General features: G+C 66.4%; 99 protein-coding genes and 1 pseudogene (1 of these 100 only partly in view). 58 read left to right on the top strand and 42 right to left on the bottom strand.

Going from position 1 to position 114272, the window contains the following annotated elements; genetic code table 11:
* Nucleotides 1–455: 455 nt before the first annotated feature.
* The 4 genes from E8M01_RS04700 to E8M01_RS04685 all read left to right on the top strand — a co-directional run bounded on the left by E8M01_RS04700 (nucleotide 456) and on the right by E8M01_RS04685 (nucleotide 3612).
* Complete coding sequence (locus E8M01_RS04700) at nucleotides 456–728, top strand: hypothetical protein (protein WP_136959057.1); 273 nt, start codon at nucleotides 456–458, stop codon at nucleotides 726–728.
* Nucleotides 725–1360, top strand: a complete 636-nt coding sequence (locus E8M01_RS04695; protein WP_136959056.1) for a hypothetical protein — start codon at nucleotides 725–727, stop codon at nucleotides 1358–1360. The genes E8M01_RS04700 and E8M01_RS04695 overlap by 4 nt, the downstream gene beginning before the upstream one ends.
* A 571-nt stretch (nucleotides 1361–1931) precedes the next feature.
* A complete protein-coding gene (locus E8M01_RS04690) occupies nucleotides 1932–2402 on the top strand; it encodes a DUF1203 domain-containing protein (protein ID WP_136959055.1) in 471 nt (156 codons plus the stop codon).
* Nucleotides 2403–2454: 52 nt separating this feature from the next.
* Complete coding sequence (locus tag E8M01_RS04685) at nucleotides 2455–3612, top strand: M20 aminoacylase family protein (protein ID WP_136959054.1); 1158 nt, start codon at nucleotides 2455–2457, stop codon at nucleotides 3610–3612.
* A gap of 42 nt (nucleotides 3613–3654) precedes the next feature.
* On the opposite strand, the gene E8M01_RS04680 is transcribed toward E8M01_RS04685, so the two are convergent.
* A complete protein-coding gene (locus E8M01_RS04680; protein ID WP_136959053.1) occupies nucleotides 3655–4719 on the bottom strand; it encodes a threonine aldolase family protein in 1065 nt (354 codons plus the stop codon).
* A gap of 267 nt (nucleotides 4720–4986) precedes the next feature.
* Between E8M01_RS04680 and E8M01_RS04675 the strand changes: the two genes are divergently transcribed.
* Entirely contained in the window at nucleotides 4987–8343 is a 3357-nt protein-coding gene (locus E8M01_RS04675) for a caspase family protein (RefSeq protein WP_136959052.1), read from the top strand.
* A gap of 144 nt (nucleotides 8344–8487) precedes the next feature.
* On the opposite strand, the gene E8M01_RS04670 is transcribed toward E8M01_RS04675, so the two are convergent.
* The 3 genes from E8M01_RS04670 to E8M01_RS04660 all read right to left on the bottom strand — a co-directional run bounded on the left by E8M01_RS04670 (nucleotide 8488) and on the right by E8M01_RS04660 (nucleotide 13479).
* Complete coding sequence (locus E8M01_RS04670) at nucleotides 8488–11670, bottom strand: multidrug efflux RND transporter permease subunit (RefSeq protein WP_136959051.1); 3183 nt, start codon at nucleotides 11668–11670, stop codon at nucleotides 8488–8490.
* Between the two features lie 36 nt (nucleotides 11671–11706).
* Nucleotides 11707–12864 carry an efflux RND transporter periplasmic adaptor subunit gene (locus E8M01_RS04665; RefSeq protein WP_136964449.1) on the bottom strand — a complete coding sequence of 386 codons (1158 nt, stop codon included), beginning with the start codon at nucleotides 12862–12864 and terminating at the stop codon, nucleotides 11707–11709.
* Between the two features lie 258 nt (nucleotides 12865–13122).
* Entirely contained in the window at nucleotides 13123–13479 is a 357-nt protein-coding gene (locus E8M01_RS04660) for a hypothetical protein (protein ID WP_136959050.1), read from the bottom strand.
* Nucleotides 13480–13661: 182 nt separating this feature from the next.
* Between E8M01_RS04660 and E8M01_RS04655 the strand changes: the two genes are divergently transcribed.
* The 5 genes from E8M01_RS04655 (at nucleotide 13662) to E8M01_RS04635 (ending at nucleotide 20581) form a co-directional block, all read left to right on the top strand.
* Entirely contained in the window at nucleotides 13662–14861 is a 1200-nt protein-coding gene (locus E8M01_RS04655) for an IS256 family transposase (RefSeq protein WP_136959049.1), read from the top strand.
* 703 nt (nucleotides 14862–15564) lie between these two features.
* Entirely contained in the window at nucleotides 15565–16698 is a 1134-nt protein-coding gene (locus E8M01_RS04650; protein ID WP_136959048.1) for a TRAP transporter substrate-binding protein, read from the top strand.
* A 115-nt stretch (nucleotides 16699–16813) separates the two neighbouring features.
* On the top strand, nucleotides 16814–17482 hold the full coding sequence (locus E8M01_RS04645; RefSeq protein WP_136959047.1) for a TRAP transporter small permease subunit: 669 nt from the start codon (nucleotides 16814–16816) through the stop codon (nucleotides 17480–17482).
* Nucleotides 17479–19233 carry a TRAP transporter large permease gene (locus E8M01_RS04640; RefSeq protein ID WP_136959046.1) on the top strand — a complete coding sequence of 585 codons (1755 nt, stop codon included), beginning with the start codon at nucleotides 17479–17481 and terminating at the stop codon, nucleotides 19231–19233. The genes E8M01_RS04645 and E8M01_RS04640 overlap by 4 nt, the downstream gene beginning before the upstream one ends.
* A gap of 10 nt (nucleotides 19234–19243) precedes the next feature.
* A complete protein-coding gene (locus E8M01_RS04635; protein ID WP_136959045.1) occupies nucleotides 19244–20581 on the top strand; it encodes an amidase in 1338 nt (445 codons plus the stop codon).
* Nucleotides 20582–20591: 10 nt separating this feature from the next.
* On the opposite strand, the pseudogene E8M01_RS04630 reads toward E8M01_RS04635, so the two are convergent.
* Nucleotides 20592–20990: pseudogene (locus E8M01_RS04630) on the bottom strand (phosphotransferase); the annotation flags it as partial.
* A 332-nt stretch (nucleotides 20991–21322) separates the two neighbouring features.
* On the opposite strand from E8M01_RS04630, the gene E8M01_RS04625 reads away from it, so the two are divergent.
* From E8M01_RS04625 to E8M01_RS04610, 4 genes are all read left to right on the top strand, one after another.
* Nucleotides 21323–21895: a toxin-activating lysine-acyltransferase gene (locus E8M01_RS04625; RefSeq protein WP_136959043.1), complete on the top strand. Its 573-nt coding sequence runs from the start codon at nucleotides 21323–21325 to the stop codon at nucleotides 21893–21895.
* A gap of 1516 nt (nucleotides 21896–23411) precedes the next feature.
* Complete coding sequence (locus tag E8M01_RS04620) at nucleotides 23412–28625, top strand: FG-GAP-like repeat-containing protein (protein WP_170181780.1); 5214 nt, start codon at nucleotides 23412–23414, stop codon at nucleotides 28623–28625.
* 301 nt (nucleotides 28626–28926) lie between these two features.
* On the top strand, nucleotides 28927–30645 hold the full coding sequence (locus E8M01_RS04615) for a type I secretion system permease/ATPase (RefSeq protein ID WP_136959041.1): 1719 nt from the start codon (nucleotides 28927–28929) through the stop codon (nucleotides 30643–30645).
* Nucleotides 30642–31997 (top strand): HlyD family type I secretion periplasmic adaptor subunit, encoded by a 1356-nt coding sequence (locus E8M01_RS04610; protein ID WP_136959040.1) that lies wholly within the window; start codon nucleotides 30642–30644, stop codon nucleotides 31995–31997. The genes E8M01_RS04615 and E8M01_RS04610 overlap by 4 nt, the downstream gene beginning before the upstream one ends.
* A gap of 11 nt (nucleotides 31998–32008) precedes the next feature.
* Here the strand turns inward: E8M01_RS04610 and E8M01_RS04605 are convergent, their stop codons facing one another.
* From E8M01_RS04605 to E8M01_RS04595, 3 genes are read right to left on the bottom strand one after another with little or no spacing between them, the layout of a single operon-like run.
* The gene (locus E8M01_RS04605) at nucleotides 32009–32806 is read right to left on the bottom strand and encodes an APH(3')-II family aminoglycoside O-phosphotransferase (protein WP_136959039.1); all 798 of its coding nucleotides are present in this window, start codon (nucleotides 32804–32806) and stop codon (nucleotides 32009–32011) included.
* A 17-nt stretch (nucleotides 32807–32823) separates the two neighbouring features.
* Complete coding sequence (locus E8M01_RS04600; RefSeq protein WP_136959038.1) at nucleotides 32824–37140, bottom strand: translocation/assembly module TamB domain-containing protein; 4317 nt, start codon at nucleotides 37138–37140, stop codon at nucleotides 32824–32826.
* Nucleotides 37140–38882, bottom strand: a complete 1743-nt coding sequence (locus E8M01_RS04595) for an autotransporter assembly complex protein TamA (RefSeq protein WP_246088597.1) — start codon at nucleotides 38880–38882, stop codon at nucleotides 37140–37142. The genes E8M01_RS04600 and E8M01_RS04595 overlap by 1 nt, the downstream gene beginning before the upstream one ends.
* 579 nt (nucleotides 38883–39461) lie before the next feature.
* Here E8M01_RS04595 and E8M01_RS04590 point away from each other — a divergent pair.
* From E8M01_RS04590 to mdtD, 3 genes are all read left to right on the top strand, one after another.
* Nucleotides 39462–41027, top strand: a complete 1566-nt coding sequence (locus E8M01_RS04590; protein ID WP_136959036.1) for an AMP-binding protein — start codon at nucleotides 39462–39464, stop codon at nucleotides 41025–41027.
* Nucleotides 41028–41225: 198 nt separating this feature from the next.
* Nucleotides 41226–42800 carry a helicase HerA domain-containing protein gene (locus E8M01_RS04585; protein ID WP_136959035.1) on the top strand — a complete coding sequence of 525 codons (1575 nt, stop codon included), beginning with the start codon at nucleotides 41226–41228 and terminating at the stop codon, nucleotides 42798–42800.
* Between the two features lie 67 nt (nucleotides 42801–42867).
* Nucleotides 42868–44283, top strand: a complete 1416-nt coding sequence (gene mdtD / locus E8M01_RS04580; RefSeq protein WP_136959034.1) for a multidrug transporter subunit MdtD — start codon at nucleotides 42868–42870, stop codon at nucleotides 44281–44283.
* Between the two features lie 12 nt (nucleotides 44284–44295).
* Here mdtD and E8M01_RS04575 read toward each other — a convergent pair whose 3' ends face one another.
* The 6 genes from E8M01_RS04575 to E8M01_RS04550 form a co-directional block, all read right to left on the bottom strand.
* Nucleotides 44296–44706 (bottom strand): nuclear transport factor 2 family protein, encoded by a 411-nt coding sequence (locus E8M01_RS04575; RefSeq protein WP_170181779.1) that lies wholly within the window; start codon nucleotides 44704–44706, stop codon nucleotides 44296–44298.
* 103 nt (nucleotides 44707–44809) lie between these two features.
* Nucleotides 44810–45964, bottom strand: coding sequence for an acyl-CoA dehydrogenase family protein (locus E8M01_RS04570; RefSeq protein ID WP_136959032.1), 1155 nt, complete (start codon nucleotides 45962–45964; stop codon nucleotides 44810–44812).
* Between the two features lie 30 nt (nucleotides 45965–45994).
* A complete protein-coding gene (locus E8M01_RS04565; protein WP_136959031.1) occupies nucleotides 45995–46639 on the bottom strand; it encodes an OsmC family protein in 645 nt (214 codons plus the stop codon).
* A 46-nt stretch (nucleotides 46640–46685) separates the two neighbouring features.
* Nucleotides 46686–47480 carry an ABC transporter ATP-binding protein gene (locus E8M01_RS04560; protein ID WP_136959030.1) on the bottom strand — a complete coding sequence of 265 codons (795 nt, stop codon included), beginning with the start codon at nucleotides 47478–47480 and terminating at the stop codon, nucleotides 46686–46688.
* Nucleotides 47474–48469: an ABC transporter permease gene (locus E8M01_RS04555; protein ID WP_246088772.1), complete on the bottom strand. Its 996-nt coding sequence runs from the start codon at nucleotides 48467–48469 to the stop codon at nucleotides 47474–47476. Before E8M01_RS04555 ends, E8M01_RS04560 begins: the two co-directional genes overlap by 7 nt.
* A 13-nt stretch (nucleotides 48470–48482) precedes the next feature.
* Nucleotides 48483–49637 carry an ABC transporter substrate-binding protein gene (locus E8M01_RS04550; protein ID WP_136959028.1) on the bottom strand — a complete coding sequence of 385 codons (1155 nt, stop codon included), beginning with the start codon at nucleotides 49635–49637 and terminating at the stop codon, nucleotides 48483–48485.
* A 314-nt stretch (nucleotides 49638–49951) separates the two neighbouring features.
* Here E8M01_RS04550 and E8M01_RS04545 point away from each other — a divergent pair, with 314 nt between their 5' ends.
* Nucleotides 49952–50827 (top strand): dihydrodipicolinate synthase family protein, encoded by an 876-nt coding sequence (locus E8M01_RS04545; protein ID WP_136959027.1) that lies wholly within the window; start codon nucleotides 49952–49954, stop codon nucleotides 50825–50827.
* A 187-nt stretch (nucleotides 50828–51014) separates the two neighbouring features.
* On the opposite strand, the gene E8M01_RS04540 is transcribed toward E8M01_RS04545, so the two are convergent.
* Complete coding sequence (locus tag E8M01_RS04540; RefSeq protein WP_136958310.1) at nucleotides 51015–52214, bottom strand: IS256 family transposase; 1200 nt, start codon at nucleotides 52212–52214, stop codon at nucleotides 51015–51017.
* A gap of 158 nt (nucleotides 52215–52372) precedes the next feature.
* Here E8M01_RS04540 and E8M01_RS04535 point away from each other — a divergent pair, with 158 nt between their 5' ends.
* Nucleotides 52373–53392: a Bug family tripartite tricarboxylate transporter substrate binding protein gene (locus E8M01_RS04535; RefSeq protein WP_170181778.1), complete on the top strand. Its 1020-nt coding sequence runs from the start codon at nucleotides 52373–52375 to the stop codon at nucleotides 53390–53392.
* 97 nt (nucleotides 53393–53489) lie between these two features.
* The gene (locus tag E8M01_RS04530; RefSeq protein WP_136959025.1) at nucleotides 53490–53696 is read left to right on the top strand and encodes a hypothetical protein; all 207 of its coding nucleotides are present in this window, start codon (nucleotides 53490–53492) and stop codon (nucleotides 53694–53696) included.
* Between the two features lie 4 nt (nucleotides 53697–53700).
* Here E8M01_RS04530 and E8M01_RS04525 read toward each other — a convergent pair whose 3' ends face one another.
* Nucleotides 53701–54735, bottom strand: a complete 1035-nt coding sequence (locus E8M01_RS04525) for an ABC transporter substrate-binding protein (protein WP_170181777.1) — start codon at nucleotides 54733–54735, stop codon at nucleotides 53701–53703.
* Nucleotides 54736–54784: 49 nt separating this feature from the next.
* A complete protein-coding gene (locus tag E8M01_RS04520; RefSeq protein ID WP_136959023.1) occupies nucleotides 54785–55876 on the bottom strand; it encodes an LLM class flavin-dependent oxidoreductase in 1092 nt (363 codons plus the stop codon).
* A gap of 273 nt (nucleotides 55877–56149) precedes the next feature.
* On the opposite strand from E8M01_RS04520, the gene E8M01_RS04515 reads away from it, so the two are divergent.
* Genes E8M01_RS04515 through E8M01_RS04505 form a run of 3 tightly spaced genes read left to right on the top strand, consistent with a single transcriptional unit; the run spans nucleotide 56150 to nucleotide 59084 of the window.
* Complete coding sequence (locus E8M01_RS04515; protein ID WP_170181776.1) at nucleotides 56150–57730, top strand: GMC oxidoreductase; 1581 nt, start codon at nucleotides 56150–56152, stop codon at nucleotides 57728–57730.
* On the top strand, nucleotides 57727–58197 hold the full coding sequence (locus E8M01_RS04510; RefSeq protein WP_136959021.1) for a hypothetical protein: 471 nt from the start codon (nucleotides 57727–57729) through the stop codon (nucleotides 58195–58197). The genes E8M01_RS04515 and E8M01_RS04510 overlap by 4 nt, the downstream gene beginning before the upstream one ends.
* On the top strand, nucleotides 58194–59084 hold the full coding sequence (locus E8M01_RS04505) for an alpha/beta fold hydrolase (RefSeq protein WP_136959020.1): 891 nt from the start codon (nucleotides 58194–58196) through the stop codon (nucleotides 59082–59084). Before E8M01_RS04510 ends, E8M01_RS04505 begins: the two co-directional genes overlap by 4 nt.
* Nucleotides 59085–59184: 100 nt before the next feature.
* On the opposite strand, the gene blaOXA is transcribed toward E8M01_RS04505, so the two are convergent.
* Entirely contained in the window at nucleotides 59185–60018 is an 834-nt protein-coding gene (gene blaOXA, locus E8M01_RS04500) for a class D beta-lactamase (RefSeq protein ID WP_136959019.1), read from the bottom strand.
* Between the two features lie 165 nt (nucleotides 60019–60183).
* On the opposite strand from blaOXA, the gene E8M01_RS04495 reads away from it, so the two are divergent.
* Both E8M01_RS04495 and E8M01_RS04490 read left to right on the top strand, forming a co-directional pair.
* On the top strand, nucleotides 60184–61047 hold the full coding sequence (locus tag E8M01_RS04495; RefSeq protein ID WP_136959018.1) for a LysR family transcriptional regulator: 864 nt from the start codon (nucleotides 60184–60186) through the stop codon (nucleotides 61045–61047).
* A 170-nt stretch (nucleotides 61048–61217) separates the two neighbouring features.
* Complete coding sequence (locus E8M01_RS04490) at nucleotides 61218–62579, top strand: tetratricopeptide repeat protein (RefSeq protein WP_136959017.1); 1362 nt, start codon at nucleotides 61218–61220, stop codon at nucleotides 62577–62579.
* A 4-nt stretch (nucleotides 62580–62583) separates the two neighbouring features.
* Here the strand turns inward: E8M01_RS04490 and E8M01_RS04485 are convergent, their stop codons facing one another.
* Nucleotides 62584–62874 (bottom strand): hypothetical protein, encoded by a 291-nt coding sequence (locus E8M01_RS04485; protein WP_136959016.1) that lies wholly within the window; start codon nucleotides 62872–62874, stop codon nucleotides 62584–62586.
* 240 nt (nucleotides 62875–63114) lie between these two features.
* Here E8M01_RS04485 and E8M01_RS04480 point away from each other — a divergent pair, with 240 nt between their 5' ends.
* Nucleotides 63115–63444: a hypothetical protein gene (locus E8M01_RS04480; RefSeq protein WP_136959015.1), complete on the top strand. Its 330-nt coding sequence runs from the start codon at nucleotides 63115–63117 to the stop codon at nucleotides 63442–63444.
* Between the two features lie 9 nt (nucleotides 63445–63453).
* On the opposite strand, the gene E8M01_RS04475 is transcribed toward E8M01_RS04480, so the two are convergent.
* The gene (locus E8M01_RS04475; RefSeq protein ID WP_136959014.1) at nucleotides 63454–64410 is read right to left on the bottom strand and encodes a tripartite tricarboxylate transporter substrate-binding protein; all 957 of its coding nucleotides are present in this window, start codon (nucleotides 64408–64410) and stop codon (nucleotides 63454–63456) included.
* Nucleotides 64411–64636: 226 nt separating this feature from the next.
* Between E8M01_RS04475 and E8M01_RS04470 the strand changes: the two genes are divergently transcribed.
* The 4 genes from E8M01_RS04470 (at nucleotide 64637) to E8M01_RS04455 (ending at nucleotide 68252) form a co-directional block, all read left to right on the top strand.
* Nucleotides 64637–65869, top strand: a complete 1233-nt coding sequence (locus E8M01_RS04470) for a hypothetical protein (protein ID WP_136959013.1) — start codon at nucleotides 64637–64639, stop codon at nucleotides 65867–65869.
* Nucleotides 65866–66462, top strand: coding sequence for a protein-S-isoprenylcysteine O-methyltransferase (locus E8M01_RS04465; protein ID WP_136959012.1), 597 nt, complete (start codon nucleotides 65866–65868; stop codon nucleotides 66460–66462). The genes E8M01_RS04470 and E8M01_RS04465 overlap by 4 nt, the downstream gene beginning before the upstream one ends.
* 105 nt (nucleotides 66463–66567) lie before the next feature.
* Complete coding sequence (locus E8M01_RS04460; RefSeq protein WP_136959011.1) at nucleotides 66568–67278, top strand: hypothetical protein; 711 nt, start codon at nucleotides 66568–66570, stop codon at nucleotides 67276–67278.
* 248 nt (nucleotides 67279–67526) lie between these two features.
* The gene (locus tag E8M01_RS04455; protein ID WP_136959010.1) at nucleotides 67527–68252 is read left to right on the top strand and encodes a hypothetical protein; all 726 of its coding nucleotides are present in this window, start codon (nucleotides 67527–67529) and stop codon (nucleotides 68250–68252) included.
* Here E8M01_RS04455 and E8M01_RS04450 read toward each other — a convergent pair.
* Nucleotides 68234–69844 (bottom strand): peptide chain release factor 3, encoded by a 1611-nt coding sequence (locus E8M01_RS04450; RefSeq protein ID WP_136959009.1) that lies wholly within the window; start codon nucleotides 69842–69844, stop codon nucleotides 68234–68236. The genes E8M01_RS04455 and E8M01_RS04450 overlap by 19 nt on opposite strands.
* A gap of 173 nt (nucleotides 69845–70017) precedes the next feature.
* Here E8M01_RS04450 and E8M01_RS04445 point away from each other — a divergent pair, with 173 nt between their 5' ends.
* The 3 genes from E8M01_RS04445 (at nucleotide 70018) to E8M01_RS04435 (ending at nucleotide 73478) form a co-directional block, all read left to right on the top strand.
* Nucleotides 70018–71091, top strand: a complete 1074-nt coding sequence (locus tag E8M01_RS04445) for a TRAP transporter substrate-binding protein (RefSeq protein ID WP_136959008.1) — start codon at nucleotides 70018–70020, stop codon at nucleotides 71089–71091.
* Nucleotides 71088–71657, top strand: coding sequence for a HutD/Ves family protein (locus E8M01_RS04440; protein WP_136959007.1), 570 nt, complete (start codon nucleotides 71088–71090; stop codon nucleotides 71655–71657). Before E8M01_RS04445 ends, E8M01_RS04440 begins: the two co-directional genes overlap by 4 nt.
* 219 nt (nucleotides 71658–71876) lie before the next feature.
* Entirely contained in the window at nucleotides 71877–73478 is a 1602-nt protein-coding gene (locus E8M01_RS04435) for a glycosyltransferase family 39 protein (protein ID WP_136959006.1), read from the top strand.
* Between the two features lie 92 nt (nucleotides 73479–73570).
* Here the strand turns inward: E8M01_RS04435 and E8M01_RS04430 are convergent, their stop codons facing one another.
* Nucleotides 73571–73924 (bottom strand): DUF1236 domain-containing protein, encoded by a 354-nt coding sequence (locus E8M01_RS04430; protein WP_136959005.1) that lies wholly within the window; start codon nucleotides 73922–73924, stop codon nucleotides 73571–73573.
* A 279-nt stretch (nucleotides 73925–74203) separates the two neighbouring features.
* Between E8M01_RS04430 and ykgO the strand changes: the two genes are divergently transcribed.
* The 3 genes from ykgO to E8M01_RS04415 all read left to right on the top strand — a co-directional run bounded on the left by ykgO (nucleotide 74204) and on the right by E8M01_RS04415 (nucleotide 76118).
* Nucleotides 74204–74329: a type B 50S ribosomal protein L36 gene (gene ykgO, locus E8M01_RS04425; protein ID WP_136959004.1), complete on the top strand. Its 126-nt coding sequence runs from the start codon at nucleotides 74204–74206 to the stop codon at nucleotides 74327–74329.
* An 83-nt stretch (nucleotides 74330–74412) separates the two neighbouring features.
* Nucleotides 74413–75048 carry a tetratricopeptide repeat protein gene (locus tag E8M01_RS04420; RefSeq protein WP_246088596.1) on the top strand — a complete coding sequence of 212 codons (636 nt, stop codon included), beginning with the start codon at nucleotides 74413–74415 and terminating at the stop codon, nucleotides 75046–75048.
* A gap of 68 nt (nucleotides 75049–75116) precedes the next feature.
* Nucleotides 75117–76118 (top strand): alpha/beta fold hydrolase, encoded by a 1002-nt coding sequence (locus E8M01_RS04415; protein WP_136959003.1) that lies wholly within the window; start codon nucleotides 75117–75119, stop codon nucleotides 76116–76118.
* 4 nt (nucleotides 76119–76122) lie between these two features.
* On the opposite strand, the gene E8M01_RS04410 is transcribed toward E8M01_RS04415, so the two are convergent.
* Both E8M01_RS04410 and pyk read right to left on the bottom strand, forming a co-directional pair.
* Nucleotides 76123–76923: an ABC transporter substrate-binding protein gene (locus tag E8M01_RS04410; protein ID WP_136959002.1), complete on the bottom strand. Its 801-nt coding sequence runs from the start codon at nucleotides 76921–76923 to the stop codon at nucleotides 76123–76125.
* A 49-nt stretch (nucleotides 76924–76972) separates the two neighbouring features.
* Nucleotides 76973–78412, bottom strand: coding sequence for a pyruvate kinase (pyk, locus tag E8M01_RS04405; RefSeq protein WP_136959001.1), 1440 nt, complete (start codon nucleotides 78410–78412; stop codon nucleotides 76973–76975).
* 133 nt (nucleotides 78413–78545) lie between these two features.
* Here pyk and E8M01_RS35955 point away from each other — a divergent pair, with 133 nt between their 5' ends.
* Nucleotides 78546–78722, top strand: a complete 177-nt coding sequence (locus tag E8M01_RS35955; RefSeq protein ID WP_211596697.1) for a hypothetical protein — start codon at nucleotides 78546–78548, stop codon at nucleotides 78720–78722.
* Nucleotides 78723–78767: 45 nt separating this feature from the next.
* Here E8M01_RS35955 and E8M01_RS04395 read toward each other — a convergent pair whose 3' ends face one another.
* On the bottom strand, nucleotides 78768–79388 hold the full coding sequence (locus tag E8M01_RS04395) for a YqgE/AlgH family protein (RefSeq protein WP_136959000.1): 621 nt from the start codon (nucleotides 79386–79388) through the stop codon (nucleotides 78768–78770).
* 155 nt (nucleotides 79389–79543) lie between these two features.
* On the opposite strand from E8M01_RS04395, the gene E8M01_RS04390 reads away from it, so the two are divergent.
* Together E8M01_RS04390 and E8M01_RS04385 are read left to right on the top strand one after the other, a co-directional pair.
* Nucleotides 79544–80398: a protein-disulfide reductase DsbD domain-containing protein gene (locus E8M01_RS04390; protein WP_136958999.1), complete on the top strand. Its 855-nt coding sequence runs from the start codon at nucleotides 79544–79546 to the stop codon at nucleotides 80396–80398.
* A gap of 143 nt (nucleotides 80399–80541) precedes the next feature.
* Complete coding sequence (locus E8M01_RS04385; protein ID WP_136958998.1) at nucleotides 80542–81027, top strand: peroxiredoxin; 486 nt, start codon at nucleotides 80542–80544, stop codon at nucleotides 81025–81027.
* A gap of 28 nt (nucleotides 81028–81055) precedes the next feature.
* Here E8M01_RS04385 and E8M01_RS04380 read toward each other — a convergent pair whose 3' ends face one another.
* The 13 genes from E8M01_RS04380 to E8M01_RS04320 form a co-directional block, all read right to left on the bottom strand.
* Entirely contained in the window at nucleotides 81056–81559 is a 504-nt protein-coding gene (locus tag E8M01_RS04380; RefSeq protein ID WP_136958997.1) for a cupin domain-containing protein, read from the bottom strand.
* 231 nt (nucleotides 81560–81790) lie between these two features.
* Entirely contained in the window at nucleotides 81791–82246 is a 456-nt protein-coding gene (rnhA, locus tag E8M01_RS04375; RefSeq protein ID WP_136958996.1) for a ribonuclease HI, read from the bottom strand.
* Complete coding sequence (locus E8M01_RS04370) at nucleotides 82243–83205, bottom strand: homoserine kinase (RefSeq protein WP_136958995.1); 963 nt, start codon at nucleotides 83203–83205, stop codon at nucleotides 82243–82245. The genes rnhA and E8M01_RS04370 overlap by 4 nt, the downstream gene beginning before the upstream one ends.
* Before the next feature lie 13 nt (nucleotides 83206–83218).
* Nucleotides 83219–84184, bottom strand: a complete 966-nt coding sequence (ispH, locus tag E8M01_RS04365) for a 4-hydroxy-3-methylbut-2-enyl diphosphate reductase (RefSeq protein ID WP_136964447.1) — start codon at nucleotides 84182–84184, stop codon at nucleotides 83219–83221.
* A gap of 76 nt (nucleotides 84185–84260) precedes the next feature.
* Nucleotides 84261–84548, bottom strand: coding sequence for a DUF4031 domain-containing protein (locus tag E8M01_RS04360; RefSeq protein WP_136958994.1), 288 nt, complete (start codon nucleotides 84546–84548; stop codon nucleotides 84261–84263).
* Entirely contained in the window at nucleotides 84548–84952 is a 405-nt protein-coding gene (locus E8M01_RS04355) for a bleomycin resistance protein (RefSeq protein WP_136958993.1), read from the bottom strand. The genes E8M01_RS04360 and E8M01_RS04355 overlap by 1 nt, the downstream gene beginning before the upstream one ends.
* Before the next feature lie 45 nt (nucleotides 84953–84997).
* Nucleotides 84998–86362 (bottom strand): ABC1 kinase family protein, encoded by a 1365-nt coding sequence (locus tag E8M01_RS04350; RefSeq protein ID WP_136958992.1) that lies wholly within the window; start codon nucleotides 86360–86362, stop codon nucleotides 84998–85000.
* A 79-nt stretch (nucleotides 86363–86441) separates the two neighbouring features.
* Nucleotides 86442–86855, bottom strand: coding sequence for a type II toxin-antitoxin system death-on-curing family toxin (locus E8M01_RS04345; RefSeq protein WP_425467705.1), 414 nt, complete (start codon nucleotides 86853–86855; stop codon nucleotides 86442–86444).
* A 26-nt stretch (nucleotides 86856–86881) separates the two neighbouring features.
* Nucleotides 86882–87142 carry an AbrB/MazE/SpoVT family DNA-binding domain-containing protein gene (locus E8M01_RS04340; RefSeq protein WP_136958990.1) on the bottom strand — a complete coding sequence of 87 codons (261 nt, stop codon included), beginning with the start codon at nucleotides 87140–87142 and terminating at the stop codon, nucleotides 86882–86884.
* A gap of 375 nt (nucleotides 87143–87517) precedes the next feature.
* Nucleotides 87518–87949, bottom strand: a complete 432-nt coding sequence (locus tag E8M01_RS04335) for a hypothetical protein (protein WP_136958989.1) — start codon at nucleotides 87947–87949, stop codon at nucleotides 87518–87520.
* A 114-nt stretch (nucleotides 87950–88063) separates the two neighbouring features.
* Nucleotides 88064–88495 carry an ester cyclase gene (locus E8M01_RS04330; RefSeq protein ID WP_136958988.1) on the bottom strand — a complete coding sequence of 144 codons (432 nt, stop codon included), beginning with the start codon at nucleotides 88493–88495 and terminating at the stop codon, nucleotides 88064–88066.
* Nucleotides 88495–90339 carry a M3 family oligoendopeptidase gene (locus E8M01_RS04325; protein ID WP_136958987.1) on the bottom strand — a complete coding sequence of 615 codons (1845 nt, stop codon included), beginning with the start codon at nucleotides 90337–90339 and terminating at the stop codon, nucleotides 88495–88497. The genes E8M01_RS04330 and E8M01_RS04325 overlap by 1 nt, the downstream gene beginning before the upstream one ends.
* A gap of 143 nt (nucleotides 90340–90482) precedes the next feature.
* Nucleotides 90483–91160 (bottom strand): class I SAM-dependent methyltransferase, encoded by a 678-nt coding sequence (locus E8M01_RS04320; protein ID WP_136958986.1) that lies wholly within the window; start codon nucleotides 91158–91160, stop codon nucleotides 90483–90485.
* 253 nt (nucleotides 91161–91413) lie between these two features.
* Between E8M01_RS04320 and E8M01_RS04315 the strand changes: the two genes are divergently transcribed.
* The 6 genes from E8M01_RS04315 to E8M01_RS04290 all read left to right on the top strand — a co-directional run bounded on the left by E8M01_RS04315 (nucleotide 91414) and on the right by E8M01_RS04290 (nucleotide 99954).
* Complete coding sequence (locus tag E8M01_RS04315; protein ID WP_246088595.1) at nucleotides 91414–92238, top strand: UDP-2,3-diacylglucosamine diphosphatase; 825 nt, start codon at nucleotides 91414–91416, stop codon at nucleotides 92236–92238.
* Nucleotides 92238–93257: a glycosyltransferase family 4 protein gene (locus tag E8M01_RS04310; RefSeq protein WP_136958985.1), complete on the top strand. Its 1020-nt coding sequence runs from the start codon at nucleotides 92238–92240 to the stop codon at nucleotides 93255–93257. Before E8M01_RS04315 ends, E8M01_RS04310 begins: the two co-directional genes overlap by 1 nt.
* Nucleotides 93258–93360: 103 nt before the next feature.
* Entirely contained in the window at nucleotides 93361–94845 is a 1485-nt protein-coding gene (locus E8M01_RS04305; protein ID WP_136958984.1) for a sigma-54-dependent transcriptional regulator, read from the top strand.
* A gap of 156 nt (nucleotides 94846–95001) precedes the next feature.
* The gene (locus tag E8M01_RS04300) at nucleotides 95002–96645 is read left to right on the top strand and encodes a L,D-transpeptidase family protein (protein ID WP_170181775.1); all 1644 of its coding nucleotides are present in this window, start codon (nucleotides 95002–95004) and stop codon (nucleotides 96643–96645) included.
* A 219-nt stretch (nucleotides 96646–96864) separates the two neighbouring features.
* Entirely contained in the window at nucleotides 96865–98859 is a 1995-nt protein-coding gene (locus E8M01_RS04295) for a peptidoglycan L,D-endopeptidase MepK (protein ID WP_246088594.1), read from the top strand.
* A 198-nt stretch (nucleotides 98860–99057) separates the two neighbouring features.
* Complete coding sequence (locus tag E8M01_RS04290) at nucleotides 99058–99954, top strand: DMT family transporter (protein ID WP_215908856.1); 897 nt, start codon at nucleotides 99058–99060, stop codon at nucleotides 99952–99954.
* 4 nt (nucleotides 99955–99958) lie between these two features.
* On the opposite strand, the gene E8M01_RS04285 is transcribed toward E8M01_RS04290, so the two are convergent.
* Nucleotides 99959–100204 (bottom strand): DUF2312 domain-containing protein, encoded by a 246-nt coding sequence (locus tag E8M01_RS04285; RefSeq protein ID WP_136958981.1) that lies wholly within the window; start codon nucleotides 100202–100204, stop codon nucleotides 99959–99961.
* Nucleotides 100205–100333: 129 nt separating this feature from the next.
* Between E8M01_RS04285 and E8M01_RS04280 the strand changes: the two genes are divergently transcribed.
* The 9 genes from E8M01_RS04280 (at nucleotide 100334) to E8M01_RS04240 (ending at nucleotide 107126) form a co-directional block, all read left to right on the top strand.
* Complete coding sequence (locus tag E8M01_RS04280) at nucleotides 100334–101242, top strand: DMT family transporter (RefSeq protein WP_136958980.1); 909 nt, start codon at nucleotides 100334–100336, stop codon at nucleotides 101240–101242.
* Nucleotides 101243–101306: 64 nt separating this feature from the next.
* The gene (locus tag E8M01_RS04275) at nucleotides 101307–101954 is read left to right on the top strand and encodes a DUF1036 domain-containing protein (protein WP_136958979.1); all 648 of its coding nucleotides are present in this window, start codon (nucleotides 101307–101309) and stop codon (nucleotides 101952–101954) included.
* A gap of 106 nt (nucleotides 101955–102060) precedes the next feature.
* Nucleotides 102061–102207, top strand: a complete 147-nt coding sequence (locus E8M01_RS04270; RefSeq protein WP_136958978.1) for an aa3-type cytochrome c oxidase subunit IV — start codon at nucleotides 102061–102063, stop codon at nucleotides 102205–102207.
* A gap of 103 nt (nucleotides 102208–102310) precedes the next feature.
* Nucleotides 102311–103531: a Re/Si-specific NAD(P)(+) transhydrogenase subunit alpha gene (locus tag E8M01_RS04265; RefSeq protein ID WP_136958977.1), complete on the top strand. Its 1221-nt coding sequence runs from the start codon at nucleotides 102311–102313 to the stop codon at nucleotides 103529–103531.
* Nucleotides 103532–103541: 10 nt separating this feature from the next.
* Nucleotides 103542–104024 carry a proton-translocating transhydrogenase family protein gene (locus E8M01_RS04260; RefSeq protein WP_136958976.1) on the top strand — a complete coding sequence of 161 codons (483 nt, stop codon included), beginning with the start codon at nucleotides 103542–103544 and terminating at the stop codon, nucleotides 104022–104024.
* A 10-nt stretch (nucleotides 104025–104034) separates the two neighbouring features.
* Nucleotides 104035–105435 carry an NAD(P)(+) transhydrogenase (Re/Si-specific) subunit beta gene (locus E8M01_RS04255; protein WP_136958975.1) on the top strand — a complete coding sequence of 467 codons (1401 nt, stop codon included), beginning with the start codon at nucleotides 104035–104037 and terminating at the stop codon, nucleotides 105433–105435.
* Between the two features lie 69 nt (nucleotides 105436–105504).
* Entirely contained in the window at nucleotides 105505–105798 is a 294-nt protein-coding gene (locus E8M01_RS04250; protein ID WP_136958974.1) for a DUF3303 domain-containing protein, read from the top strand.
* 10 nt (nucleotides 105799–105808) lie between these two features.
* Nucleotides 105809–106294, top strand: coding sequence for a GNAT family N-acetyltransferase (locus tag E8M01_RS04245; protein WP_170181774.1), 486 nt, complete (start codon nucleotides 105809–105811; stop codon nucleotides 106292–106294).
* Between the two features lie 10 nt (nucleotides 106295–106304).
* Entirely contained in the window at nucleotides 106305–107126 is an 822-nt protein-coding gene (locus E8M01_RS04240) for an alpha/beta hydrolase (RefSeq protein ID WP_170181773.1), read from the top strand.
* Between the two features lie 54 nt (nucleotides 107127–107180).
* Here E8M01_RS04240 and E8M01_RS04235 read toward each other — a convergent pair whose 3' ends face one another.
* The 3 genes from E8M01_RS04235 to rpsU all read right to left on the bottom strand — a co-directional run bounded on the left by E8M01_RS04235 (nucleotide 107181) and on the right by rpsU (nucleotide 109207).
* A complete protein-coding gene (locus tag E8M01_RS04235; protein ID WP_136958971.1) occupies nucleotides 107181–107585 on the bottom strand; it encodes a hypothetical protein in 405 nt (134 codons plus the stop codon).
* Nucleotides 107586–107862: 277 nt separating this feature from the next.
* Nucleotides 107863–108741 (bottom strand): tetratricopeptide repeat protein, encoded by an 879-nt coding sequence (locus tag E8M01_RS04230; protein ID WP_136958970.1) that lies wholly within the window; start codon nucleotides 108739–108741, stop codon nucleotides 107863–107865.
* A 223-nt stretch (nucleotides 108742–108964) separates the two neighbouring features.
* Nucleotides 108965–109207, bottom strand: coding sequence for a 30S ribosomal protein S21 (rpsU, locus tag E8M01_RS04225; RefSeq protein WP_136958969.1), 243 nt, complete (start codon nucleotides 109205–109207; stop codon nucleotides 108965–108967).
* A gap of 389 nt (nucleotides 109208–109596) precedes the next feature.
* On the opposite strand from rpsU, the gene E8M01_RS04220 reads away from it, so the two are divergent.
* From E8M01_RS04220 to E8M01_RS04205, 4 genes are all read left to right on the top strand, one after another.
* Entirely contained in the window at nucleotides 109597–110289 is a 693-nt protein-coding gene (locus E8M01_RS04220) for a DUF1013 domain-containing protein (RefSeq protein ID WP_136958968.1), read from the top strand.
* 22 nt (nucleotides 110290–110311) lie between these two features.
* Nucleotides 110312–111079, top strand: coding sequence for a histidine phosphotransferase ChpT (gene chpT, locus E8M01_RS04215; RefSeq protein WP_425467703.1), 768 nt, complete (start codon nucleotides 110312–110314; stop codon nucleotides 111077–111079).
* A 181-nt stretch (nucleotides 111080–111260) separates the two neighbouring features.
* Nucleotides 111261–113963, top strand: coding sequence for a hybrid sensor histidine kinase/response regulator (locus E8M01_RS04210; RefSeq protein WP_136958967.1), 2703 nt, complete (start codon nucleotides 111261–111263; stop codon nucleotides 113961–113963).
* 10 nt (nucleotides 113964–113973) lie between these two features.
* Nucleotides 113974–114272 carry the 5' portion of a chemotaxis protein CheW gene (locus E8M01_RS04205; RefSeq protein WP_136958966.1) on the top strand. Its footprint extends 163 nt past the window's final position, so 299 of the gene's 462 nt are visible here — the first part of the coding sequence; it begins with the start codon at nucleotides 113974–113976; its stop codon lies off the right edge, out of view.

The raw sequence follows: 114272 nt of genomic DNA, 5'->3' as shown, positions 1-114272 counted from the left end.
GCCGGCGTCAAGGATCGCGCCTCGTCACGAGCTTTACCGCACTTGCTCCTCAACCTGCCGACGTCCAAACATGACTGCCGGGCGCTTGCGCGCCTTTGCGGACCAAATTCGTCGCTTTTTTTAACTTTCAGTCGGATCAGCATGAGTGGCGCGGCCGGCCCTCAGCCCCCAATCCGCTTTTCCGTAGGAAGAACTCAAACTTGGCTTGGCTCTGCTTCCTCGCTTCGCTCGAGATTCGGCCAGTACGTCTGCCGTCAATCGGCGAAGCAATCTGCCCAATGACGCTCTTGCAGTTTGAGTGCGGGTGGGGAAGAGGCCGTGCACTAAGTCGCGCCATGCCGACCCGATAAGTATCCGATGCTCTTGCGGGGCATGGCGAGGGCCACCGACTACCACTCCTGAACGGTTCGACTTTGGGTTGAGCCTCTGGAAAGATGCCCGGGGGCGAGGGGTGCATGCAGGGATTAGTCGAGAGGATAGTCAAGGAGCTTCCGAAGCTTGCCGGTGCTTATGCGCTTCACGCCGCCACTTGGTTTGGCGGCGCTGCGGGAATGTTCCTCTTCCTCGGCATCGACGATAGGATCAGGGAATGGGGGCTAGCCAACCAAGGCCTTGTTATAGGCTTGATCCTTATCCATTTTGGACTCTACTGCGTGCAATATAAGGTTTCGGACGAACGTCGAGAGCTCAAGAAGATCCTGGAGAGTCTCGAAAGGAACGGAAAATGAGGGGTTATCTAACGGAACCCGCCTTTTTGGCCCTTCTAGCGTTAGTGATGGTTGGTGCCATTCAGGCCGCCGCCGCCTACCTGTCGCGTGCGAAGTTTGCCGAGCTCAAGAGTATCGCGCAGTCCGTGCTCTCCGACCCCAGGGCCAATCAAGTCGATCGTGATTGGGTAAGGGTTGAAATCAAGGACGCTTTGGATCGCCGTTTCGTATGGGGCGCCGCGTGGTGCGCGCCGCTATTCTTTCCGCTCGCTATCTACGCCATCATGAAAGAGGAAAATGAGACATCGAGCGCCGCAAAAGAATTAGACCCAAACGAAAATAGACGGTTGATTGAAAGAGCTGGACGGCAAGTCGTTAAAATCCACACGGGAACAGATCCCCGTGAGGGTAAGCTTTGGGATGACCCACGTCGCAAGCGAATGGCAGCACTTGCGATGAGTGCGCAGTTCTTATCGGCTCCTCTGAGTACCTTAGTTATCGTTCTAAACCTGGTTACTGCGCTTCCTATCGTCGGAATTTTGTGGCTTTTGGCAGTCTCCCCGCGCTTCGCCATGAAATATCTTAATCCTCGGATTTTCGAAGTGGTTGGAGCTTTTCCGCGCTTTATTCAGGGCTTGGCTTACTTCCGGTAACTCGCGGCATCGGACTGTTTGTACACTGCGGCCTACCCACCGACATTCCGGTTTAGCGGGACATGGATCCCGGGCTGAGGGCACCTGATCCTCCGGGAGCACGTAGAAAACATTGGCATGATCGACCTTTGTCCAACTTAGAGATCGCTCGACCCTGTGGGTTCCCTAGGAGCGCCAAGTTTCAGCGACATCCATAGCGTTGATGCGGGTTCGTCGCCCCGGTTCGCCCGGCCTCGTGCTTTGGCCTTCACCGATTCAGCCTGCACGATGTTCGCGCCTGATTGTCCCAGTGATGGCATCCAGGGTCTCGTCGATCATTAGCGTGAGCCATGTCGTCATGGCCAAGCCGATCCATCCCCGACCTGACCGCCCCCGCCCTCCGACCGTCCCGTCTCCATCGGTTTCGACCGCAAGAAACGGATGGCGGGCCGCGTCGGGCGCCGCCTAGGCTGACTGTCATCGACGGGCTGCGGTCGCCGCCGCAACGCGCAGGCGGCGCCTGAAAGGCTCGGGCGAAACAGACGCCGCCCGAAAGCAACACGCGCGCTCGACGTGGGACAAGGATCAGGCCATGCATCAATTCCGCTGCATTCCGCTCGACACCGGCTTCGCCGAAAAAACCCGGAAATCGGCCATCGACGATTTCGGCTATCCGATCACCCGGCGTGTCGAGGCCGGCAAGACCTATCCGTGCCGGCATTGCCTGACGGAAGCCCCGGCCGACAACGGCATGCTGCTGCTGTCATATCAGGTTCCAAAACCCCGGAGCGTCTACGGCCACCCGACCGCAATTTTCATGTGCGGCACGGAATGCAGCCAGTTTACCGCCGAAAACACGATCCCCGACATCGTGCGCAATCGCCTGGTCGTGCTGCGCTCCTATGACGAGGACGGCATGGCGATCTACGACGCCAACGAACTGGTCGAAGGCAAGGAGTGCGACGGCACGCTGCAGATGCTGCTCGGCCGCAAGGATGTCGCACATGTCAATGTCCATACCGCCAGGGCCGGCTGCATGCTCTGCCGCATCGAGCGGGTCTGAGTGTCGAGGCCGTCCTGCGGCTTGGCGCCGCGGGCCGGGCGAGGGGGACCGAATGTCGATCTTGGCCGGAATGGCGGAGTGGGGCGACGAGTTCACGCGCCTGCGCCGGGATTTTCACATGCATCCGGAATTGGCCTTCGCGGAAAACCGGACCAGCGAGACGATCGCGCGGCTGCTCCAGGGCTGGGGCTACCGGGTGCACCGTGGACTGGGCGGCACGGGCGTCGTGGGCAGTCTGTCGCAGGGCACCGGCAGGCGCTCGCTCGGGATCCGGGCCGATTTCGACGCCCTGCCGATTCAGGAAGCAACCGGCGCGTCGCATGCGAGCCGTCATCCCGGCAAAATGCACGCCTGCGGCCATGACGGCCACAGCGCGATCCTGCTGGCCGCCGCGCGCTTCCTGGCCGAGACCAGAGGATTCGACGGCACGATCAACGTGATCTTCCAGCCCGCCGAAGAGATCGGCCGGGGCGCCGCGGCGATGATCGATCAAGGGCTGTTCGCACTTTTCGACTGCGATGCCGTGTTCGGCCTGCACAATATGCCGGGCATGAAGACGGGCGTGCTCGGTTTCAAGCCCGGTGTGTTCTGGGCTGCCATCGACAAGATCGACGTCCGCCTGCGCGGCTTCGGCGGTCATGCCGCGCTGCCGCATCTCAGCCGGGATCCCCTGGTCGCCGGAGCGGCGATGGTCACAGCCCTGCAAACCGTCATATCGCGCAATGTCGACCCGCTCGACAGCGCCGTCCTGACGGTCGGTGCGTTTCATTCGGGCGAGGCGGGAAACGTCATTCCCGATACGGCCGATCTGCGCCTGAATCTCAGGTCTTTCACGCCGGCCGTGCGCGCCGTCCTGGTCGACCGGGTCAGGGCCATCGTGTCGAACCACGCGCGGAGCTTCGGGATCGAGGCGGAGGTGACGGTCACGCCGGGCTGCCCCGCGCTCGTCAACGATCCGGACGAGACCGCCTTTGCCCGCAGGACCGCAGCAGAGCATTTCGGCAGCGACGGCGTCGCCGATCTCGAGCGGCCGATGTCGGTCAGCGACGATTTCGCCTTGTTCCTGGCCAACCGGCCGGGGGCCTATGTCGTGCTCGGCAATGGCGAACAGAGCTATCCGCTGCATCATCCAAGCTATGATTTCAACGACGACACGATCCTTCCGGCCGCAAGCTATTGGGTTAAGCTCGCACAGATCTATCTGGCCTGACGCCTTTTGGCGGGCGCGCGCGCTGCCTCACCGGCGCGATGCTTAGCGCCTGATGATCCCGGCGATCGCCCCCAGCGTCTCGTCGATCATCGATGCGGAGACGTCGAGGTGGGTGCAGGCGCGCAGGCGTCCGCCGAGCAGGCTGATCGCGATGCCCTGGGATCGCAGGGCTGCCTGAAGCGCCGCCGCGGTGGTTCCGGCCCGGGCGACGTCGAAGAACACCAGGTTGGTGTCGGGCTCCGCGACATCGACACCCGGCAGCCGCGCCAAGCCGGCAGCGAGCGCGCGCGCATGGACATGGTCGTCGGCCAGCCGCTCGACATTGTGGTCCAGGGCATAAAGACAGGCGGCGGCACAAATTCCGGCCTGCCGCATCGACCCGCCAAGCCGCTGCTTCCAGCGCCAGGCCCGGCCGATGAAATCGTGCGAGCCGGCCAGGACCGCGCCGAGCGGCGCGCCGAGCCCCTTGGTGAAGTCGAGCCAGACGCTGTCGAAGCCGGCGCACATGTCGGCCGGCCTGATGTTGGTCGCGACACAGGCGTTCATCAGACGGGCGCCGTCCATATGGGTGGCCCAGCCCTCGTTGCGCGCGATCGCCGTCAGTTCGTCGAGTGTCGATCGAGGCCAGATGGTGCCGCCGCCGATATTGGCGGTTTGCTCGATCTCGAGCAGGGTCTGGGGCGGAGCATAACGCGTGCGTGGCCGTATCGCGGCGCGCAGCGTAGCCGCGTCGAACAGGCCGCGCGGGCCGCGCAAGGCGTTGATCTGCACGCCGGCGATCGCCGCGTGGCTGCCGCCTTCGCTGGTGAGGATATGGGCGGTCTCATGGGCCAGCACCTCGTCGCCGCTGCGGCAATGCGTGTTGAGCGCCACGACATTGCACATGGTGCCCGACGGCAGGAAAATGGCGGCTTCCTTGCCGAGCAGCGCGGCCATGCGGTCGCAGAGCTGATGGACGGTGGGGTCGTCGCCATGCTGCTCGTCGCCGACCTCCGCCGCCATCATGGCCGTCTTCATGGCATTGGTCGGCCTGGTCTGCGTGTCCGAATAAAGATTGATGCGGACGGCGGGACTGCCGGATGCGGCACGAGCGGGCGCGTGGACCATGCTGTTGCTCTCGAGGTTGCTGATGGCGCGGAGGGGCCGAACGGCGGGACGTCTGCGGCGATTGTCGATTTGAGGGATGGCCTGGTCAACCATCCTGGTGAAGGCTCGAGCGCAACGCTGGCCGCCGCTCAGCGCAGGCAACCATGACCGGCGTTCGCCATGTGCGCCATCGCACAACACGATCCGGTCGTTTCCCTTACGTTGCTGGTCTCATCGCCTGATGTTAATCTTCACGATTGATGGTCATCGACCGGGAGTGCTCGCGAGATGCTACGCATCGTCAGCGTTCTTGCTCGGGTTGCGCTGCTCGCAGCCGTGATCGTCGGCGCGGCAAGCCCCGCTTTGGCAAACAAGCGCGTGGCGCTGGTCATCGGCAACGCCAATTATGCCAGTACGCCCATGCTGGCCAATCCCCGCAACGATGCCGAGGACATTGCCGCGCTCCTGCGTGAACTGGGCTTCGAGGTGCTGCTCGAACTGGACATCGACAAGCGCGGCATGGACATCGCATTCGCGCGTTTTGCCCGCGCCGCCCAGGATGCCGATGCCGCGCTGTTCTATTATGCCGGACACGGTATCCAGCGCGAAGGCCGCAACTTCCTGATGCCGGTCGATGCCAAGGTCGAGGACGATATCTCGATCCGTTTCGAGATGGTCGGGCTGGATGCGGCGCGCGACGCGCTGGCCGGCGTTTCCGGTCTCAAGATCATGGTGATCGATGCCTGCCGCAACAATCCCGTGGCGGAGCGGCTGCAAAGCCGCGCGGCCTCACGCGGCGCGATGTTCAACCTCGGCCTGGCCAACGAGCAGGTGCGCGGCACGGTGGTCGTCTACGCCACCCAGCCCAACAATGTCGCGGCCGATGGCGCCGGACGCAACAGCCCGTTCACGCTGGCCTTCATCGAGCAGGCCCGCGAGCCGGGCTTGCGTGTCGCCGACATGTTGACGCGGGTCGCCGATTCGGTGTCGCGCGCCACGTCCGGCCGGCAGGTGCCCGAGTTCACCGCATCCGGTGGCGGCCAGTTCGTGCTGAACGCGCGGGAAACCGATACGCAGATCTGGCAGCGCGTGCGTGAGGGCTCGCGCGATCAGATCGCGGCCTTTCTCACCGACCACCCCCGCAGCGTCCATGCCGATGACGCGCGGCTGCGCCTGGAGACCATGGACCGCCCGTCGGCCGACCCGGCGGAGCGTCGCGCCAGGGCCGAGGCCGATGCGGCGGCGCGCACCGCGCTGGCCGAACAGAATGCGCGGCTCGAGCAGTTGCAGCAGCAATTGGCGGCGATGCAGCAGGAAATGGAACGGCGTGCCCGGGAGGCCGGACAGGCCACCGAACGGGCCCGGGTGGCCGTCGGGCGGCGCGCGCGCGAGCGCGAACGGGCCGAGGAGGCGACCGCCCGGGCGCAGCAGGAACGGCTGCAGCGGACGCGCGACGCCGCGACGCGCGAGGCGGAAGCACGGCTCGCGCGGGAACGCCGGCTGGCCGAGCGGGCCGAGGCGCGCGAGGCCGATGCGCGGCGTGCCCGCGAGCGCGAGGCGGCGGCTCAGGCCACCATTCGTGAGCTCGAAGAGCGGTTGCAGCGCGAACGCGAGGCGGCGGCGCAGGTCGCCGCGCGCCAGGCGGAAGAGCGGTCGCGCCGGGAGCGCGAGGCCGCGGCCCAGGCGGCTGCGCGCCAGGCCGAAGAGCGGGCCCGTCGCGAACGCGAGGCCTCGGTCCAGGCCGCCATTCGCGAGGCCGAAGAACGATCGCGCCGCGAGCGCATGGCGGCGGCCGGCAGTAGCGGCGCAGGCCCGGCAGGGGCCCTTCCCGTGATAGCGCCGACCCAGACGGAAACCCGCCTGGCGCTGGTGCTCGGTGTCGGCAGCTATCGGTCCAATCCGCTGCCGAATGCCTTGAACAATGCCGGCCTGATGGCCCAGACCTTGCGCGACCTCGGCTTCTCCACCATCGAGGGCGCCGACCTGCCGCAGGCCGATCTCAGGGCGGCGATTGCCAATTTCATGGCGAAGGCGCGCCAGGCCGGACCGGATTCGATCCTGCTGGTCTATCTCGCCGGCCTCGGCCTTCAGCATGAGGGCGACAGCTATCTGATCCCGTCGGACGCGGCGATCGAGCGGGAATCCGATGTTCCGATCATGGGCCTTCGGCTGGTCGATCTGGCGCGTGCCCTCGGTTCGGTGCAGAGCCGGGCCAGACTGCTCTTGCTCGACCTGTCGGCCGATCATCCCTGGGCCGGCCTCGGCCTGCCGGTCCGTCGTGGCCTCGGCGTCTTCGACGCCGCGCCCGGCCTGCTCATCGCCTCTGCAGTCGCGCCCGGCGAGGTCATGGCGCCGTTCGAAGGGGCCTATGGACGTTTCGCATTGGCCCTTGCCGAACAGCTGCGCGCCCCCGGCCTGCCGCTCGACGAGGCCATCGCCCGCGCCCGGCTTCGGGTGCATCAGCAGTCGAATGGCCGCGACACGCCATGGGAAGCCTCGAGGCTTCCGCCGCCGGTGCGGTCGCTGACGCTGCCCGCCGACCCGATGCCGACCGGATCGACCCTGCCGCCGGCCGCCGCGCGCCGTATCGAGGGGCTGCCTGTCGCAGACGCCTATGCGCTGGCCGTCGAGCGCGACAGCATTGCCGGCTATCAGGAATTTCTGCGGGCTTACCCGACCGGCCCGTTCACGCGCCGGGTGCTGCGGCTGCTCGCCGCCAAGCGCGAGGCGATGGTCTGGCGCCAGACGTTGCGTGTCGGATCGCCGCAAAGCTATTGGACCTATCTGAAGATCTATCCGCGCGGCCCCCATGCCGAGGAGGCCCGCTGGGGACTTGGTCGCCTGCAGGCGCCGATCCGGCCGTCGCAAGACTTCGTCGAGGTGATCTACGAGGACATTCCGCCGCCGCTGTGGGGCGTGGAAATCGTCGACGATCCGGCCTTCTGGGTCCCGGCGCCTCCGGCCTTCTACGACAATGTCGTGCTGGCACCGGCCCATCTCGGACCGCCGCTGGCGCCGATCTGGGCCTTGCCGCCGCCGCCGGCCTATTCCTGGGGTGTGCTGCCCGTGGCGGCGGCGGCCGCCATCGTCAGCGCTCCCTTCATCCTGCCGCGCACCTTGCGCCGGCCCGACATGCCGGTTGTCCTGCGCCCGCCACCAGGCGGTCCACGCCCGATGCCGCGGCCGGGCCTACCCGGCGCCGGCGCCCCCGTGCTGGGCAGTGTCGGCGGCGCGGTACGGCCACTGCCCGGAGCCCCGGGCGGCGGCCGGCTGCCCCGGCCGGGAACCGATGGCCCGGTGATCCAGCGGCCGGTCGGCCCTGCCGTGCAACAGGACGGCCGACCGGCCGGCCGGCCCGGCATGCACCGTCCGGGACGTCGCCCCGGCCCGGTCGTGCTGCATTCGCGGCGTCCGGACTTCCAGCCCCGGCCGCAAATCCAGCGGCCCGGCTCCCGGCCGTCGCGACCGATCGTCGAGAGGCCGTCGCGGCCGGTCTTCGAGCGGCCGTCGCGGCCGGTTTTCGAGAGGCCGTCGCGGCCGGCCTTCGAGCGCCCGTCGCGGCCGTCGTTCCGGCCGATGGGGCCGTCGCGACCGTCATTCAGGATGTCCGGGCCATCCCGGCCGTTTTTCGGCGGGCGACGCTGAGCGTCACACTGAGCACGCCACAGGGATGAGGACAGAAAGCCGGCCGGCTAGTTTTGCCGACCGGTCGCTTCAGCCGCTCTTCGCCCCCTGGTTGGCGGCGACCAGGCCGCCGGTTTCCCCGGGGCGGCCCTTTTTTGGCGCGGGTCACGGATGGGCCTCCTGGACGGCGGCTGCCGGCGGGCCGGCCGGCGGCAGTGACAATGCCTCATCCTCGCGGGATGTCTCCTTGGCAAATCGCTTGCACTGAAACTGGCGCATCACCACGACGAAGAAGACCGGCACGAAGAACACCGCCAGCACCGTCGCCGAGACCATGCCGCCGAGCACGCCGGTGCCGATCGCCTGCTGGCTCTTCGATGCCGCGCCCGTGGCAATGGCCAGGGGAACCACGCCGAAGATGAAGGCGAGCGAGGTCATCACGATCGGCCGGAAGCGCAGCACCGCGGCCTCCACGGTCGCATCCATGATCGACCGGCCGGGTTTCCAGAGTTCCCTGGCGAACTCGACGATGAGGATCGCATTCTTGGCCGACAGGCCAATGATGGTGATCAGTCCGATCTTGAAATAGACGTCGTTGGGCATGCCGCGGATCGAGACCGCCGCGATCGCGCCGATCACCCCGAGCGGCACCACCAGCAGGACCGAGAACGGAATCGACCAGCTTTCGTAGAGCGCCGCCAGGCACATGAAGACGATCAGGATGGACAGGAACAGCAGCAGGGTCGCCTGCGAGCCGGCCTGTTTTTCCTGAAGCGACTGACCGGTCCAGGCAAAGCCGAAACCGCGCGGCAACTGCTGCATCAGCCGTTCCATCTCGGCGAGCGCGTCGCCGGTGGTGTAGCCGGGCGCCGGCTCGCCGGTGAGGCGAACCGACTGGTAGCCGTTGAAACCGATGATCTGGGCCGGACCGTTGCTCCATTGGATTTCGGCAACGGAAGACAAGGGCACCATCGTCCCCTGGGCGTTCCTCACGCTGTAGTTCAAGAGGTCGGCGGTGTTCAGCCGCTGCAGCGCTTCCGACTGCACGATGACCCGCTGCATCTTGCCGCGATTGGGAAAATCATTGGTGTAGACCGAGCCGAGATTGACCTGGATCGTATCTCTGATGTCCTCGAAGCCGACGCCAAGCGCCGCCGCCTTTTCGCGGTCGATCACCAGCTCCGCCTGGGGCGCCGGCGGCAAGCCCTCGACGAAGACCTTCTGCAGGACCGGGCTCTGGCGGGCGAGGCCGAGCAACTGCTCCTGCGCGGCCATCAGGGCTGCGTAACCGCGCTGGGCGCGGTCCTGCAGCCGCAGACTGAAGCCCGCGCTGTTGCCGAGATTGTCGATCGGCGGCGGTTCCAGGGCCTGGATGACCGCGTCCCGGTAGCTGGCGAGCGCGGCATTGGTGCCGGTCACCAGATTGGCTACCGAAGACGCGGCATTGCGCTGGCTCCACGGCTTGAGGGTGACGAAGGCCTGCGAGGTCATCTGGCCCTGGCCGGAAAACGAGAAGCCGTTCACGATGGTCACGGTGGCGACGCCGGGCTGGGCCAAAAGGTGCTCCTCGACCTTCTTCACCGCCTCCTGGGTCCGGTTGAACGAGGAACCGGGCGGGGTCTGAATGTCGACGGTGAAGAAGCCCTGGTCCTCGACCGGCAGGAAGCCTTCGGGCATGCGCGCGAAGATGACGCCGAGACCGATGAGCAGGGCGAGATAGATCGCCATCACCCGGCCGGACTTGGCGATGAAACCCGAAACACCGCGGCCGTAGCGGGCGGTTTCGCGCTCGACCAGCCGGTTGAACCAGCCGAAGAAACCGCCCTTGGCGTGGCCGTGGCCCTTGTCGACGGGTTTGAGCAGCGTCGCGCAAAGCGCCGGCGTCAGGGACAGGGCAAGGAAGGCCGAGAAGGTGATCGAGGTCACCATGGCGATCGAGAACTGGCGGTAGATGATGCCGACCGAGCCGGGGAAGAACGCCATCGGGACGAACACCGCGACCAGCACCAGGGTGATGCCGACAATGGCACCGGTGATCTGGCCCATGGCCTTGCGGGTCGCCTCCTTCGGCGACAGGCCCTCCTCGTTCATGATGCGCTCGACGTTCTCGACCACCACGATGGCGTCGTCGACGAGAATGCCGATCGCCAGAACCATGCCGAACATGGTCAGCACGTTGAGCGAGAAGCCTGCCAGCAGCATGACGGTGCAGGAGCCGAGCAGCGCAATCGGCACGACAATGGTCGGGATCAGCGTGTAGCGGATGTTCTGCAGAAACAGGAACATCACGAGAAAGACCAGCACCACCGCCTCGGCAAGCGTGGTCAGAACCTTGGCGATGGAGGCCTCGACCGCCGGTGTGATGTCGTAGGGGATGTCCCATTTCACATTGGTGGGAAAGAACTGCGAGAGCTCCTGCATCTTGGCGCGCACGTCGCGGGCGGTCTGCAGCGCATTGCCGTCGGGTGCCAGCGTCACCGCGATGCCGGCAGCCTGGCCGCCGTTGAGGCGGGTGGTGAACTTGTAGTCCTCGCCGCCGAGCTCGATGCGGGCGACATCACGCAGGCGGACGTTCGAGCCGTCGGAATTGGCGCGCAGCACGATGGCGCCGAACTGCTCGGGTTCGGTGAGCTGGCCTCGGACGATGATCGGGAAATTGACCGGATTGGACGACGGGCTCGGCTGCGCGCCGACGGCGCCCGAGGCGATCTGGACATTCTGGTTCTGGATCGCGCGCGAAACGTCGGAGACATTCAGGCCGAGGCCGCGCAGCTTGTCCGGGTCGATCCAGACCCGCAGGCTGCGTTCGGTCGAATAGAGCGTGGCGCGGCCAACCCCGGGGATGCGGCGGATTTCATTGATGACGTTGCGGATGAGAAAGTCGCCGAGCGCGACCTCGTCCATCGTGCCGTCGGTCGAGGCCAGGGTGATGATCTGCAGCGTGGCGGCCGAGGCCTCCTCGACCAGGATGCCCTGCTGGCGGACTTCGGCCGGCAGGCGCGCCTCGACGCGCTTCAGCCGGTTCTGCACCTCAACCGAGGCATAACCGGGGTCGGTGCCCGGCCTGAACGTCGCGGTGATCTCGACCACGCCGAACGAGTCGGTGGCCGATTCGAAACTCAAGATATTGGCCGCGCCGTTCAATTCGTCTTCGATCAGCCGGGTGGTGCCGGTGTAAAGGCTCTCGACCGATGCGCCCGGGAATGCGGTCGACAGCGCGATCGAGGGCGGCGCGATGATCGGATATTGGGCGACCGGCATCAGCGGGATCGCGATGATCCCGCCAAGGCAAATGAACAGGGCAATGACCCAGGCGAAAATTGGTCGATCGATGAAAAATGCAGCCATCAAACAGGCTCCGGAATCGAGAATAGGGACGCGCGTTCAGCGAACCAGCGTCGTGCCCAGGGTCGCGGCGCCCTGAATGCGCGACACGCTGGCCTCGACGGCGCGGGGTGCCTGATGCGTCGGCCGGACCTGCATGCCCACGGTGATCTTCTGGAAACCGTCGACCACGACACGCTCGCCCGGCCTCAAGCCGGCCTGGATCAGCCACGTCCCATCGACCACCGGACCAACCTCCACGGGCTGACGGGTGACCCTGTCGTCGGCCCCGATCACCCAGACCTCCGCCTTGCCGTCATCGGTGCGCTGGATCGCCTGCGGCGGCAGCGCAATGGCGTCGGCGTCGATGCCCTGGGTGGTGTGGGCACGCACATACATGCCGGGGAAAAGCTCGCCATTGGGGTTGGGGATCTGCACGCGCAGGGTCACCTGGCCGGTGCTCGGATCGGCTGTCACGTCGGAGAACAGCAGGCGGCCCGCGTGCGGATAGAGCTGGCCGCCGTCCAGGATCAGCTGGACATTGGCCGCGCCGTTCTCGAGCCGGGACAGTTCGCCATTGGCGAGATCGCGCCGCAGCCGGTTCAGCTCGCCGACCGACTGGGTGATGTCGACATAGACGGGATCGAGCTGCTGGATGGTGGCGAGCGGCGTGCCGCTGGCGGACGCCACCAGCGCGCCCTCGGTCAGCAAGGCCCGGCCGATATGGCCGGAGATCGGCGCGCGGACGTCGGTATAGTTGAGCTCGAGCCTCGCCCGGTCACGCGCGGCCTTGGCGCCGGCAACTTCGGCCTCGGCCTGTTTCTGGGCGGCGAAGGCGGCGTCATATTGCGCCTGGCTGGCGGTCTGGCGCGACAGCAATTCGCGCAGGCGCTGGGCCTGCTGGCCGGCCAGCACCAGGGTCGCCTCGGCGCGCGCCAAGGTGGCCTCGGCGCTGGCAAGCTCGACCTGAAACGGCGCGGGGTCGATCTTGTAGAGCAGGTCGCCTGCATTGACCCGGCTGCCCTGCTCGAAATTGCGCTCGACCAGCAGGCCGGCGACGCGCGACCTGACCTCGGCGATGCGCAGCGGCACGACGCGGCCAGGCAGTTCGCGAACCTGGCGGACAGGCTGCGACGCGACCGTCACGAAACCGACTTCCGGCGCGGCCGCGGCCGGCTGGCTTGCCGCCGGCCGCGGGTCGTTGCAGCCGGCCAGCATGAGGGCGAAGACCGAGATGCCGACGAGGGTCTTGATCTGTTTCGTCTTGAACTGTTTCAGGGAGAGCGGGCGATGGAGGTCGCGCATGGCTTGGCTCGCTTGTTTCGGGCAAGAAGGGACCGGGCGATGCACGGGATCCGTGATCGCTTTGGCGGCGCTGATGTGAATGATGCTGCTGTCCTGCGCGGCGGCCCGAGCCCATGGGCTTCGGGTCACGACGCTGCGCGGACTGGAGTCACGACGCTGCGCGGACTGGAGTCAGGCGTGCGCGGACGATCGCGGCAGAAGGTCCGGCGGACGTTCGTGCGGCGGCAGGGTTGCCGATCGCGCCGCCGGCGTCCCGGTCGTGCCGATACGCCGCTCGGGACCGCCGCCGCGGCTGAAGGTCCGCGGCATCAGAATGGAGCCCTGGCAATCCAGATCCGGCCAGTCCTCGTCGGCGGTCAGCTCGGCGAATTCGCCGATGCCGTGCCTGTCGCCGGACCGGTCGGTGCCGACTGATCCGGCCTGAAACACCAGGTCGGCCGCGGCGGCATGGCTTGGCCCGGTGTGGCCGGCCGAAAACATCCAGCCCGCCAGCACAAGCGCAATGAACAATGTCCAGTTGCCGGTCATGAGGCAGGCTTAGCGAGCGCTATGATGCGACGCAATACACGAGACTGTGCGGTGCAAACCGCCCGGGGTCAAAAGCCTGTGAGGGTCGTGTCCCGACTGGTGGTGTAACTGACGGGTGGTCATCGGCGGTTGCCGGTTAGGTTTGGGTTGCGACGACCAACCCCGAACCGAGAGATCCACCGATGACCGACGAGATGATGAACCTGCGCGGGCTGCTGGAGAAGAGCCCCGACGCCGATTTGCTGCGCGAGATGATCGGCTTTGCCGCCGGGCGGCTGATGGAGCTTGAGGTCAGCGGCCTTGCCGGCGCCGGCTTCGGCGAGAAGAGCCCGGACCGCCTGGCCCAGCGCAATGGCTATCGCGAGCGGGATTGGGAGACCCGCGCCGGCACGGTCGAGCTGCGCATCCCGAGGCTACGCAAAGGCTCCTACTTTCCGGGCTTTCTGGAGCCGCGCCGGCTGGCCGAGAAGGCGCTGACCGCGGTGATCCAGGAGGCTTACATCCAGGGCATCTCGACCCGCTCGGTCGATGACCTGGTCAAGGCGATGGGCATGAGCGGCATCTCGAAGAGCCAAGTCAGCCGGCTCTGCGAGGAAATCGACCAGCGCGTCCATGCGTTCCTCGACCGGCCGATCGAGGGCGACTGGCCCTATCTGTGGATCGACGCGACCTATGTGAAGGTCCGCCAGGCCGGCCGGATTGTCTCGGTGGCGGTGATCGTGGCGGTCGGTGTAAGCGGCGACGGTCGGCGCGAGGTGCTGGGCATGGATATCGGCCCCTCCGAGGCAGAGACGTTCTGGACGGCGTTCTTGCGCAAACTGGCCAGACGCGGCCTGCGCGGCGTAAAACTCGTCGTCTCCGACAGCCACGAAGGCATCAAGGCGGCGGTCTCCAAGGTGCTCACCGCGACCTGGCAGTGCTGCCGCGTGCACTTCATGAGGAATGCGCTCGCCCATGCCGGCCGCAGCGGGCGGCGCGTTGTCTCAGCCTTCATCGCCACCGCCTTCGCCCAGAACGATGCCGCCGCCGCCAGCCAGCAATGGCGCCGGGTCGCCGACCAGCTCAGGCCAACGGTGCCGAAACTGGCGGCTCTGATGGATACCGCCGAGACCGACGTGCTGGCCTATATGACCTTCCCGACGCAACATCGGGCGAAGCTCCACAGCACCAATCCGCTGGAGCGCGTCAACGGCGAGATCAAGCGCAGGACCGAGGTGGTCGGCATCTTCCCCAACGAGGCCGCCATCGCCCGGCTCGTCGGCGCGATCCTGCTCGAACAGAACGATGAATGGGCCGTCCAGCGGGCCCGCTACATGACCCTGGAAACCATGGCCGGCCTGAGCGATGATCCTAGTGTCGGCCTGCCAGCCGTGGCAGCCTGACCAGCCCGGCCTATGCCGGCGATCGTGGGGCCTTGCGCCAGCTACACCACGCTACGGGACATGACCCCTGTGAGGCGGCCAGGGGACGTCGATCCGGTGGCGGAGGCCCGCTTGGTGCGCGCTGAAGTCGGCCTGCCGCGGATATCCGGAACGACCATCGCGCGAGACGCTGCGCGGTCAAGCAGAAGTTCGCATGACGGGACCGGGTCGGCCGCCGCCACAACAAACGGCCGGGTCGCGGCGCAGCAAAACGAAATAGACCAAAAGAGCCGCTCGGGCGGTGAAACGATGAGCGAGCCAAAGATCTCGCCGGAGCTGCAGCCAATATCTGGGATGACGGAGAGACATGGCGCTAGAGACGAGCGAGCGGAGGGTTTCCGGTGCCTCCCGCCGGTGCCGGCAAGCGCCGCGATACAGACCCTCGCGGAGAGAGCGAGTAAGACCGCAATAAATGCGGCGGATTGCATCTGAAAAGCGCGGCGCGCACCCAATAGCAGGCGGTTCGTCGATGCCATCGGCGGCGATGAAATTGACCGCGAGGCAGTCGCCCCGGCGGCTTCATGCCGGAAGTCCTTCCGGGGTCGAACACGACCGTCGCGTCGTTTGCAATCGGTCGCGTGATTGCCCTTGCGTTCGGGCGTTGCCGGTGTCCACTATTGAACAGATGACCCGAAAAGAGGTCCTGACATCAGGGAGGTCCACCATGACCGTACAAGACACGACACAATCACGCCGGAAGTTCCTACGCGGTTCGGCCATCGTCGCCGCCGCCGCCGTTGCCGCGCCCACCGTCGCCAAGGCGCAAGGCCCGATCTCGATGCGCTGGCAGAGCACCTGGCCGTCGAAGGATATCTTCCACGAATTCGCCATCGACTTCGCCAAGAAGGTGAACGACATGACCGGCGGCGATCTCAAGATCGAAGTGCTGCCGGCCGGTGCCGTCGTCCCGGCCTTCGGCCTGCTCGACGCCATCTCGCGCGGCACGCTCGATGGCGGCCATGGCGTGGTCGTCTATCACTACGGCAAGCAGACCGCGCTGGCGCTCTGGGGTTCGGGCCCCGGCTATGCGATGGACGCCAACATGCTGCTCGCCTGGCACAAATATGGCGGCGGCAAGCAACTGCTCGCCAAGCTCTACGCTTCCATCGGCGCCAATGTCGTGTCGTTCCCTTATGGGCCGATGCCGACCCAGCCGCTCGGCTGGTTCAAGAAGCCGATCACCAGCGTCGACGATCTCAAGGGCCTGAAGTTCCGCACCGTCGGCATATCGATCGACGTCTTCTCCGCCATGGGTGCGGCGGTGAATGCGCTGCCGGGCGGTGAGATCGTCGCGGCGATGGATCGCGGCCTGCTCGACGCGGCCGAATTCAACAACGCGTCGTCGGACCGTGTGCTCGGTTTCGCCGACGTCTCGAAGGTCTGCATGCTGCAGAGCTACCACCAGAATGCCGAGCAGTTCGAGATCTCGTTCAACAAGACCAAGTTCGACGCGCTGCCGGACCGGATCAAATCGATCATCGAAAACGCGGTCGAGGCTGCCTCCTCCGACATGTCGTGGAAGGCGATCGATCGTTATTCGCAGGACTATATCGAGTTGCAGACCAAGGACCGCGTCCGGTTCTTCAAGACCCCGGACGCGATCCTGCGCCGCCAGTTGCAGGTCTATGACGAAGTGGTCGCCAAGAAGTCGGCGGAAAATCCGCTGTTCAAGGAGATCATCGAATCGCAGATCGCCTTCGCCCGCCGCACCACCCAGTGGGAGCAGGACACCGTGGTCAGCCGCCGCATGGCCTATGACCACTATTTCGGCGCCAGCGGCGTCGCAAGGCAGCGCTGACGCGACATCGCCGGCCCGCTTGCTCCTCGCGGGCGAATGGTGCCGGCCTTGGCTTGCTGTTGCCTTGCCCTTGCCGAGGCGCGCGGCGGCCCGCGCGCCCCAACTCCGGTATGCCATGACGGTTCAACAATTCCTGCATACGATCGACGGCATTAGTACCTGGGTGGGCAAGGCCGCGGCCTGGCTCGTCGTCGCCTTGATGTTGCTGGTCTGCGGCGAAGTGTTCAAGCGCTACGTCCTGAACGCGCCGACCGCCTGGATCTTCGACGCGAGCAACATGCTCTACGGCTCGGCCTTCATGCTGTGCGGGGCCTATGCACTGGCCCAGAACGCCCATGTGCGGGGCGACTTCCTGTACAGCTCGATGCGGCCGCGCATCCAGGCTTCGCTCGATCTCGTGCTCTACCTGGTGTTCTTCGTCCCCGGCATCTTGGCGCTGATCTATGCCGGCTATTATTACGCCGCCGATTCCTGGCGCATTGGCGAGCACTCGAGCATCACCGCCGACGGGCCGCCGATCTATCCGTTCAAGACGGTCATCCCGATCGCCGGTGCGCTGGTCATGCTGCAGGGCCTCGCGGAGATTTTGCGCTGCATCGTCTGCCTGAAGACCGGCGAATGGCCGAGCCGGCTGAAGGACGTGCACGAGATCGATGTCGTCGAGCAGCAGCTCGCCCAGAGTGAGCACGTCGACGAGGAAACGCGCAAGCAGGCCATCGAGCAGGCCAAGGACATCGACGAGGCGGCGCGCCAGCGTGGCCTCGGTGGAGACATCCGCCCATGAGCGATCCAGCCCTCGGCCTCCTGATGTTGGGGCTCATCGTTGTCGTCATCATATTGGGCTTTCCCACCGCATTCACGCTGATGGGGCTCGGTATTTTCTTCGGTTTCATCGCCTATTTCAAATCCGGCCAGGCCTGGAACGACAACCTCGTTTTCGACCTGATGGTGCAACGCACCTACGGCTCGATGACCAATGACGTGCTCTTGTCCATCCCGCTCTTCGTGCTGATGGGCTATGTGATGGAGCGCGGCGCGCTGGTCGACAAGATGTTCTATTCGATCCAGCTGGCGTTCCGGAAAGTGCCGGCGTCGCTGGCCGTCGCGACATTGATCGTCTGCACCTTCTGGGGCATCGCGAGCGGGCTGGTCGGCGCCGTGGTCGTGCTGATGGGGGTGATCGCCTTCAACCCGATGCTGCGCGCGGGTTATGACGTCAGGCTCGCCGCCGGCGTCATCACCGCGGGCGGCACGCTCGGCATCCTCATCCCGCCCTCGGTGATGATCATCGTCTATGCAGCGGTCGCCGGGCAGTCGATCGTCAAGCTCTATGCGGCGGCGATGTTCCCGGGGTTCTTCCTGGCCCTGCTTTATCTCGTCTACATTGTCGGTTCGGCGCTGATCAATCCGAAGCTCGCGCCGCCGCTGCCGCCCGAGCAGACCAAGGTGCCGATCCCCGACTGGCTGGGGCGCTTCCAGGCGGCCTATTCGGCGAATATTCCAGCCGGCCTGATCAAGGCGCTGATCTCGCCCGCCAAGGCCCGCGCCATCGAATTCGAAGGCCGGCCGATGGGCTACAAGGCGCTGCTGCAGAATCTCGGTTTTGCGTTGGTGCCCTTCGTGCTGACCGCCGGCACCTATGGCCTGATCTGGTGGTACGTGGTCATCCATCTGCCGGCTGGCGCGGTCGAGGCCGGCCCCGCCGGGCTCGAGCAATTGGGTTCGGTGAGCATCGCGAGCGAACCGACCACCGCGGCCGAGAAGGGACCGGCGCGCGCCTTCTACCTGTGGTTTGCCGGCCTGGCGTCGACCTCGGCGCTGATGCTCGCGCGCTATTACTGGCGCATGACGGCGGACCGGTTCGAGCTGGTGAAACTGCTCACCACGTCGATCCTGCCGCTCGGCATCCTCACCGCCGTCGTGCTGGTGGTGATCCTGTTCGGCATCACCACGGCCACCGAGTCGGCCGCTGTCGGTGCCGCCGGCGCGTTTCTCCTGGCGCTGCATGCCGGCACGCTCAACTGGGCGCGCACCAAGGAAGCGGTGTTTCTCACCGCCAAGACCACCTCGATGGTGTGCTGGCTGTTCGTCGGCTCGGCGCTGTTCTCGGGCGTCTTCGCCATTCTCGGCGGCCAGGCGCTGCTGGAGCAATGGGTGCTGTCGCTCAACCTGACGCCCATGCAGTTCATGATCCTGTCGCAGGCGATCATCTTCGTGCTCGGCTGGCCGCTGGAATGGACCGAGATCATCATCATCTTCGTGCCGATCTTCCTGCCGATGCTCAAACATTTCGGCATCGACCCGGTGCTCTGGGGCGTCCTGGTGTTCGTCAACCTGCAGGCAGCCTTCCTGTCGCCACCGGTGGCGATGTCGGCCTTCTATCTGAAGGGGGTCGCGCCGAAACACGTCACGATCAATCAGATCTTCGCCGGCATGATGCCCTACATGCTCATCGTCATCCTCTGTATGGTGATCATGTACGTCTGGCCGGGCCTGACCGTCTGGCTGCCCAATTTCCTCTATGGCGGGACCTGAGCGCATAGCCATGACGCATGACGATTTGACCCGGCTGACCGCCACCGCGGCGGCCGACCTGATACGGCGCGGCGAGACTACCTCCGAGGTGCTGGTCGGGGCCTGTCTCGACCGCATCGCGGCACGCCAGGACGCGATCCACGCTTTCGTCCACATCGATCCGGACCATGCGCTGCGCGCGGCAAGCGAGGCCGACGAGGCGCGGCGCGAGGGCAAGGGCGCCGGTCCGCTCCATGGCGTGCCGGTCGCCATCAAGGATGTCATCGACACCTCGGACTATCCGACCGAACATGGGTCGCCGGCCTTTGTCGGCCACCGGCCGGCAGCGGACGCGGCCTGCGTCGCGGCGCTGCGTGCCGCCGGCGCCATCATCATCGGCAAGACGGTGACCACCGAGCTTGCCGCCCGGCGGCCGGGCCCGACACGCAATCCGCACAACCCTGCCCATACGCCAGGCGGCTCGTCTTCCGGTTCGGCGGCGGCGGTTGCCGACGCCATGGTGCCGCTGGCGCTCGGCACCCAGACCGCCGGTTCGGTGATCCGCCCGGCCTCGTTCTGCGGGGTCTATGGCTTCAAGCCGACTTTCGGCCTGGTGCCACGCCCCGGCGTGCTCACCCAGGCGCATTCGCTCGACACGGTCGGTGTCATGGCTCGCTCGATCGAGGACCTGGCGCTCGCCGGCGACGTGCTGCAAGGCTACGACCCGCGCGATGCGTCGAGCCTGGCGTCGAGCCGCTCCGGGCTCGTCCAGCTGGCGACCATGGACTGGCCGATCCCACCGATCTTCGCTTTCGTCAGGTCGCCGGCCTGGGGGGCTGCGGATGCACGCATGCGCGACGCCTTCGGCGAGCTCGCCGAGGCGCTCGGCCACCAGGTGATCGAGGTCGATATCGACAGATCGATCGAGAGGGGTGTCGCCGCTGCCCGGACCATCCAGATGGTCGAGCTGGCGCATCATTTCGGCCCACTGTTCGACCGCACGCCCGAGCTGGTCTCGCCTCAGCTGATCGAGATGATCGAGGAGGGCCGTGCCGCCCGCGCCGTCGACTATGCGGCGGCGCTCGGCGACCGGGAAGCGCTCTACCGCACGGTCGAGGAGCTGTTCTACAGCCACGGCACGATCCTGACGCCGGCCGCGCCGGGGCCGGCGCCGTCAGGCATCGACCATACCGGCGATCCCGTGTTCAACGCCTTCTGGACCTATCTCGGCGTGCCTGCGGTGACGCTGCCGCTGCTCGAGGCCGACGGCCTGCCGATCGGCGTGCAGCTGGTCGGCGCACGGCGCGACGACGGGCGGCTCTTGAGGACCGCCCGCCTGCTGGTCGAGCAACTGGCAAGCGAAGCCTGATCGCGCGGCTTTAGAAGAACTCGTCGAGCAGGCGGTAATAGGCGAGCCGCGCAGGATCGGGCTCCGGCAGTCCGTAATGCCCGAAGAACGGTGCCACCCAGGCCGCGCCGAGATTGTAGGTGATGCTCCAGGAGGCCAAAGCGAGGTCCTGATAGCGGTCGGCGAGCCCCAGGCGGCCACAGTCGATGAAGCCGGCAAAACCGGTTTCACCGGCGATGAGATTGGGCAGGCAGGCGTCGCCATGGGTGACGACGAGCATCTCTGAAGGCGGCCGGTCCGCGATCAACTGCCGATAGAGGTCGGGCAGGGGCCGGCCGAGCCGTTCGTCGTCGAAATCGGTCTCGTCGACCAGCCCCGCGGCCATGCGCGCCCGGGCCGCGGCGAGGCGGTGGTCGAGCCGATGGTCGAACACGTGTCGCCGTAATCGAAAAAGGGCAATGGGTACGTGTCCCGTAGTCCGAGGCGGGAAGAGCTGGGCGCGGGAAGCTGGCCGGCGGTGGGGCTTGGGGTGGATTGTTCGGGCCTGAAATGTTCGAAGGGGGTGATCCGCTCTCTGAGCAACACCTGGCAAGCAGAAATAGCAATCGCCACAACATGCGAGACAGGCTGTCGCGTCCTGATGCCAGTGTCATGCGAAGACATTACGTAATAACGCCACTGGACTATTCAAGTTTCTTGAAGTTGTTAGTAGTATTATAATACCTCTAGCAAGATTATCCTGTTTCTCCCTCGAAGCCGCCATTGACAGCCAAACTGGTCCCGTGGCTGAGTGTCGTGGTTAACAGTCTGCAAGGATACGTTGTGCCGGCAAGTGATAAGAAGCGTGCGCAAGGCCGGCGAAAAAGTGCCCCCACAGATCGTAACGGCAAGCCAGGCATCAATGCCGAGGCGCCGAATCCTCCAAGGAGTGCGCCCGGCTACACGCCGGAGCAGATCGCTCAGCTCGACGCCGAGGCGCAGGAGCGTGGCGCGCAGAAGTCGGTGGCCGCGATCCTCGGTGAAATCGTCTGGCTGATGACCCAATCGCCGAAGCACAAGCACTACCAGCTGGCTGACCTGGAGTGGCTGGTCATGCCGCCTGTGCTGTTGCGTCAGTTCAAGCTCTATTACGATCCGCACAGTACGCCCGTGGCGGTCGATCTCATCGCGAAGGTGGACGAGGCGACGGCCGCACGGCTTGATGCTGGGGTGCCGACGATGAGGCCGCAGGATTGGGCCAGTGGCCTAAAGGAAAGGCTGGTCGAGCGTATTTCGCTGCAGTCCCCTGAGGGAGGCCAGTCGCCTAAGCAATTGCACGTCATGAAGAAGATTTAAAATGATAGAGATGCAAAATAATATAACTCATACCAAATTGAATTTGAGTAATTTCGTTTCTTTCTCTCATTGCAGGCATTCATTTTCGTCGGTTAAATTTGCAAAATTTTTGCGGATTTCTGTCGTTTTTTGCATATCAAGTGCTTGTATTGCTTGCGGGTGCGACGAAAAATCTATTGGTGCAAATTTTGACCGAGATCTTTCTTTGTATCAGCGGGAGATGCTCACCAAGACATGGCAACCGGTAGATTTCAAGCAAATTGGTGTGTGTGATTCTGGTTTCCTAGGATACACGACCCAGATTGCCATAATCTATGATCCGAATAGATATTTTACTAGATTCAATTCCAATCAGATTTCAATAAATGACATTCCGCAAAATATTAGAGGCTTTGGGCCGTTTCAGAGCTGTCGGTACAAGTTAGTGAAATCGGACTACGGCAGTAGTATTCACATGATTCGCGTCGATTGCTAGCCGAATCGGAAGAACCAGATGGCCCAGCAGTTCTTTAATGTGCAGGACAACTCCGGTCGTTTTATTGCCGCAAAGACATTGGTCGACATAAATGGAGTCGATATAATAAATCCAAGAACGGGAAGTGCTTACGTTGTTCCAGCGAACTATGACCTCAATGCGGCTGTGCAGCTTGGATATAGCCTTAGAGATGACTATCGGGCCTCCGCAGTAAATGCACCCGGAGTTGCAACTGTCTTTGGTGGAACAATAGGTGTCTCGACTTTTTTTGGACAGCTTGCAAATAGCTTTAGAGCCGGCGGGTCACAGGACCTTCAGCGAACATACAATGATGTGTCGGGAGGCGGATACGCAGAATTTGTGCCTGAGTTTAAGGACGCAGCGTCTTTTCATTTTGGCGTTGTATCAGCGGCCGCAGGATTGCCGGAGTCGGTGACGATTGCCGGAGGCGGTATATACAACGGGTCAAAAGCGCTCATCGATATATACCTCAGAAGTGGATCAACGAGTCTTGATACGTCGGGAGCATTTTGGAATAATATCGATAATGTCACAGCCATAAAGACCGGATATGCAAACTACAATTCGGGACGTTTTTCATCAGATGGTGCGCCTCTTCCTGTCATAACTCCGCCGCCACCGCCGCGCTGTTTCCCGGCCGGCACAAGTATTCTCCTTGCCAATGGTTCTCGGTGCCCTATCGAAGACATAAAAGTTGGCGATATGGTGGCGTCCTTTAGAGAGTTTGCCGATGGCGGACGCGGAGTGCTTGGCGCTGCTAGCGTTACGCGGTTGTTTGAGAATATTACTGATCATTTCTTCGTAATTGAAGCTAGGGGCTTTCAGCGATCCTCATTTAGAGCTGTTGCGCTCACGGGCGGGCACGTAATTATCTGTGCGGATGGAGTGTGGCGTGAGGCTCGTGAGGCAGCATGCCTTGGGTGCAACCTCATTGACATCTACGGTGAGACGGTCGCCATCACCTATCGTCGAATTGAGTATTCTGCGGAGTCCGCCAGTCTCTATCCGCAGGCATCGATCATGCGCTACGCAACCGCTCGCGGTCTAGCGCTGGCGCCACAGATGGAAGAGGGGTGGCGCACCTACAATTTTGAAGTCGCGAATGATCATACGTACGTGGCCGAAGATTTACGAGTGCATAATGACTCCGTGTTTGACTATATTCCAACGAATGCAGTTGTCTTGGGTTGGGGTGGGCCAGAAAATAACCCAGACAGAGCCGTATTTATTCGGGGAAGTGAGCAGATCTATTATGAGACGCGTTACGACGCGAGCGGCTTTAAGTATATCTATCAAGAGGCGCGGCTTCTTGATGCGGCGCCGAATCCGTGGGTGCGGCCGGATGGAACCATCGATGAGATGGGTTCCGCAATCTGGGGCGGCGGCGTAACAACAAACCCTCACGGTCCTGCTGTCATCACCCAAACCACGCCCGTCGGTCCGACGGGTGGCCAGCCCACCGATATTCGCCCCGACTTTCAGCGTATTCAGTCCGTTCAGGTCGATGGCGTAATTGTTGCCGCAGGCAATCTCGGCGCGTCGTTGGGTGCCTCGCTCGGCCGTGCCATTGCAGGCGATAACAAAGTCGCGCAATTCGCTGCCGGCACATTCTTCTCGGCCATTGGCAAGACAGTCGGTGAAACCCTTTCCGGGGGGCTCGAAAAGTCGATTCTCGCATCCGGCCCGAATGGCACGACGCTGCTCGACCTCGGCATCGACAATGCTTTTGCCGCCTTTGGCTATCGGGTTGGTCAGAATCTCTCGACCAACATCATGCCGAGTGCCGCCAGCGCGCTGTCGGCTATCCTCATGGGCGAATTGGCGGAAGCCGTTGGGCTGAAAGGCTTCGAGGCCAAGCTGTTCACGACAGCCGGCAATGCGATCACCACGCAGTTTTTGACCAATATCGGCAATATCGCGACGGGAACGCTCTATCAGGGTGCCGCTGCGACCCTCTTCGACGGGTTCAACAGCGGTGCGATGATTGGCCAGATCGGCTCGTCGCTGGCAAGCATGCTCGGCTCGGAGCTGGGCAACGCCATTCTGCCGGTCCACGGTCCGCAATCAGCCTTGTTCGGTTCCGCGGTCGGCGCCTTGGGGGCGATTGCCGGAACGGTGCTGACAACCGCACTGACCGCGATCACCTGGGGCATCCCGATCATCGGCCCGTTCATCGGCGCGCTTCTGGGCACGTTGCTCGGCAATTGGATGGGCAACCAGATCTACGGTAATTCAGCCTCGCTCTACGAACTGACCTACGACGCCGCGAAACAGGACTTCGGCGAGCGGCTGATCCGGAATTCGAATGGCCCGAATATCGATCTCGCCAAAGCGATGCTGGAGACAGCCGAAGCCTCGATCCGCTCGCTGCTCGAGGAGACCGGCGGCCGGATCGATCCTGTCACCGGCATGTTCCGTGTCGGCTTCGGCCATTTCGCCGATCAATACATGGCCTATGACGTCGTGGCGTCGGGCGCGACGGGCGGCACGCCTTTCGTCACCAATCCCGGGACCTATGAGATCCGGGTTCCCGACCAGTTGTCGGCGCAGCAGGCCTTCACGAAGGTCGTCGAACACGGCACCACGCGCACCTTCGCCAACACCACCATTGTTGGCGGCGACATCGTGGTGCAGCGCGCCTTTTATGCCTGGCAAGCCCTGGCCAAGACCGAAAACAATTGGGACTATGTGGCCGGCGCGCCGGGTGCACGGGCCACGCTGACGCAACTCGCCTTCGACCTGAAGATCGCCAAGGATTTCCGCTACTACTTGGATAATACGGCGCTGATCAATTATTTGATCCAGGCGGATATCAAGACCTTGGCCAACGGCCAGACCCAGGTCGGCGAGTATGCCGCGACCTGGATCGCGACGCTGATGCGGGCGCGCGATCTCGGTCTACACAATGCCTCGAAGTTCGATTTCATCGGCGGCATGAGCCAGATCCTCGAAAGCCGGGGCCTGCTCGAGAAAGCCATCGCCGCCCGTCCCGATTTCGACGGCGACATGCTTTTGCTGGTCGATCCCGTGACCGGCGCGACAGTCGGCGGCATGGATAATTTCTTCGGGCCGGGGCGGACGGCGCGCGTCGACGGCACTGCCGGCAACGACCTGATTGATCTGACGACGCGGTTTTCCGATGCGGAGACCAAGGTCGTCGCCGACTATGCCTTGGCGCTCAAGGACAGCCTGCTCGGTGCCTCCAATGCGCCGATTACCGCGCAGCAATTCGCCGACCTGTTTTCCAACCCGACCTATAGTGTCATCCGCGCCGATGGCGGCGCCGGCGACGACATCATCCGGGGCACGTCCGGCACCGATATTCTCGTCGGTGGCGTCGGCAATGACACGCTCGAAGGGCGTGACGGCCAGGACTGGCTCTTTGGCGACGAGGGCAATGACACGCTCGACGGCGGAAGGGGCGACGACTTCCTGTCGGGCGGCGCCGGCAATGACGGCCTCGCGGGTGGCGAAGGCAATGATTTTCTCGCGGGCGGCGCCGGCGAGGACACGCTGGATGGTGGTGCAGGGGGCGACGTGCTCGCCGGCGGGGCCGGCAATGACGTCTACGTCATCTCAGGGGCGCAGGTCGATACGGTCCGCAACGCGCTGGGCAATCGCAATGGCGACTATGATGTCGTCAGCTATGACACGCCCTACCCATGGCAGTTCGTTACCTTCGGGAGGAGCGGAACAAGTGTAAATGTCTTTTCCAGCCTCTTCGCCATCTCCGGCCCTTCTTTCATTATAGAAGATTTCTTCGGTACGGGGATGATCGATCGCATCGATGTCGTCGCGGGCGGCAGCTTTACGGCCGCCCAGATCGTCCAGTCGATGGCCTATGGCGGAACCGTCGGCGACGGGCAACAGCAGATCTTCAATCCCTCTGATGCCGGATCGCAGGCCATTTATGGCCGGGGCGGCAGCGATATCCTGGTCTTTGGCCAAGGTTGTGGCGCGGATGTCTTCTATGCCGAGACCGGTGGTTCCGTGCCAGGTCCGTCGGCGCCGTTCGTGACACCCGGCGGCGGCATGATCATCTATCCGGACGATATCGTGATGACGCGAGATCGCGTCGTCTTCATGGATGGGGTTTCGTTCAGGGCCGCGTTCACACTCACTGCGACCAGCATTGCGGTCGGTTATGACGCGACGACCTATCTGACGATCGCCCGCGGACCGGCATTGGCATCGAACACGACCGCGTCCCAAGTCGAACTGGTGTTCCAGGACGGCATGCTGATCGTGACCTTCGGCGCGACGGGCGAGATCGTGTCGATCATTTCGCCTGGCGACGAGGCTTGGTCGCGGGCGCATGTCTATGCCAATGGCGGAAACGACCTGATTGCCGGCACGTCGGGCAATGACCTGATCGTCGGCGGCACTGGCAACGATCTGCTGCGCGGAATTGACGGCAGCGACCGGCTGGAAGGTGGCGCCGGCGACGATACGCTGATCGGCGGCGCTGGGATGGACAGCCTCGACGGCGGCGATGGCATCGACACCGCGGCCTATAACGAAGCGCTCCGAGGCGTGGTGGTGTCGCTGACACCACAGACCGGGCCGCAGGACCTGAGGAACCTGAACGAGGCGACGGGCGACGTCTTCATCAGCATCGAGAACGTCAAAGGCTCGAAATATGCCGACGAGATCTCCGGCGACGGCAATGCCAATCTGCTCGAAGGCCTCGACGGCGACGATGCGATCTTGGGCGGCGCCGGCGCGGACATTCTGCGCGGCGGTAACGGCAACGACGTCCTGGACGGCGGGGCGGGGGCCGATGTCATCGACGGCGGTGCCGGCAACGACACTGCCTCCTATTCGAATTCGCTGATTGGGCTGGTCGTCTCGCTGCTAAATCCCGCATTGAATACCGGTGACGCCTTCGGGGATACGTTCAATTCGATCGAGGTACTGCGGGGTTCGGATTTCGACGATATCTTGAGCGGCGACGATGCCGCCAATATGATCAACGGTGGCGGCGGCAACGACATTTTAAGCGGCGGAGCCGGCAACGATATTCTTATCGGCGGAGCCAATAGTTCCGGTTTGTCCCTTGCCGGCAAGCCAGCGCAGCAGGGCCAGATGGGCGCTGAATGGACGATCGTCGGTTCCGCCGACTTTGGTGGTGACGGCGTCGCGGACCTGGCCTGGACGAGTGGCGGCAACGTGGCGCTCTGGACGTTCGGCAGCGGAGCGCTGTCGCAGTTCAATTACGTCGACGGACACATGGGGCCGGAATGGACTGTTGTCGGCACCGGCGATTTCAACGGCGACGGCAAGGCTGACATTGCCTGGACGACGGCAGGCCAGGTCGCGATCTGGCAGATGAATGGCGCGACAATTCAATCGTTTGGAGTTCCGGCGGGTCAAATGGGAGCGGAATGGAAGATTGCCGGTATCGGCGACTTCAACGGTGACGGAAAATCCGACCTTTTCTGGCGCTCCGACACATGTTCCATCTGGTTCATGAACGGCTTGACCTTGACGAGCTTTACGACGCCGGACGGCTATATGGGTGCGGAGTGGCATGTCGCAGCGATAGGGGATTTCAACGGCGACGGCCGCGACGACCTCGTTTGGCAAGACACCGGCGGCACAGTGGCCATGTGGTCCATGAACGGCTCGCACCTGTCCGGCTTCTCAGCGAATTTCGGCCGGATGGGAGCCGAATGGCGCTTGGCGGGCGCCGGCGACTTCAATCGCGATGGGAAGGACGATCTCGTCTGGGTCAGCACTTCCAATGCCGTTCAGATCTGGGAGATGAACGGTAGTCAGATTGCCAAATTTGACGCGCTCGCCTCGCAGCTGGACAACACATGGAGACTCCAGAGCGTCAGTGATCTCAATGGAGATAAGGTCTCGGACCTTCTTTGGGCCGATACGAGCGGCAAGACAGCTGTCTGGAGCTTTAGCTCTGGCGGCGACATCATGACTGGCGGAGCTGGCTCCGATATCTTCGTCTTCAATGCGTTGAACGAAACCGGTAAGGCCATTACGGATTTTCAAGTCGGCGCTGGCGGTGACGTCCTGCAGTTGCACGGCCTTCTGGCTGCCACCGGCTATGCTGGTGCCGATGGCCTGCACGACGGCGTCGTCAAATTCTTACAATCAGGTGCGGACACGCTGGTTCAGATCGACAGCAATCCCACCCCCAATCAGGACTGGGTAACGGCTGTGAGGCTTCAAAATGTCGTCGCAACGACAATCACGCTCGACAATATCATGACATAGCCATTGGGTTTTCGGTAACGTCGACAGATGGGGACGGCGTCGGCCCGGGCTCGCAAGGCGAACGAGGCTGAAGCGAGATTCGCAGCATCCTGTTCATTGCGGCGGCCGGAGGGGTGGAAGGCTTCGGCGAGCCGGCCGTCTTCGAAGGGCGCGCGCATAGGGCCGCGGGCCGGCGAACGTCGAAGCAACCAGCGGCCGTATGGCTGTTCTCCGCAACCGCACTCGACCTTTGTCAGGCAGAGCGTTACGAAAATCCCAGTGACCCGCGACCAATATCCGCGTGTCGAGCAGACAGGGCATCATGCGTAGTCTTCCAAACCCGGCTTCGCCGCGTGATCCCCTGGGCGAGGTTCTCGCTGGATACCGCGGTTCGCTCGTCTGGGTCGGCCTGTTTTCCGGCGTCATGAACGTGATCATGCTCGCCGGCTCCATCTACATGTTGCAGGTCTATGACCGGGTTCTGGCGAGCCGCAGCGTGCCGACCCTGGTCGGGCTGACCGCCATGCTGCTCGTCGTTTTCCTGGTCCAGGGGCTGCTCGACGTCGTCAGGCAGCGCATCTTGACCCGCATCGGGGCGGCGATCGACCGGCGCCTGGCGCCGCGCATCTTCGACCTGATGGTGCTGATCCCGGTGCGCGCCGGCCTGCGCCAGGACGCCTTGCAACCGGGGCGCGATCTCGACGCCGTCAGGGGCTTCATGTCGGGCCTCGGGCCGACGACCTTTTTCGACCTGCCCTGGGTGCCGATCTTCCTCTTGCTGTGTTTCCTGCTGCATGTCTGGATCGGCCTGACCGCGCTGGTCGCCTGCGTCGTGCTGCTGGCCGTCACGCTGCTCACCGACCGGGCGACCAAGGAGCCGACCGCGATCGTCTCGCGCGAGGCGGCGGCGCGCAGCGGCATTGCCGAGGGCGTCAAGCGTAATGCCGAGACCATTGTCGCCATGGGCATGCAGAAGGCGCTGGTCCGCCGCTACCAGACGACCAATGGCCGGTTCCTGGAGGCCAATGAGGCCGCCTCCGACGTCGTCACCACTTACGGCGCGGTCTCGCGCATCTTCCGCATGTTCATGCAGTCGGCCATGCTTGGCCTCGGTGCCTATCTGGTCATTTTAGGCCAGGTCTCCGGCGGCGTGATGATCGCCGCCTCGATCCTGATGGGCCGGGCGCTGGCGCCGATCGAGCTGGCGGTGGCCCATTGGAAAGGGTTCGTGGCGGCACGCCAGGCCCTGGCGCGGCTGCGCAAGACCATGGCCGCACTCGGCGATGGGGCCGAACCCATGGCGCTGCCGGCGCCGAAACGCATGCTGACGGTGGATCAGGTCTTTGCCGCAGCCCCCGGCGCGCAAGAGCCGATCATCCAGGGCATTTCTTTCTCGCTGCTGGCCGGCCAGGCGCTCGGCATTATCGGACCCTCGGCCTCGGGCAAGTCGACGCTGGCGCGTGTGCTCACCGGTTCCTGGCTGCCACTGCGTGGTTCGCTCCGGCTCGACGGCGCCGAGCTCTCGCAATGGAGCGCCGATGCGCGTGGCGGCTTCATCGGTTATCTCGCCCAGGATATCGGTCTGTTCGACGGCACGGTCGCCGAGAATATCGCCCGCTTCCAGCCCGATGCCGATCCGCAGGCGATCGTCGAGGCGGCCCGTGCCACCGGCGCCGACGATGTCATCCGCAAGCTCCCGGCCGGCTATGAGACGCGCATTGGCGAGGGCGGCATTGCGCTCTCAGGCGGCCAGCGCCAGCGTGTGGCGCTCGCCCGTGCGCTCTACGGCAATCCCTTTCTGGTGGTGCTCGACGAACCCAATGCCAATCTCGATGCCGAGGGCGAGGCGGCGGTCACCCAGGCGATCCGCCATATCCGCGACAGCGGCGGCATTGCCATCGTGGTGGCGCACCGGCCGAGCGCCATCACGGCGGTCGACATGGTCGCTGTCATGAAGGATGGCCGCGTCGCTGCCTTCGGGCCGAAGGACGAGGTGCTGAACAAGGTGCTCGCCCCGGCGAAGGGAACGAGGTCGCCATGACTGGTCCCGCACCCATCGCCTTGCCCGATGCCGGCGCCAATCCGGCCAAGGCCTCGGAGGCCGCCGAACAGGACCTGTCGATCCGCCATCTCGTCCGGTTCGGCCTGCTGCTGGTCACCGTCATGGTCGGCGGCAGCGGCATTCTCGCCGCCACCGTGCCGCTCGCCGGCGCGGTGGTTTCGGCCGGCACGGTCGTGGTCGATTCCAACGTCAAGACCGTGCAGCACCCGACCGGCGGCGTCATTGGCGAGATCCGGGTGCGCGACGGCTCGCGGGTGAGGGAAGGCGACCTCGTCATCCGCCTCGACGACACCGTCACCCGCGCCAATCTCGCGGTGGTGGTCAAGCAGCTGAACGAATCCTATTCGCGCCGCGGCCGGCTCGAGGCCGAACGCGACGGCCTCGCCTTCGCCCTGCCGGACGAGCTGCGGCCGGTCGCCGACGATCTCGACGTGGTCAGGGCCTTCGAAGGCGAGGGGCGGCTGTTCTCGGCGCGCCTGGCCGCCCGCGACGGCCAGCGCAAACAATTGGCCGAACGCATTGCCCAGATCCGCGAGGAGATCCTTGGCCTGCAGTCGCAGGAAGCCGCAAGGCGCAAGCAGGTCGAGCTGATCCAGCGCGAGCTGGTCGATGTCGGTGGCCTGTTCCGGCGCAACCTGGTGCCGCGCACCCGCATGGTGGAACTGGAGCGCGAGGCGGCGCGGCTTGCCGGCGAGGTTGGCCAGTTCGTCGCCGAGCGCGCCCGCGCCGAAGGCCGCATCGCCGAGGCCGAACTGCAGATCATCCAGATCGACCAGGAGCTCAGGCGCGAGGTCTCAACCGACCTGCGCGAAGTGCAGGGCAAGATTGGCGAACTGGTCGAGCGGCGCATCGCGGCCGAAGACCAGTTGAAACGCATCGACATCCGCGCGCCGCAGACCGGCTACGTCCACCAGCTCGCCTATCACACCCTTGGCGGTGTGGTGCAGGCCGGCCAGCCGATCATGCAGATCGTGCCCGGCGAGGATGCCCTGGTCATCGAGATCCGCATCCAGCCGAACGACATCAACCATGTCGTCATTGGCCAGTCCGCCTTCATTCGCCTGACCGCCTTCCCGCAGCGAACCACCCCGGAAGTCGAAGGCAAGGTGGTGCGCCTGTCAGCCGATGTCGCGCGCGACCAGCAGTCGCAGATCACCTTCTACACCGCCCGTGTCGCGGTGGATGAGGGAGAGCTGGCGAAGCTCCAGGGCCTGAAGATCATCCCCGGCATGCCGGCGGAGGTGTTCGTCAGGACGGGGGATCGGACGACGTTTTCTTATCTGATGAAGCCGCTGACCGATCAGGTCATGCGGGCGTTTCGGGAGCAGTAGAGCCCGAGCTCTCAGAAGAACTCGTCGAGCAGGCGGTAATAGGCGAGCCGCGCAGGATCGGGCTCCGGCAGTCCGTAATGCCCGAAGAACGGTGCCACCCAGGCCGCGCCGAGATTGTAGGTGATGCTCCAGGAGGCCAAAGCGAGGTCCTGATAGCGGTCGGCGAGCCCCAGGCGGCCACAGTCGATGAAGCCGGCAAAACCGGTTTCACCGGCGATGAGATTGGGCAGGCAGGCGTCGCCATGGGTGACGACGAGCATCTCTGAAGGCGGCCGGTCCGCGATCAACTGCCGATAGAGGTCGGGCAGGGGCCGGCCGAGCCGTTCGTCGTCGAAATCGGTCTCGTCGACCAGCCCCGCGGCCATGCGCGCCCGGGCCGCGGCGAGGCGGTGGTCGAGCCGATGGTCGAACGGGCAATCCGCGGTATCCAGGCCATGCAGACGGCGCAGCGCCCCGGCGGCGATCTCGACGCGGCGGGCCGGCGGCATATCCGCGGCAGAGGCCAGGTCGGGGCCGGGGAGGGCACTCATCAGCAGCCAATGCCAGCCGGCGTGCTCATGGGTGCCGAGCACGCGCGGGCAGGCGACGCCGCGCGTGGCCAGCCAGCCGAGCCTGGCGATCTCGCCGGGCAGTTCGGCGAGCGGCCGGATTGCTTCGGCCTTGGCGAAGAGAATTGGCCGGCCTCCCGCTTCGAGCCGGAAAACCGCTGCGTCGGAACGGCCGATCGTCTGCGGCAACCAAGCATAGTCGCCGAGGCGTTCGGCCCAGGCCGGCGGAATGGTGGGCTGAACGATGTCGGCTTCCGGCATGGGCGCCTCGCTTTCGATCAATATTCGATCTCGGCGCCGATGCCGACCGCGGCGCGGCCGTCGGCGCCGATCTCGGTCTGGATGCGCAGGCGGCGGGTCAGGTCGATATCGGCACCGACAGCCGAATTTTCCGGCTTGGTGCCGGCCCTGACGCCGACACGCAGGCGGTCGTTGATGTTGCGGGTCAGGCCGACCGTCGGTCCGCCGGCGCCCATGCCGACGTCGAGATCGTTGAGGCCGAGCGCCCGGCGGGTGCGTTCGAAGGCATCCGGACCGCCGCCGCTGCCGGCCAGCTGCGCCACGGCCTGGGCCAGCTGCACGGCCTGGAACGGCGACAGGCCGCCCGAGGCGCGGGCGAACAGCAGGCGGGAGAGAACCTCGTCCTGCGGCAAGGCCGGCGACGATGTCAGGGTGAATTGCGGCTCGGTGGCGCGCCCGGTCACCGCGATGCTGGCGGTGACGTCGGCGGCCCGGGTCTCGGCGACGAAGTCGAGGTCGGGGATCACGTCGCCACCGCCGAAGGTCAGCCGGCCGCGGGTGAAATCCAGCCGCTGGGTCAGCAGCGAGAAGCGGCCGCGCCGGAGCTCGAGCGCACCATTGGCGCGCGGATCGTTGCTGGTGCCGGCGAGCCTGAGCGTGCCGCCGAGTTCGGCATCGATGCCGCGGCCGCGGACGAAGACGCGCGACGGCGCATCGATGGTCAGGTCGAGCACGGCATTGAAGGCGGCGCGGCCGCCGCGGCGCTGCTGGCTGGCGGCGCGCTGGCGGGCGATCTGGGCGAGCCGCGCCCGGGTCTGCGGCGGCGGGGCGACATGACGGGCATCGCGCAGCGGCTCGGCGGCGCTCGGCAGCCGGTCGGGCACACGGATTTCGAGCGTCGTCACGTCGATCCGGCCGCTCAGGCGGGGCGCCGTCGACAAGGGGCCCGACACGGCAAGGTCGAGGCTCGCCACGAGATCGGCGACGTCGCTCGAGACCAGCTGGGCGTTACGGGCGGAGATCTTCAGATCGGCCGGAAAGCCGCGCTCCGGTTCGGCCGCGACCCGGCCGCTGACGCTGATCGTGCCGGCATTCTTGGTCCGCGCGGTCAGCCGCTCGATGACGATGGTGTCGCCCCGGCCACTGACGCGGCCCTCGATGCCGGTCAGGGCGACGCCCTGGATCGGATCGTTGAACGCGCCGTTCGACAGCGTCGCCGTGCCCTGGATGTCGGGCCGGACCCGTGAGCCGCGCATGGTGCCGTCGACGGCGACACGGCCGGCGACACGCTGGCCGGTGCCGGCGAGCGTCGCATTGGCGAGGCCGGCGTCGAGCGTGCCGCGGGCCCGCAGGTCGTAGCTGCCCTGGGGTGAGATCGGCACCAGGCCGTTGATGGTGAAGGCGAGCGCCGCGCCGCCGGATATCCTGACATCGACGGAGGCGCGTGCGCCCTCGGCTTCACCGCGGGCGGTGATGTCGAGCGCCGGCACGCCGGCCGAACGGGTCTGCGGCGCGCTGAGCCCCTTGATCGTCGCTTCGAACGGGCCGCGCGGCGCCGCGGCAGGCCCGTTGAGCGTGGCGCGGGCGTCGAGCGTGCCGCGCAGGCCGGTGCCCGGCGCGACGATGTCGACCGCGGCGAGCGGCACGCGGCGCGCGTTGACGACGGCATCGAGCTCGGCGCCGAACCTACCCCTGAGCTCGATCTCGCCGCCTTGCACCGCGATGGCCAGGCGGTCGGTGCGAACCTGGCCGTTCTCCAGGACCAGGGTGGACGGCGCGGCAAGCGCGATGCGGGCGCCCGAGCGCACCGCGCTGAAGGATGCGAGGTCAAGGCGCGTCGCGGTGCCGAGACCGAGCTTGCCGGCGGCCGCCAGGTTGAAGCCGCGGGCCAATGCCGTCAGCGAGATGTCGCTTGCCTCGCCCGCCGGCCGGGCATTGAAGGCGATGCGCTCGATGGTCTCGCCGCCGGCGACAAGCTGATCGATGCTGGCGGTACCGTTGAGCACGGGGCGGCCGGCCATATCCTCGGTGCGCAGATCGGCTTTCAGCGCGTTGAGCGTGTTGGTCCCGATCACCAGACGGCGGCCGTCGGCGGTGATCGCGAGCTGCTGGCGCCCGGCATTGGCGGCCGCGTTGACGGTCGCCTCGAGCGCGCCGCCGAGGCGTGTCAGGGTCAGGGGCGCGATGTCATCGAGATCGCGTGCCGAAACCGTCAGGCGGCCGGCCGCGAGGCCAGCCTGGTCGAGTGTGCCCTGGCCCTCCGCCGAGACCGAGCCGAGCTGGGCGGCGAGCTGGTCGAGCCGCCAGCCGCCATCGGCCATGGCGCCGCCCTTGACGTCGAGGATCAGCGGCTTGCCGTTGACGTCGCCGCCGGCCGACAAGGTTCCGGCCGGGGCGCTGACGAGGCGGGTCGCGGCGAGTGTCAGGCGCAGGTCGCGGATCGGCCGGTTGAGCGCACGGATATCGGGAGCGGTCAGGACGAGGGTGGCGTCAGGGTCATCTTTCAGGCCGGTGACGCGGGCATTGACGCGCGCCGCTCCGGCCAGCCGCGGGTCGACGCGCGTCAGGTCGGCCAGCGAGAGGTCGCCGGTCAGGTCGAGGCCGGTCCTGGCGACACCGCCGTCGATGACCGCCGTCACATGCTGGCCCTGGGCGGTCAGCCGGTCGAGGGTGACGCCGTCGCGTGAGGTCCGGGCGGCGCCGGCAAGCGTCAGCTGGCGGCCAACCAGCCGGTCGGCGACGGGGTCGCCGAGCGAAAGCTCGGTGCCGCGCCCCTCGATCCGCGCCATCACCCGCGACAGCTGGGGATCGCCGGTCAGGGCGACCTGCAGGGTGGCGCGGCCGGCGAGCCTCCGGTCGGCCAGGGTCGACAGCGCCGCAAGCCTGGTGATCTCGCCCTGGACGCGGCCGTCGACCAGGGTCGAGCCGGCCCGGCCGGTGAAGCCGAGCGCCAGATTGGGGGTGGCGATCCGCGCTTCCGTCACGTCGGCAATGGTCTTGTCGTCGACGGTCGCGCGAACGACCAGGGTGGCGTTGTCGCCGAGCGCCTCGGCCATTCCCCGATCAGCCGGGACGACGCCGGTGGCGCGGCCGTCCATGGCGATCCGGTAGCGTTGCGGGCCGGTCGTGCCCAGCGGCTCGACCGCCAGGGTCGCCGCCAGCGCCTGAAGCTTGAGGCCAGGTGTGTCGAGGCCGGCGAGATCGAGCTTGCCGTCGACCCGCGGGGTCGCGACCGGGCCCTTGGCGGTGGCGTCGAAGACAAGGCGGGCAAGGCTCGCCTCGCCGCGCCGGGTGCCGCCATTGGCGGTCGGCAGCGCGCGGGCCGTCACCGCGACGTCGAGGATGCGGCTGGCATCGAGCCGCCCGGCGATCGCCAGTTCGGCAAGATCGGAGGCCAGCCGCAAGCGTTCGATGCCGATGGCGCCGTCGTCGGCGAAGGTGACGCCGCCATTGAGCGAGGTGGTGCCGGCAAAGATGGTTCCGACCGCCGGCGGCAGCAGGTTTTCGACATGGGCGGTCAGGTCCAGGCCGAGCCGCCGTTCAAGGCCGCTGCGGCTGAGCCGCGCCTCGCCACGCGCGTCGGTGCCCGGGCCGGCATCAAAAGCCACCCGGCCGCGCCAGTCGTCGAGCACGCCGGCGCCGGCGAGGTCGAGCTTCACCGGCGGCTGGCCGGGCAGCCCCATCAGCCGCGCGGCGATGCCGCCGGCCGGCTCGTCATGCTGCAGGCTGAGGTCGAGCTGCTGCGAGGCCGGCGTAAAGCGCAGGCGCAGCGCGGACTGGCCTGGTGAATCGAGCCGTCGGATGTCGAGCACGGCCTGCAGCCCCTCGGACGGCGCGCCGAGGCTGGCATTGCCGCTGGCCGAAAAGCGCGCGGCGACGCCGAGGATCGGTTCGCCCAGCGCCATCTCGCCAAGGCTGAATTTGTCGACCTGCAGCTTGACCGGCAGTTCCGGCAATAGCGGTCCGTCGGAGGGCGGCGCGCTGTCGTCGCCCTTGGGCTTGCGGGTCAGTTCGATCTTGCCGATCTCGAGGTTCTGCACCTCGATGCGGCCGGCAAGCAGAGCGGCGCGGCGCCAGACCAGGCGGATCGTGTCGATCCTGAGAAAGACGCCGTCGGCATCGGCGACCGAGACATTGCGAATGGTGGCGTCCGACGACAGCGGACCCTCGACCGCGCCGACGGTGACGCGCGAGGTCGGCGTCGACAGGAGCTTGGAAATGAAACCGGCGAGAACGCCCTGGTCTTCCTGTGCATGGGGCACCGAAGCGTGCAGCATCAGGCCCATGGCGACCAGGGCGAGGCCAAGGCCGAGGCGGCGGAAACCGAAGCGGTTTGACCCTTGCGCTTTCGTCATCAGAAGGCCTGTCCGAGGCTGACATAGACGGCATAAGCACGCTCGCCGCGCTGGCGGGCGATGGGCACTGCGAAGTCGAGGCGGATCGGACCGATGGCGGTATAATAACGCAGGCCGAGGCCGGCGCCGATCCTCAGCCGCTCCGAGCCGTCAGGCAAAGACGAGGCGAAGGCCTGGCCGATATCGACGAAAGGCACGATGCCGATGGTGTCGGTGATCTTGATGCGGGCCTCGAACGAGGCCTCGAACAGGCTCTTGCCGCCAACGACATTGCCGAAGGCGTCGCGCGGACCGAGGCTCTTATATTCGTAACCGCGCACCGAGCCGCCGCCGCCGGCATAAAAGCGCATGGGTGCGGGGATGTCGGCAAGCGTTCCGCCGGCGATCGAGGCGAAGGCAATCCTGACCGCCAGGATGTAGCGCGCGGCGTCGTCGAGCGAATAATAGGTCGAGGCCTGGATGCGTCCGACGCCGAAGAACGAGGGGGCATCGCGGAAGCCGTGATAGGGCGTGAACGAGGCGGTGACCCGGAAGCCACGTGTCGGGTCGAGCGGCCGGTCGGTCGAGTCATAGGTCACCGACAGGGGAATGCCGACCAGGCCATAATTGTTGCGGCCGAGCGGATCGATCGACTGACCGATCTGGCCCTCGATGCCGCCCTGGATCGAAAAGGCGTCGGTGAAGCGGTGGCGGATGGCCACCGTCGCGGCCGCGACATTGCTCGTATAGAACTCGGTGCGCTCGCGCAGGATCGAGGCATCGATCAACAGGTCGTTGCGGCTGCCGCCGAGCGCCGGCTTGACGAAGGAGGCGGCCAGCCGGCCGCCGATATTGTCGGGCGTGAAGCCGCCGCGATGGCTGCCGCCGATCCAGTTCTGGTTCGACAGGAGATAGAACAGGTCGGCGTCGAGCCGCAGCCGCTCGGCGCCGCCGAACAGGTTGCGATGGGCCCAATAGGCCTTCAGCGCCGGCCCGTCGACGGTCGAATAGCGCACGGAGGCGCCGAGCACGCGCGGCGGGCGCTCGGTCACCTCGACGTCGAGCGGCAGGTTGCCGTCGGCATCGAGCATGGTCGCCTCGCGCACCCTGACGCCGCCGATCGCCTCGATGCGCGAGACCGATCTGCGAATGTCGGTCAGCGCCTTGGGCGAATAGGGGTCGCCCCGTTCGGCATAGATGAAGGAGCGCACCACCGCCGGATTGACGTCGCGGGTGCCGGTGACACCGATGCCGCCGATGCCGGCGACCGCGCCGGGGTCGACGGCCAGCACGACATCGACCTGATGCGAACGATGATCGATGGTCGGCTGGCGCCTGATCACCTTGACGAAGGGGTGGCTGCGGCTGCGGAAATGGTCCGACAATTGCGCCGCGGCGGCGAGCAGGCTGGCGGTGCGCGCGGGTTCATTGGCCTTCAGCGAGACGACACGCCCGGGCAGCACCGTGGGATCGAAGGGCCGGCCGCTGCGCTGGTCGATGATCTCGACCCGGCTGAACGTGTAGAGCGGGCCGGGATCGACGACGATCTCGACCGGCACGACGGCGCGGCCCTTGAACCGGTCGAGCAGCACCTTGAGGCCGGCCGGCGCTGGCCGGCCCAGCGCTATCGCCTGGCCGCCAACGACGATCGACACGTTGGCGGCGTAATAGCCCGAGCCCCACAACGCATCGACGACGCGCGGCAGGTCGCTTTCCGCGCGCCGCAACAATTCATCGCCGTCGACAGGCGGTTCGGAGCGCAAGCGATAGAGTATCGAGACGTCGTTGATCGAGGCTGCGGCGTCCTTGTCGCTATCGAGCCCTCTGACGGTAACTTGATAGGACAGCGCGTTGGCGACGACCTGCGGTTGATCGTTGCCGAACAGTCCGAAAAAACTTTGCGAATAGGCGGAGTCGTGGCCAGCAACGCTTAGTATTGCCAACAAAGCATAGACATATGCTCGGGGTCTGACCCGCCACTGAACCAACATTCACACAGCCTTTCAGCGTCGATACAATGGCCCGCATGGGGTTAAATTATGGCGAACGCCGGCGGCGGCGGTGATCTTCAGCCATGCCACAAGGCCAGCCCGCGCCGCTGACGCCTTGCATCAATGCAGGCGGGCGCTGGCGATTCCGTCCCGACTGGACCAGGAGGCTTTTTTGATCGCCATCGGCCGTTCGGCGGATGAGGGCCCACGAAAATGCTGCTCGCCAGCGCGCCGCCCGCCATGCAGAACTTCTCGCCTGATCGTCTCACCTGCCCGATAGCGGCCAGCGTGAGGCATTGTCGGGGATCGGGCCCAGGCACATGAGGTCCGGCCGCAGGCGGGGAGAACGTCATGCAGAGCCTCTATTCCGGTGGGACGGTCGGCGGTCTCATCGTCGGTGCGATCACCCGCCATGGCGACCGGCCGGCGATCTCCGACGGCACGATCCAGTGGTCCTACCGTGAACTCGGCGCGGCGATCGGCCGGTTCGTCACGGTGTTCAAGGCCATGGGCCTGAAGCAAGGCGACGCGCTGTCGATCCTCGCCGGCAACCGCGCCGAGTCCTGGGCCGCCATGTGCGCCGGCCTCTTGATGGGCATGCGTTATACGCCGCTGCATCCGCTGGCGGCGGTGGACGACCAGGCCTTCATCATCGAGGACGCCGAGATCGACCTGTTGATCGTCGAAGGCGCGAAATTCGGCCCGCGTGGGCGGGCGATCCGGGCCAGGGTGCCGACGCTCGGGCATTTCCTCTCCTTCGGGCCAATGGAGGGGGTGCCCGACCTGATCGAAGCCGCGGCGGCGGCCGCACCGGCGCCCCTCGTCGACGAGAGCGAGGCCGAGGAGATCGGCTGGCTTGCCTATACCGGCGGCACCACCGGCCGGTCGAAAGGCGTGATGCTGTCGCACCGGGCGATCGTCACCATGACACTGCTGCTCTATGGCGACTGGGACTGGCCGGCCGAGATCCGTTATCTCGCCGCCACCCCGATCAGCCATGCGGCCGGCGTCACCATCTATCCGGTCATGTATCGCGGCGGTTATGTTCGGCTTGCCCAGGGCTTCGATGCCGACGCCTATTGCCGTGTCGTGGCCGAGGAAAAGATCACCGCGACCTTCCTGGTGCCGACGTTGATCTATGCGCTGGTCGACCAGCCGGCGATCCGGGCCCGCTACGACCTCTCCTCGCTCGACATGATCGTCTATGGCGCTGCCCCGATGTCGCCGGACCGCCTGAAGGAGGCGATCGGCATTTTCGGCCAGGTCTTCGTCCAGCTCTACGGGCAGACCGAGGCGCCCCAGTGCATCACGACGCTGCGCAAGATCGACCACGACCTGGCACGGCCCGAGCGGCTCGGCTCCTGCGGACGACCGAGCCCGTTCGTCGACGTCAAGCTGTTCGACCAGGACATGCGCGAGGTGCCGGTCGGCGAACCGGGCGAAATCTGCGTGCGCGGACCGTTGGTCATGTCGGGCTACTGGAAACGGCCCGAGGCGACCGAGGAGACATTGCGCGGCGGCTGGCTGCATACCGGCGACGTCGCCATGCGCGACGCCGAGGGCTATCTTTATATCGTCGACCGGACCAAGGACATGATCATCTCCGGCGGCTTCAACATCTATCCGCGCGAGGTCGAGGATGCCCTGATGGCGCATGCCGCGGTGGCCTCAGCCGCGGTGATCGGCATTCCCGACGACAAATGGGGCGAGGCGGTCACCGCCTTCGTCGTGCTCAAGCCGGGCGCGGCTGCCACGGCCGAGGAGCTGCAGGCGCATGTGAAGGCGCAGCGCGGTGCGCCCTGGTCGCCGAAATCGGTGAATTTCGTCGCGGCGATCCCGGTCACCGGCCTCGGCAAGATCGACCGCAAGGTGTTGCGCGCGCCCTATTGGGAGGGCCGCAAGCGCGGCGTGGCGTAACCGGCAGGACCCACCTGCGGTCATCGTCCAGGCGATGTATCAAGGCTCGAGGACGAGGGCGATTCGGCCTTGGCCGGCCGCGCCGCAATGACGGCAGGGCATGGCTGCGATCTCCTGTGGAGTGCCGGCAATGGCATCCGCTGCAGTCTCTTGGCGTGATAATGTCCCGGCCGCCAAGGGCAGGGCATGCGAGGTGGAATGAAAGTCGGCATCGAGCTTGGGACGACATCGGCGGGCGAACCCGCCAAGCTCGACCTGGAGGAGCTGCTTTCCACCCGATTGCTCGTGCAAGGCAATTCGGGGTCGGGGAAGTCGCATCTCCTGCGCCGGCTCTTGGAACAGAGCGCACCCTGGGTGCAGCAGGCGATCATCGATCCGGAGGGCGATTTCGTCAGCTTCTCCGAGCGTTTCGGCCATACCGTCGTCGATGCCGAGCGCAGTCCCGGCGAATTGCAGCGCATCGCCACCCGCATCCGCCAGCATCGCGCCTCCGTCGTGCTCAACCTCGAGGGCCTCGACGCGGAAGAGCAGATGCGCTGCGCCGCGGCCTTCCTCAACGGCCTGTTCGACGCCGACCGCAGCGTCTGGTTTCCGATGCTGATCGCGGTCGACGAGGCGCAATTGTTCGCGCCGGCGGTGGCCGGTGAAGTCGCCGACGATGCCCGCAAGGCGTCGCTCGGCGCCATGACCAACCTGATGTGCCGCGGCCGCAAGCGCGGCCTTGCCGGCATCATCGCCACCCAGCGCCTGGCCAAGCTCGCCAAAAATGTCGCGGCCGAAGCCTCGAACTTCCTGATGGGCCGCACCTTCCTCGACATCGACATGGCGCGCGCCGCCGATCTCTTGGGCATGGAGCGCCGCCAGGCCGAGGCCTTCCGTGATCTCGATCCAGGCCAGTTCGTGGCGCTCGGGCCGGCTTTGTCGCGCCGGCCGCTCGGAATCAGGATCGGCGCGGTCGATACCGCCGGCCGCAGCGGCCGGCCGTCGCTGATGCCTTTGCCCGAGACCTCGCGCGATGCGCTCGAGGACCTGATCTTCGATGCGAGCGCCGAAGTGCTGCCGATGCCGGCATCGAGCTCGTCGCGCTCGATCGCCACCGCCGACCTGATGCGCCGGATCGAAACCTCGAAAGCGATCGACATGGCGCCCGAGCCGGAAGCCGATCCGCGTTCCGAGGCGGAACGGCAGGAACTGCTCGACGGCATCTATGCCGAGCTTCTGTCGGATCCCGAAGCCGCATTCCGGCCGGTGCCGCTGCTCTACCAGGATTTTCAGTTCCACTGCCGGCTGCGCAAGCTCGGCGGCTTCGGCCAGGACATGTCGGCGTTCCGCCGGCGGCTGGCGCTGGCGCGTGCCGGCATCAGCGCGGAGAGCGGCGACGAGGCCTGGCAGCAGGTGCTTTCCGTCTCGGAAAGCCTGCCGGAGGAAATGCAGGGGGTGTTCCTGCTGGTCGCCCGGGCGGCGCGCGAACAGGCGGTCTGCCCGTCCGACGAGGCGCTGGCGCGTGCCTATGGCAGCCATTCGCCGTCACGCGGCCGCTGGCTGCTGACCTATATGGGCGAACAGGGCCTGATCCGCTGCGAGGCGGATTTCCGCGGCAACCGCACGGTGTCGATCGCCGGCGTCGGCTGGCGCACCTTGCCCGGCAGCCCGAAAGGCGGCGGCAAGCCGGCGGCCGCGATCTCCAAGCTCGCCTCGGCCCAGGCGCTGATGTTCGGCGGCCGCGAGACCGGCGAACCGGACGAGGAGCCGGAGGCGATCCCGGCCGAATAAGCGAAGCGCCGCACTGGACCTCGGCCGGCCACACTGCTTGTTATGGTTCGGAGAGGCGGACGTCCGGATGGCCCAGCAGCAGGCAACATCGAAGATCTTCCTGTGGATCGTCGCCGTCGGCTTTTTCATGCAGACGCTCGATTCGACCATCGTCAACACGGCCTTGCCGGCGATGGCGCGCAGCCTGGGCGAGAGCCCGTTGAGCATGCAGGCCGTGGTGATCTCCTATTCGCTCACCATGGCCATGCTGATCCCTGCCTCCGGCTGGGTCGCCGACCGGTTCGGCACACGCCAGGTGTTCATGGCGGCGATCATCCTGTTCGTCATCGGTTCGGTCGCCTGTGCGATGTCGCGGACGCTGACCGAACTGGTGATCGCGCGGATCGTCCAGGGCGCGGGCGGCGCCATGCTGCTGCCGGTCGGCCGGCTGGCCGTGCTGCGCACCGTGTCGCGCGCGGAATTCCTGCCGGCCATGAGCTTCGTCGCGGTGCCGGGGCTGATCGGGCCGCTGATCGGCCCGACGCTCGGCGGCTGGCTCGTCCAGGTCGCATCCTGGCACTGGATCTTCCTGATCAACGTGCCGGTCGGCATCATCGGCTGCGTCCTGACCTATTTTCATTTGCCCGACAGCCGGAGCACCTCGCTGGCGCGTTTTGACATGGTCGGCTACCTCATGCTGTCGCTCGGCATGGTGGCGCTGTCGTTCTCGCTCGACGGCCTGGCCGGGCTCGGCATGGAACATGCGACCGTGCTGCTGCTCCTGGTGTTCAGCATGGCGCTGATCATCGCTTACGGCCTGCATGCGCAGCGCCGGCCCGACCCCTTGTTTCCGCTCTACCTGTTCAAGATCCACACCTATTCGGTCGGACTGCTCGGCAATCTGTTCGCCCGTATCGGCTCAGGCGCCATGCCGTTCCTGATCCCGCTGCTGCTGCAGGTCAATCTCGGCTATTCGCCGATCCAGGCGGGCCTGATGATGCTGCCGGTGGCCGCCGCCGGCATGATGGCCAAGCGCATCACCACGCCGCTGATCCAGCGCGAAGGCTACCGGCGCGTCCTGGTCGGCAATACGCTGATCCTCGGCGTGCTGATCGCCAGTTTCGCGCTGGTCTCGCCGGAGCAGCCCTTGTGGATCCGGCTGATCCAGCTGGCGCTGTTCGGTGCGGTCAATTCATTGCAGTTCACCGCCATGAACACCATCACGCTGCGCGATCTCGACAGCGATGGCGCCGGCAGCGGCAACAGCCTGTTCTCGATGGTGCAGATGCTGGCGATGAGCCTCGGCGTGACCATTGCCGGCGCGCTGCTGACGACCTTCATCGGCCTGCTCGACCATGACGACCCGACCAAGACGCTGCCGGCCTTCCATGCCACCTTCTTCTGCATCGGGCTGATCACCTGTGCCTCGGCCTGGATCTTCTGGCAGCTGGCGCCCGATATTCGCGGCGGCAAGACCCATGACGACCCCGCCGACGTCAGCTAGGCGGCTGGCCGTTCACTCCGGAAACCGGATCAGGGCGTCGAACCTGGTTCCTTGCCGCAACGCCTGCAATGGCGCGGTATCGGTATAGACGATCTCTTCGATGATCCGGCCGTCGCGCAAAGTGAATTTGTCGACGCCGCGCCAGGTGACGACATGGTCGCCGAACCGGTTGGAGCATTGCCATTCGAGCACGACGATATCGCCGCGCGAGGTCCAGTCGACCAGCGCCCAGGTCAGGTTGGGTGAGACCTTGCTGGTCAGATCGTTGAGCTTGCCGATCTCGCCGCCCTTGATGACACGGTCGGCGAAGGGGTAGTGCAGCAGCCCTTCCGGGTGCCAGAGCGCCAGAAAGGCGTCGCCGTCGCGGGCGGCCCAGGCGGCCGCGAACCTGTCGACGAAGTCCTGTTTTTCGATGTCGGTCAATGCCGTCCTCCTGTGTGAGGGGGAGGCATAGGCGACGGGCGCCAGCCGGTCTGGCGGCAATCGGACATGACCATTGGGGTCGCCGTGCCCGGGGCCGCCCCCCTCAACCCGCGCCGACCCCGAGCGACATCTTGCCGGCGCCGATCAGCACGGAATCGGCCTGCGGCGAATGGACCCGGGCGCAGAGCACGTCGCGCAGGTGGCGCTCCAGTGGATTGCCGCGGGTCAGCCCCGGATTGCCGGAAATCTCGACGGCCTTCTGCACCGCCGCGATGGCATTGGCGTTGATCGTATATTTGGCGAGGAAGCTCTCATGGGGCGGTGGCGATGCGCCCTGGTCGACCTTGTCGGCGAGCCCGAGCAGCAGGCGGTTGGTCTGCAAGAGCGCATCGATCTCGCCGACTGCCTCCTGCATGCGCGGCAGGGACGAAAGCGGCGCGCCGAGATTGGCCGGCGTGCGGGTCTTCAGGAAGGTGACGAGCCAGTTGCGGGCGGCGCGCGCGACGCCGTCATAGACGGTGGCGAACAACAGGGCAGGCCAAGCCGCGGCCGCCGGATCGACCTCCGCCCAGGCCGCCGGCAGCCGGATGTCGACCGCGTGATCGTCGGGAACGATGACGTCTTCCAGAAGGGCGTCATGGCTGCCGCTGGCGCGCATGCCGAGATGGTCCCAGGTCTCGACAATGGTCAGGCCCTTGGTGCCGCGTGGCACCAGGAAGGTGCCGACCCGGGGCGTCGCCTCGTCGGTCCTGGCCCAGATGGCGTTCCAGGTCAGCACCGGCGCGCCGGTCGAAAAGATCTTATGGCCGGAGATCGACCAGCCGCCATCGACCTTGCGGGCGATGGTCGCCGGCATGCCGCCACGCACCGGCGTGCCGAGATCCGGCTCGACACGGAAATTATTGGCGAAGGCGCCGTCGACCACGGCCGAGCGGGCGACCTTGGCGCGCATGGCCTCCGTCCAGTTCGGATTGCGCCTGAGCTGGGCATGGAAGAGATATTGCTGCGCCAGGACGAGGGCGGTCGAAGGCTCGCCCTGGGCAATGGTGTTGACGACGGCGAGCGCCTGGGCGAGGCCGGCTTCGCGACCGCCGAATTCGCGCGCCGTCACGAGACCGGGCAGATTGGCCTGTCTGAGCCGCTCGATATTGTCGAAGGGAAAGGCTCCGGTCGCATCGTGATGCGCCGCCGTCCTGGCGAAATCCTGCGCCAGCGCCTGCGTGACATAGTCGATGCCGGCGATGTCACCCATGTACATGGCGCTGCTTCCTCGTCGTCGTGGCTCGGTTCAGGCGGCCTTGGCGGTCCGTCCCGGTTTGGCGATGGAAGCGACCGCGGCGGCCGCGGTCTTTTTTGCCGGCTTGGCCGCTTTCGCCGCGCCATTGGCCGGTTTGGCCTTCACAGCGGCCGGTTTGATCAGGTCGATCGACCCGGAAATAGCCTGCGGCTTCTTCAGGAGGTTGAGGATCGGGCAGAAACGCTCGACCGCCTCTTCGAGACTGGCGATGACCTTGGCGCTGGCCGAGGAGACGATCCGGACCGTGTAGGTGAGGTCGTGAGGATGCACCGGCACCTGCGGGAAATCCGGATGCGAGCCGCGCCCGTCAATAGTGCCGGTGACTTCGACGTCGAGCGCATCGATCGGCACTTTGTGGATCGCCGCCTGGATCAGGTAGCTGTGGGTGAGGCAACTGCCGAGCACGCCGAGCTGCAGCTCCGGCGAGCTCGGCCCGAGATTGTAGCCGGCGAAGTCCGGCGGGCTGTCGGTGACCACCTGGAAGTCGCGGATGCGGATGCGGCGAATGCCGCTGCGGCCCTCGGCGCTGACCTTGGCGGTGATCGGCTGGGGGCCGAGCTCGCCCTTCTCGATGCGGCTCTTGCGGGCGAGGACCGCGGCGCGTTTCTCGACCAGGTAGTCGCTCAGATTGGTCATCGGAATGGTCCTTTCAGCAGGCGGGCGAAGGCGATGAGGAGTGCAGTCACCATGTCGCGTCGAGGCCGAGCAGGCCGAGGACCTGGCGGCGCAGATCGGCCAGATGCGGGTCGCCGCGATGGCGCGGATAGGGCCGGTCGACGGCGATCTCGGCCTTGATCTGTGCGGGACGGTCGGAAAACACCACCACCCGCGTCGCCATGAACAGCGCCTCTTCGACATCGTGGGTGACCAGCAAGGTGGTGAAGCCGGAGCGCTGCCAGAGCGACACGATCTCCGATTGCATGGACAGGCGCGTGAGGCTGTCGAGCTTGCCGAGCGGTTCGTCGAGGATGAGCAGGTTCGGTTCGTTGACCAGCGCGCGGGCGAGCGCCACGCGCTGCGCCATGCCGCCGGACAATTGATGCTGATAGGCCTTGGCGAAGGTGGCGAGCCCGACGCGCTGGAGCGCCTCTTCGATCCGGTGCCGGTGGCTGCGGATCAGGCCCTGGGCCTCGAGGCCCAGTGCGACATTGTCGAAGACGGTGCGCCAGGGAAACAGGGTCGGATCCTGGAACACCACGACGCGGGAAGGGGCCGGCCGATCAATGACCGCACCGTCGCTGGTGAGGCTGCCCGATGTCGGCGGTTCGAGACCGGCGACCAGCCGGAGCAGCGTGGACTTGCCGCAGCCGGAGGGGCCGAGCAGGGCAACGAATTCGCCCGGCTCGGCGGTCAGGCTGACCCGGTCGAGCACCGGCAGCGGCTGGCCTTCGAGCTCGAAGCGATGCGAGACGTTGCGGATGTCGAGGCGGGCGCCGGCGATCGTGGCCGCCGGTGCGGTTGCGAGCGCGCTCACCATTTGACGATGCCCTTCTGCCAGCCGAGCAGATGGTCGCGCAGACGGAACAAGAGCGTGATCAGGGTCGAGCAGATCAGCGTCATGACCAGCAAGGCGGCATACATGTTGCCATAGGCGGCCCAGCCCTGAGCCCATTGCAGGTACCAGCCGAGGCCGGCCTTGACCCCCAGCATCTCGGCAACCACCAGCACGGCGAAAGACGAGCCGAGGCCCATGAACAGGCCGACAAAGACATGCGGCATGGCGGCGGGAATGGCGACCTTGAAGATCAGGAAGCGGCGGCTCGCGCCGAGCGTGCGGGCGACGTCGTAATAGGCTGATGGCACGGCTGCGACTCCCGACCAGGTCAGGATGGTGGTCGGAAAGGCGGTGGCGAGCGCGACCAGGAAGACGCTGGCGCTCCAGCTCGACGGGAAGGCGAAGAAGGCGACCGGCAGCCAGGCGGTGGCCGGCAAGGGGCCGATGAAACGCAGGACCGGATGAACCCAATAACCGATATGCTGCGACCAGCCGACCGAAATGCCCAAGACGAAACCGGTGAAGGCGCCGATGAGATAGCCGGTGGCGTGCAATCTGAGCGAATGCAGGATGCTGATGCCGAGCTTGGCATAGTCGTCGGTGAAGACCTCGATCAGCGCCTGCGGCGGCGGGAAGAAGGGCTGCGGCAGGACGTCGGTCTTGGCCGCGAGAACCTCCCAGAGCGCCACGAACAGCGGGAAGACCACCAGCCAGGGGCCGAGCCGGGTCAGCCGCGCGGAGGCACGGCCGGTCGCCGCCGTCGCCAGGACCGCGGCGAACAGGCCGAAACCGATCAGTGCCAGGGCAGCGGCGAGCGGGGTGGTGCGCGACCACTCGCCGATATCCTCGTACCCGTAGGTGACAGTGGCTGCGGCGAGCCAGGCGGCGGCGGCGAGAATGCCGGTGAGCCAGATCCGCCGCCGCAACCGCGGCCCGGTGGCGGCGACCGCGTCAAGCGTCGTGGTGTCGATGGCGGTCATGGTGTCAGCTCAGCACGTCGGCATAGACACGCTCGGCGAAACGCACCGAATCGGTGTTCGGCTTGAACACCGCCACAGCCTTCAGCTCATCGGCATAAAGCCGCAGCTGCTGCTTCAGGTCGGCGCCGACAGGATGATTGCCGTGGGTGTGGTAGCGCACCAGCGCGGCCAGGTCCTCGATCGGCGAATTGGGTGGCGCGAAGCGCGAGTAGATCCGCGCCGATTCCTCCGGGTGATGAACCAGATAGTCCTGGGCCTCCAGGGTCGCCGCGGTCAGCGCGCGGGCGACCGCGCGTTCCTGGCGGACCAGACTGCCGCGAATGCCGAGAATGCAGCAGGTGCGCTCGGCGAATTCGCCATGCAGGTTGGACGAGATCTCGGTGAGCTTGCCGTCCTTTAGCCAGAGGAAGGTCTTCGGGTCGGCATCGGCGAGCGCGTGGGCCTCGCCCCTGTCGACCGCCGCGCGCAGAAGCTCACCGGGGAACTGGCGCCATTCGACGTCGCGCTCGGCATCGATGCCGAGCTTGTGGAACTGGATGGCGAACAGGTTCTTGGTCGGCGCGGTCATGTCGGCGACCGCGATGGTCTTGCCCTTCAGGTCGCTCAAGGTCCGGATGCCCGAAGCGGTGGGGGCGAGCAGCCGCATGCAGCCGCCATGGGTGCCGGCGGTGATCTTGACGTCGAAACCCTGTTCGAGGGGTTTGAGCCAGCGCAGCGCCATGCCGACCCCGGCATCGGCCTTGGCGGTGGCGATCGCCTCCAGAAGCTGGTCGGTCGAACCACCAAAATTGATCAGTTCGACGTCGAGATTGTATTTCTCGAAGATCTTCTGCTCGACACCGACAAGCGGGCCGGACAGGCAAATGGCGCTGGCGTTCCAGGCGACCTTGAGCGAGCGCTTCTGGGCCAGGCGCTCGCGCGGCAGGCCGTCGCCATGGGCGTGCGGATTGGCCGAAACCGGCGTCACGCACAGGCTTTCGCGGGCCAGCCGGTCGAAAGTCTCGATGTCGAAACCGCGGGCCGGCAGCGCCTTGGCGCCGAAAGCGGCCAGCGTGCCGATGGCGCCGGCAAGGCCGAAGCTCGCCACCAGGTGGCGCCGCGAGAAGCCGGATCCGGCCTTGTCCAGAGGATCGACGGCGGAGAGAGGGTGAGACGGCATGTCGGTCATCGCGGCTTGCTCCAGTCGGGTCCTGCTCAGGGATGAAAAAGGCATAAGCATCCCCGTCCGCCGACCACGCGGCCGGCGACCAAATAGGCTGTCGTTGTCGAATTCGAACCGGCGGCCGAACCACTGGCCGCCTCTGACCCGCATTCTCTGGCAAAGGCTGCAAGGGTCAATAGTTGAGGATTTCGAATTCTATTTGAGAATGAGGAGCTTCATCTCGAAACCCGGTGGTTAAGATGATTTGATCGACGAACCGTTGCATGGGCCGTCCGGTCCGACGCTGTGCCGCAAGATCGAGGATCTCATTCATGCCGTCCTTCCGAGGCGTCTATCCCTACCTGGTCTCGCCCATCGATTCCGACGGGCGGGTCAAGACCGAGGTGCTGCAGCAGCTCGCCTCCGACCTGATCGACAAGGGCGTGCATGGGCTGACGCCGCTCGGCTCGACCGGCGAGTTCGCCTATCTCGACCGGGCGCAGCGGCTCGCCGTGGTGGCGGCGACGCTTTGCGCTGCGGCCGGCCGGGTGCCCGTTGTCGCCGGCGTCGCGGCCACCGCGACGGCCGATGCGGTGGCCCAGGCACGGGCCTATCAAAAGGCCGGCGCGGCCGGCATCCTGGCGATCTGCGAGGCCTATTTTCCGCTCACGGACGCCGCGATCGAGGCCTATTTCAGGGCCATTGCCGACGCTGTCGACATTCCCGTGGTGCTCTATACCAATCCGAATTTCCAACGCTCGGACCTGTCGCTCGATGTGATCGAACGGCTCGCCGGCCATCCGCGCATCGTCGCGATCAAGGATGCCTCGACCAATACCGGGCGGCTCCTGTCGATCATCAACCGCTGCGGCGACGATCTCGCCGTCTTCTCGGCCTCGGCCCACATTCCGGCCGCGGTCATGCTGATCGGCGGGGTCGGCTGGATGGCTGGGCCGGCCTGCCTGATCCCGCGCGACAGCGTCGCGCTCTACGAGCTTTGCCGGCGCGGCGCCTGGGACGAAGCCATGGCGCTGCAGCGCCGGCTCTGGCGGATCAACGAGATCTTCGCCCGGTTCAATCTGGCGGCCTGTATCAAGGCGGGGCTCGAGGCGCAGGGTTATGCGGTCGGCGATCCCGTGCCGCCGCAACCGGCGCTGTCGGCGGAAGAGCGAAAGGTGGTCGCGGCGGCGCTCGAAGATTTGTCCTAGGGGAAGGGCCGTTCAAGGGGCTGTTCTGCTTTGCCCGGCCCGATCTTTGGCGATGCATTTCATTGAGGGTGCGCGCGTCATCAGGGATCATCGGCCCCATCGACATGACGGCCGCGCCGTGGGTCATGTCCCGTAGCGTGGTGTAGCTGGCGCAAGGCCCCACGATCGCCGGCATAGGCCGGGCTGGTCAGGCTGCCACGGCTGGCAGGCCGACACTAGGATCATCGCTCAGGCCGGCCATGGTTTCCAGGGTCATGTAGCGGGCCCGCTGGACGGCCCATTCATCGTTCTGTTCGAGCAGGATCGCGCCGACGAGCCGGGCGATGGCGGCCTCGTTGGGGAAGATGCCGACCACCTCGGTCCTGCGCTTGATCTCGCCGTTGACGCGCTCCAGCGGATTGGTGCTGTGGAGCTTCGCCCGATGTTGCGTCGGGAAGGTCATATAGGCCAGCACGTCGGTCTCGGCGGTATCCATCAGAGCCGCCAGTTTCGGCACCGTTGGCCTGAGCTGGTCGGCGACCCGGCGCCATTGCTGGCTGGCGGCGGCGGCATCGTTCTGGGCGAAGGCGGTGGCGATGAAGGCTGAGACAACGCGCCGCCCGCTGCGGCCGGCATGGGCGAGCGCATTCCTCATGAAGTGCACGCGGCAGCGCTGCCAGGTCGCGGTGAGCACCTTGGAGACCGCCGCCTTGATGCCTTCGTGGCTGTCGGAGACGACGAGTTTTACGCCGCGCAGGCCGCGTCTGGCCAGTTTGCGCAAGAACGCCGTCCAGAACGTCTCTGCCTCGGAGGGGCCGATATCCATGCCCAGCACCTCGCGCCGACCGTCGCCGCTTACACCGACCGCCACGATCACCGCCACCGAGACAATCCGGCCGGCCTGGCGGACCTTCACATAGGTCGCGTCGATCCACAGATAGGGCCAGTCGCCCTCGATCGGCCGGTCGAGGAACGCATGGACGCGCTGGTCGATTTCCTCGCAGAGCCGGCTGACTTGGCTCTTCGAGATGCCGCTCATGCCCATCGCCTTGACCAGGTCATCGACCGAGCGGGTCGAGATGCCCTGGATGTAAGCCTCTTGGATCACCGCGGTCAGCGCCTTCTCGGCCAGCCGGCGCGGCTCCAGAAAGCCCGGAAAGTAGGAGCCTTTGCGTAGCCTCGGGATGCGCAGCTCGACCGTGCCGGCGCGGGTCTCCCAATCCCGCTCGCGATAGCCATTGCGCTGGGCCAGGCGGTCCGGGCTCTTCTCGCCGAAGCCGGCGCCGGCAAGGCCGCTGACCTCAAGCTCCATCAGCCGCCCGGCGGCAAAGCCGATCATCTCGCGCAGCAAATCGGCGTCGGGGCTCTTCTCCAGCAGCCCGCGCAGGTTCATCATCTCGTCGGTCATCGGTGGATCTCTCGGTTCGGGGTTGGTCGTCGCAACCCAAACCTAACCGGCAACCGCCGATGACCACCCGTCAGTTACACCACCAATCGGGACACGACCCGCGCCGTGACCTGAACTTGACTTGCCTGTTCGGGACGGCCGGCGCGAGGGGCCAGGCCATGACACGCCGTTTCCATGACATTCATCAAAGGCCGGCGCCGTCGGCCGATCGCCGCGCGGTGCTCGGCGCCCTCGGTGCCATGCTGGCGGCGCCGACCGCTTTGGCGCAATCGGGCAAGCGCCGGCCTGACGGCAATGCCCGCTTCGTCGTACCTTTCGCACCGGGCGGCAGCGTCGACGTGCTGGGTCGCGCCGTGGCGAAAGCCGTCTCGGAGCGGCTGGGTCATCAGGTGGTGGTGGAAAACGTCGCCGGCGGCTCGACCAATCTCGGGTCGGAGCGGGTGGCGAAGTCGGCCCCCGACGGGCTCACCGTCCTGGTGGCAAGCGACAGCCTGGCCATCAACAAGAGCCTGTTCCGCGATCTCGGTTTCGACCCGGTCAGCAGTTTCGAGCCGGTGACGCTGGCGATCAGCGCGCCACAGATCCTGGTCACCCATCCGAAGTCGGGCTTCAGCGATGTCGCGGGCTTCATTGCTGCGGCCCGGGCCCGTTCGGGGGCGCTGACCGTCGGGTTGCCCGGTTCCGGCGTGATCGGCCATCTCGCCAGCGAGGTGGTCAATCTCCGGCTCGGTGGGCTGAAGGTGAACCACATCCCCTATAATGGCGGCGCGCCGGCGACCCGCGACCTGATCGGCGGCCATCTCGACGCCGTCTACATCACCTTGCCGGCGGTGACCTCGCAGGTGCGCGAGCGATCCTTGACCGGCCTTGCCGTCACCTCCGCCGCGCGCTCCAAGGCGCTGCCTTCCGTGCCGAGCTTCGCGGAGCACGTGATCCCCGGGCTCGATCTGGTGAGTTGGCAAGGGTTCCTGCTGCCGGCCGGCACCGCGCGCGGGCTGGTCGAGGGCTGGCACGAGCTGATCGCCGGCGCCTTGGCGAGCCCGGAGGTGGTGCGCACGCTTTCCGGCCTCGGCTTCGACATCATCGCCCAAGGTCCCGAAGCCTTCGCCGCACTGATCAAGGCCGATGTCGCGCGCTTCGCCGACGTCGTGCGCGAGGCCGGGCTCGCCCGGAGCTGAGATCGGCATGTGCGCTGGCGCATGAACCGACCGGCCTGATCGTGCCACTCATGGGCTACGGGCCGCATGGCGCGGCCCCAGTCCCGGAGGGGCGGCCATGATTACGTACAAGCATTCCCAAGATTGCTTCGTCGCATCGGCATTCGATCAGGTCTCCGCGACGATCGCGCGTGCAGCCGCCGTCCGGCGCGAGCCGCGCTTCATCCGGGCCGACAGGCAGAACTTTTCCGCGACCGCCCGGGATCCGCGCCGGAAACGCCTCGCCCAGGGCTGGGTCCGGGCGTTCCTGCGCGAAGGGCTCTGATCTCCTAGCGGCCGGCCGCAGCCTTGACGGCGCGATCGTAAAGCGCCTGGTCGAACAGACCGTCGGTCGAGGGCGCGCGCTGGAAATCGCCGAGCTCGACCTGATAGGCGAGCAGCGCCTCGGTCGCCACGCGGATTGCCCGGGGATCATTGACATAACTGACGGCGGGTGACGCCAGCGCACGGGCAATAGTGGCTTCCGCCACCAGTCCTCCGCCGAGCACGGCCAGCACATGCGGCGCGGCCCTGGCCGGGTCCTTGGCGACGATCTCGGTCGCCTGGACAAACAGGCCGACGAAACGTTCGGCGGCTTGCGCCTGGCTTTTCAGGAACGCGCCTGATGCCGCGACCACCACGCCCGGGATATTGGGAAACATGCCGGGCGAGTTGACGATGCGCCGGATGCGCGGATCGCGTTCGGTGACCAGCGTCGCCGAGGGTTCCAGCAGCGTGCCGCCATCAATGGCGCCGGCGAGCATGGCTTGCTGCACCACCTCGATGCCCATATTGGCGATCTCGACATCGGCGCGGTCGACCTTGCCGACCTTCCACAGCCAGTGATGCAGCGCCACCGTCGGCACGCCGCCGGGCGGCAAGGTGCCGAGCTTGGCCTTGCGGCCCTGGGCTGACCGAAAGGCCGCGAAGGCCTTGGCCGGATCACCGCCGTGATCGGCGAAGGCCTTGGCAAGCACCGGGCCCGCGGCAAAGGCGGAACCGCCGGTCGCCGCCGCCGAGATCACCAGGGTCTCGAAACCGCGGGAGCGGGCGACCGCCACCGGCGCCACGCCGATCACCAGGATGTCGATCGTGCCGGAGGCGAAGGCCTGAATGGCATTCGGCCCGGAATCGAACTTGCTGAGCGTCAGGTTGAGCCCGGCGGCGCGCGCCGAGCCGTCGCCGGCGAGCACGAAGAGGGCGCTCGCGCCGATGACCGGCACGAAGCCGACGCGGACGGCAAGCGCGCTCTGGGCGGCAAGCGGCGGCGCGCCGAGGCCCAAAGCGCCGGCGGACGCCGCCAGAAAGGTCCTGCGATCGAACATGATCATCCCCGGAAGGTCATCCCGGGCCTGCATATCATCTTGCGCCGGGTCACGCTGCGGCGACGCCGGCCTGCTCCGCTCGCCGGGCGGTGAGCTCGCGGGTCAGCGGGATCAGCGCGCGGCCATAGTCGACGGCATCGGCATAGGGCTCGAAGCCGCGGATCAGGAAGGTGGTGACGCCGAGATCGTAATAGTCGACGAGGGCATCGGCGACCTGTTCGGGCGTGCCGACCAGCGAGGTGGAATTGCCGCGCGCGCCGGTGAGCGCCGCGATGCCGGTCCACAGCCGCTTGTCGAGGCGTGAGCCCTTGGCGGCGGCCTCCAGCAAGCGCAGCGAGCCGGAATTGACCGGCTCCTTCGAACGGGTGAAGCCGGTCTTGTCGGCCAGCGCGCGGGCGCGCTCGAGGATTTCGTCGGCGCGTTTCCAGGCCTGCTCCTCGGTGTCGGCGAGGATCGGCCGGAGCGACAGGCTGAAACGCGGCTTGCGGCCGTGCTGGGCAGCCGCGGCGCGGACCCGGCCGGTCAGCTCGCGCACCTGGTCATGGGTTTCGCCCCACAAGGCGTAGATATCGGCATATTGGCCAGCGACCGGGATCGCCGCGTCCGAGGCGCCGCCGAAATAGATCGGGATATGCGGCTTCTGCACCGGCTTCACCGTCGAGAAGGCGCGCTCGAAACGATAGAACCGGCCGTCATGGTCGAACGGCTGATCGCTGGTCCAGACCCGGCGCACCACGTCGAGATATTCGCCGGTGCGGGCATAACGCTCGTCCTTGGTGAGGAAGTCGCCATCCTGGCGTTGCTCGGCATCGTCGCCGCCGGTGATGATGTGCACGGCAACCCGGCCGCCGGTGAACTGGTCGAGGGTGGCGAACTGACGGGCGGCGAGCGTCGGCTGGGTGAAGCCCGGGCGGTGCGCGATCATCAGGCCGAGCTTTGATGTCACCGAGGCGGCGTGCGAGGCGACCAGGATGCTCTCCGGCGAGGTCGAGTGGAAGGCGACCAGCGCCCGGTCGAAGCCCGAAGCCTCATGGGCGCGGGCAACCGTCTCGACATGATCGATATCGATCACCGGACCGCTCGCCGGGATGATCTCGGAACTCTCGCGGGTCGAGATGTAGCCGATGAATTCGATGGTCATGAGCTGTCCGTCCTCATCAAAGGGCGCCGTCCGAGGCGCATTCATCACATGATGACGCGGGACAGCCGGAGAGTGCTTTCGAATATCGGAGGCGTGAGAGAACGAAACCGATGGGCTGCAAGGCAGCCACGCTGAAATGTTTCTCCGTTGCCCAAACGGCCTGTCACCGCCAGGATGGAACCGGTCTAATCAATGCCGACGGAGGGCATGGTGCCTCGGAAGAGGCGGAACGCCGGCCGATCAAAAAGGGCAGTGCAGGGGAGGCTGGAGGGCATGGTCGACAGGCGCGAGCCGGTGGATGTCGTGGTCGTCGGGGCGGGTTTTGGCGGTGCGGCCTTCGCCTGGCGCCTGTCCCAGCAGCGGCCCGGGCTGAAGATCGTGGTGCTCGATCGCGGCGGGCCGGCCGACTATGCCGCCATGCCGATGCAGACCGCCGGCTGGCAGCGGGCTTTCCTGGGCCCCTGGGCGCCGTCACCCAATATGCGGCTCGCCGCAGGCGCGGTCTCGCCATCCGCCGACTATCCGATCGACGACAGCAATTCGGCCTTCAAGCCGCTGATGTGGAACGGTTTCGGCGGCTCAACCGTCAATTGGGCGGCGCATTTTCCGCGCTTGCATCCGTCCGACTTCCGCACCCGTTCGCTCGACGGCGTCGGCGACGACTGGCCGTTCAGTTATGCCGACCTCGAGCCCTATTACGATCTGAACGACGAACGCATGGGCGTCGCGGGGCTGGCCGGCGATCCGGCCTATCCACCGAAGCCCGAGCGCGCCATGCCGCCGGTCGCGCCCGGCCGGATGGGCAATCTCGCCGCCAAAGCCTTCGACAAGCTCGGCTGGCACTGGTGGCCGGTCGATGCGGCGATCAACACACGGCCCCATGCCGGTCGTCCGGCCTGCAATCATTGCGGTCCCTGCCTGACCGGCTGCACCACCTTGGCCAAGGCCTCGGTCGACCAGACCTATCTCGCCGACGCGGTGCGTTCCGGCGTCGAATTGCGCGGCCATGCCGTGGTGTTCCAGGTCGAGATGGCTGCGGGGCGGGCGACCGGCGTGCGCTACCGCGACGGCGCGGGCACCGAGGTGGCCCAGCCGGCCGCCGCCGTCGTCGTCGCCGGCAACGGCATCGGCACGGCGCGCCTGCTGCTCGCCTCCGGCTTGTCGTCGCCGGCGCTCGGGCACAACCTGATGTTCCATGGCGGCGCCTATGTCCGCGGGCTGTTCCGCGAGGAACTGGACGGGCCGGTCGGCCCCGGCGGCTGCGCGATCTACAGCCACCAGTTCTACGAGACCGATCTCAGCCGCGGCTTCACCCGTGGGGTCCACCTGCAGGTGACCCGCGAGAACCCGCTGATGACCCAGGCGTCGCGGTTGCCGACGCCCTGGGGCGCCGAATCACAGGCGCTGGTGCGCGACGAGTTCAAACGTTCGATGGCCGTGCTGGTGCTCAACGAGGACCTGCCCGAGGCCCATAACCGGGTGACGCTGACCGACCGGATCGAGGCCGACGGCCTGCCGGGGGTGAAGCTCGACTACACCGTCTCCGCGCATACCCGTAAAGCGCTCGATTTCGGCCTCGACCGCGCCGAGGAGATCCTGCAGGCGGCCGGCGCTGTGGCAACCGTCCGGGTCGACCTTGCCCCCTATACCGGCTGGCACCTGCTCGGCACGGCGCGCATGGGTGTGGATCCCGCGACCTCGGTGACCGATGGCAGCGGCCGTTGCCATGCTGTCGCCAATCTCATCATGGCTGATGGCAGCCTGTTTCCAACTGTTGGCGCGGTGAATCCCGGCTCGACCATCGGAGCTCTGGCGTTGCGCATCGCCGACGATCTCGCGAGGGACATGGCATGACCGAGACCTTTTCCGACAGCTTTCTCGATGCGGTCATCGACACCGTGCTGCCGGGCGAGGTGCATTCGGCGCTGGGGCCGCCCTTGCCCTCGGCGAGCGCGGCGGGCCTTGCCGGGCGGCGTTACGGCAGCCGGCATGCGGCGGTTCTGACCGCCATTGCGCAGGAAGCGGCGAAAAGCCAGGCCGTGAAGAGCCAGGCCGCGAGCGACGGCCTGGCGGCCGCCGGACCGGAGCAGCGCCGGCTGATCCTCGCCGCCGTCGAGCAGGTCATGTTCGAACCGTTCCGGGCGCTGGTCCAGGACATCGTCGCCGATTATCACGACCAGCCAGCCGTGCTCGTCGCTTATGGCTGGCGCGTCGAGCCGCCGCAGCCGCACGGCCACCGGATCGCGGCCGCCGACGCGGAAACCCTGGCACGCCTCGAACGGGTCAAGGCGCGCGGTCCGTTGTGGCGGGCCGCATCATGACCCCGTCGGCTTTCCCTCGCTTCCGCCCCTTCGAGCTGGATGTCGGCGAAGCGCGCATTGCCGGCGTCGTCGGCGGCGACGGCCCGCCGGTGCTGCTGCTCCACGGCTATCCGCAGACGAGCCTCGCCTGGCGCCATATCGCGCCGGTGCTGGCGCAATATCACACCGTGGTGGCGACCGACCTGCGCGGTTATGGCGACAGCACCGGTCCGGTCGGCACCTCGGCCGAGGCCTATTCCAAACGGGTCATGGCCCAGGACCAGATTGCCGTGATGGCCCATCTCGGCTTCAGCCGGTTTGCGGTCGTCGGCCACGACCGGGGGGCCCGCGTCGGCTACCGCATGGCGCTGGACGCGCCGCAGGCGGTGTCGGCCTTCGCGTCGCTCACCGTCATCCCGACCGCCGACATGTGGCGGCGTGCCGACCGCAGCTTCGGGCTTGCGGCCTATCACTGGTTCCTGCTGGCCCAGCCCTACGACTTCCCGGAACGGCTGATCGGTGCCGACCCGGACTATTTCATCGACACGACGCTCGAGCGCATGGCGCTGGTGCCGCAAGCCTTCGGCGATGCCCTGGACGCCTATCGCCAGGCGTTCCGCAAGCCGGAGGTTCGCCATGCCATGTGCCAGGACTATCGGGCCGGCGCCACCGTCGACCTGAGCCACGACCAGATCGATCTCAGCGACGGCCGCAAGCTGCGCTGCCCGGTCCTGGTGCTCTGGCCGGAACACAAGGCGCCCGCCATCCCGCCGCTCGACAGCTGGCGGCCCTGGGTCGGCGCGCCGGTCTTCGGCCGGGCGCTGCCGGGCTGCGGCCATCTCCTGCCGGAAGAGGCGCCGGATGCGGTTCTGGCCGAGCTCACGCCGTTCCTGAGCGAAACGAACTAGTAGGGCGCTCGGCATCAAGACATTGCCGGCGGCAGAAGTGCCGCCGCCGGCAATGTCGGTCATCCGAGACGAAGCCAAGCGGCGCAACGCCGATGCCTGATCAAAATACGCCCAGTTGTTCGAGCATCGCCCTGCCGATGACGACCCGCTTGGCGGCATCCTGGGGGGAGGGCATGTCGATGTTCAAAGAGAACGCCGTGACCTTGCCGCCTTGGTCGACCCAGCCGGTCCACCAGCCGAGTTGTGGATTGCTGGAGAACCTCCAGCCCGTCTTCCCATAGAGGGTTCGTCCGTCCTTGCTTTCAAGCTTGAGGATGTCGCGGACGATCGACTGGGAGCGCGACGACAGAGGCAGATTTTGCTGGCCGACACGCGCGGCGAAACGCGCCTGTTCGACGGCACTGATCTCCAGCGGGCCATCGAGCCAGAAGGTTTCGAGCGCGGTCCCCGTCTGCCGGTTGCCATAGCCCAGGCGGTCGAGCCAAAAGTGATAGCGCTCCAGCCCGATGCGGCGCGCGAGCTCTTGATAGACCGGCACATTCGAGGCGGTGATGGCCTCGCGCATGGGCATGTCTTTTTCCCATGCCTTGAAGGGTTGCGGCTTGCCGCCATAGGGGATGATCTCGTTTTCGTCCGCCACCACGCCGGTTTCCAGAGCGATGAGGCTGTTGGCGATCTTGAAGGACGAGGCCGGCACATAGCGGGTCATTGCCCGTGCCGCATTGACCAGCGTCAGGCGATCGGTCGAAACGTCGTAAAGCGCGAAGGTGCCGACAGCGCCTCGGCTCTGAAACTGCGCGACCAGGTCGTCGCGCTCGACGGTCCGGGGCGTGCCGGCCCGGCTGCCGGCCATGCCAAGGCCCAAGGCGCAGCCGCCGGCGGCGCCCAGGAAAGATCGTCTTGTCCAATGCTTGTACTCGACGCGAAAGACCATGGAATCCTCGTTGTTGCTGCGATGCGACGGCACCAGGCTCCAGACCTGACTGGGTGCCTAAATGTCTTGCCATCGACGACGAGCCCATACCTAAATGGATGGCAAAGGGGCGACAAACGCCAAATTCTTGGATTAAGCCATATAAAAATTAGGGTCTCCGTCGTCATGTCTCATCTCCCTCTCAACGGTCTCAAGGCGTTCGAAGCGGCCGCGCGACACCTGAGTTTCACCAAGGCGGGGATGGAGCTGCGGGTCAGCCAGGCGGCCGTCAGCCATCAGGTGAAAAACCTCGAGGATCGCCTGGGCACGCAGTTGTTCCACCGGCTTCCGCGGGGGCTTGCCCTCACTGACGAAGGACTGGCCTTGCTGCCGGTGATCGCCGAATCCTTCAGCCGGATGCGCGTGACGATCGACCAGTTCGAGAAGGGACAGTTCCGCAGCATCGTCACGGTCGGCGCCGTCGGAACCTTCGCAACCGGCTGGCTGTTGCAGCGGCTGCCCGGTTTCCACGATACCAATCCCTTCATCGACCTTCGGCTCAGGACCAACAACAATCTGGTCGATATTGCCGGCGAGGGCCTGGACTATGCGATCCGTTACGGCGACGGCTTCTGGCACGCCACCGAAGCCGTCCCCCTGCTGGCCGCTCCGCTTTCGCCTGTCTGCTCGCCGGCCATTGCGGAGCGTCTGCTGAGCCCGGCGGATCTTAGAAACGAAACGCTGCTGCGCTCCTACCGTATGGACGAGTGGATTCAGTGGTTCGCCGCCGCCGGCATTCCTTGCCCGACGATCAAGGGCGCCATTTTCGATTCGTCGCTAACGATGGCCGCTGCCGCCGCTCAGGGAGCAGGTATCGCGCTGTTGCCGGTGGCGATGTTCGAGCGTGAGATCTCTCAAGGGCGCCTCGTTTGCCCGTTCGACATCGATGTCCAGATCGGACGGTATTGGCTCACGAGCCTGAACTCGAAACGAAAGACGGATGCCATGCGCGCCTTCCAGGCGTGGCTGTTGCGTTGCATCGACGCCTGATCAAGTTCCGCATGACGGGCGGAGGTGGCTTCAATGCCGTGACGTGTTGCTCGCCACACGACTGCGTGATGCCGGTAACGCCGGCCAGCGCCCCCGCGAACAGGGATCGTGAGCCGGCGTGAGCACCACGGTGCCCGTTGATCGGCCGATCCGATAGCGGGAGCCAGCGCATGATCGTCGATCGCTACCAGGGCGCCCATACGGCCGAGAGCGCCGCGATCCGGCATTTCGAGGTCGCGGTCCGGGCCGTGGCCGCCCATCGGGCGGATGCCGCGACGGCGCTGACCGACGCCCTGGCCATCGATCCCGACATGATCGCCGCCCATGCGTTGCGTGGCTTTTCGGCGGTCATGCTGGCGCGCGACAGCCATGCCGCGACCGCGGCGGAAGCGCTTGGCCGCGCCCGACTGGCCGCCCGGACGCGGGACGCGACTCCAGGCGAAAGAGCGCTGGTCGAGGCGCTCGGCCATGCCGTCCTTGGACGCCATCGTGCGGCCGCGGCCCGGCTGGAAGCCCATCTCGACGAAACACCACGTGATCTCCTGGCCTTCAAGCTGTCCCATGCGCTGCGTTTCATGGGTGGCGACCGGGCCGGCATGCTGGCGACTTCGACCCGCCTGGAGCGGCATTGGAGCGCCGCGACGCCGGGTTTCGGCTTCTTTCTCGGCTGCCATGCCTTCGGCGTCGAGGAGACTGGCGATTTTGCCACCGCCGAACGGCTCGGCCGCCGCGCGGTGGACATCGAGCCCGACGATGCCTGGGGCATTCACGCGGTCTCGCATGTCCACGAAATGTCGGGGCGGACCGGCGAGGGCGTCGCCTGGCTGGAATCATGCCGGGCGACCTGGTCCGGCTGCAGCAATTTTGCCTTCCACGTCGCCTGGCATCTCGGCCTGTTTCACCTTGAGGCCGGGCGCCTCGATGCCGCGCTCGATCTCTACGACCGGGAAATCCGGCCGACCGCCAGCGAGGAGTTCCGCGACATGGCCAATGCCGTCTCGTTCCTGTGGCGGTTGCGCCAGCACGGCGTCGACGCCGGCGGCCGCTGGTGCGAGCTTGCCGCGATCGCGCACCGGCACCGCCGCGACACGTCCCTGGTCTTTGCCTCACTGCATTATCTGCTGGCTTTGCTGGCAGCCGGCGACCGGCAAGGCGCGAACGACGTCGCGCTGGCGCTCGGCGGCAGGGCCGGCAAGGCCGATGGCGACCAGTCGGCCGTCGCGGCGCGGATCGGCGCGGATCTCGCGCAGGTCCTGGTCGGTTTCGGCGGTTCTGACCGCACCGATCTTTCGATCCTCGTTCAGCGCCTGCCCGAGATCGGCGGCAGCAACGCCCAACGCGACCTGTTCCTGCGTTCGCTGGCGCTGATCGCGGCTGATCGCGGCGCTGCGCTGGCGATGCATAACATCGTCCAGGCCCGCCAGCGTTTACAGCGGGAGGATCGTTTCGGGCGCCTCGCCGCGGCCCGGCTCGACGCGGCGCTCGGCGCCCGGAGCCTGGAGTCCCGGACCTTGGAGTTTCGGGTCGCCTGACAGGTCAGCGGCTGGCCGGCCGGCTGATGTCCAGCGGTACGCAATTGCGATGGCCGGCCTCCATGCAGGCCAGGATCCGCGATGACGTCCTCAGTTCGTCGAAAACGAAATAGGTGGTGACACCGACAATGATGACAACGATGGCGGCGGCGATGTTCTGGCGGTTCCGGACGCGCTCATCCCACTTGTTGAAGCCGTCGGGGGCTGGATGATCGGCCGGCCGCGTGGCATCCGCCCAGGTCTGCCAGCTCGGCCCCCGCGGCTTGTCGGACCTGGTTCCCTCGTCCTGGTTCATGACGCGTCACCCTTGCCGATGCCCTGACGCCAGCCGCGCGACAAGGTCGCCTCCGCGGCTGGATCGCCATTGTACCAGCGTTCGGCTGCCGCGTCCTCAGCCGGGGGTCGATGGCGGCGGCCTGGCCGGCTTAAGGCCTCCGTGGCACCGCTGTCGCTTGCCCGACATTGCTTCCGGCGGCGCGCCGCCTGATGATTGCCCTGAAGCAGAATCGGCTCAACACGCTGTTCGGGACACCGCATGATCGCCAAGCTCACCGCCGCGGCGCTGCTTCTGATCACCGGTGCCCTGCACCTCTACCAATACGTCCTGTCGCCGCCGACCTTGCCGGTCCTGGTGACCGTGCTGTTCGGCGCCGTCTATGTCGTGCTGGCGCTGGTCGTCCCCTTCGGCGGCCGTCGCGGGTTGATCACCGCCCAAATCGTCACCGCCATTGGCGGCTTCATGGCGATCGCCAGCGTGGTCCAGGACCAGCAGCCGCTGACCGTCTGGATCGCCATCTTCGTGGCGTTCGATCTGGCGGTCATCTGGTTCTGCGCCTGGGCCAAGGCGGAGCTGGCCGCGCGCTGACCCGTCCGTTCAAGGATTGGCCAGCAATTGCCGGTATTTGGCGATCTCGGCGGGAACCAGTTGGGCAACGAATGCCGGCGCAAGCTCGTCCGGGCCAGGGGTCGTCGAGGCGAGTTCGGCGAAGCGCTTCTGCAAGGCTTCGCTCGCGACCGCCTGACGGATCGCGGCATTCAGCCGCTGGATGACCGCCTCCGGCGTGCCTTTGGGCGCGAACAGCGCGTTCCAGCCCTGGGCCTGGAAGGCCGGCAATCCCGCTTCGGTGGAAGTCGGAACGTCGGGCAGACCGGCGAGCCGGGTCGGAGCGGCCACCGCGAGCGCCCGCACTTCGCCGGCGAGCACGTTCGAGGCAAGCGAGGTCGCGGCGTCGCAGACGCCGTCGATCTGGCCGGCGAGCAGGTCATAAAGCGCCGGTGCGGCACCGCGGTAGCTGACCAGCGTGATCTCGACCTTGGCGGCGTGGATGAAGTTGCGGCAGATCAGATAGTTGGACGAGCCGACGCCGGCATGGCCAAGCGTCACACGGCCGGGATTGGCCCGGGCGAAGGCGATGAATTCGGCAAGCGTGCGCGCCGGATGGGCCTTCTTGATCGCCAGCAGTGGCGAGGTCTTGGCCACCAGGCCGATCGGCGCGAAGGCGTCAGGGGTATATTTGAGCTCGGGATAGATCGAATAGGCGGCGGCATTGGTGCCGGTATTGCCGATCGCGATGGTATAGCCGTCCGGCTCGGCGCGCGCCGCGCGTGCCAGCGCCAGGGTGCCGCCGGCGCCGCCGGCATTCTCGGTGATGATCCGCTGGCCGAGCACCCGGCTCATCTCCTCGGCGACCACGCGGGCGATCACATCCGAGGTGCCGCCGGCGGCAAACGGCACGATCATCGTGATGGGTCTGGTCGGATAGGCCTCCTGGCCGTGGGCGGCGAGGCTGGCGGTCATCAGCGCGACGAGTGCGGCAAGAAAACGGGGCATCAGGCCTCTCCTCCCGGTCGATCATGCCGGCGCATGACCGCCTTGCCCAAGGATTGGCATTGCCGGCTCCGCTCCGACAGATCGGTTTATCGCCTATGCCGGGTGCCCGAAGGTTGAGAAATCCGGGCCGCGATCCGGCCCGCCCTCCCCAAGCTCTTGACCGCGCCGACTGGCGCTCGACGGCGTGTCATGTCATCAGGAACGTCCCGCAACGCGCCATTGGTCCATGTCCGAGCCCATCCGCACCAGACGCGTCTATCTTCTGACCGGTTACGAGCCCCTCGAGCCGGCCGCCCATCACCACCGTTTCGATCGCGAGATCAAACGGTTCGAGAAGACGTGGTCGGTCCGCGCGAGCGTTGGGCCGATGACGGTGCATGCCGACCGCCCGGTCGCCTCCTGGGCGGTTGCGGTCGAAGGGCCGGATTGGCGGACCACGACCGATGTCAGGCTGTTGCGTTGGGACGACGTCATCGCCGAGGATGTCGCGCGCCCGATGTGGCAGCGGCTGGTGCTTTATGGCCGGGCAACGGCGGATCTGTTCTTCACCGGCACATTCTTCCGTTATGTCGGGGCCTATTGGCGTTATTCGCTGTTCGCCGGCTATCCGGCCGTGCTTCTGCTGGCGTTCACCGCGCTGTCGCTCAGTTTCGCCGGGCTCTGGAAGCAACTTGGCGGTCCCTATCCGGCGATCGCCATGCCGGTGCTGGCCATCGGGCTGTTCCTGACGCTGATGCGCGTGCCCGGCCGGCGCTTTCATATGGACTACATGCTGAACGACTGGATCTTCGCCCGCGACATGATCCGACGGACCCGGCCGTCGATCGAACGGCGCGCCGCGGATTTCGCCCGTGAGATCGCCAGCGGCGTGAAGGCGGGCGATGTCGACGAGGTGGTCATCATCGCGCACAGCCTGGGCGCTGCCTGGATGGTCGAAAGTGTCGCGCTGGCACTCGCAAACGAGCCGGACTTTGCCAAGGGCAAGGTGCCGCTCGGCCTCGCCGGCGTCGGCTCGTCGACCCTCAAGATCGCGCTTCATCCGGCCGCCGGCTGGATCCGCGACGCGGTCAAGCGCGTCGCCGATGCGGCGGAGATCACCTGGGCCGAATATGACAGCCATGTCGACTTCATCTGCTTCTACAAGCGCAATACGGTCGACGCGTTGAAGCTCGACACCGCGACCCGGCCGGTCAGCCATTCCATCCGCCTGTCGCGCATGCTCTCGGCCGAGACCTGGGGCCGGTTTCGCGGCAACCTGCTGAGGGTCCACCGGCAATATGTGATGGGCAACGAGCAGCGCTACCGCTACGACTTCCACATGATCGCCTGCGGACCGTTCCGGTTCGCTCACATCGTCCACGACGGCGAGGCCCTGCCGGATGCGCTCGGGCCCGACGGTTCGCTCGGCCGCGCCGCGCGGCCCGTCACTGCCGCAACCATGAAGACCGCAGCCCCATGATCCGTCTCGTTGCTCAGATCATCTTCCTGGCCGGTGTGATCGGCTGGGGAGCGATCCGGATTCCGCATGAAATCAAGAACAAGCGCCGGAACCGCATCGACGTCAGCGCCGTCGATTTGCGCGAAAGGGTCTTGCTGCTGATCTCGCTATGCGGGCTCGGCATCGTGCCGATCGCCTATTGCCTGTTCGCCTCAAAGGGCTTTCTGCGCTTCGCCGATTATCCGTTCTCGCCGCTGCAGGCCTGGCTCGGGACGCTGGTCTTCGTTGCGGCGCTGGCGCTGTTCCTGGCAACCCACCGCCAGCTCGGCCGCAACTGGTCGCAGACATTGGAACTGCGCGAGGACCATACGCTGGTGACCCATGGGGTCTACCGGCTGGTTCGTCATCCCATGTACAGCGCCTTCTTCCTGTGGGGCCTGGGGCAGGTCCTGCTGCTGCAGAACTGGATCGCCGGACCGGCGGGTCTGATCGGATTCGGGCTTCTCTACGCATTCCGGGTCGGGCGTGAGGAGGCCATGATGCGTGCCGCCTTCGGGCAACAATATGCCGATTACATGAACCGGACGAAACGCGTGATCCCGTTCATTCATTGACAGGGACGGGCCTGCTATCGTCCATTGCCCGGGGCAGAGAGCAAGGACTGGAATTCTTGCTTGGGGGACGGCCGGTCCGGCCCCGATACAGTGAAGTGGTTTGGCATGGGTCTGTTTTTGCGTATCGGCTCGCTGCCCGTCCTGTTGATCGGACTGGCACTTGGCGGCTGCCAAATGTCGAGCCTTGCCGGCCTCGACGCGGCTTTCGCGCCACGTGATTTCGCGCGGCGCTCGGAACCCCCGGCACGCCAGCCTGCCCAGTCGAGCGCGCCCAGGATCTACCTGATCCGTGGCCTCGCCCAGACCGTCTCGGAAGGCGTCGATCACCTGGCGGTCAAGCTGAACCGGCTCGGCTATCGGGCGAGCGTCCATGCTTTTGGCGACTGGCGGCAGATCGTCGAGCAGATCGCCGCCGACCAGAGCGCATCCGGCGGCCGCCAGAAGGCGGTCCTCGTCGGCCATTCGCTCGGCGCGAACTCGACCATCGAGGCAGCCAACGCGCTGGCCGCCCGCGGCGCCAGCGCCCAGCTCGCCGTGACCTTCGATCCGACCCAGGATCTGACGGTCACCGGCGGTGCCCCGCATTTCATCAATTTCTACCAATCCAACAATGGCTGGGGTCGCCGGGTTCAGGCGGCGCCCGGCTTGGAGGACCTGGTCGAGAATGTCGATCTCGCGGCCATGGCGCATCTGACCCATTTCACGCTTGATCGGGATGCCCAGGTGCATCAACGTGTTATCAGCTGGATCCGGCGTTCGGTGGGTGAAGGCGACCGCAATCTCGCACGCGCCAATCGGGTCCGTCCGGAACGCTGAAGCGACTGCAGGGTTGGGCCGAACCCGGCATGAATGTCATGTTGCTTCCGCAACGCGAGGCATTCGAGCAACACCCGGCGACCAGATGTCACCGCGGTCACGGCCGGAGGCCGATCTTCCATTGACAGGCCCGGGAGCGGGCAATTGACTTCGCATTAACCATGCTGAGGCAGGGTGAGCCGAAGGACTCGCCTTGACCGGGGTCCGTGCATTTGACTGGGATTTCCAAGGTGAGGTTGAACATGCGCATGTCGTCGCGGTCCGGCGTTCTCGGTGTTCTCATAGCGGCTCTGGCTCTGGCCGGCTGTCAGGCGACGGCCCAGACCGGTGCCGACGGCAGCGCCGTCCAGATGGCACGCGATGCCGGCCAGGGCACGCCGCGCCTCGCCGTGCCGAACGGCCGCGTCCAGCAGATCCAGCCGCATATCTACCTGATCCGGGGACTCGCCAACGTCTTTTCGCAAGGCATGGACGATCTCGGCGCCAAGTTGACCCAGCGCGGCTATTTGGCGACCGTCCACGAATATGGCGACTGGGGTTCGATCGCCAATGAGATCCTGGCCAATCAGCGCGCCTCCGGCGGTCGCCATCAGGCCGTCATCATCGGCCATTCGCTGGGCGCCAATGTGGTCGCCGACATTGCCAATTTCCTGGCGCAGCAGGGTGGCTCGGTGGCGCTTGCCGTCGCTTTCGATCCGACCGCGGCACGGCAGCTGACCGGCGGGGCACGCCGCTTCGTCAATTTCTACCAGTCGAACAATGGCTGGGGCGAGCGGGTCACCGCCGACGCGCGCTATCGCGGCCGGCTCGAGAATATCGACCTGCGCCAGTCGGGCAATGTGACCCATTTCAATATCGACAAGGATCCGCGCCTGCACGCCCAGGTGATCGGCTGGATCAGCCAGGCGGTCGGCGCGGGCACGCGCCGTCCGGCGCGCGTCGCACTGAGCGGCCGTCAATCCGCGGCGCGCTGATAGTCCTTGATATCGGAAAAGACGATGCCCGGCGCGCGCTCTTCCTCGTAGCGCAGCGAGAAGGCGCTGGAGGCCATGTAGACCGGCGCGCCGTCGAGGTCGCGCGCCATGGACGAGCCGTGATCGGCGATGAAGCTGTCGAGCTTCTGTTCGTCTGCCGAGGTGATCCAGCGGCAGACCTGAAACTGGCACGGGTCGAAATCGACGGGCAGTGAATATTCCGAGGCAAGCCGCTCCTTCAGCACGTCGAGCTGCAGGGCGCCGACCACGCCGACGATCGCCGGCGAGCCGTCATTGGGCACGAACAGCTGCACGACGCCTTCTTCGCCCATCTGCTGCAAGGCCTCGCGCAGCTTCTTCGCTTTCATCGCGTCCTTCAGCTTGACCCGGCGGAGCTGTTCCGGCGCGAAGCTTGGCACGCCCTTGAACACGATGTCCTCGCCCTCGGTCAGGGTATCGCCAATGCGCAGCGTGCCGTGGTTCGGAATGCCGACAATGTCGCCGGCATAAGCCTCCTCAGCCAATTGGCGATCCTTGGCGAAGAAGAATTGCGGCGCGTTCAGCGGCATCGGCTTGCCGGTCCGCACCAGCCTTGCCTTCATGCCACGGGTCAGCTTGCCCGAGCAGACCCTGAGGAAGGCGATCCGGTCGCGATGGTTGGGGTCCATGTTGGCCTGGATCTTGAACACGAAGCCCGACATGTTCTTCTCGTCGGCGGTGACGGTCCGGCCCTCGGCAACCTGCGCGCGCGGTGGCGGCGCAAAGGCGATCAACGCGTCGATCAGGTCGCGCACGCCGAAATTCCGCAAGGCCGAACCCCAGAACACCGGCGTCAGATGGCCTTCGCGGTAGGAGGTGAGATCGAACGGCTTGCAGCCGCCGATCGCCAGTTCCACCTGGTCGCGCCATTCGCCTGCACCCTTGGGCAGCAATTCGTCGAACAGGCCGGCCTCGGGGCCGTTGACCTTGGTCGGCTCGTCGTCGCGGTCGAGCCGGCGCACCTGCGAGCGGGCAATGTCATAGGTGCCGGCGAAATCCCGGCCCGAGCCGATCGGCCAGGTCATCGGCGTGGTGTCGATGGCCAGCGTCTTCTCGATCTCGTCCAGGAGGTCGAACGGGTCGCGCGCCTCGCGATCCATCTTGTTGATGAAGGTGACGGTCGGGATGTCGCGCAGCCGGCAGACCTCGAACAATTTGCGCGTCCGGGCCTCGATGCCCTTGGCGGCGTCGATCACCATGACGGCCGAGTCGACGGCGGTCAGCGTGCGATAGGTATCTTCGGAGAAGTCTTCGTGGCCGGGGGTATCCAGGAGATTGAAGACGCAGTCGCCATATTCGAAGGTCATCACCGAGGTGACCACCGAAATGCCGCGCGATCGCTCGATCGCCATCCAGTCCGACGAGGTCTGCCGGCGGCCCTGCTTGGCTTTCACCTCACCGGCGAGCTGGATGGCGCCGCCGAACAGCAGCAGCTTTTCGGTGAGCGTCGTCTTGCCCGCGTCAGGGTGCGAGATGATGGCGAAGGTGCGCCGGCGCGACGCCGGAGTGGGCGCAGCGGTCGAGGCCTGGGCGGTGGTCGGGATGGTGGTCATGGCGCGGGGTTTAGCGTTGCGCGCGGCGCAAGGTCAATCGGCAGCAGCATTCGGCCCCGTGCAATCAGCGGCCGGCCGGCCGTCGGACCGGCAAAAATCACCGGAGACAGGCACCTCGACCGGCTCTGTCCGATGGCTATAGTGACTGTTCCAGGGTCTTGGGGGAGAACCGAATGCGCCGTCTGATCAAAGTGTCTGTTGGCCTGGCTTTGCTGGGTTTCGCGGGGCAGGCTTCGGCCCAGACCTTGCCGCCCGGCCCGCCGGTGGCGATCCAGATGGTGACGCAGCTCTCGCCGTCGATCCCGCAATATACCCGGGTCGACATCCCGATGCTGCGCGAAGGCATACCGCAGCGCTCCAACGGGCGCATTTCGGTGACGCTGGCGAGCTGGCCCGAGCGCAATCTGAACGGTCCGGAGCTGTTGCGGGTGCTGCGCGCCGGTCAGATCGATCTCGCCGGCATCGCGCTGCCGACGGTCGCGGGTGACGTGCCGCTGCTCGACATCATCGACCTTGCCGGCCTGAATGCGTCGCATGAACAGGGCCGGCGTGTCGCCGAGGCCATGCTGCCGACACTCAACCAGGAGCTCGAACGCGTCGGCGTGCGCATCGTTGCCTTCTATCCCTTCCCGGCCCAGGTGCTGTTCTGCCGTGATCCGGTGACCAGCCTCGCCGATCTCAAGGGCCGGCGCGTGCGGACGCCGGGCGGCTCGCAGAACGATTTCATGCAGTCGATCGGCGCTCAGCCGGTGGCGATCGGCTTTCCCGAGGTCTATGCGGCGCTCGAGCGGGGCGTGGTCGATTGCGCGGTGACCGGAACCGCGACCGGCAATGGCGCGCGCTGGTACGAGGTGACCAAACATCTCTACACATTGCCGATCCAGTGGGGGACGGCGGCTTATGGGGTCAATCTCGCCTGGTGGAACCGGCTCGACCCGGCGGTGCGGCAGTTCCTGCAGGAGACCATGAACGATGTCGGCGAGGCGCAGTGGAAACTCGGCCTGGAAGCGACCGAGGACGGCGTGCAATGCAATGCCGGCATCGCCGCGGGCTGCAGGATCGGCCGGGTGGTCGAGAACCGGCCGATGACGGTGACGCGGGCGAGCCAGGCCGACATGGCGTTGCTGCGCCAGTCTTTGTCGACCGTCGTGCTGCCGGCCTTCGTCAAGCGCTGCGGCGAGCGTTGCGGCGAGGTCTATAACCGCATCGTGGCGCCGATCAGCGGTGTCAGGTACGAAGCGCGATGATCAAGCTGATCGATCCCAGGGATCACCGGACCGTGCCCTGGAAGAATGGCGGTGGCACGGCGACCGACTATGCGGTCGAACTCGCCGGTGACGGCGAGGTCGTCTGGCGCATCGGCACGGCCGAGATCCTCAAGGACGGGCCGTTCTCCGACTATGCCGGAGTGACACGGGTGTTCACCATCATCCATGGCCCGGGCGTCCATCTCGATTTCGAGGGCGAGGGGACACGGACGCTGCCGCGTGACCAGCCGACGCGCTTTGCCGGCGCGCCGGCGCCGTTCTCGCGGCTGCGCGGAGCGCCCGCCACGGCCTTCAACCTGCTGATGCGCGACGGCGCCGTGCAAGGCGACGTTGCGATCTGGCGGGGGCACGGGGAGCCCGAGGCGATCGCGGCAGCCGAGACGATCGCCGTCGTGGCGATCGAGGGCACCTGGTCGGTGACCGAAGGCGCCGAGACCGCGGCCCTGCCGCCGGGCTGGACGGCGCTCGTCGCGGGCGGGCAGCGTTGCACTGCCGCGGCTCCGGCCGGGGCCCGGGCCGCCATCGTCCGCTTGCGCCCGGCATGATCCGGGGGCGCCCCGCCGCGTCCGTTCCGAAGCTTGCAATCTCCTGACAATCGCAATTATTTGCGGGCTCGGAAACATTTGCCGCGGATTGTAATGCTTGAGCAATGTCTAGGTGCTCATTGCGTTTGGATGTTCCACGCGGCGGCCTCCGGGAGGTCCGTTTTGTTTCTGGCGCCATTGCCTGCGGCCGCTTGTTCCAACGCCCTTCCGAGGCCCTGATTGTCTCTCAACGATTCCTATGCCGTGCCGCTCGACGGACACGCAGCGACTGCTGTGGCGTCCGGCGCAACATTCACCGCTCTGCCGACCGGCAGCCGAACGATCGGCCAGTTGCTCATCGAGCGCGGAACCATGCTGTTCTGGTCGCTGGTCGGTCTTCATGCCGCGATCGCCGTCGCGGCGCCGGCATTCGGCTTCATCACGCTGCCGCGCGACACGCTCGAGGGCTTCATCTGGGGGCGCACCTTCCAGTGGGGCTTTTCCAAACATCCGCCGCTGCAGGCCTGGATTCTAGGGCTGACCGAGTGGCTCGCGCCTTCGGCCATATGGCTTGCCTATCTCTATGCGCAGATCTGCGTCGTCATCACGCTCTGGGCCGTCTGGCGGCTCGGCCGGTCGATCCTGGGGGAACGGCAAGGCCTGATCGCCGCGCTGCTGACCCTGTTCGGCGTGCATTATTATGGCCCGTCCATGGCGACCTTCACGCCCGACACCCTGTCGGCGCCGCTCTGGGCGCTGACCGGCCTGTTCTGGTGGCGCGCCGTGGTCGAGGAGCGCCCACGGGCCTGGTACGGTTTCGCCCTGGCCGTCGCGTTCTCGATCTATGCCAAATATGTCGTGCTGCTGCTCGTCGGCGTGCTCGGCATCTTCACCCTGGCGACGCCGCGCGGCCGTGCGGCCTTGCGGCGGCGCGATCCGTGGCTTGCCGCACTCATCTGTCTGGTGCTGGCGGCGCCCCATCTGAACTGGGTCGTGGACACCAGCTTCTCGACATTCGGCTACGCCTTCTCGCATGGCGAGAAAGCGACATCGATCGTCATCCGGCTCTATTTCTGCCTGGCTTTCCTGGCGGCGCAGATCAGCCAGCACGGCATGTTGATCGTGCTGTTGCTGGTGGCCGTCGGCTTCGGCAGGCTCAGGCCCCGGGCCGAGCTGGTCGTTGACGGCCGCCGGGTGCCGGCTTTCGAGCAGGCGGCGCTGCTGACCATGGCCTTCGCGCCGATCGCCGTGGCGCTGGTGGTGAATTTTGCGGTCGGCGGCGAGTTTCGGCAGGGCAGGGGCACTGCGCTCTTCGCCTTTTCCGGCATCGCCGCCCTGATGCTGATCGGACCGCGCCTGGAACTCGGCCGGTTGCGGCTCGCGGCGGTTCTGGCCCTGCTGGTCATCGTCGTCCTGCCGGTCGGCAACGCCTTCCATCATCATGCCCGCCTCGCCATGGGCGCGGGCGTCGTGCCAACCCTGTATCCGGCCGAATCGCTGGCCGACCAGTTGACCAGCCGCTGGCGCGACGACACCGACCAGCCGCTGCGGATCGTCATCGGAGACCGCTGGCATGCCGGCAATGTCGCCTTCTATTCGCTCGACCGGCCGCTGATCCTGCTCGACGGCGACACACGCCAGGCCCCCTGGGTGACCGAGGAGATGCTGGCGCGCTACGGCGGCATCATCGTCTGGCAGCCCGAGGACCACGAGGCGTTCGCCCGGCTGCGCTTGCGGTTTCCGGCGTTGAGAGCGCAAGGCACCGTCTCGGCGCCGAGCCCGCTGTCATACGGGCCGGTGACCACGCTTGCCTACGCCATCGTTCCCGCGGAACTGCGCTAGCCCGCACGGGATGCGCGGGCGAGGTCGGCAAGACCCGACTGACAGACAGGAAAGGGCGCCATTTGGCGCCCTTTCTGCATGTTGGCCTGATATCAGTCCTCGATCACCTGAATGATGGTGCGGGTCGACGGGTCGACCAGCACCGGCTTGTCGTTGATGATCGTGTAGCGATGGCTGGTCATGCCATATTCGTTCGGCACCTCGTAATAGGTGACACCGGCCTCCGGCAAGACGCCGCCGACCACGATCGGTGACGAATAGGTGAAAGACGGATGCTGCCGCTGAATGACGTATTGGCGGAACCGCGGCTGCTGGTCAGGACTGATCCGTTGCGGCCGGGAGCTGGCAGTCGGCGAACTCTGGGCGTCGCCGGCCTGGGCATTGGCTGCAACCGGCATGAGCAGCGCGCACAGCAGTGGCGCCGACAGCAGAATCGAAGGTTTCATTGGCTCTCTCCTCGTGGCTCGGTCAATGTTCAACCTGTGGATCGCCGGGTCGTTCCGCCGGCACGCTGAAAATCGGCCTGGGCTGAAGCCGGCCGAGAGGGCATGGGCAGGCTGTGGCCCGGGCGGTTCGGCATCGGTTGCACAAGACACCGCGCGGCGGCCGTCGAAATCTTGACAGCCGCCCTTGCCCCGGCTATAGCCCGCCTCCTCCGAATATCGTCGCTTTGGCAGTCGGGATGTCCCGGCCCTTTGCGCTGTCGTTCACAAGGGATCGAACCGATGAAGGTCCGTAACTCGCTCAAGTCGCTGCGCACGCGCCACCGCGACAACCAGATCGTGCGCCGCAAAGGCCGCGTCTACATCATCAACAAGACCCAGAAGCGCTTCAAGGCGCGTCAGGGTTGATCGCGGCCGCGCGCCCTTTCGCGCGCGGATGTGATCGGCTGGAGAGGGCGGCGACGCCCTCTTTTGTTGACCGCCGGCGTTTCATGGCCCAGTTTCGGGACATGACACGCGCGGCGGTTTTTCTATGTCTGGTTCTGATTGCGGTTGCGGCCGGGCCTGCCGGCGCGCAGGTCACCGGCCCGTCCAGCGGTCCGCCGGCGGCGGGCAACCCGGCCATTCCCGCGCTCGAATCGGAACGCGGCCGCAGGCTCGACGAACTGTTCTCGCGCCTCAAGGAAGCACCCGACGCGCGGATCGCCCGGGTCATCGACCGTGAGATCTCGCTGATCCTGGCCCGCTCCGGATCGGATACCGCCGATCTCCTGATGGCGCGCGCGAGCCAGGCCTTCCAGCGGCAGGACCAGGATCTTTCGCTGTCGCTGCTCGATGCGGTGATCGATCTCTACCCCGATTATGTCGAAGGCTGGAGCCGGCGCGCCACCGTCTATTTCGCCCGCAAGGAACTCGGTCGCGCCGTCGCCGATATCGAACAGGTGCTGCGGCGCGAGCCGCGCCATTACGGCGCGCTGGCGGGGCTGGGCATGATTCTCCAGCAGCTCGGCAATGACCGGCAGGCGCTCGAGGTGTTCCGCCGTGCCCTCGAGATCAACCCGCATCTCGAGCGTATTCCGGAGATCGTCCGGCGGCTTCAGCCGAAGGTCGACGGCACCGAACTCTGACGGCGGCGCTTCCTGGCCCGGCCGCCTGCGGGCCTTGCCGCCCCGCATGATCGGCGCATAATGAGCCGGTGGATCCATTTCTGGCATCGTTGGCGCTCGCGCCGGTCCTGACGGCCTGGACGGCGGCACGCACGCGCGCGATCACGCGGGCCTTCCCGCCACGCGGCCGTTTCATCGAAACCCGCGCCGGCCGGCTGCATGTCGTCGATTCCGGCGAGGGCCTGTTGCCGGTGGTGTTCCTGCATGGCGCCAGCGGCAATGTCCGCACCTGGGAGCCGGCGCTCGGGCGTCGGCTCGGGCGGCTCGGCCGGACCATCCTCATCGATCGGCCGGGCCATGGCTTCAGCGAGCGCCGCGCCGGACGGGCGACCGTAGCGCTCGATCATCAGGCTGGTGCGGTGATCGACGTGCTCGATGTGCTCGGCTTGCCGCGGGCGGTGATCGTCGCGCATTCGCTGGCTGGAGCCTTGGCTTGCCGGCTGGCGCTCGACCATGGCGACAGGGTTGCCGGCCTGGTGCTGCTGGCGCCCGTCACCCATCCCTGGCCGGGTGGCGTGCATTGGTATTACCGCGTGGCGGCGACGCCGCTGATCGGCCCGCTCTTCGCCTGGACCCTGGTGTTGCCGCTGGGCGAGCTCTGGATGAAACGCAGCATCCAAGGCGTCTTCATGCCGCAATCGGTCAGCGCCAGCTATTCCGACGAGGCCGCGATTGCCCTGGTGCTGCGGCCGCGCCAGTTCATGGCCAATGCCGAAGACGTCGCCGGGCTGTTCCGGGAGGTGGCGGCGCAGGCGCCGCGCTACGCCGAGATCGCCTGTCCGGTGACGGTGATCTCAGGCAACCAGGACAGCGTGGTCTGGACCCATCTGCACTCCCTTGGCACGGCCCGTGACGTCACCCAGACCCGGCTGGTGCTGCTGGACGGGGTCGGCCACGGTCCGCATCATGCCGCGCCCGACCAGGTGGTCGAAGAGATCGAGCGCATGCTCGCGGCCAGCACGCGCGGCATGCAGCCAGGTGACCAGCCATCGCGGCTGGAACCGGGGCAAACCGGGCGGGCGGCGTCCTAGGAACTCAATCGAGCTTGGCCGCCGGCGCCACCGCGGCATCGGCCTCGCCGCTCGCCCTCAAGCTGCGCTCGACAAAGCCCGAAACCTTCATCTCCTCGAGAAAGGCCCTGAGGTAACGCAAGCCGGCAGGGCGGCCCTTCTGGATCGCCATGGCCTGTTCGATCGCCATGAAACGTCCGTCCATGACGCGCAGGTCCGGACGGGACCGGGCGAAATTGACCAGCGGCTGGCGAACGCCCGCGGCGGCTTCGTAATCGCCGGCAACAAAGATATCGAGATAGGGCGCGGAGGCCGGCTCCTGGACCAGTTGGGCCTGGCGCAGAGTGCGCGTCAGGAACAAGGCAAAGGCGCTGCCGCGGGTGGCCAGCACGCGGTTTCCGGCCCGGTCGACGTCCTCGACCCGGCGCAGCGGCGAGGTCGCCTTGACCAGATAGGTGCCCTCGATCAGCACATAGGGTGCGGTGAAATCGATCTCGGCGGCGCGCACCGGGTCGACCGCCAGGAAGGCGATGTCCCAGATGCCGGTCCTGGCGGCGTCGGTGACCTGGCCGGCCGCCTCATAGGCGACGAGGTCGACCGGCAAGCCGAGCCGTTCGGCCAGCGCGCGCGCCAGCGCGACCGAGACGCCGCCCGGCGCTCCGGTCGCCGGATCACGCTTGGCCAGCACCGGATTGCCGAAATTGATCGCCGCGCGCAGCCGGCCTGTCGGTGCGAGTTCGGCGGCAACGCCCGGCGGCGGCTCATTGGCCATGGCCGACCATCCCGAAACGGCGGCGAACAGGATCGACACGAGAGTTCTGAGCATGGCACGGCTCCTTGCCAGGACTGGCGCGGCCGGATCGGGCCGCCACGGGCTAGATGTCCGTGTTGTCGCTGTCGCTGCCGACGAAGGCGATGCGCAGCATATTGGTCGCGCCGGGCGTGCCGAGCGGCACGCCGGCCACCACGATGATCCGCTGGCCGGGCTTGGCGAAGCCGTCCTTGAAGGCGAAGCGGCAAGCGCGGCTGACCATGTCGTCGAGGTCGCGGGCATCCTGGGTCACCACGCAATGAACACCCCAGAGCAGCGCCAGGCGACGGCCGGTGGCGATATTGGGGGTCAGCGCGATGATGATCGGCTTCGGCCGCTCGCGCGCCACGCGGATGGCGGTCGACCCCGACGAGGTCCAGCAGACGATGGCCGAGAGGTCGAGCGTCTCGGCGATGTCGCGTGCCGCCAGCGCAATGGCATCGGAGCCGGTCGCCTCGGGCTCGGCGCGCTGGTTCTGGATCACCGCGCGATAGGTCGGGTCGCCTTCGACCTCCTCGGCGATGCGGCTCATCATCGCGACCGCTTCGACCGGATATTGGCCGGCCGCGCTCTCGGCCGACAGCATGATGGCGTCGGCGCCTTCGAATACGGCGGTCGCGACATCGGAGACTTCGGCGCGGGTCGGCACCGGCGCGGTGATCATGCTCTCCAGCATCTGGGTGGCCACCACCACCGGCTTGCCGGTGCGCCGCGCCGAGCGGGTGATCTGTTTCTGGATGCCCGGCACTTTGGCCATCGGCATTTCGACACCGAGATCGCCGCGCGCCACCATCAGGGCGTCGGCGATCTCCATGATCTCGGCGAGGCGGGCGACCGCCTGCGGCTTTTCGATCTTGGCCATCACGGCGGCCCGGCCGCGGGCGATCTTCTTGACCTCGGCGACGTCCTCCGGGCGCTGCACGAAGGACACCGCGATCCAGTCGACGCCGGCATTGAGCGCGGCATCGAGGTCGGAGCGATCCTTGTCGGTGAGCGCCGACACCGGTAGCGTCGTGTCGGGCAGGCTGACACCCTTGCGGTCGGACAGCTTGCCGCCGACGACGACCCGGCAGACGGCCTTGGCCGGCGTGCATTGCTCGGCGACCAGCGTCACCTTGCCGTCGTCGAGGATCAGCCGGTGCCCGGCCTCGAGCGCGGTGAGGATTTCCGGGTGAGGCAGCTGCACGCGCTTACCGTCGCCCGGCTTCTTGTCGGAATCGAGGGTGAACTGCGCGCCGTTGGCCAGCACGACCGGGCCATCCTTGAAGGCCCCGAGGCGCAATTTGGGGCCCTGCAGGTCCGCCAGGATGCCGATCGGGCGCTGGTTCTCGTGCTCGATCGAGCGGATGATCTCGACAAATTCGCGCAGCTTGTCGTGCGGCGTATGGCTCATGTTGACGCGGAACACGTCCGCGCCGGCGGCAAACAGCGCGGCGATGGCATCGCGGGTCGACGAGGCCGGTCCGAGGGTTGCGAGGATCTTGGTCCGGCGCTGGCGTCGCATGCAGGCAATGTCTCCCTTGCGGCCGAGCCTAGACCGATTTCGCCGCGCGAGGCGAGTGCCGCCGCCGTCATTCGCGCTGCTGTTGCATGTCATCAGGTATTGGCGTCCGCATGACACGGCCGCCGAGTGTTCAATGGGGCGCCGGTTCGGGTTTTCCCGGTGCCGCCGCGCGCGCGGCATGACGCGCGGCCAGCATGGTGCAGGCGAACAGCTGGATCCGGTGAAACAGCATCAGTGGCGGGACGATCAAGCCGATGGGCTGGCCGGCAACAAGTCCAATGCCGGCCGGCTGCAAAAGGCCGGAAAGTAAGAGGCCGTGCCTGGATGTCGGTCGCGGTGCCGGCGCCGATGCCGGTCAGGCGTGGCCGGCGTCGCTCGACAGCATGGACGGGTCGATGCCGATCTTGCGCATGGCCCGGTCATATTTGGTCTCGACATCGGCGCCGAAGATCAGGTCCTGGTCGGCCGGGCAATGCAGCCAGCCATTGGCCTGGATCTCGTTTTCGAGCTGGCCGGCGCCCCAACCGGCATAACCGAGCGCCAGGACGGCGTTGGTCGGCCCGTCGCCGGTCGCCATGGCCTTCAGGATGTCGAGCGTGGCGGTCAGGCAGATGCCCTCGTCGATCGGCAAGGTCGAATTCTCGATATAGAAGTCCGAGGTGTGCAGCACGAAGCCCCGGCCGGTCTCGACCGGTCCGCCGCGCAGCACGCGTACCGACGAGGTGCTCGCCGGCAAGGTGATCTTCTGGTCCTCGGGAATGATGTCGAGCTGGACCAGCAGGTCGGGGAAGACGAGGTTGGTCGCGGTCTGGTTGACCACGATGCCCATGGCGCCGTCGGAAGAATGCGCGCAGACATAAATGACACTACGGGCGAACCGCTCATCGCGCATGGTCGGCATCGCGATGAGCATTTGTCCGTCAAGGTAGCCGCGGGAAGCGCCGCGCGGCCTGCGTTTCGTCGGTTGCTGCGCCATGACGGAAAACTACCCCGGAATGCGCCCCATGGCTACGGGGTGCGATCGTAGGACTTGCGCTTCACGGCCTGTTGACGGCTGAGTGTCAGGATCACATCCGGTGATCACCGGATCGTCAGTGGTCACCGCAGGGTCTGCGCACTACATCCCCAGACATGATCGATCGCCGCGCCTTTCTCTCGTCCCTGGCCGCTTTGGCCGCACCAGGCCTGGTCCTGTCCCGTCCGGCATTCGCCGGCCAGGCGGCGTCCGACTGGTCGCGCGACAGCCGCTCGGCGGTGCGCCTGATCGGAGCCGGGTCGGTCGGCGAGGGTGCGGCATTGCGTCACCGTGCCGGCCTTCAGATCACCTTGTCACCCGGCACCAAGACCTATTGGCGCACACCCGGCGATTCGGGCGTGCCGCCCATGTTCGACTGGGCGGCCTCCGACAATGTAGCGAATGTCCAGCTCACCTGGCCGGCGCCGCACCGCTTCGCCGATGGCGGCGGGCAGTCGATCGGCTACAAGATCGACGTGGTGTTTCCGATCGTCGTCACGCCACGCGATCCGGCAAAACCGGTCGAGCTGGTGGCCAAGATCGACTACGCCGTCTGCGACAATATCTGCATCCCGGCCAAGGGCGAGGCGCGCCTCGGGCTTACGGCCGGCCCGGCGCTTGACCCGGCGCTGGCGAGCGAGGTGGCGAAATTTGCCGCTCGGGTGCCCGTGGCTGCGGTCGAGGGCATGACACTGTCGCTCGTCTCTGTCGATACCGGCGGCGCGCATCCGGTGGCGGTTCTTGCGGCACAGGTCGGGCCTGAGGCCGGACGTGTCGATCTCTTCGCCGAAGGGCCGGATGGCCAGTGGTCCTTGCCTTTGCCGGAGATTCTCGACACCACCGGCCCGGTCCGCCGCTTCAAGCTGACGCTGGACGGCGCCCCGCGCGGGGTCAAGCCGCTCGACCATCCCATCACCTTCACGCTGGTCGCCGGCCCGCGGGCTCTGGAGACCAGGCTGCGCCTGGCCTGATCCGGGAACGGCTTCCAAGCCATCCAGGGGTCTGCCGTCCGGTCTTGCCGTCTCGACGTGGCACAGCGGACCGACTATTCCTTTTGGTCGTCCCTTCACGGCTCGCGCCACGCGCGAGCAGTCACCGACGACGAGGAAACCCGATGACCATCCAGATTGGCGACCGCCTGCCCGACGCGACCTTCCGCCTGATGACCTCCGACGGTCCGGGCGCCAGGACCACGGCCGATATTTTCGCGGGCAAGACGGTGATCCTGTTCGCCGTGCCGGGCGCCTTCACGCCGACCTGCCACAAGAACCACATGCCGGGTTTCGTCGCCAATGCCGAGGCGTTCAAGGCCAAGGGCGTCGACGCCATCTACGCCACCTCGACCAATGACGTCTTCGTGCTCGACGCCTGGCAGAAGGCCTCCGGCGCCGTCGACAAGGTCGGCGTGCTCGCCGATGGCAGCGCCGATTTCGCCAAGGCGATCGGCCTCGACAACGACATGTCGGCCTTCGGCATGGGCATGCGCTCCAAGCGCTATGCCATGCTGGTGAAGGACGGGGTGGTGGTTCAGCTCAATATCGAGGACGCGCCGGGCAAAGCTGACGTGTCCGGAGCCGAGGCCCTGCTCAAGCAGCTTTGATCGGCAGCCGACAGGCCTTGCTGCCCGGTCAGAGCACGATCGCGCCGACCAGGGCGAAAGGCAGGCTCTCGTTCGAGACATAGCCCGGTATGCGGTGGGTAACACGATCGATCAGGCGGTTCGCGAAGCGGGCCGCCTTTTTCGTGACCTTGAGCGGCAGGCTGATTGCGATCGGCAGGCTGTCGCGGCAGATCGCGTGTTTCCTGACATAATGTGGTACGTGCCAGGTGGCCCATGTGCCGGCCCGGAACAGGGCGGCATCGCCTGGCCGAAGCGTGCGTTGCGGGGTGTCGTCGCCCCCGACGATGACCTCGCCTTCGATGATGTGGACGATCTCGTCACCGCCGAAATACCAGCGGAACCGGCCGGCCGTGCAGTCCCAGACCATGGCGGCAGTGGTGCCGTCGCTGCTGTCGGACCATTGGCGGCAGCGCGCGACCGGATGGCCCTCGAGGATCCATTCCGGGCGGATCGGCGCGGGATCGAGTTCGATCTGGCTGAGGCTGGCGGCTTTGAATGAGGTATTCGGCATTGTCCCTGCCCTTCTGTCTCATGCCGGGACATTGACGCCCCGCACCGGACGACTTGGCAAAAGACCTGCCGAAGACAGCTCCTGGTTGTCTCACCACGGCGATGCGATCGCCTCGGGCCGCCCGGTCGAGGTTGGGATGAAGGCCGCAACGTATTGTTTTGTCGTCTCTTTCCCGCTGTCGTCGCGCGGGTAACCATATCCGCGCATTCTGTGCGCGGCAGCCATTGGCGCTCAGCCGGCGCCGTTGCGCTGCTTGAACGGCGCCATGCCGCTGCGGGCCAGTTCGTCGGCCCGCTCGTTCTCGTCGTGGCCGGCATGGCCCTTGACCCAGTGCCAGGTGACGTCATGGCGGTCGCGTGCCTGGTCGAGCCGCTGCCAGAGATCGGCGTTCTTGACCGGCTTCTTGTCGGCGGTGCGCCAGCCATTGCGCTTCCATGAGTGGATCCACGTCATGATGCCGTTCTTCACATATTGGCTGTCGGTATGCAGATCGATCGCCGACGTGCGGTTGATCGCCTCCAGCGCGGAGATCGCCGCCATCAGCTCCATGCGGTTGTTGGTGGTCTCCGGCTCGCCGCCGGAGAGTTCCTTGACCTTGTCGCCATAACGCAGGATGGCGCCCCAGCCGCCTGGGCCGGGATTGCCCGAGCAGGCGCCGTCAGTGAAGATTTCGACGCGGTTGGTCATGACAGGCCATATTCCGTGGCTGAGCCGACGCGCTGGTGAAAGCGCAGTTTCGACAGATATTCGAGCGGGTTCTTGGGGGTGACCACGGCGCCCGGCGGCACGTTCAGCCAGTCGACCAGCCGGGTCAGCAGGAAGCGCAGCGCCGAGCCGCGGGCCAGGAGCGGCAGCGCCTGGCGTTCAGCCTCGCTCAAGGGGCGCAATTGCTGGTAGGCCGCGAGCATGGCCGTGCCCTTGGCGAAATCGAATTCGTCGTCGGGCGAAAAGCACCAGGCATTCAGGCAGATCGCCAGGTCATAGGCCAGGATGTCGTTGCAGGCGAAGTAGAAGTCGATCAGCCCGGACAGCCGGTCGTTCAGGAAGAACACGTTGTCGTTGAACAGGTCGGCATGGATCACCCCGGCCGGCAGTTCGCGCGGCCAGGACTGTTCGCAATGGCCGAGCTCGCCGGCGATGGTCGCCGCGAGCCCCGGCGCCACCGTGTCAGCGCGATCGCGGGCGCGCTCGTAGAGCGGCCGCCAGCCCTGCACGGAGAGAGCATTGGCCCGATGGATCGGAAAGCCCTGGCCGGTCAGGTGCAGCTCGGCCAGCGCCCGGCCGACGGCGGCGCAATGGCTGACCTGCGGCCGACGGATCCACACGCCCTCGAGGAAGGTGACGATGGCGGCCGGGCGGCCGGCCAGCTCGCCGAGCGCGTTGCCGTCCTTCATCTTGACCGGTTGGGGGCAGGTCAGGCCACGTCCGGCCAGATGTTCCATCAGGCCAATGAAGAACGGCAGGTCGCCCGGGTCGACCCGCTTTTCATAAAGCGTCAGGATGTAGCTGGCCTTGGTCGTGTGCAGCAGGAAATTCGAGTTCTCGACGCCTTCGGCAATGCCCTTGAACGACAAAAGCGAGCCGATGTCGTAGCGCGCGAGATGGGCCGACAGATCCTCGGCGGTGACATCGGTATAGACGGCCATAGTGGGAAAACCTTCAGGCTGCGGCGTCGGGCCGGAGCTGGCGGGGCAGGGGGAAGAAGACGCTTTCGTCGGCCGTCGAGACCGTCTCGACCAGCACGGAGTAGCGCGTGGCGAAGGCCTCGATGATCTCCTCGACCAGCACTTCCGGCGCCGAGGCGCCGGCCGTGATGCCGAGCGAGACGATATCGCCGAAGCGGTCCCAGTCGATGTCGGCGGCGCGCTGGACCAGTTCCGAGATGCGGCAGCCCTCGCGCTCGGCGACCTCGCGCAGGCGCTGCGAGTTCGATGAATTGGGCGCGCCGACCACGATCATGGCTTCGACCAGCGGCGCGACCCGCTTGACCGCTTCCTGCCGGTTGGTGGTGGCGTAGCAGATGTCTTCCTTGTGCGGGCCGACAATCGCCGGGAACCGGCCATTGAGGAAATCGACGATCTCGCGGGTGTCGTCGACCGACAGCGTCGTCTGGGTGACATAGGCGAGCGCCCGCTCATCCTTCGGCACGAAGGCCTTGGCCTGGGCGAGCGTCTCGACCAGGGTCACCGCGCCCGGCGGCAACTGGCCCATGGTGCCGACCACCTCGGGGTGACCGGCATGGCCGACCAGCACCACCTCGCGGCCGCGCCGGAAATGGATCTCGGCCTCACGATGCACCTTGGTGACCAGCGGGCAGGTGGCGTCGATCGCCAGGAAATTGCGCTTCTCGGCTTCCGCCGGCACCGATTTGGCCACGCCATGGGCCGAGAAGATCACCGGCGCGTCGGTCTCGGGGATCTCCGAGAGTTCCTCGACGAAAACCGCGCCCTTGGCCTTCAGGCCGTCGACGACGAAGCGGTTGTGGACGATCTCGTGACGGACATAGACCGGCGGACCATAGATCCTCAGCGCCTGCTCGACCGCGTCGATGGCGCGCACCACGCCGGCGCAGAAGCCGCGCGGCGAGCAGAGCAGGATTTTCAGCGGCGGCAGTTTCAGCGGCAACTCGGCCACGCGAAAGTCTCCGGGTGAGGCGGCTTCGGTTTCGGGGGGATCGGCGGGCCTGTCAAGGGATGAGGGCCTATGTCGTGAGCTTCGGCCGCGCCTTGCGGTCGACCTTGACGCGACGGAAGACCGCGACGATTTCCTCGCGCGAGCAGATTTTCGCTCCCGCCGCGATCGCCTTCTTGCGCTCGAAGCCGGTCAGATCGTAATGCGGCGCGCCGGTCTTGGGCGGCCCCTGATAGGACAGCCGGTGAACCCCGATCGAGGCGGCGAAGCGATGCAGTTCGCCGACGTCGTCGGCCAGCAGGTGACACCATTTCAGGCCCTGCCAATGCCAGATCGGATCGTCGACATAGACTGACATCAGCCGCTCGCGAACAGGATCAGGTTGCCGTCGGGATCGCGCACCACGAAGTCGCGCGTGTCCCAGGGCTGGGTCGTCAAAGGTTGGTGGAGGCCGGCGCCGCGGGCCCGGCATTCGGCGTAGAGGGCCTCGACATCGCTGACCACGACATAGGCCGACAGGAGGTGGTCGGTTTCCCGGATATTGCCGGTGAAGGGCATGGCGTCGACATGGCGCAAGTTGAGGCAGATGCCGTCACGCGTCACCTGGCCGTAGAAGGGCGGATCGCCGTGCAGGAAGCCAATGGAAAAGCCGAGCTGCTGCGTGAAGAAGGTGCATGAACGGGTCATGTCGGTGGTGAAGAGCTGCGGATGGGCGGCGGTCAGCCTGGCTGCGACCGCTTCTGGCTCGACATCGTCCGGCATGGCCCGACCTCCTTGTCCTGCGAACCCCGGCTCTCGATGCGTCGGTCAGGCGGCCTTCAGTCCGGCTGATCCGAGCGCGGCATCCTGCCGCTGCGCCACCCGTTCGAGGCTGAAATTGTCGATCTCTTCGTTGTACAGACGGTAGAAATTGAGCTCGGCCTTGAGATGCAGGAAGACGCCGCCGAGGCCGATCGCGGCGCGGTCCATCAGCACGAATTCCTGCGGGATAGTCACCGGGCCGCGTTCCTTCAGCGCCTTGTGCACCTGGAAAGCCTCGCGCCGGCCATAGTCGCCGGGCGCCACGCCGTCGGCGATCGAGCGGACGCGGTCATCGAGCAGCGGGCCGTAAATGAACCGGGCCCAGAGATTCAGCACCTCGATCAGATCCTTGCGCAGGTTCTTGAACCCCCAGGTCTCATAGGCATGGACGACACGTGCTTCGTCGCCGGTCTCCAGCCCCTTGTAGAGATCGATCACCGCCCCGATGAAGCGGGCCGGGAAGATGCGCACGCAGCCATAGTCCAAGAGGTTGATGCCGCCGGGCTCGCCGTCATGGTCGAACACGGTGTAATTGCCGAGATGGGGATCGCCATGGATCACGCCGATCGCGGCGAAGGGGTGCCACCAGGCGCGGAACATGGCGGTGGCGAGCCGGTTGCGGATGGCGAGCGGCGCCTCGACATGGCTCAGCATCTTGGTGCCGTGGAGCCATGATAGCGTCAGGAGCCGGCCGGTGGAGAGTTCCGGCCTGACCTCGGGCACACGCACCAGCGGCTCGTCCTTCAGCACCTCGGCATAAAGCGCTGCATGCTTGGCCTCGCGGCGGTAGTCGAGCTCCTCGCGGACCCGCGCGCTGATCTCCTTGATGATCTCGCGGGTGTCGATCGCCGGATCCATCCGCCGTTGCAGGGCAAACAGGATTTCGAGCTGGGCGATGTCGGCTTCCACCGCCGACATCATGTCGGGATATTGCAGTTTGCAGGCGAGAAGCATGCCGTCATGGGCGGTGGCGCGATGCACCTGGCCGAGCGAGGCGGCGGCTGCCGGGATCTTGTCGAAGCTGGCGAAGCGCTTTTCCCAGTCGGCGCCGAGCTCGGCCATCATGCGCCGCTTGACGAAGGCCGGTCCCATTGGCGGGGCCTCCGACTGCAGCTTCTGCAACTCCTTGGCATATTCCGGCGGCAGCACCTCCGGGATGGTCGCGAGCAATTGCGCGACCTTCATGATCGGGCCCTTGAGGCCGCCGAGCGCGCGCGTCAGGTCGGCGGCGTTCTTGTCGCGGTCGAGCCCGGTGCCGAACAGGCGGGCGGCGGCGATCGAGACGGCGGCACCCGACACGTTGACCCCGACGCGGGCATAACGGGATAACCGGCCGGTCAGGCGATTGGCTTCATCGTCGCGTTCGGTCATGCGGGCTCCCGCTTCAGGTCTTGGGCTCAGAGATAGTGCGCGCCCTTGATGGCCGCGAGGGGGCGCGACCGCGGCGCGCTCACGCCGGCCAGTTGTCGCGAATCCAGCGGGCCAGACCGGCTTCGGAAACCTCGCCGGCGGCGAGGGCCAGGATGATGGCGGCGAATTCGGCTTCCGGTACGTCGAAAACGATGCCGTTCAGGTCGAGAAAAACAACGAGCGCAAGCAGGGCCGCGCGCTTGTTGCCGTCAACGAAAGGGTGATTTCGCGCGATGCCGAAGGCATAGGCCGCGGCGAGCTCGGCCAAATCAGGGGCCTCATACGTCCATTTATTGCGGGGCCGGTCGAGGGCCGATTCCAAACTTCCGGCGTCGCGCAGGCCGGGCGGTCCGCCGAACTCGCGCAACTGCCGATCGTGCATTGCAATGACCAGCTCGGGTGTGAGCCAGACCGGCTCGCTCGAACCCTCCTCGCTCACGCCCTCCTCGCTCACGCCCTCCTCGCTCACACCCTCCTCGCTCACTTGGCGAGTTCGGCAAGCGCGTTGCGATATTTCTTGATCGCTCGTTCGGCGCTCGCCATGCCCTTAGCAAAATTGGGATCGCGTGGCGTCAGATGCAGTGAGCCGTCCGGCATCTCTGCCACATAGAGCTTGTCACCATCGGCAAGTTTGGCGCGCGCCAGCAATTCCTTCGGCAGGATGAGGCCGACCGAATTGCCGATCTTGCGGACCTGCAGGACAAAGCCTTCGATCTCGACTTTGCGGGGTGTCTCATTCATCGGCCATCTCCAGGATGTTATACGGAATGTATAACGCCCATTGCCGAGTTTCAAGGAAAGCGTCGAGAAATCAACCCTCTCCCAGAGGGCTAGCGGATGCACACATCTCTCAAAGGGACCCGAATTCGCCGCCCTTCAAGGCTTCGCACGAGAACCACGGATAGCGCGTGCGCCGCCCTTTTCGTCATGGCCGGCCTTGTGCCGGCCATCCACGCATGGCCTTGACCGTGGGAGACGTGGATGGCCGTGACAAGCACGGCCATGACGAAGCGAGCAACGGCGCGCCAAGACACGGATTGTCGAGATGTGCGAATCCGGTAACGCACGCGGGAGAGGCTTGATTTGGCTATGCTTTTCGCCTCGCCGACCGGCCGCTCAATCCTTCGTCGTGTCGATGATATAGGCCCATTGGCGGGTCAGCACCTTCATCGCCGACCACTTGTTGTCGAGATAGAAGCCGGTCGTCGCGGCGGTCACCAGCGGATTGGTCCGGTGCTCCCGGCCGAAGGTGATGTCGGAGAGCGGATAGGTCGCGCTCCGGCGCCCGATGGTCCAGAGCGTCTCGACCTTGACCTCGCTTGCCGAGGTGAACAGGGCGGTGACATAGAGCCTCAGATAAAACTCCATGCCGAGCGCGCAGGCGGCGACGATCGGCGTCAGGATCAGCGCGGCCACATGGTTGTTGGTCGGGTCGTTGCCGTCGCGGGTCGACCAGGCGAGCCAGGCAAAGCCGGCCGTCACCGCCCAGAACAGGATCTGCAGGAAGCGGACGCGGCGCCAGCGGGTGTTGCGATAGACCTGTTGCATCAGCGGACCGCCTCCGGTGGCGGCGGGGATTTCAAGAGGACGTTGGTCAGGCGTCCTATCGGCCGGGGTTTGCCTGATGGTGTCGGCAAATCCAGCCGTCTGTTTCGGGATTGGTCACGCGCTGCCCGGGGTCCAGGCAACCTGGTTGGCCTTCAATTGCTCGATCAGCCCGTGGACGTCGCCGAGCACCCAGAGGTCGCGCACCTTGTCACCCTCGAACGTGAAGAACGGCGCGCCCTGCCAGGCGACATGTTTGCCGGTCGGCGCGAAGCCGAACAGCTCGCCTTTGTGGAAGCCGTGGAACCGCAGGCGGCCGGCCACCCGGTTGTCCTGCTCGACCAGTTCGAGAATGTCGCTGGTATAGCTGCCGAGCGCTCCGGTGACGTAGTCGACATAACCGGCGAACTGGTCATGGCCCGTCAGCACCGGGCCGAGCGAGCCGCGGAAGGTGAAGTCCTCGTGGAAGATGGTCGGGATCAGGCTCTTGTCGGCATGGTCCCACATCGCCTTGTAGAACAGGGTGACGATTTCGGTCTGGTGCGACATCAGCTCTCCATGGCCTCCAGTTCGCCGATCATCCGCTCGATGACGCTGAGCCCGCCTTGCCAGAAGGCCGGATCACGGGCGTCGAGGCCGAACGGCGCCAAGACCTCGGAATGGTGCTTGGTGCCACCGGCGGCCAGCATGGCGAGGTAACGCTCGGAAAAGCCCTTGTCGGCGGTCTCGTAGACCGCATAGAGCGAATTCACCAGGCAATCGCCGAAGGCATAGGCATAGACATAGAAGGGCGAATGAATGAAATGCGGGATATAGGCCCAGAAGGTCTCATATCCCGGCTTCAGCACGATCGCCGGCCCGAGGCTCTCGGCCTGGACGCTCATCCAGGCCTCGCAGATCGCCTCGGTGGTCAGTTCGCCGTCGCGGCGGGCGATGTGGATCTTGCGCTCGTAGGAATAGAAGGCGATCTGGCGCACCACGGTGTTGATCATGTCCTCGACCTTGGAGGCGAGCAGCGCCTTCTTCTGGACGCGGTCGGTGGTCGCCTCGAGGATCGCCTTGAAGGTCAGCATCTCGCCGAATACGGACGCCGTTTCGGCAAGCGTCAAAGGTGTCGGCGCCATCAGCGCGCCATTGGGCGCAGCCAGCACCTGGTGCACGCCGTGGCCGAGCTCGTGGGCGAGCGTCATCACGTCGCGTGGCTTGCCCTGGTAGTTGAGCAGGACGAAGGGATGCGCCGACGGCACGGTCGGATGGGCGAAGGCGCCCGGCGCCTTGCCGGGGCGCACCGGCGCGTCGATCCAGCTTTCGTCGAAGAAACGTTTGGCGATGTCGGCCATTTTGGGCGAGAAGCCGGCATAGGCCGACAGCACGGTGTCGCGCGCCTCGCTCCAGGCAATGGTGCGGCTCTCGACCTTCGGCAGCGGCGCGTTGCGGTCCCAATGGTTCAGCGTGTCGCGTCCGAACCAGCGCGCCTTCAGCTTGTAATAGCGGTGCGACAGCTTCGGATAGGCCGACCGCACCGCCGTGACCAGCGCATCGACCACCTCGCGCTCGACCCGGTTGCCGAGATGGCGCGAGTCCGCGACGTCCTCGAAGCCGCGCCAGCGGTCGGCGATCTCCTTGTCCTTGGCCAGCGTGTTGGTGATCAGCGTGAAGGTGCGCAGGTTGTCCTTGAACGTCGCGGCGAGCGCCTCGGAGGCCGCCTTGCGTTTGGCTTCCGCCGTGTCCTGCAGGAAATTCAGCGTCGGCTCCAGCGTCAGGCTCTGGCCGTCGACGGTGAAGCGCAGGCTGGCGATGGTTTCGTCGAACAGCCGGTTCCAGGCAGCCCGCCCGGTCATGCTCTTTTCGTGGAACAATTGCTCGATGCGGTCCTCGAGCTGGAACGGCTTGTCCTTGCGGATGTCCTCGATCCAGGGGCGGTAGTGGCCGAGCTTCGGTCCGGCCATGGCCCGGTTGAGCAGCGCGTCGTCGATCCGGTTCAGTTCGAGGGTGAAGAACAGCAGATGCGAGGAGATCGCCGTGATCTTCTCCTGGATATCGCCATAAAATTTGGCCCGCGCCGGGTCGGTGGTGTCGCCGGCATAGACCAGGCCTGCGAAGGAGGCGAGCCGGCCGAGCAGGTCTTCGAGCCGTTCATAACGGGCCACCGCCTCGGCGAGCTCGGTTTCCGGGGCGCCGCTCTGCGCGATCGCCTCGAGACGCCCCTTGAACGTGGTCTCGAAGGCCAGCGCCTCCTGCTCGGCGGTTTCCAGGTCGCCGCGGACCGCCGGCGCATCCATCGCCGGGTAGAGCGCGCTCAGGTCCCATTGCGGCAGGGTGCCCAGCGCAGCCTCGGCCTTGGCGCGTGCCGCCGCGCTTTTCGACGCGGCAGCCTGGAACAATGGGCGCATGGGACAAGCTCCGTCGGATCAGACACGGATGTCCCGTATGGTCGGAACTGTCAGCGCGATCAATGCGGCGGTTCGCCCGAGGCCGAGAGAACCGCCGCGGCGTTGCCCTGGGGCAACGCTCGGCGCGGCCGCTCGGCGCGCTGTCAGCCCGCCGCTCTCTGTCGCTCGGCGGCGGCGCCGGCCTCGGTCTTGCGAAAGCGCACCAGCGAATAGACGCCGAGCGGCCCAACGCGCCGGCGCTCGATCACCTGCGCGCCGCCATGATTGTCGGCCCAGGCCTGCAAACGGCCAAACGGGAATTCCGGACGCAGCCCGAAGGTATGGGCGTGCTTGGAGAACCAGCGCTCGATCGCGGCCGCGACGCCGCGTTCGGAATAGAGGTGGTTGACCAGGATGATCTCGGCGCCCGGCTTGGCGACGCGGGTGCATTCGTCGAGCACGCGTTCCGGTTTCTCGACCAGCGTGATGACGAACTGGGCGACCACGCAATCGAAGGTATCGTCGGGAAAGGTCAGGTCATGCGCGTCCATGACCTGCACATCCCTGACATGCGGGAAGGCGCCGCTGGTCATGCGCTCGCGCGCCTTGGCGACCATTGGCCCGGACAGGTCGATGCCGGTGATCTCGGTGGTGGCGTCGTAATCGGAGAACGACAGGCCGGTGCCGACGCCGACCTCCAGGATCTTGCCGCCGACCTGGCGGGCGGCCTGGGCCGCGGCGCGCCGGCCCTGCTCGAACACCGGGCCGCACACCGCGTCATAGATCGGCGCCCAGCGTGCATAGGCTTTCTCCATCGTTTCGCGATCGAGATCTCCTGCCATGGTGCGCTCCTCAAGCTGTTCTGGATCGGGTCGATCCGACGGCGAAGGCCAGGTCGGTGCTTGCGGCCGACTCAAGCGGTGATGATCGGCGCAGCGCTAGCAAGGCCATGCGACAGTCTCGCGACATGCGCCAGCTACCCTGCGCCGGGGCCTCGCGGGCGGCCGCGGGGAAGGTCCTTGTCGCGCAGTGTCACAAAAGCTCTACGGGAATCTGTTTCCTGTGCCCGGCGGCTTGAAGAGCGGGATCGAGGCAATGGCGGAGAAGCGTTACCGGGCGATGTTCATTTCCGACGTGCATCTCGGCGCGCGTGGATCGCAGACCCGGCTGCTGCTCGACTTCCTGCGCTACAACGATGCCGACGTGATCTATCTCGTCGGCGACATCATCGACGGCTGGCAGCTGCGCCGCGGCTGGCACTGGCCGCAATCGCACAATGACGTGGTGCAGAAGCTGCTGCGCAAGGTGCGCAAGGGCTCGCAGATCATCTATCTGCCGGGCAATCACGACGAATTCCTGCGCGACTATTTCGGCACCCATTTCGGTGGCATCGAGGTGATGGACGAGACCATCTACACCTCAGCTGATGGCAAGCGCTTCCTGGTCATCCACGGCGACGCCTTCGACGTGGTGGTGATGCATGCGCGCTGGCTCGCCCATCTCGGCGACTGGGCCTATGACGCCGCGATCTACCTCAACCGATGGTTCAACCTGATCCGCCGCAAGATGGGGCTGACCTATTGGTCGCTGTCGGCCTGGGCCAAGCTGAAGGTCAAGAGGGCGGTCAATTTCATCGGCGCCTTCGAGGAGGCGCTGGCCAGCGAAGCCAGGCGTCAGAAAGTCGACGGCGTGATCTGCGGCCACATCCATCATGCCGCGATCCACGACCAGTTCGGCATCCGCTACATGAATTGCGGCGACTGGGTCGAGAGCTGCTCGGCGCTGGTGGAGACCTATGACGGGCGGTTCGAAATCGTCCGCTGGACCGAGGTTCTGCCCGAGACCGCGCCGGCCGAAGACCACGATGCCGAGCCGGAGCTCGTGCTGCCGCTGCCTGACGGCCGCAAGGTTGCCGCCTGATGCGGCTGGCGATCGCAACCGACGCCTGGTCGCCTCAGATCAACGGCGTGGTGCGCTCGCTCCAGGAGACCGCCGCTGCGCTGCCGGGTTTCGGCGTCGCCGCCCATTTCGTCACGGCCGAGGGCTTGCCGAGCCTGCCGCTGCCGACCTATCCGGACATCCGCCTGGCGATCATGGCGGGTCCGGCGATCGCCCGGCGCCTCGACGAGATCCGCCCCGATGCCGTGCATATCGCCACCGAGGGCACGATCGGCCATGCGGTCCGGCGCTGGTGCCTGACGCGCCAGCTGCCGTTCACCACCAGCTACCACACCCGCTATCCCGATTATGTCCGGGCGCGGGCGCCGATCCCGGAGGCCTGGACCTATGCCTGGCTGCGCCATTTCCACGGGCCCGCGCGGCGCACCATGGTGCCGACCGAGACCATGCGGCAGGAACTGTCGCGCTGGGGTTTCGCCAACCTGTCGCTCTGGGCGCGCGGGGTCGACACGCAATTGTTCCGGCCGCGTCCGGCGGTGACGCTGGACTATCCGCGGCCGATCATGCTCAGCGTCGGGCGGCTGGCGGTCGAGAAGAACATCGAGGCCTTCCTGGCGCTCGACCTGCCCGGCACCAAGCTGGTGGTCGGCGACGGGCCGCAGCGCGCCGAGCTCGAACGGCGCTTTCCGGACGCGGTCTTTCTCGGCTCCCGGACCGGCGAGGCGCTGGCCCAGATCTATGCCGGCGCCGACGTCTTCGTCTTCACCAGCCGCACCGACACCTATGGCAATGTCATGCAGGAGGCGCTGGCGAGCGGCCTGCCGGTCGCGGCCTTCCCGGTTCCCGGGCCGATCGACGTGGTCGGCGACCCCGTGATTGCCTGTCTCGACGAAGACCTGGCCAAGGCCATCAGGACCGCGCTGACGCTCGACCCGGGACGTTGCCGCGCGGCAGCCGAAGCAAGGTCGTGGTCGGCAGCCGCGCGGCAATTCGCCGAGGCGCTCTGCCCGTTCGGTGCGATCCGATCCCGCGCGGCATGATCCTGCAACATTGCGGCGGTTACTGAGCGTTAACTCGACCTTAATGGCGGGTCTTCACCCTTTCCCGAATCGAGACATCGCATCCGGAAGGCCGTGCCGTCCCATGACCACCATCCTCATTTGCGACGACGATCCCGTTCAGCGCCGCCTGGTCGAGGCCATGGTGCGCAAGTTCGGTTATGACGTCCGGATCACCGAGAACGGCGAACAGGCCATGCGCCTGCTGGCCGAGGATGGCGACGCCATCGATCTCCTGCTGCTCGACCTGGTCATGCCCGAACGCGACGGCATGGGTGTGCTCGCCGCCATGCGCGAGGAGGGCATCGCCAAACCGGTCATCGTTCAGACCAGCCAGGGCGGCATCGATACGGTGGTCAACGCCATGCGGGCAGGCGCCACCGATTTCGTGGTCAAGCCGGTCGGCGCCGAGCGGCTGTCGGTGTCGATCAAGAACGCGCTCAAGACCGAGGCGCTGGTCGCCGAGGTGCAGCGGCTGAAGCGCAAGACCGAAGGCACGCTCGGCTTCAAGGATATCGTCACCCGGTCGGCACGCATGGGGCCGGTGCTGCGCATGGCGGAAAAGGCCGCGGGCTCGATGATCCCGGTCATGATCGAGGGCGAGAGCGGCGTCGGCAAGGAGCTGCTGGCGCGGGCCATTGCCGGCTCGGGCGAGCGCCGGGCCAAGCCGTTTGTCGCGGTCAATTGCGGGGCGATCCCGCAGAACCTGGTCGAATCAATCCTGTTCGGCCACGAGAAGGGCGCCTTCACCGGCGCCACCGACAAACATACCGGCAAGTTCGTCGAGGCCCATGGCGGGACGCTGTTTCTCGACGAGGTCGGCGAACTGCCGCTGGAGACGCAGGTCAAGCTGTTGCGCGCCATCCAGGAAGGCGAGGTCGACCCGGTCGGCGCCAAGCGCAGCGTCAAGGTCGATATCCGGATCATCTCGGCGACCAACCGGGACCTGATCAAGGCGGTGAAGGACGGCCGGTTCCGCGAGGATCTCTATTACCGGCTCTGCGTGTTCCCGATGACGCTGCCGCCGCTGCGCGAGCGCGCCGACGATATTCCAGACCTTGTCCGGCACTTCCTGGCGCGCATCGCGGCGGAAGAGGGCAAGCGCATTCGCGGCATCCAGCCGGCGGTGTTCGGCCTGCTGCAGGCCTATTCCTGGCCGGGCAATGTCCGCCAGCTCGAAAACACCGTGTTCCGCGCCGTCGTGCTGTGTGACAACGACGAGCTGTCGATCGCCGATTTCCCGCAGATCGCGGCGCATGTCGAGGGCTACGAAGTGCTGGTGCCGCTCGCGCCGCCGGCCCCGCCTGTGCCGGAGCCGGCGACCCAGCAGGGCCATGTCGCGACCGCGGCGATGATCGTGCCGGGTGCTTCCATCGGGCTGCTCGACGAGGCCGGCCATGTGCGCTCGATGGAGACCCTGGAAACCGAGGCGCTGAAGTTCGCCATCGAGCATTATCGTGGGCAGATGTCGCAGGTCGCCCGGCGCCTGGGAATCGGCCGCTCCACGCTCTATCGCAAACTGAAGGACCTGGGGATCGAGCAGGGCGAGGCCGAGGCCGAAGGGGTGTGACCGCAAAGCCTCGGGCGCCGGCAAAACAGCTCGCAAACCCGCTCTCCCGCTTGATTTCTGCCGACTCACATGTTCGAAAAGTCATTGCTTGCGGCCCTCGCCGCGGTCCAGGGGATTCACATGCGGCTTCGGTCGACTGTCCTTTTTTGCGCCCTCATGGGCGTGGGCATTTCCGGGCCGTCGCAGGCCGAAACCGCCGAAACTTTCCGGCTCGCCGATTGGGAGGTCGAGGCGTCGATTCCGCGTCCGCCGCTTGATGCCGTCGCGCCGCTGGCCGCGACCGATTTCGGCCTCGCCGCCTTCCCGCCGTCACCGCTGATGGGCGAGCATTCGCAGCCCGATCCGGCGATCGCCGGCGTGCCCCTGGCGGACGACGAGCATCCCGACACGGCGCTGGCGCCGCCGCCGGTCATCCCGCCGCCATCGGCGGCCGAACTCGCAGCCATTCCGGACGACCCGCCGAGCCTGGTCGAGAACGGCCAGCCGGACCCGGCGATCACCGTCCAGCGGGTGGCCCAAGCGCTGCAGAACCTGCTGGCGAAGGCCGGCGGCGAGCGCACGGCGCTGCAGCCGCTCGCCACGTTCTACGCCGAGCGTCGCTACGAGCCGCTGTTCGTCCAGGACGGCGTGCTGTCGGGGCGCGGCCGCGCCGTGCTGACCCGCATCGGCCAGGCCGGCGATGACGGCCTCGACCCCGTGGCGTTCCGGATCGTGCTGCCGGAAGGCGCGCGCAATGCCGAAAGCGTCGCGCGGCTCGAGATCGCGCTGGCACGGGCCGTCAGCCTCTATGCCGCCCAGGCCTCGGCCGGCCGGACCGACCCGGCCAAGCTGTCCGCCTATTTCGACGTCCATCCGCCGCGCATCGAGACCGCCCAGGCGCTCGGCGACCTGGCCAGGTCGAGCGATGCCACCGCCACGGTCGAGGCGTTCAATCCGCCGCATGAAGGCTTTCGCCGGTTGCGCGCCAAGCTGATCGAGATGCGCGGCGAGCGCCGCGAAATGTCGGATTCACCGGGGATCCGGCGCAATGCGCTGCGCGAGCGCGACCTGGTCGCCAATCTCGAGCGCTGGCGTTGGTTGCCGCGCGACCTCGGCCAGGCGCATATCTGGGTCAACAGCCCGACCTATTCGGTCGAGGTGATGCAGAACGGCCGGATCATCCACCAGACCCGGGCGGTCATGGGCCGCGCCGAGACGCAGACGCCGATCTTTTCCGATGCGATGAGCCACATCGTGTTCAACCCCTATTGGCACGTGCCGCATTCGATCGTCCGGCGCAGCATGCTGAGCGGGGCTACGCGCAATGGCGGCTATTTCGCCCGGCGTGGCATCCAGGTGGTCCAGGCCGGCCGGGTGGTCGATGCTTCGACGATCAACTGGGGCGCCGCCAATATCGGCCGTTATGCCTTTCGCCAGCCGCCGGGGGCCGCCAACGCGCTCGGCAAGATGAAGTTCATGTTCCCCAACCGGCACGCGATCTATCTGCACGACACGCCGTCGCGGCAATATTTCGGGCAGAGCTACCGGGCCCTGTCCAACGGCTGCGTGCGCGTTCAGAACCCGGAAGCGCTCGCCGAGGTCCTGCTCAATCTCGGCCTGCCCGGCGAAGCCTGGTCGCATGGCCGGATCCAGGGACTTTATGGCGCAAACGAGCGCACGGTGCGGTTTCGGCAGGCCGTGCCGATCCATCTGGTCTATTTCACGATGACGGTGGATAGCGCGGGTTCACTCGTTGAATACGAGGATATCTATGGGCACAATGCCCGCGTGCGAGCGGTTCTGGCCAGCGCGCGGAGCTGACTCCCGTCAACCGGCGCTGATGGATGACATCATGATCCGGCATGATTTCGCCACAGTCGGTGCTTACCGGTCACGCGTCCGTGAGCCGGGTCTTTCTGATTCCGTTTACGCGACTCAGGGTTCTTTAACCGTTCCCGACGATGATACGTTCACCATATGCCGGGCCCGTCCGGCGGAGAATCCGATCTTTCGTCCGCTGACAGAGCCCAGTACAGTATCGTGAAACAACAGCTCAGAACCCTTTCCGACTTCGTTTCTCAGCGTGTGCTGCGCACCGCATCAACGGTCGCGATAGGCTTCGGGTTCCTTCTCTTCGGTGCTGGCCATACCCAGACGGTGGTCGCCAATGGCGACACCCGCACGTTGTCGCTGGTGCATCGGCACACGGGCGAAGAAATCCTGGTCACCTTCAAGCGCGATGGCCGCTACGATCAGGAAGCCCTGAACAAGCTCAACTGGTTCCTGCGCGACTGGCGCAACGATCAGCCGACCCGGATGGATCCGGGCCTGTTCGACGTGCTCTGGGAAGTCTATCGCGGCGTCGGCGGCCAGGCCCCGATCAATGTCCTCTCGGCCTTCCGCTCGGAAGGCACCAATGCCATGTTGCGCCGGCGCTCGCGCGCGGTCGCCCAGCATTCGCAGCATATCCAGGGCCGGGCGATGGATTTCTTCATCCCCGGCGTTTCCATGACCCGGGTGCGCGAGGTCGGCCTGCAATTGCAGCGCGGCGGCGTCGGTTTCTACCCAGGCTCGGCCAACCACTTCATTCATCTCGACACCGGCTCGGTCCGTCATTGGCCGAAAGTCTCGCGCGACTATCTCGCCCGCCTGTTCCCCGACGGGCGCACCGTCCACATCCCGGCCGATGGCCGGCCGATGGCGGGCTTCGAGACGGCGCTCGCCATGGTCCAGGCGCGCGGCGGCACGGCATCGCGCTTCTATGATTCTCGCTCCGATGAAGCCGGCTTTGCCGATGAAGGCGACCGCGGCGGCGTGCTGCGCCAGCGCGGCGGCGGCATGGGCTTCTTCGCAGCCTTGTTCGGCGGCAATCAGCAGCAGGCGCAGCAGCCGGCGCCGGCCCGCCAGACCTTTGCCCAGCGCGGCTCGGGCCGTGTCTCCGCGACGCTCCGCCCGGCTGAAGCCGCCCCCGGCATCCCGGCACGCACCGAACCGGTCGCGCCGGCCGCGGCCCAGACCCAGATTGCCCAAGCCCAACCCGCCCAAGCCCAACCCGCCCAAGCCCAACCTGCCCAGGCTCAACCTGCCCAGGTCCAGCCCGCTGGCGGTCGCGCCGGCGCCCCGGTCCAGATCGCTCCCAATCCGCCGCGCATGCTGATCGCCATGGCGCCGGTCCCGGCCCGGGCCCCGTCGGCTGCGGAACGGCTGCGCGCCCAGGAAGAGGGCGAGTTGATGCAGCGCCTTGCCGCCGGCCCGATGCCGATGGCCCGGCCGACCATTCCCGGCGAGCCGGAGCCGCAGCCGGCCGCGACCACCTTCGCCTCGCTCGCGCCGCCAATGCCGCAGCCGGTGCCTGAGGCGGCCCGCGCGCCGGAGCCCAATCGCCCGACGCCGCTCGCCGAGCCGGCTCCATCAGGTGATCGCATCGTCGTGGCGCAGGCGCCCGTGCCGGCCTCGCGTCCGCAGATCATTGGCGGATCGGCGGTCACGGCGGCGGCGGTCCTGCCGGCGCTGATCACCACCGGCGACCAGCGCGGCCAGTCCGCCCCGGCCGAAGCCGCGCCGGGCTTTGCCCTGGCCTTTGCCTCGCCGTCGCAGCGCGTCACCTTGCCGAACGCGGCGGCGACCCCGCAGCCGCGCACCGCAGCTCCCGTGGCCCGCAGCCATGCCGGCCCGCAGCCGAGCGTCGCGCAGCCCGCGCCGCCGGTCCGCGCGCCGCACCAGACCCGGGTCGCCCGCGCCGCACCGACGCCAATGGTCGCGCCGAGCACGACGGGCCAGCGCGGCCGTGTCGTCTTCGTCCGCCAGACCACCGATCGCGAGGCCAGCGTCGCGACCTTGACGACGCCCGATCCGCGCCAGCTGAAACTGATCGAGCAGCCGGACCAGATGGTCGCCATGACCTTCTCGCAGTCGAACGCCCCGACCATGTCGACCCAGCGTTTCGCCGGTCAGGCGGTCGCGACCTTGCGCACGCTGGACTTCTCGCGGCCGGAGCCTGTCGCGCAGCGCCGCGCGTCGCTGGAGCAGCGCTGACCGAAGGCCGCGCTGGAGCGGCCCGACCGCGCCGCCGAACATCGCTGATCCCCTGATCTGACGATCGCCTGCCGCCCTGGGAGCCGGGCCGCCCTGCGCTATCCGCTCTTTCTGGCTGCCGGACGATGTGATCTCATTCGATCCGTCCCGCGGTCCGCGGACGCATCCGGGCCCGAGGGCCCTTCAGGTGGCCCTCGCATGCATGGCATTCGCTTTATCCCAGTCGCGCTCGCGGTCCTGTGGGGGTTCAATTGGCCGGCGGTGAAGACCGCCCTGTCCGAGGTCCAGCCCTTCGGATTGCGCATGGTCGGGCTCGGGGTCGGCGCGGTGCTGCTGGCGCTTGTCGCGGCCATGATCGGCCGGTCGCTGAAGGTGCCGCGGTCGTCCTGGATCCCGCTTGTCATCGCCGGCATCTTCAACATTGCCGGCTTCAACCTCGCGACCGTCTTCGCTCAGCTCAACACCTCGACCTCGCGGGCGGCGATCCTCACCTTCACCACGCCGCTCTGGGCAATCCTGATGGCCTATCTGTTCCTCGGCGAAAGGCTCGACCGGTCGAAGACCATTGCGCTGGCCATCGGCCTGATCGGCATCGCCGTCCTGGCGGCACCACTGATCGGCGGACAGAGCACGCTGCTCGGGCTGGTCTTCCCGCTGGTGGCGGCGTTCAGCTGGGCCGCCGGCACGGTCTATCAGAAGGCCCGGCCGATCGAGGGCGACCGCATGGTGATCACCGCCTATCAACTGCTGATCGCGGCGGCGATGGCCGGGATCGGCTTCGGGCTGAGCGGCGAGACCTTGCCGGTGACGCTGTCGCCGGTCGTCTGGACGGCACTGACATTCCACGTGATCGGGGCGACCGCGATCGCCTATCTCTTGTGGTTCACGCTGCTCGACAGGCTGTCGGTGGGGGCGGCTTCACTCACCACCTTCGCCATTCCGGTGGTCGGCGTGCTCAGCGCCATGGCGCTGGTCGGTGACCGGCCGTCGCCGCTGGATTTTGTCGGTTTCGCCGCCATCCTGGCGGCGGCGGCGGTCGCGATGTTCGCGGCCGCGCCCAGGCGGGTTCCGGCTTCGGTTACGGCCGAGGCGTGACGCCTCAGGCCATGCCGAGAGCCTGCTTGTAGAGCTCGAGAATGGCTTCTTCTTCCATCCGCTCGTCGCGGTCCTGCTTCCTGAGGGAAATGATCTTGCGCAGGATCTTGGTGTCGAAACCGTTGGCCTTGGCCTCGGCATAGACGTCCTTGATATCGTCGGCGAGGGCTTTCTTTTCCTCTTCGAGCCGCTCGATGCGCTCGATGATGGCCTTGAGTTGATCGCCAGCGACGCTTTGGGTCTCGACCATGGAATGCTCCAGCGGGGGTGGGGAGGTTTGAGCCGAACGGTTCGCGGAAACGGGCGGCTGGGTCAAGCGCCTTGCACCTTGTCCACAGGCCCGCAGGCCAGCTAGTGATGGCGGCCTCGCCAGGTGCCCATGACCGACACAGCAGCTCCCCGTCCCGTCGCCAGCCAGGCGACAGCCTATGCCGCCCTCCTGACGGGAGCGCTGGCGCTCGGCATATCCCCGGTCTTCGTGCGGATCGCCGATGTCGGTCCTTTCGCCTCGGCGTTCTGGCGCGCCGCGCTGGCCTTGCCGGTGCTCTATATCTGGATGCGGATCGAAGACCGCGGCCAAGCGAGGCGTCCCGGACCCACCCTGCCGGTGGTGCTGGCCGGGCTGTTCTTCGCCGGCGACCTGTTCTTCTGGCACCTGTCCATTCTCAACACGACGATCGCCAATTCGACCTTTCTGGCCACCACGGCGCCGATCTGGGTGGTGCTGGTGGCCTGGGTCTGGCTGAAGCAAAAGACCTCGGCCGGCACGCTCGCCGGCCTTGCCTTATGTATTGCCGGCGGTGGCGCGCTGGTCGGCAATAGTGTGCAGATCGATCCGGCGCGGTTGGTCGGCGATCTCTACGGGGCCGCGACGGGGGTCTTTTTCGGGCTCTATTTCCATGCCGTGCGGACCGGCCGGGCGAGCCACGGCGCGGCACGGCTGACCTTCCAGTCGACGGTTGTGACGGCGCTCTGCCTGTTGGTCATCGCGCTGGCCCTGGAACCGGCGATCCTGCCGGCGAGCGCCAGGGGCTGGGCCGCGGTGATCGCTCTCGGCATTGTGACCCATGCGGCGGGGCAGGGGCTCCTGGCGGTCGCGCTGGGCACGCTACCGACGGTGTTTTCGTCGCTGGTGATCTTCCTGGAAGCCGTTATCGCCGCGGTTTTCGCCTGGATCGCGCTGGGCGAGGCCCTGTCGGTCATTCAGGTCGCCGGTGGGCTCCTGATCATGCTGGGCATCTGGGTGGCACGGCCCAAAGCGGAGAGCCAATCGGCGGCCTCGGGCTGAGCCGTTGCGTTGACACGGCCGGTCGCATCAACGAAAAGCCAAATATCGGTGTGACACTGGCCCAATGGTTCGATTCCCAACAAGCCGCTCTCTTCTCGCCCTCGGCCTTCTCGCCGGGGCCGTATGGCTGTCCGCGACCGGGCCCGCCGCCGCCGACCTGAGGCTGTGCAACACGACCGGCAGCCGCATCGGCGTGTCGATCGGCTACAAGGACGGCGAGGGCTGGACCACCGAAGGCTGGTGGAACGTCGCGGCGCGAACCTGCGAAACCATCCTGCGCGGACCGCTGGTGGCGCGCTTCTATTATCTCTACGCGGTCGACTACGACCAGGGTGGCGAATGGTCGGGGCGCGCCTTCATGTGCACCCGCGACAAGGAGTTCACCATTCGCGGCATCGAGGAATGCCTGGCGCGCGGTTATGACCGCATCGGCTTTTTCGAGGTCGACACCCAGGATCAGCGGCTGTGGACCGTTCAGCTCACCGACGACCGGCCGCAGGCGCCGCCGTCCCAGCCGCAGCCGCCCATGGCCGCCCCCCTGCCGATGCCAGCCCCGCGTGGCCGCGATACTGCCGCCCAGGGCGAAATCCGCGAGGCCCAGCCACGGCCGGCCAATCCGCGCCTGACGCCGCTGCCGGGTGGCCTGTTCGGTGTCGGCGGCGGAGCAGTCGGAGCGCCGGCGGGTGTCCCGGCCTTTACCGCACCGCGCTGAGATGCCGATCTGAAACCGGCTCTGCTGCGGCGCAAAAGCCGCGTTGCCAGACGCGCGTTCATGCGGTACGCCTCCTTGGACTATTGCTTGTTTCAGGAGATCCGCAATGGCTTCCGAGCCCCGCGTCGACGGCACCGCGCCGATGGACTATGCCGAGCACGAAAAGACCTACAACCTGTTCATCAGCCTGACCAAATGGGGTTCGATCGCGGTCATCGTGACGCTCGCCCTGATGGCTTTCTTCCTGGTTTGACGACTTGAGCGCGTCCGCCTGAGGGGGGCATCGGCCGCGTTCGAGACTTGTTCTGCGCCCCCCGGCGCGCCCGCCCAAGACGGGTCCACCGGAGGAAATATTGATGCGCATTGCGATACCGAAAGAGACCGACGCTTCAGAGCAGCGCGTCGGCGGCACACCCGATACGGTCAAGCGGCTGATAGCGCTGGGTGCCGATCTGGTGGTCGAGGCCGGTGCCGGCCTGGGCTCGGGCATCATCGATGCCGATTTCGAGGCTGCCGGTGCCAGCATCGCCAAGGATGCCGTCAAGGATGCCGACGTCGTCCTGAAGGTCCGCCGGCCGACCGCCGCCGAACTGAAAGGCTACAAGGCAGGCGCGCTGGTGCTCGCCACCATGGACCCCTATGGCAACGAGGCGGGGCTCGCCGACATGGCCAAGGCGGGCGTCGCCGGCTTCGCCATGGAGCTGATGCCGCGCATCACCCGCGCCCAGGTGATGGACGTGCTGTCGTCGCAGGCCAATCTTGCCGGTTACCGGGCGATCATCGACGCCTCGGCGGAATTCGGCCGGGCACTGCCGATGATGATGACCGCCGCCGGCACGGTTCCGGCGGCCCGCATCTTCGTCATGGGTGCCGGCGTCGCCGGTCTTCAGGCCATCGCCACAGCGCGCCGCCTGGGCGCAGTCGTCACCGCGACCGACGTCAGGCCGGCGGCGAAGGAACAGGTCGAGAGCCTCGGCGCCAAGTTCGTCGCCGTCATGGACGACGAATTCAAGCAGGCCGAAACGGCGGCGGGTTACGCCAAGCCGATGTCGGCGGAATATCAGGCCAAGCAGGCAGCACTGGTCGCCGACCACATCACCAAGCAGGACATGGTCATCACCACGGCCCTGATCCCGGGGCGGCCGGCGCCCCGGCTGGTCACCGCGGCGATGGTCGCATCGATGCGCCCGGGTTCGGTCATCGTCGATCTCGCGGTCGAGCGCGGCGGCAATGTCGAGGGCGCCAAACCCGGCGCGATCGCCACGACCGCCAATGGCGTGAAGATCGTCGGTCACCTGAACGTCCCCGGACGGATCGCCGCCACCGCCTCGTCGCTCTACGCCAAGAACCTGTTCGCCTTCCTTGAGATCATGATCGACAAGGCGGGCAAGTCGCTGGTCGTGCCGTGGGACGACGAACTGGTGAAGGCGACGTTGCTGACCAAGGACGGGGCAGTCGTGCATCCGAGCTTCCAGGCTGCCGCCGCACCGGCGGCGGTCGCCACGGCGGCACCCGAGACATCCGACGCACCGGCGGCCGACAAGCCGAAGGCGCCGAAGAAATCCAGCAAGGCCTGAGGGGGCATCAATGGCCAATCTTTCTCCCGATCAAGCCCTCGACAGGGCGCGCGCGGCGGCGGAGGTCGCCCGCACCGCGGCCGAACAGGCGCGGATCGCCGCCGACCAGGCAACCGCCGTTGCCGATCAGATCGCCACCGCAGTGGGCGCCGCGGCGCATGCCGCCAGCGGCGGGGCGATCGACCCGACAGTGTTCCGCTTCGCCATCTTCGTGCTCGCCGTGTTCGTCGGTTATTTCGTCGTGTGGTCGGTGACCCCGGCGCTGCACACGCCGCTGATGTCGGTCACCAACGCGATCTCGTCGGTCATCGTGGTCGGTGCTTTGCTGGCCGTCGGCGTCCCGGCGATGGATAGCGGCTCGTATCTGGCGCGCACCTTCGGCTTCCTCGGCCTCGTTCTCGCGGCCATCAACATCTTCGGCGGCTTCCTCGTCACGCAGCGCATGCTTGCGATGTACAAGGCCAAAGACAAGCCAGCGGCAAAGAAGGGCTGAGGGGAAAACGATGTCAGCCAATCTTGCAGCCCTTCTCTACCTCCTCTCGGGGGTTCTGTTCATCCTGAGCCTGCGCGGCCTGTCGAGCCCGCAGACGTCACGCCAGGGCAACATGCTCGGCATGACCGGCATGGCGATCGCGATCGTCACGACGCTCGCCTCGCACCCGCCGGCCAGTGTCGGCGCCTGGATCCTGGTCCTGCTCGGCCTGGGGCTTGGCGGCGGCATCGGCGCCGTGGTCGCCCGGCGCGTGCCGATGACCTCGATGCCGCAGCTGGTCGCCGCCTTCCACTCGGGCGTCGGGCTTGCCGCGGTGTTCGTCGCCGCAGCCGCGCTCTATGCGCCGGCGGCCTTCGATCTCGGCCAGCCCGGCACCATCAAGGGCGCCTCGCTGTTCGAAATGGTGCTCGGCGTCGCCATTGGTGCGGTCACGCTCACCGGTTCGATCATCGCCTTCCTGAAGCTCGATGGGCGGATGAGCGGCAAGCCGATCATGCTGCCGCAGCGCCATCTCCTGAACATTGCCATCGCGGTCGCGATCGTCGTCCTGATGATCGTGTTCATCCGCACCGAAAGCCATCTCGCCTTCTGGCTGATCGTGCTCCTGTCCTTCATCGTCGGCGTGACGCTGATCATCCCGATCGGTGGCGCCGACATGCCGGTGGTCGTGTCGATGCTCAACTCCTATTCGGGGTGGGCGGCGGCCGGCATCGGCTTCACGCTCGGCAACACGGCGCTGATCATCACCGGCGCGCTGGTCGGTTCGTCGGGTGCGATCCTGTCCTACATCATGTGCAAGGCGATGAACCGGTCGTTCATCTCGGTCATTCTCGGCGGCTTCGGCGGCGAGACGGCCGCGGCTGCCGGCGCGGTCGAAACCCGCCCGGTCAAGCAGGGTTCGGCCGACGATGCGGCCTTCATCATGAAGAACGCCTCGAAGGTCATCATCGTGCCGGGCTACGGCATGGCGGTGGCCCAGGCGCAGCACGCGCTGCGTGAAATGGCCGAGCTTCTGAAGAAAGAAGGCGTCGAGGTGAAATACGCCATTCACCCGGTCGCCGGCCGCATGCCGGGGCACATGAACGTGCTGCTGGCGGAAGCCAACGTGCCCTATGACGAGGTGTTCGAACTGGAGGACATCAATTCCGAGTTCGCCCAGGCCGACGTCGCCTTCGTCATCGGCGCCAATGACGTGACCAATCCGGCGGCCAAGACCGACAAGGCCTCGCCGATCTACGGCATGCCGATCCTCGACGTCGAGAAGGCCGGCACGGTGCTGTTCATCAAGCGCGGCATGGGGTCCGGTTATGCCGGCGTGGAGAACGAGCTGTTCTTCAAGGACAACACCATGATGCTGTTCGCCGACGCCAAGAAAATGGTCGAAAACATCGTCAAGGCGCTCGGCCATTGAGGCCGGGCCCATCCCGCGGATAGAGTGCAAACGGGGCCTCGCGCCCCGTTTCGCTTGTTTGGGGGCTCCATGCTGTTCATGATCGTCGAACGCTTCCCGAACCAGGACGCCGTGCCGGCCTATCGCCGGGTGCGCGACAGTGGGCGCTCCTTGCCGGAAGGGCTGAAATATGTCGGCAGCTGGGTCGAGCCCAATTTCGATCGCTGCTTCCAGCTGATGGAATGCGACGACCTCAGGCTCCTGCAGCAATGGGTGCTGGCCTGGCGCGGTTCGGGCATCACCTTCGAGATCGTACCGGTCGTGCCGAGCCAGGAGACGCGCGCCGTGATCGCGCCTTTCCTCGATGCTTCGGCGCAAGGCTGAGGGTGTCCCGATGCCGGTGGTGCTGCGTCCCTATGTCGAGGCCGACCGGCGTTTCGTCGTCGCGCTGGTCCACCAGCTCAATGTCTTCGAAGATGCCATCTCCGGCGACCGGGCGAAGGACCGCAGCGCCGCGGAAGCCTGTCTCGACGCCGATCTCGAGCGCGCCGCGCGCGACGGCGGGGCGGTCATCGTGGCGACCGACGGCGCCGAACTGGTCGGCATGATGGCCTGGGTGATCGATCCGCCCCAGCCCTATCTGCGCGCCGATATCGGCAAGGTCGCGCTGGTCACCGAACTGGTGGTCGACGAGCGCAGCCGGGGCCAGGGCATCGGCACGGCGCTGCTCGAAGAGGCCGAGCGGCTGTCGCGGCTGCATCAGGTCAGCCGCTTGAGGATCGGCGCCATCGCCGGCAATTCGATCGCGCGGCGCGCCTATGAGCGCTTCGGCTTCCGCACGACCTATGTCGAACTGGCCAAGGACCTGGACGAAGAATGAGCCTCAAGCGGTGCAACAGGCAGGGCCGGCGATGAAGGGGCTGGTGACGGTCGCCGTGGTTCTGGGCCTCGGTTACGCCGCGCTCTGCGCGACCATGTGGGGCCTGCAGCGCCGGCTGCTCTATTTTCCCGACGGTCAGGTGGCCGCGCCGGCGCAGCTTGGCCTCAGCGCCCAGATCATCGACCGCACGGCCGATGACGGCGTCGCGGTCCGGATGTGGTGGATGGCGCCGCGCGGCAGCAAGCCGGTGGTCATCCACATGCACGGCAATGGCGGCAATCTGTCCTATTGGGGGCCGGTGTTCCGCGACCTGACCGCGGCGGGATATGGCGTTCTGGCGCTGTCCTACCGGGGCTATGGCGGTTCGCCGGGATCGCCGAGCGAGACCGGATTGATCGCCGATGGGCGGACTGCCTATGCCACTGTCCGCGAGCTCGCACCGGCGGCGAGGATCGTGCTGTTTGGCGATTCGCTTGGCACCGGCGTTGCCACGGCGCTCGCCGCCGAACGGCCGATCGCCGCGCTGGTGCTCAACGCGCCGTTCACCGCGGTCGCCGACCGCGCGGCCGAACTGTTCTGGTTCCTGCCGGTGCGCTGGCTGATCGCCGACAGCTTTCTGTCGCGCGAGCGCATCGGCAAGGTCGAGGCGCCGATCTTGATCGTCCATGGCGACCGCGACGCGACCATGCCGATCGAGCACGGCCTGAGGTTGTTCGCCCTGGCGCCCGAACCGAAACGCTTCGCGCGGATCGCCGGCGGCAGCCATAATGACCTGTGGTCGCAGGGCGGGCGCGGCGCGGTGCTCGCCTTCCTGGAGGCGACCGTTCCCTGACGCAGCGCTGCGAGCCAGCGGGCAAGGCAATGAGATCGCCGGATCGGCGGCCGTTCAATCCGCGCCAGACGTCGCGCAGCGCAGTTCGGAATATCCGGAATAGAGCGGGCTGGCTTCGACGATCCATCGGCTGCGCGGCGCTGGTTCGCCGAGATTTTGCGTCGCCCATGCCTGCGCGGTGGCGGCTGGCGCCGAGGTGACGATCGCAAAGGTGCTGGGCGGGGCAGTGCCACGAGCACGTGAGAACAGCTGCGGATGGAGGAGCTGCGTCAGCTGGTCGTTGTCATAACCGCAAACAGCATGAACCGGCAGGCCGCGTATCGATGTCGGCCGGGTCGTCCGCCAGCAGGTGATCGAGTCGTAACCTTCCTTGCGGTCGATGCCAATGACCGAACGCCGGCCGAGATAGAGGACCGCCGATGCAAATGCAGGTTGGCCCCGGCAGGCGAGCTGGCGCACGACATGGCTTTCCAAAGCCTGCCAGTCCGCCGCGCGTGCCTGATCCGGCCGTGTTCGCGTCTGGGCCAAGCCAAGCCCGGAACTCGCCAGCAGAAAGAGCGCGATGAAGACTGCGGTACGGCGCATGACGACTCCCGGTGTCAGTCTGGTTCGGCGCCGAGCCTGCCGCAACGATCGGATGCCGCAAAGTCTGTGAGATCACCGATAGATTGCCGAATAGGCGTCGCGCAGCCTCGGGTGGCACGGTCCCGGCCCGACAAAGCCGGGCGCCGGCGCTCTAGTTGAACAGCCGGTAGCTCTGGCCCGAGCGGCCGCCGAGCCGGTTGAACGCTTCGCGCGCGCCGGCGTGGTTTTCTTCGAGGCTCATTGCCTTGGTATAGGAGCCGAGCGCCCGTTCATTGTCGCCGGTGGCTTCCAGGGCCTGGCCGCGCGCCACCCAGATATCGGCGGAGCGCGGGTCGAACTGGACGGCTTCGTTGAAATCGTCGAGTGCCGCCTTGGCATCGCCCATGGCCTGATAGCTCAGGCCGCGGCCGTAATAGGGTTCGGGATTGTTCGGCGCGAGCCCGAGCGCGGTGGTGAAGTCCTCGATCGCCTGGCGGTGATTGCCCTGGGCGGCATAGACCAGCGCGCGGTTGTGATAGCCCTGGGCGTTGGAGCCCTGGATCTGGATCGCGCGGTTATAGTCCTGCAGCGCATCGCCGTGGCGGCCCTGGGTGCGATAGATATTGCCGCGGCCGATATAGGCGGCGGCGTAATTGCCATCGGCCTGGATCGCCCTGTTGTAATCGGCCAGCGCCAGGTCGACCCGGCCGGTCTGGCGATAGACCAGCGCACGGTTGGACAGGGCCTGGACGTAATTGCCGTCAAGCTGGATGGCGCGGGAAAAATCGGCCAGGGCTTCGGGACGCCGGCCGGTGCGCGCCAGCACCGTGCCGCGCATGTTATAGGCCTGCGGGTCGCTCGGATTGCGTGTTACCACTTCGGTCAGGGACGAGAGGTTGGCGGTCGACCCGATATATTGCGACTCGGCATCGTCGCCGCCGGTCACCGAGCCGACACCGCCGGTGGTTCCGCAGGCGGCAAGCGCCACGCTGCCGGCGATCAGCGCGGTGCGCTGAAACAGCCGGATGGCCGAGGTGGCGGAACCTGTCATCCCATCGTCCCCTAACAGCGGGTTGGAGCGATCCTGATGGAGCGCGCCAACATGTTGTTTTACCGCATCTTCTTCACGCGAAGCGGTGTCCGCCTCGCTTGAAAATGGGCTCGTCCACGCGGCACAGACAGTCGACGGCGCTGCGCCCCAAAAGAACACGGCCCGCACGAAGGTTTCGTTGCGGGCCTGTCAAAATTACGGCGCGAACCGGTAAAAAAACGTGTCAGCGGGCGCTGACCCGAGGCTTGACGGGTTTGCTCGGGATCAGACCCTCGCGCTGGGCGCGCTTGCGGGCCAGCTTGCGGGCGCGCCGAACGGCTTCCGCCTTCTCGCGCGCCTTCTTTTCCGACGGCTTCTCGTAGTGGCCGCGCAGCTTCATTTCGCGGAAGATGCCCTCACGCTGCATCTTCTTCTTCAGAGCTTTGAGTGCCTGGTCGACATTATTGTCGCGAACGAGAACCTGCACGCCGTTGTTCCTTCAAGCCTGACTGGTTGAGCGGCCGACGCGAGAACACCCGCCGCGACGTTGCCGCTGCTCAAGAGAAAAAGGCCGATACCAGAATCAGAATGGCTTGTCCACGCCAAAACCGCCGGTTTTGCTGAACTTGCGGCGGGTCTCGATCGCGACCGCCGGGGACACCCTCGGTGCGCCGCCGGGGGCATCGCGCCGGCCGCAGATCACACGGAGATTACAAGGGAATTGGAACTCCAGGTTTGCGTCTTCGGCCGTCCGGCGCTATATCCTTGGGTGATTTCCCGATCCTCCGATCGTTATGAGGCATCCGCCTCGGCCCAGGCCCCTCAAGCCAGGGTACGGGATCGGTCACCCGCGATCGACGATAAACGAGGCCCGCCATGACCCAGTTGCTGATGCCCAAGGCCACCGCCGTGTGGCTCGTCGACAATACTGCGCTCTCCTTTGACCAGATCGCCGCCTTCTGCACCCTGCACCCGCTCGAGGTGAAAGCCATCGCCGACGGCGAGGCCGCCCAGGGCATCAAAGGAGCCGATCCGCTCATTTCCGGCCAGCTCACCCGCGAAGAGATCGCCAAGGCCGAGAAGGATCCGTCCTATCGGCTGAAGCTGGCGCCGCCGAAGGTCAAGCTGCCGGAGGTGAAGAGCAAGAAGGGGCCGCGCTACACGCCGGTCTCGCGCCGTCAGGACCGGCCGAACGCCATCCTCTGGCTGGTGCGCAACCATCCCGAATTGAAGGACGCCGCGCTGATGCGCCTCGTCGGCACCACCAAGCCGACGATCGCCGCGATCCGCGACCGCACCCACTGGAATTCGCAGACCCTGACGCCGATGGATCCGGTGACCCTCGGCCTGTGCTCGCAGATCGATCTCGACTTCGAGGTCAATCGCGCCGCCAAGGAGAAGGGGCCGATCGAGACGGTGGCCGAGCAGACCTTGCTGCCGGCCGACCAGACCACCCAGGCTCCGGCGAAATATGATCCGTTCGAGCGCCCGGAGGCGCCCAAGCGCGAGGAGCGCTACGACGCCGCCAAGGTGTTCGCCAATCTGAAGACCTCGCGCGACGACGAGTGACGCCTGGCGTCAAGCCGGCGCCATGGGCGCCAGCTTTTTATCTGCCTCTCTTCCCGATGGGGCCACGACGTTGTACCTCGAAACGCCCCGCCGTCGGCGGGGCGTTTTCGATTCGCCTCGCCGGAGAAGAATCATGGCCGATTCCGCCCGCAGCCCCGTCACGCTTGATGGCCTCGACCTCGCCGCCCTGGTCGCGAGCCGCGTCTGCCACGACGTGATCTCGCCGGTGGGCGCCATCGTCAACGGCCTTGAGCTGATGGAAGACGGCGCCGACGAGGCGACCGCCGAACTCGCGCTCGACCTCATCCGCAAGAGCGCCAAGACCGCCTCGGCCCGCCTGCAGTTCTGCCGCATCGCGTTCGGCGCCGCAGGCTCGGCCGGTTCGGCCATCGATACCCGCGACGCGCAGATGGTCGCGACGAATTTCTTCAATGACGAGCGCACCAGCGTCGACTGGCAGGTGCCGGCAGCCTATCTGCCGAAGAACCGCGTCAAGCTGCTGCTCAACCTTTTGATGCTCGGGGCGGCGGCGATCCCGCGCGGCGGCGTGATCCGGGTCGAGACGGTGGGAGAGGGTGACGAGACCGGCTTCGCGGTGATCGTGACCGGCATCAATTCCCGTATTCCGCCCCATGCCGCCGAGCTTCTGGCCGGCATTCCCGGCAATGAGCAGGGCACCATCGACGCCCATGCGATCCAGCCCTTCTATGCCGGCCTGCTGGCGCGCGCGGCGGGCATGACCGTGACCATCGAGAAGATCGACGACAAGGTTGCACTACGGGCTGTCTGACGCGGCCGAGGCGTCATTTCGGCCCCAGGCGAATCCTTTAGAAATCAGCTATTTCGCGACGCGAGCGCGAAAATTCCGCTGTCTCGACTTCAATAAGATTTAACCCTTTTCCCGGACACTTTGATCACAGGGTGGATCGCATCGTCGATCCGCCGATCTCCTACTGTCCGGGCCTGTCGACATGGATGACTTGCTGCGCGAATTCCTGACTGAAACGAGCGAGAGCCTGGACGTTGTTGACGTCGAACTCGTCCGATTTGAGCAGGACCCCAATAACGCAAGTATTCTCGGCAATATCTTCAGACTGGTTCATACCATCAAGGGAACCTGCGGCTTCCTCGGCCTGCCGCGCCTCGAAGCGCTGGCCCATGCCGCCGAGACGCTGATGGGCAAATATCGCGACGGATCGCCGGTCACCGGCGATGGCGTTACGCTGATCCTGTTCACCATCGACCGCCTGAAGGAGATCCTGGGCGATCTCGAGGGCGCCGGCAACGAGCCGGAAGGCGACGACGGCGATCTGATTTCGCAGCTCGAGGCCATGTCGATGGCGGCTGGTGCCGCCCCGGTGAAGCCGGAAGAGCCGAAGGTCGCGGTTGGAACGCTGGCCCCGCAGGCGCTGGAGCGCGCGCTCCGGCCCGGCGAGGTTTCGCTCGACGAGCTGGAGCGGGCTTTCCGCGAGACGGAAGCCGAGATGATCACGGTGCCGGAGGCGGCGGCGCCGTCGCTTGCACCCGAGGCTCAGGCCAAGCCCGCGTCGAAGGTGGAGGCCAAGAAGCCGACCCGTGGCGCCAAGGCGGCCGCCGCCCCGACCGCGGACGAGGACGACAAGGCGGAAGGGGTCAAGGGCGCCCAGACGCTGCGCGTCAATGTCGATACGCTCGAACAATTGATGACCATGGTCTCGGAACTGGTGCTGACCCGCAACCAGCTCCTGGAGATCGTCCGGCGCCACGAGGATTCGGAATTCAAGGTGCCGCTGCAGCGCCTGTCCAATGTGACCGCCGAGTTGCAGGACGGCGTGATGAAGACGCGCATGCAGCCGATCGGCAATGCCTGGCAGAAATTGCCGCGCATCGTCCGCGACCTCGGCAACGAGCTCAACAAGCAGATCGAGCTCGAAATGCACGGCGCCGAGACCGAGCTGGACCGGCAGGTGCTCGACCTGATCAAGGACCCGCTGACCCATATGGTCCGCAATTCGGCGGATCATGGGCTGGAGAGCGGTGAAGAGCGCCGGCTCGCCGGCAAGCCCGAGAAGGGCACGATCCGGCTCGCCGCCTATCACGAGGGCGGCCATATCGTCATCGCCATTGCCGATGACGGGCGTGGCCTCAACACCGACCGGATCAAGAAGAAGGCCCTGTCGAGCGGCATCGCGACCGAAGCCGATATCGACAAGCTGACCGAAGCGCAGATCCACAAATTCATCTTCGCGCCCGGCTTCTCGACCGCGGCCGCGGTCACCTCGGTCTCCGGCCGCGGCGTCGGCATGGACGTGGTGCGCACCAATATCGACCAGATCGGCGGCACGATCGATCTGAAGTCGGTGCAGGGCGAAGGCACCACCGTCACCATCAAGATCCCGCTGACGCTGGCCATCGTCTCGGCGCTGATCGTCGAGAGCTCCGGCGATCGCTTCGCCATCCCGCAACTGTCGGTGATCGAGCTGGTGCGCGCCCAGCAGAACTCCGAGCACCGGATCGAGCGGATCAAGGATACGCCGGTGCTGCGGCTGAGGAACAAGCTCCTGCCGCTGATCCATCTCAAGCAATTGCTCGGCATTCAGGACGGCCAGCCGCTCAACGAAGAGAACGGCTTCATCGTGGTGACCCAGGTCGGCAGCCAGACCTTCGGCATCGTCGTCGATCAGGTCTTCCACACCGAAGAAATCGTCGTGAAGCCGATGTCGACCAAGCTTCGGCACATCGGCATGTTCTCCGGGACGACCATCCTCGGCGACGGCTCGGTGATCATGATCATCGACCCGAACGGCATTGCGGCCGCGCTCGGCAGCGACATTTCGTCCGCCGCTGACCAGGAAGAGACCGACGGCCGCCGTGGCGGCGAACGCAACCTCATCTCCATGCTGGTGTTCCGCGCCGGCACGCCGGAGCCGAAGGCCGTGCCGCTGTCGCTGGTCACCCGGCTCGAAGAGGTGGCGGTCGACAAGATCGAGATGTCGCACGGCCGCCATCTCGTCCAGTATCGCGGCGCGCTGATGCCGCTGATCCCGGTCAATGGCACGGTCAAGGTGCGCACCGAGGGCTCGCAGCCGCTGCTGGTGTTCTCCGACGCCGGCCGGTCGATGGGGCTGGTGGTCGACGAGATCATCGACATTGTCGAGGATGCCTTGACCATCGAGGTCGCCTCGGATGTTCCGGGCCTGCTCGGCTCGGCGGTCATCAAGGGCCAGGCCACCGAAATCCTCGATATCGGCCACTATCTGCCGCTGGCCTTCGAGGACTGGTTCAAGCGCAAGGAAATGCGCGCCGATGCCTTGACCCGGCGCCTGCTGTTCGTCGACGACTCGCCGTTCTTCCGCAACATGCTGACGCCGGTCCTGAAGGCCGCCGGTTATGACGTGACGACGGCCGCCGCCGGCTCCGAAGCGCTCGACATGATGAAGCGCGGCGACCATTTCGACGTGGTCGTCTCGGATATCGAAATGCCGGAGATGAACGGTTTCGAGTTCGCCGAGGCGCTGCGCGCCGACCTGCGGTTCCGGGAAACACCCGTCATCGCACTGTCGTCGATGACCAATCCGGCCTCGATCGAGCGGGCGCGGGTGGCCGGTTTCCACGACTACGTCGCCAAATTCGACCGTCAGGGCCTGATCGCGGCTCTGAAGGAGACCGCCTTCGATTACGCCCACGCCGCGTGAGGATCAGCACATGCAGAACACCACGACCGACGACGTCACCGAATATGTGACCGTGCTGATCGGCGGCCAGCTGTTCGGCCTGCCGATCTCGCGGGTGCAGGACGTGTTCATGCCGGACCGGATCACCCGCGTGCCGCTGGCGAGCCCGGAGATCGCCGGTGTGCTGAACCTGCGCGGCCGGATCGTCACCGCGATCGACATGCGCGTGCGCCTCGGCATGGCGATTGCCAAGGACGCCAAGCCGCCAATGGCGGTCGGCATCGAATCCAAGGGCGAGAGCTATGGTCTCTTGATCGACACGGTCGGCGA

This window comes from Phreatobacter stygius, from assembly GCF_005144885.1.
Lineage (GTDB): Bacteria > Pseudomonadota > Alphaproteobacteria > Rhizobiales > Phreatobacteraceae > Phreatobacter > Phreatobacter stygius.
The sequence above is the reverse complement of the archived record's forward strand: the minus strand, read 5'-3'. Positions and strand labels throughout refer to the sequence as shown.

Bases quoted from the DNA above. Each gene is read 5' to 3' on its own strand.
- E8M01_RS04700 (WP_136959057.1), top strand. From the start codon at position 456: ATGCAGGGATTAGTCGAGAGGATAGTCAAGGAGCTTCCGAAGCTTGCC.
- E8M01_RS04695 (WP_136959056.1), top strand. From the start codon at position 725: ATGAGGGGTTATCTAACGGAACCCGCCTTTTTGGCCCTTCTAGCGTTA.
- E8M01_RS04690 (WP_136959055.1), top strand. From the start codon at position 1,932: ATGCATCAATTCCGCTGCATTCCGCTCGACACCGGCTTCGCCGAAAAA.
- E8M01_RS04685 (WP_136959054.1), top strand. From the start codon at position 2,455: ATGTCGATCTTGGCCGGAATGGCGGAGTGGGGCGACGAGTTCACGCGC.
- E8M01_RS04680 (WP_136959053.1), bottom strand. From the start codon at position 4,719: ATGGTCCACGCGCCCGCTCGTGCCGCATCCGGCAGTCCCGCCGTCCGC.
- E8M01_RS04675 (WP_136959052.1), top strand. From the start codon at position 4,987: ATGCTACGCATCGTCAGCGTTCTTGCTCGGGTTGCGCTGCTCGCAGCC.
- E8M01_RS04670 (WP_136959051.1), bottom strand. From the start codon at position 11,670: ATGGCTGCATTTTTCATCGATCGACCAATTTTCGCCTGGGTCATTGCC.
- E8M01_RS04665 (WP_136964449.1), bottom strand. From the start codon at position 12,864: ATGCTGGCCGGCTGCAACGACCCGCGGCCGGCGGCAAGCCAGCCGGCC.
- E8M01_RS04660 (WP_136959050.1), bottom strand. From the start codon at position 13,479: ATGACCGGCAACTGGACATTGTTCATTGCGCTTGTGCTGGCGGGCTGG.
- E8M01_RS04655 (WP_136959049.1), top strand. From the start codon at position 13,662: ATGACCGACGAGATGATGAACCTGCGCGGGCTGCTGGAGAAGAGCCCC.
- E8M01_RS04650 (WP_136959048.1), top strand. From the start codon at position 15,565: ATGACCGTACAAGACACGACACAATCACGCCGGAAGTTCCTACGCGGT.
- E8M01_RS04645 (WP_136959047.1), top strand. From the start codon at position 16,814: ATGACGGTTCAACAATTCCTGCATACGATCGACGGCATTAGTACCTGG.
- E8M01_RS04640 (WP_136959046.1), top strand. From the start codon at position 17,479: ATGAGCGATCCAGCCCTCGGCCTCCTGATGTTGGGGCTCATCGTTGTC.
- E8M01_RS04635 (WP_136959045.1), top strand. From the start codon at position 19,244: ATGACGCATGACGATTTGACCCGGCTGACCGCCACCGCGGCGGCCGAC.
- E8M01_RS04620 (WP_170181780.1), top strand. From the start codon at position 23,412: ATGCGCTACGCAACCGCTCGCGGTCTAGCGCTGGCGCCACAGATGGAA.
- E8M01_RS04615 (WP_136959041.1), top strand. From the start codon at position 28,927: ATGCGTAGTCTTCCAAACCCGGCTTCGCCGCGTGATCCCCTGGGCGAG.
- E8M01_RS04610 (WP_136959040.1), top strand. From the start codon at position 30,642: ATGACTGGTCCCGCACCCATCGCCTTGCCCGATGCCGGCGCCAATCCG.
- E8M01_RS04605 (WP_136959039.1), bottom strand. From the start codon at position 32,806: ATGCCGGAAGCCGACATCGTTCAGCCCACCATTCCGCCGGCCTGGGCC.
- E8M01_RS04600 (WP_136959038.1), bottom strand. From the start codon at position 37,140: ATGACGAAAGCGCAAGGGTCAAACCGCTTCGGTTTCCGCCGCCTCGGC.
- E8M01_RS04590 (WP_136959036.1), top strand. From the start codon at position 39,462: ATGCAGAGCCTCTATTCCGGTGGGACGGTCGGCGGTCTCATCGTCGGT.
- E8M01_RS04585 (WP_136959035.1), top strand. From the start codon at position 41,226: ATGAAAGTCGGCATCGAGCTTGGGACGACATCGGCGGGCGAACCCGCC.
- mdtD (WP_136959034.1), top strand. From the start codon at position 42,868: ATGGCCCAGCAGCAGGCAACATCGAAGATCTTCCTGTGGATCGTCGCC.
- E8M01_RS04570 (WP_136959032.1), bottom strand. From the start codon at position 45,964: ATGTACATGGGTGACATCGCCGGCATCGACTATGTCACGCAGGCGCTG.
- E8M01_RS04565 (WP_136959031.1), bottom strand. From the start codon at position 46,639: ATGACCAATCTGAGCGACTACCTGGTCGAGAAACGCGCCGCGGTCCTC.
- E8M01_RS04560 (WP_136959030.1), bottom strand. From the start codon at position 47,480: ATGGTGAGCGCGCTCGCAACCGCACCGGCGGCCACGATCGCCGGCGCC.
- E8M01_RS04550 (WP_136959028.1), bottom strand. From the start codon at position 49,637: ATGCCGTCTCACCCTCTCTCCGCCGTCGATCCTCTGGACAAGGCCGGA.
- E8M01_RS04545 (WP_136959027.1), top strand. From the start codon at position 49,952: ATGCCGTCCTTCCGAGGCGTCTATCCCTACCTGGTCTCGCCCATCGAT.
- E8M01_RS04540 (WP_136958310.1), bottom strand. From the start codon at position 52,214: ATGACCGACGAGATGATGAACCTGCGCGGGCTGCTGGAGAAGAGCCCC.
- E8M01_RS04535 (WP_170181778.1), top strand. From the start codon at position 52,373: ATGACACGCCGTTTCCATGACATTCATCAAAGGCCGGCGCCGTCGGCC.
- E8M01_RS04530 (WP_136959025.1), top strand. From the start codon at position 53,490: ATGATTACGTACAAGCATTCCCAAGATTGCTTCGTCGCATCGGCATTC.
- E8M01_RS04525 (WP_170181777.1), bottom strand. From the start codon at position 54,735: ATGTTCGATCGCAGGACCTTTCTGGCGGCGTCCGCCGGCGCTTTGGGC.
- E8M01_RS04520 (WP_136959023.1), bottom strand. From the start codon at position 55,876: ATGACCATCGAATTCATCGGCTACATCTCGACCCGCGAGAGTTCCGAG.
- E8M01_RS04515 (WP_170181776.1), top strand. From the start codon at position 56,150: ATGGTCGACAGGCGCGAGCCGGTGGATGTCGTGGTCGTCGGGGCGGGT.
- E8M01_RS04510 (WP_136959021.1), top strand. From the start codon at position 57,727: ATGACCGAGACCTTTTCCGACAGCTTTCTCGATGCGGTCATCGACACC.
- E8M01_RS04505 (WP_136959020.1), top strand. From the start codon at position 58,194: ATGACCCCGTCGGCTTTCCCTCGCTTCCGCCCCTTCGAGCTGGATGTC.
- blaOXA (WP_136959019.1), bottom strand. From the start codon at position 60,018: ATGGTCTTTCGCGTCGAGTACAAGCATTGGACAAGACGATCTTTCCTG.
- E8M01_RS04495 (WP_136959018.1), top strand. From the start codon at position 60,184: ATGTCTCATCTCCCTCTCAACGGTCTCAAGGCGTTCGAAGCGGCCGCG.
- E8M01_RS04490 (WP_136959017.1), top strand. From the start codon at position 61,218: ATGATCGTCGATCGCTACCAGGGCGCCCATACGGCCGAGAGCGCCGCG.
- E8M01_RS04485 (WP_136959016.1), bottom strand. From the start codon at position 62,874: ATGAACCAGGACGAGGGAACCAGGTCCGACAAGCCGCGGGGGCCGAGC.
- E8M01_RS04480 (WP_136959015.1), top strand. From the start codon at position 63,115: ATGATCGCCAAGCTCACCGCCGCGGCGCTGCTTCTGATCACCGGTGCC.
- E8M01_RS04475 (WP_136959014.1), bottom strand. From the start codon at position 64,410: ATGCCCCGTTTTCTTGCCGCACTCGTCGCGCTGATGACCGCCAGCCTC.
- E8M01_RS04470 (WP_136959013.1), top strand. From the start codon at position 64,637: ATGTCCGAGCCCATCCGCACCAGACGCGTCTATCTTCTGACCGGTTAC.
- E8M01_RS04465 (WP_136959012.1), top strand. From the start codon at position 65,866: ATGATCCGTCTCGTTGCTCAGATCATCTTCCTGGCCGGTGTGATCGGC.
- E8M01_RS04460 (WP_136959011.1), top strand. From the start codon at position 66,568: ATGGGTCTGTTTTTGCGTATCGGCTCGCTGCCCGTCCTGTTGATCGGA.
- E8M01_RS04455 (WP_136959010.1), top strand. From the start codon at position 67,527: ATGTCGTCGCGGTCCGGCGTTCTCGGTGTTCTCATAGCGGCTCTGGCT.
- E8M01_RS04450 (WP_136959009.1), bottom strand. From the start codon at position 69,844: ATGACCACCATCCCGACCACCGCCCAGGCCTCGACCGCTGCGCCCACT.
- E8M01_RS04445 (WP_136959008.1), top strand. From the start codon at position 70,018: ATGCGCCGTCTGATCAAAGTGTCTGTTGGCCTGGCTTTGCTGGGTTTC.
- E8M01_RS04440 (WP_136959007.1), top strand. From the start codon at position 71,088: ATGATCAAGCTGATCGATCCCAGGGATCACCGGACCGTGCCCTGGAAG.
- E8M01_RS04430 (WP_136959005.1), bottom strand. From the start codon at position 73,924: ATGAAACCTTCGATTCTGCTGTCGGCGCCACTGCTGTGCGCGCTGCTC.
- ykgO (WP_136959004.1), top strand. From the start codon at position 74,204: ATGAAGGTCCGTAACTCGCTCAAGTCGCTGCGCACGCGCCACCGCGAC.
- E8M01_RS04420 (WP_246088596.1), top strand. From the start codon at position 74,413: ATGGCCCAGTTTCGGGACATGACACGCGCGGCGGTTTTTCTATGTCTG.
- E8M01_RS04410 (WP_136959002.1), bottom strand. From the start codon at position 76,923: ATGCTCAGAACTCTCGTGTCGATCCTGTTCGCCGCCGTTTCGGGATGG.
- pyk (WP_136959001.1), bottom strand. From the start codon at position 78,412: ATGCGACGCCAGCGCCGGACCAAGATCCTCGCAACCCTCGGACCGGCC.
- E8M01_RS35955 (WP_211596697.1), top strand. From the start codon at position 78,546: ATGGGGCGCCGGTTCGGGTTTTCCCGGTGCCGCCGCGCGCGCGGCATG.
- E8M01_RS04395 (WP_136959000.1), bottom strand. From the start codon at position 79,388: ATGGCGCAGCAACCGACGAAACGCAGGCCGCGCGGCGCTTCCCGCGGC.
- E8M01_RS04390 (WP_136958999.1), top strand. From the start codon at position 79,544: ATGATCGATCGCCGCGCCTTTCTCTCGTCCCTGGCCGCTTTGGCCGCA.
- E8M01_RS04385 (WP_136958998.1), top strand. From the start codon at position 80,542: ATGACCATCCAGATTGGCGACCGCCTGCCCGACGCGACCTTCCGCCTG.
- E8M01_RS04380 (WP_136958997.1), bottom strand. From the start codon at position 81,559: ATGCCGAATACCTCATTCAAAGCCGCCAGCCTCAGCCAGATCGAACTC.
- rnhA (WP_136958996.1), bottom strand. From the start codon at position 82,246: ATGACCAACCGCGTCGAAATCTTCACTGACGGCGCCTGCTCGGGCAAT.
- E8M01_RS04370 (WP_136958995.1), bottom strand. From the start codon at position 83,205: ATGGCCGTCTATACCGATGTCACCGCCGAGGATCTGTCGGCCCATCTC.
- E8M01_RS04360 (WP_136958994.1), bottom strand. From the start codon at position 84,548: ATGTCAGTCTATGTCGACGATCCGATCTGGCATTGGCAGGGCCTGAAA.
- E8M01_RS04355 (WP_136958993.1), bottom strand. From the start codon at position 84,952: ATGCCGGACGATGTCGAGCCAGAAGCGGTCGCAGCCAGGCTGACCGCC.
- E8M01_RS04350 (WP_136958992.1), bottom strand. From the start codon at position 86,362: ATGACCGAACGCGACGATGAAGCCAATCGCCTGACCGGCCGGTTATCC.
- E8M01_RS04340 (WP_136958990.1), bottom strand. From the start codon at position 87,142: ATGAATGAGACACCCCGCAAAGTCGAGATCGAAGGCTTTGTCCTGCAG.
- E8M01_RS04335 (WP_136958989.1), bottom strand. From the start codon at position 87,949: ATGCAACAGGTCTATCGCAACACCCGCTGGCGCCGCGTCCGCTTCCTG.
- E8M01_RS04330 (WP_136958988.1), bottom strand. From the start codon at position 88,495: ATGTCGCACCAGACCGAAATCGTCACCCTGTTCTACAAGGCGATGTGG.
- E8M01_RS04325 (WP_136958987.1), bottom strand. From the start codon at position 90,339: ATGCGCCCATTGTTCCAGGCTGCCGCGTCGAAAAGCGCGGCGGCACGC.
- E8M01_RS04320 (WP_136958986.1), bottom strand. From the start codon at position 91,160: ATGGCAGGAGATCTCGATCGCGAAACGATGGAGAAAGCCTATGCACGC.
- E8M01_RS04315 (WP_246088595.1), top strand. From the start codon at position 91,414: ATGGCGGAGAAGCGTTACCGGGCGATGTTCATTTCCGACGTGCATCTC.
- E8M01_RS04310 (WP_136958985.1), top strand. From the start codon at position 92,238: ATGCGGCTGGCGATCGCAACCGACGCCTGGTCGCCTCAGATCAACGGC.
- E8M01_RS04305 (WP_136958984.1), top strand. From the start codon at position 93,361: ATGACCACCATCCTCATTTGCGACGACGATCCCGTTCAGCGCCGCCTG.
- E8M01_RS04300 (WP_170181775.1), top strand. From the start codon at position 95,002: ATGGGCGTGGGCATTTCCGGGCCGTCGCAGGCCGAAACCGCCGAAACT.
- E8M01_RS04290 (WP_215908856.1), top strand. From the start codon at position 99,058: ATGCATGGCATTCGCTTTATCCCAGTCGCGCTCGCGGTCCTGTGGGGG.
- E8M01_RS04285 (WP_136958981.1), bottom strand. From the start codon at position 100,204: ATGGTCGAGACCCAAAGCGTCGCTGGCGATCAACTCAAGGCCATCATC.
- E8M01_RS04280 (WP_136958980.1), top strand. From the start codon at position 100,334: ATGACCGACACAGCAGCTCCCCGTCCCGTCGCCAGCCAGGCGACAGCC.
- E8M01_RS04275 (WP_136958979.1), top strand. From the start codon at position 101,307: ATGGTTCGATTCCCAACAAGCCGCTCTCTTCTCGCCCTCGGCCTTCTC.
- E8M01_RS04270 (WP_136958978.1), top strand. From the start codon at position 102,061: ATGGCTTCCGAGCCCCGCGTCGACGGCACCGCGCCGATGGACTATGCC.
- E8M01_RS04265 (WP_136958977.1), top strand. From the start codon at position 102,311: ATGCGCATTGCGATACCGAAAGAGACCGACGCTTCAGAGCAGCGCGTC.
- E8M01_RS04260 (WP_136958976.1), top strand. From the start codon at position 103,542: ATGGCCAATCTTTCTCCCGATCAAGCCCTCGACAGGGCGCGCGCGGCG.
- E8M01_RS04255 (WP_136958975.1), top strand. From the start codon at position 104,035: ATGTCAGCCAATCTTGCAGCCCTTCTCTACCTCCTCTCGGGGGTTCTG.
- E8M01_RS04250 (WP_136958974.1), top strand. From the start codon at position 105,505: ATGCTGTTCATGATCGTCGAACGCTTCCCGAACCAGGACGCCGTGCCG.
- E8M01_RS04245 (WP_170181774.1), top strand. From the start codon at position 105,809: ATGCCGGTGGTGCTGCGTCCCTATGTCGAGGCCGACCGGCGTTTCGTC.
- E8M01_RS04230 (WP_136958970.1), bottom strand. From the start codon at position 108,741: ATGACAGGTTCCGCCACCTCGGCCATCCGGCTGTTTCAGCGCACCGCG.
- E8M01_RS04220 (WP_136958968.1), top strand. From the start codon at position 109,597: ATGACCCAGTTGCTGATGCCCAAGGCCACCGCCGTGTGGCTCGTCGAC.
- chpT (WP_425467703.1), top strand. From the start codon at position 110,312: ATGGGCGCCAGCTTTTTATCTGCCTCTCTTCCCGATGGGGCCACGACG.
- E8M01_RS04210 (WP_136958967.1), top strand. From the start codon at position 111,261: ATGGATGACTTGCTGCGCGAATTCCTGACTGAAACGAGCGAGAGCCTG.